This is a genomic window from Marinobacter sp. LA51, from assembly GCF_030297175.1.
Taxonomy (GTDB): domain Bacteria; phylum Pseudomonadota; class Gammaproteobacteria; order Pseudomonadales; family Oleiphilaceae; genus Marinobacter; species Marinobacter apostichopi.
In genome coordinates this window covers 1,440,882-1,553,481 of sequence record NZ_AP028070.1, presented here as the reverse complement: position 1 = coordinate 1,553,481, position 112,600 = coordinate 1,440,882, and the positions used below count along the sequence as shown (strand labels likewise).

120 protein-coding genes and 3 tRNA genes (2 of these 123 only partly in view) are annotated in these 112,600 nt (G+C 57.3%); 35 read left to right on the top strand and 88 right to left on the bottom strand.

The features are described from left to right. Positions 1–924, top strand: partial view of a GlxA family transcriptional regulator gene (locus tag QUE89_RS07200; protein ID WP_286222521.1) — the 3' portion only. The gene continues 90 nt to the left of window position 1, outside the view; only the last 924 of its 1,014 coding nucleotides appear in the window; its start codon lies off the left edge, out of view; the stop codon is at positions 922–924. A 12-nt stretch (positions 925–936) separates the two neighbouring features. On the opposite strand, the gene QUE89_RS07195 is transcribed toward QUE89_RS07200, so the two are convergent. Together QUE89_RS07195 and QUE89_RS07190 are read right to left on the bottom strand one after the other, a co-directional pair. Further along, positions 937–1,728, bottom strand: a complete 792-nt coding sequence (locus QUE89_RS07195) for a bestrophin-like domain (protein WP_286222519.1) — start codon at positions 1,726–1,728, stop codon at positions 937–939. Between the two features lie 157 nt (positions 1,729–1,885). Further along, positions 1,886–2,707, bottom strand: a complete 822-nt coding sequence (locus QUE89_RS07190; RefSeq protein WP_286222518.1) for a TIGR04325 family methyltransferase — start codon at positions 2,705–2,707, stop codon at positions 1,886–1,888. A gap of 146 nt (positions 2,708–2,853) precedes the next feature. On the opposite strand from QUE89_RS07190, the gene QUE89_RS07185 reads away from it, so the two are divergent. Beyond that, positions 2,854–3,441 carry a DUF2845 domain-containing protein gene (locus QUE89_RS07185; RefSeq protein ID WP_286222838.1) on the top strand — a complete coding sequence of 196 codons (588 nt, stop codon included), beginning with the start codon at positions 2,854–2,856 and terminating at the stop codon, positions 3,439–3,441. 1 nt (position 3,442) lies between these two features. On the opposite strand, the gene QUE89_RS07180 is transcribed toward QUE89_RS07185, so the two are convergent. The 3 genes from QUE89_RS07180 to QUE89_RS07170 all read right to left on the bottom strand — a co-directional run bounded on the left by QUE89_RS07180 (position 3,443) and on the right by QUE89_RS07170 (position 7,298). Next, complete coding sequence (locus QUE89_RS07180) at positions 3,443–5,629, bottom strand: OsmC domain/YcaO domain-containing protein (protein ID WP_286222517.1); 2,187 nt, start codon at positions 5,627–5,629, stop codon at positions 3,443–3,445. 195 nt (positions 5,630–5,824) lie between these two features. Continuing rightward, positions 5,825–6,673 (bottom strand): hypothetical protein, encoded by an 849-nt coding sequence (locus QUE89_RS07175; protein WP_286222516.1) that lies wholly within the window; start codon positions 6,671–6,673, stop codon positions 5,825–5,827. Positions 6,674–6,701: 28 nt separating this feature from the next. Further along, positions 6,702–7,298 carry a hypothetical protein gene (locus tag QUE89_RS07170; protein ID WP_286222515.1) on the bottom strand — a complete coding sequence of 199 codons (597 nt, stop codon included), beginning with the start codon at positions 7,296–7,298 and terminating at the stop codon, positions 6,702–6,704. A 190-nt stretch (positions 7,299–7,488) separates the two neighbouring features. On the opposite strand from QUE89_RS07170, the gene rrtA reads away from it, so the two are divergent. Beyond that, positions 7,489–8,103, top strand: a complete 615-nt coding sequence (rrtA, locus tag QUE89_RS07165; RefSeq protein ID WP_286222514.1) for a rhombosortase — start codon at positions 7,489–7,491, stop codon at positions 8,101–8,103. Here the strand turns inward: rrtA and QUE89_RS07160 are convergent. Together QUE89_RS07160 and QUE89_RS07155 are read right to left on the bottom strand one after the other, a co-directional pair. Then, positions 8,032–9,297, bottom strand: coding sequence for a DUF2254 domain-containing protein (locus tag QUE89_RS07160; RefSeq protein WP_286222513.1), 1,266 nt, complete (start codon positions 9,295–9,297; stop codon positions 8,032–8,034). The genes rrtA and QUE89_RS07160 overlap by 72 nt on opposite strands. Positions 9,298–9,353: 56 nt before the next feature. Beyond that, entirely contained in the window at positions 9,354–9,512 is a 159-nt protein-coding gene (locus QUE89_RS07155; RefSeq protein ID WP_286222512.1) for a YqaE/Pmp3 family membrane protein, read from the bottom strand. A 189-nt stretch (positions 9,513–9,701) separates the two neighbouring features. On the opposite strand from QUE89_RS07155, the gene QUE89_RS07150 reads away from it, so the two are divergent. The 3 genes from QUE89_RS07150 to QUE89_RS07140 are packed head-to-tail and all read left to right on the top strand — an operon-like array spanning position 9,702 to position 12,133. Next, positions 9,702–10,871 carry an ADP-ribosylglycohydrolase family protein gene (locus QUE89_RS07150; protein ID WP_286222511.1) on the top strand — a complete coding sequence of 390 codons (1,170 nt, stop codon included), beginning with the start codon at positions 9,702–9,704 and terminating at the stop codon, positions 10,869–10,871. A 55-nt stretch (positions 10,872–10,926) separates the two neighbouring features. Continuing rightward, positions 10,927–11,388 carry a MarR family winged helix-turn-helix transcriptional regulator gene (locus QUE89_RS07145; RefSeq protein ID WP_286222510.1) on the top strand — a complete coding sequence of 154 codons (462 nt, stop codon included), beginning with the start codon at positions 10,927–10,929 and terminating at the stop codon, positions 11,386–11,388. Further along, the gene (locus QUE89_RS07140; RefSeq protein ID WP_286222509.1) at positions 11,381–12,133 is read left to right on the top strand and encodes a siderophore-interacting protein; all 753 of its coding nucleotides are present in this window, start codon (positions 11,381–11,383) and stop codon (positions 12,131–12,133) included. Before QUE89_RS07145 ends, QUE89_RS07140 begins: the two co-directional genes overlap by 8 nt. 65 nt (positions 12,134–12,198) lie before the next feature. On the opposite strand, the gene QUE89_RS07135 is transcribed toward QUE89_RS07140, so the two are convergent. The 24 genes from QUE89_RS07135 to QUE89_RS07020 all read right to left on the bottom strand — a co-directional run bounded on the left by QUE89_RS07135 (position 12,199) and on the right by QUE89_RS07020 (position 27,268). After that, complete coding sequence (locus QUE89_RS07135; protein WP_286222508.1) at positions 12,199–12,591, bottom strand: DUF1761 domain-containing protein; 393 nt, start codon at positions 12,589–12,591, stop codon at positions 12,199–12,201. A gap of 68 nt (positions 12,592–12,659) precedes the next feature. After that, on the bottom strand, positions 12,660–13,304 hold the full coding sequence (locus QUE89_RS07130; protein WP_286222507.1) for an FMN-binding negative transcriptional regulator: 645 nt from the start codon (positions 13,302–13,304) through the stop codon (positions 12,660–12,662). Between the two features lie 66 nt (positions 13,305–13,370). Next, the gene (locus tag QUE89_RS07125; protein ID WP_286222506.1) at positions 13,371–13,775 is read right to left on the bottom strand and encodes a VOC family protein; all 405 of its coding nucleotides are present in this window, start codon (positions 13,773–13,775) and stop codon (positions 13,371–13,373) included. A 255-nt stretch (positions 13,776–14,030) separates the two neighbouring features. After that, on the bottom strand, positions 14,031–14,774 hold the full coding sequence (locus QUE89_RS07120) for an ABC transporter permease (protein WP_286222505.1): 744 nt from the start codon (positions 14,772–14,774) through the stop codon (positions 14,031–14,033). Continuing rightward, the gene (locus QUE89_RS07115) at positions 14,774–15,721 is read right to left on the bottom strand and encodes an ABC transporter ATP-binding protein (protein ID WP_286222504.1); all 948 of its coding nucleotides are present in this window, start codon (positions 15,719–15,721) and stop codon (positions 14,774–14,776) included. Before QUE89_RS07115 ends, QUE89_RS07120 begins: the two co-directional genes overlap by 1 nt. A gap of 21 nt (positions 15,722–15,742) precedes the next feature. Next, positions 15,743–16,900, bottom strand: coding sequence for an ABC transporter permease (locus tag QUE89_RS07110; protein WP_286222837.1), 1,158 nt, complete (start codon positions 16,898–16,900; stop codon positions 15,743–15,745). A gap of 33 nt (positions 16,901–16,933) precedes the next feature. Next, positions 16,934–17,857, bottom strand: a complete 924-nt coding sequence (osmF, locus tag QUE89_RS07105; RefSeq protein WP_286222503.1) for a glycine betaine ABC transporter substrate-binding protein OsmF — start codon at positions 17,855–17,857, stop codon at positions 16,934–16,936. Positions 17,858–17,913: 56 nt separating this feature from the next. Then, the gene (locus QUE89_RS07100; protein WP_286222836.1) at positions 17,914–18,471 is read right to left on the bottom strand and encodes a GNAT family N-acetyltransferase; all 558 of its coding nucleotides are present in this window, start codon (positions 18,469–18,471) and stop codon (positions 17,914–17,916) included. Between the two features lie 67 nt (positions 18,472–18,538). Continuing rightward, positions 18,539–18,856 carry a hypothetical protein gene (locus QUE89_RS07095; protein WP_286222502.1) on the bottom strand — a complete coding sequence of 106 codons (318 nt, stop codon included), beginning with the start codon at positions 18,854–18,856 and terminating at the stop codon, positions 18,539–18,541. A 141-nt stretch (positions 18,857–18,997) separates the two neighbouring features. Then, positions 18,998–19,441, bottom strand: coding sequence for a hemerythrin domain-containing protein (locus tag QUE89_RS07090; protein ID WP_286222501.1), 444 nt, complete (start codon positions 19,439–19,441; stop codon positions 18,998–19,000). A 162-nt stretch (positions 19,442–19,603) separates the two neighbouring features. Further along, complete coding sequence (locus QUE89_RS07085) at positions 19,604–20,197, bottom strand: DJ-1/PfpI family protein (RefSeq protein WP_286222835.1); 594 nt, start codon at positions 20,195–20,197, stop codon at positions 19,604–19,606. Between the two features lie 19 nt (positions 20,198–20,216). Next, positions 20,217–21,125: a homocysteine S-methyltransferase family protein gene (locus QUE89_RS07080; RefSeq protein ID WP_286222500.1), complete on the bottom strand. Its 909-nt coding sequence runs from the start codon at positions 21,123–21,125 to the stop codon at positions 20,217–20,219. Positions 21,126–21,173: 48 nt separating this feature from the next. Further along, complete coding sequence (locus QUE89_RS07075) at positions 21,174–21,503, bottom strand: DUF2834 domain-containing protein (RefSeq protein WP_286222499.1); 330 nt, start codon at positions 21,501–21,503, stop codon at positions 21,174–21,176. A gap of 107 nt (positions 21,504–21,610) precedes the next feature. Further along, positions 21,611–21,916: an NIPSNAP family protein gene (locus QUE89_RS07070; protein WP_286222498.1), complete on the bottom strand. Its 306-nt coding sequence runs from the start codon at positions 21,914–21,916 to the stop codon at positions 21,611–21,613. A gap of 89 nt (positions 21,917–22,005) precedes the next feature. After that, entirely contained in the window at positions 22,006–22,344 is a 339-nt protein-coding gene (locus QUE89_RS07065) for a TfoX/Sxy family protein (RefSeq protein ID WP_286222497.1), read from the bottom strand. Positions 22,345–22,361: 17 nt separating this feature from the next. After that, complete coding sequence (locus QUE89_RS07060; protein ID WP_286222496.1) at positions 22,362–22,730, bottom strand: VOC family protein; 369 nt, start codon at positions 22,728–22,730, stop codon at positions 22,362–22,364. A 126-nt stretch (positions 22,731–22,856) separates the two neighbouring features. After that, positions 22,857–23,273: an acyl-CoA thioesterase gene (locus tag QUE89_RS07055; protein ID WP_286222495.1), complete on the bottom strand. Its 417-nt coding sequence runs from the start codon at positions 23,271–23,273 to the stop codon at positions 22,857–22,859. A gap of 25 nt (positions 23,274–23,298) precedes the next feature. Next, entirely contained in the window at positions 23,299–23,760 is a 462-nt protein-coding gene (locus QUE89_RS07050) for a methyltransferase family protein (protein WP_286222494.1), read from the bottom strand. 83 nt (positions 23,761–23,843) lie between these two features. Continuing rightward, positions 23,844–24,032, bottom strand: a complete 189-nt coding sequence (gene merF / locus QUE89_RS07045) for a mercury resistance system transport protein MerF (RefSeq protein ID WP_286222493.1) — start codon at positions 24,030–24,032, stop codon at positions 23,844–23,846. Between the two features lie 25 nt (positions 24,033–24,057). Beyond that, positions 24,058–24,201 (bottom strand): GDCCVxC domain-containing (seleno)protein, encoded by a 144-nt coding sequence (locus tag QUE89_RS07040; RefSeq protein ID WP_491844568.1) that lies wholly within the window; start codon positions 24,199–24,201, stop codon positions 24,058–24,060. A gap of 89 nt (positions 24,202–24,290) precedes the next feature. Then, on the bottom strand, positions 24,291–25,163 hold the full coding sequence (locus QUE89_RS07035; protein WP_286222491.1) for a PhzF family phenazine biosynthesis protein: 873 nt from the start codon (positions 25,161–25,163) through the stop codon (positions 24,291–24,293). Positions 25,164–25,219: 56 nt separating this feature from the next. Next, positions 25,220–26,143: a M14 family metallopeptidase gene (locus tag QUE89_RS07030; protein ID WP_286222490.1), complete on the bottom strand. Its 924-nt coding sequence runs from the start codon at positions 26,141–26,143 to the stop codon at positions 25,220–25,222. Between the two features lie 45 nt (positions 26,144–26,188). Further along, on the bottom strand, positions 26,189–26,812 hold the full coding sequence (locus QUE89_RS07025; protein ID WP_286222489.1) for a glutathione S-transferase: 624 nt from the start codon (positions 26,810–26,812) through the stop codon (positions 26,189–26,191). 105 nt (positions 26,813–26,917) lie between these two features. Next, the gene (locus QUE89_RS07020; RefSeq protein WP_286222488.1) at positions 26,918–27,268 is read right to left on the bottom strand and encodes a RidA family protein; all 351 of its coding nucleotides are present in this window, start codon (positions 27,266–27,268) and stop codon (positions 26,918–26,920) included. 151 nt (positions 27,269–27,419) lie between these two features. Here QUE89_RS07020 and rlmF point away from each other — a divergent pair, with 151 nt between their 5' ends. After that, positions 27,420–28,352, top strand: a complete 933-nt coding sequence (gene rlmF / locus QUE89_RS07015) for a 23S rRNA (adenine(1618)-N(6))-methyltransferase RlmF (RefSeq protein WP_286222487.1) — start codon at positions 27,420–27,422, stop codon at positions 28,350–28,352. Here the strand turns inward: rlmF and QUE89_RS07010 are convergent. The 10 genes from QUE89_RS07010 to QUE89_RS06965 form a co-directional block, all read right to left on the bottom strand. Next, on the bottom strand, positions 28,345–29,673 hold the full coding sequence (locus QUE89_RS07010) for a sensor histidine kinase (protein WP_286222486.1): 1,329 nt from the start codon (positions 29,671–29,673) through the stop codon (positions 28,345–28,347). The genes rlmF and QUE89_RS07010 overlap by 8 nt on opposite strands. 177 nt (positions 29,674–29,850) lie before the next feature. Continuing rightward, on the bottom strand, positions 29,851–30,267 hold the full coding sequence (locus QUE89_RS07005; protein WP_286222485.1) for an MAPEG family protein: 417 nt from the start codon (positions 30,265–30,267) through the stop codon (positions 29,851–29,853). Between the two features lie 40 nt (positions 30,268–30,307). After that, positions 30,308–30,706: a VOC family protein gene (locus QUE89_RS07000; RefSeq protein ID WP_286222484.1), complete on the bottom strand. Its 399-nt coding sequence runs from the start codon at positions 30,704–30,706 to the stop codon at positions 30,308–30,310. Between the two features lie 104 nt (positions 30,707–30,810). Next, the gene (locus QUE89_RS06995; RefSeq protein ID WP_286222483.1) at positions 30,811–31,212 is read right to left on the bottom strand and encodes a hypothetical protein; all 402 of its coding nucleotides are present in this window, start codon (positions 31,210–31,212) and stop codon (positions 30,811–30,813) included. Positions 31,213–31,291: 79 nt separating this feature from the next. Next, positions 31,292–31,690 carry a GFA family protein gene (locus QUE89_RS06990; protein WP_286222482.1) on the bottom strand — a complete coding sequence of 133 codons (399 nt, stop codon included), beginning with the start codon at positions 31,688–31,690 and terminating at the stop codon, positions 31,292–31,294. A gap of 95 nt (positions 31,691–31,785) precedes the next feature. Continuing rightward, the gene (locus QUE89_RS06985; protein WP_286222481.1) at positions 31,786–32,283 is read right to left on the bottom strand and encodes a DUF3291 domain-containing protein; all 498 of its coding nucleotides are present in this window, start codon (positions 32,281–32,283) and stop codon (positions 31,786–31,788) included. 87 nt (positions 32,284–32,370) lie between these two features. Further along, the gene (locus tag QUE89_RS06980) at positions 32,371–32,778 is read right to left on the bottom strand and encodes a VOC family protein (RefSeq protein WP_286222480.1); all 408 of its coding nucleotides are present in this window, start codon (positions 32,776–32,778) and stop codon (positions 32,371–32,373) included. 82 nt (positions 32,779–32,860) lie between these two features. After that, positions 32,861–33,241 carry a phosphopantetheine adenylyltransferase gene (locus QUE89_RS06975; protein WP_286222479.1) on the bottom strand — a complete coding sequence of 127 codons (381 nt, stop codon included), beginning with the start codon at positions 33,239–33,241 and terminating at the stop codon, positions 32,861–32,863. An 87-nt stretch (positions 33,242–33,328) separates the two neighbouring features. Beyond that, positions 33,329–33,721, bottom strand: coding sequence for a hypothetical protein (locus QUE89_RS06970; protein WP_286222478.1), 393 nt, complete (start codon positions 33,719–33,721; stop codon positions 33,329–33,331). 99 nt (positions 33,722–33,820) lie between these two features. After that, on the bottom strand, positions 33,821–34,255 hold the full coding sequence (locus QUE89_RS06965; RefSeq protein WP_286222477.1) for a GFA family protein: 435 nt from the start codon (positions 34,253–34,255) through the stop codon (positions 33,821–33,823). 546 nt (positions 34,256–34,801) lie between these two features. Between QUE89_RS06965 and QUE89_RS06960 the strand changes: the two genes are divergently transcribed. Beyond that, on the top strand, positions 34,802–35,155 hold the full coding sequence (locus tag QUE89_RS06960) for a tyrosine-type recombinase/integrase (protein ID WP_286222476.1): 354 nt from the start codon (positions 34,802–34,804) through the stop codon (positions 35,153–35,155). Here the strand turns inward: QUE89_RS06960 and QUE89_RS06955 are convergent. The 5 genes from QUE89_RS06955 to QUE89_RS06935 all read right to left on the bottom strand — a co-directional run bounded on the left by QUE89_RS06955 (position 35,152) and on the right by QUE89_RS06935 (position 38,813). Further along, on the bottom strand, positions 35,152–35,427 hold the full coding sequence (locus QUE89_RS06955) for a YrhK family protein (protein WP_286222475.1): 276 nt from the start codon (positions 35,425–35,427) through the stop codon (positions 35,152–35,154). The two genes, QUE89_RS06960 and QUE89_RS06955, sit on opposite strands and share 4 nt — an antisense overlap. 73 nt (positions 35,428–35,500) lie before the next feature. Further along, the gene (locus QUE89_RS06950) at positions 35,501–35,848 is read right to left on the bottom strand and encodes a 4a-hydroxytetrahydrobiopterin dehydratase (protein ID WP_286222474.1); all 348 of its coding nucleotides are present in this window, start codon (positions 35,846–35,848) and stop codon (positions 35,501–35,503) included. A 99-nt stretch (positions 35,849–35,947) separates the two neighbouring features. After that, positions 35,948–37,252 carry a TRAP transporter large permease gene (locus tag QUE89_RS06945; RefSeq protein ID WP_286222473.1) on the bottom strand — a complete coding sequence of 435 codons (1,305 nt, stop codon included), beginning with the start codon at positions 37,250–37,252 and terminating at the stop codon, positions 35,948–35,950. Next, entirely contained in the window at positions 37,242–37,736 is a 495-nt protein-coding gene (locus tag QUE89_RS06940; protein WP_286222472.1) for a TRAP transporter small permease, read from the bottom strand. Before QUE89_RS06940 ends, QUE89_RS06945 begins: the two co-directional genes overlap by 11 nt. A gap of 72 nt (positions 37,737–37,808) precedes the next feature. Next, positions 37,809–38,813 carry a DctP family TRAP transporter solute-binding subunit gene (locus QUE89_RS06935; protein ID WP_286222471.1) on the bottom strand — a complete coding sequence of 335 codons (1,005 nt, stop codon included), beginning with the start codon at positions 38,811–38,813 and terminating at the stop codon, positions 37,809–37,811. 296 nt (positions 38,814–39,109) lie between these two features. On the opposite strand from QUE89_RS06935, the gene imuA reads away from it, so the two are divergent. From imuA to QUE89_RS06920, 3 genes are read left to right on the top strand one after another with little or no spacing between them, the layout of a single operon-like run. Then, complete coding sequence (gene imuA, locus QUE89_RS06930; RefSeq protein ID WP_286222470.1) at positions 39,110–39,799, top strand: translesion DNA synthesis-associated protein ImuA; 690 nt, start codon at positions 39,110–39,112, stop codon at positions 39,797–39,799. Positions 39,800–39,806: 7 nt separating this feature from the next. Next, a complete protein-coding gene (locus QUE89_RS06925) occupies positions 39,807–41,225 on the top strand; it encodes a Y-family DNA polymerase (RefSeq protein ID WP_286222469.1) in 1,419 nt (472 codons plus the stop codon). Further along, entirely contained in the window at positions 41,225–44,344 is a 3,120-nt protein-coding gene (locus QUE89_RS06920; protein ID WP_286222468.1) for an error-prone DNA polymerase, read from the top strand. The genes QUE89_RS06925 and QUE89_RS06920 overlap by 1 nt, the downstream gene beginning before the upstream one ends. A gap of 214 nt (positions 44,345–44,558) precedes the next feature. On the opposite strand, the gene QUE89_RS06915 is transcribed toward QUE89_RS06920, so the two are convergent. The 4 genes from QUE89_RS06915 to dbpA form a co-directional block, all read right to left on the bottom strand. Beyond that, positions 44,559–45,893, bottom strand: a complete 1,335-nt coding sequence (locus tag QUE89_RS06915; protein WP_286222467.1) for a sodium ion-translocating decarboxylase subunit beta — start codon at positions 45,891–45,893, stop codon at positions 44,559–44,561. A gap of 14 nt (positions 45,894–45,907) precedes the next feature. After that, complete coding sequence (gene oadA / locus QUE89_RS06910) at positions 45,908–47,692, bottom strand: sodium-extruding oxaloacetate decarboxylase subunit alpha (RefSeq protein ID WP_286222466.1); 1,785 nt, start codon at positions 47,690–47,692, stop codon at positions 45,908–45,910. A gap of 40 nt (positions 47,693–47,732) precedes the next feature. Beyond that, positions 47,733–47,984, bottom strand: coding sequence for an OadG family protein (locus QUE89_RS06905; protein WP_041342560.1), 252 nt, complete (start codon positions 47,982–47,984; stop codon positions 47,733–47,735). A gap of 224 nt (positions 47,985–48,208) precedes the next feature. Continuing rightward, positions 48,209–49,582: an ATP-dependent RNA helicase DbpA gene (gene dbpA, locus QUE89_RS06900; protein WP_286222465.1), complete on the bottom strand. Its 1,374-nt coding sequence runs from the start codon at positions 49,580–49,582 to the stop codon at positions 48,209–48,211. 128 nt (positions 49,583–49,710) lie between these two features. On the opposite strand from dbpA, the gene QUE89_RS06895 reads away from it, so the two are divergent. Further along, positions 49,711–50,247, top strand: a complete 537-nt coding sequence (locus QUE89_RS06895) for a DUF2058 domain-containing protein (RefSeq protein WP_286222464.1) — start codon at positions 49,711–49,713, stop codon at positions 50,245–50,247. Between the two features lie 176 nt (positions 50,248–50,423). Then, on the top strand, positions 50,424–50,924 hold the full coding sequence (locus QUE89_RS06890; RefSeq protein WP_286222463.1) for a CHRD domain-containing protein: 501 nt from the start codon (positions 50,424–50,426) through the stop codon (positions 50,922–50,924). A gap of 60 nt (positions 50,925–50,984) precedes the next feature. Here QUE89_RS06890 and QUE89_RS06885 read toward each other — a convergent pair. The 6 genes from QUE89_RS06885 to alaS all read right to left on the bottom strand — a co-directional run bounded on the left by QUE89_RS06885 (position 50,985) and on the right by alaS (position 55,808). Continuing rightward, positions 50,985–51,061, bottom strand: a tRNA-Arg gene (locus QUE89_RS06885). Between the two features lie 27 nt (positions 51,062–51,088). Further along, positions 51,089–51,165: transfer RNA gene (locus QUE89_RS06880), tRNA-Arg, on the bottom strand. Positions 51,166–51,228: 63 nt separating this feature from the next. Beyond that, positions 51,229–51,318: transfer RNA gene (locus QUE89_RS06875), tRNA-Ser, on the bottom strand. A 126-nt stretch (positions 51,319–51,444) separates the two neighbouring features. Further along, positions 51,445–51,642: a carbon storage regulator CsrA gene (gene csrA, locus QUE89_RS06870; protein ID WP_007155535.1), complete on the bottom strand. Its 198-nt coding sequence runs from the start codon at positions 51,640–51,642 to the stop codon at positions 51,445–51,447. A gap of 188 nt (positions 51,643–51,830) precedes the next feature. Further along, positions 51,831–53,069: an aspartate kinase gene (locus QUE89_RS06865; RefSeq protein ID WP_286222462.1), complete on the bottom strand. Its 1,239-nt coding sequence runs from the start codon at positions 53,067–53,069 to the stop codon at positions 51,831–51,833. 108 nt (positions 53,070–53,177) lie between these two features. Beyond that, a complete protein-coding gene (gene alaS / locus QUE89_RS06860; protein ID WP_286222461.1) occupies positions 53,178–55,808 on the bottom strand; it encodes an alanine--tRNA ligase in 2,631 nt (876 codons plus the stop codon). 140 nt (positions 55,809–55,948) lie between these two features. Here alaS and QUE89_RS06855 point away from each other — a divergent pair, with 140 nt between their 5' ends. Then, complete coding sequence (locus tag QUE89_RS06855) at positions 55,949–56,482, top strand: RDD family protein (RefSeq protein WP_286222460.1); 534 nt, start codon at positions 55,949–55,951, stop codon at positions 56,480–56,482. A gap of 15 nt (positions 56,483–56,497) precedes the next feature. On the opposite strand, the gene lptG is transcribed toward QUE89_RS06855, so the two are convergent. Both lptG and lptF read right to left on the bottom strand, forming a co-directional pair. Further along, positions 56,498–57,559, bottom strand: coding sequence for an LPS export ABC transporter permease LptG (lptG, locus tag QUE89_RS06850; RefSeq protein WP_286222459.1), 1,062 nt, complete (start codon positions 57,557–57,559; stop codon positions 56,498–56,500). Then, positions 57,552–58,655: an LPS export ABC transporter permease LptF gene (gene lptF / locus QUE89_RS06845; RefSeq protein WP_286222458.1), complete on the bottom strand. Its 1,104-nt coding sequence runs from the start codon at positions 58,653–58,655 to the stop codon at positions 57,552–57,554. The genes lptG and lptF overlap by 8 nt, the downstream gene beginning before the upstream one ends. Positions 58,656–58,902: 247 nt before the next feature. On the opposite strand from lptF, the gene QUE89_RS06840 reads away from it, so the two are divergent. The 5 genes from QUE89_RS06840 (at position 58,903) to QUE89_RS06820 (ending at position 65,306) form a co-directional block, all read left to right on the top strand. After that, positions 58,903–60,396 carry a leucyl aminopeptidase gene (locus QUE89_RS06840; protein ID WP_286222457.1) on the top strand — a complete coding sequence of 498 codons (1,494 nt, stop codon included), beginning with the start codon at positions 58,903–58,905 and terminating at the stop codon, positions 60,394–60,396. Next, complete coding sequence (locus tag QUE89_RS06835) at positions 60,383–60,895, top strand: DNA polymerase III subunit chi (RefSeq protein ID WP_286222456.1); 513 nt, start codon at positions 60,383–60,385, stop codon at positions 60,893–60,895. The genes QUE89_RS06840 and QUE89_RS06835 overlap by 14 nt, the downstream gene beginning before the upstream one ends. An 86-nt stretch (positions 60,896–60,981) precedes the next feature. Further along, positions 60,982–63,834: a valine--tRNA ligase gene (locus QUE89_RS06830; protein WP_286222455.1), complete on the top strand. Its 2,853-nt coding sequence runs from the start codon at positions 60,982–60,984 to the stop codon at positions 63,832–63,834. Positions 63,835–63,838: 4 nt separating this feature from the next. Then, a complete protein-coding gene (locus QUE89_RS06825; protein ID WP_286222454.1) occupies positions 63,839–64,735 on the top strand; it encodes a ketopantoate reductase family protein in 897 nt (298 codons plus the stop codon). 13 nt (positions 64,736–64,748) lie between these two features. Continuing rightward, entirely contained in the window at positions 64,749–65,306 is a 558-nt protein-coding gene (locus QUE89_RS06820; protein ID WP_286222453.1) for a cob(I)yrinic acid a,c-diamide adenosyltransferase, read from the top strand. Between the two features lie 28 nt (positions 65,307–65,334). On the opposite strand, the gene QUE89_RS06815 is transcribed toward QUE89_RS06820, so the two are convergent. From QUE89_RS06815 to QUE89_RS06800, 4 genes are all read right to left on the bottom strand, one after another. Then, on the bottom strand, positions 65,335–67,365 hold the full coding sequence (locus tag QUE89_RS06815) for a methyl-accepting chemotaxis protein (RefSeq protein ID WP_286222452.1): 2,031 nt from the start codon (positions 67,363–67,365) through the stop codon (positions 65,335–65,337). Between the two features lie 126 nt (positions 67,366–67,491). Then, positions 67,492–68,379, bottom strand: coding sequence for a histidine kinase (locus tag QUE89_RS06810; RefSeq protein WP_286222451.1), 888 nt, complete (start codon positions 68,377–68,379; stop codon positions 67,492–67,494). A gap of 6 nt (positions 68,380–68,385) precedes the next feature. Then, a complete protein-coding gene (gene ampD / locus QUE89_RS06805) occupies positions 68,386–68,928 on the bottom strand; it encodes a 1,6-anhydro-N-acetylmuramyl-L-alanine amidase AmpD (RefSeq protein ID WP_286222834.1) in 543 nt (180 codons plus the stop codon). A 163-nt stretch (positions 68,929–69,091) separates the two neighbouring features. Further along, the gene (locus QUE89_RS06800) at positions 69,092–71,452 is read right to left on the bottom strand and encodes a DUF1631 domain-containing protein (RefSeq protein ID WP_286222450.1); all 2,361 of its coding nucleotides are present in this window, start codon (positions 71,450–71,452) and stop codon (positions 69,092–69,094) included. 224 nt (positions 71,453–71,676) lie between these two features. Between QUE89_RS06800 and nadC the strand changes: the two genes are divergently transcribed. Next, positions 71,677–72,516, top strand: a complete 840-nt coding sequence (gene nadC / locus QUE89_RS06795; protein WP_286222449.1) for a carboxylating nicotinate-nucleotide diphosphorylase — start codon at positions 71,677–71,679, stop codon at positions 72,514–72,516. A 21-nt stretch (positions 72,517–72,537) separates the two neighbouring features. Here nadC and QUE89_RS06790 read toward each other — a convergent pair whose 3' ends face one another. From QUE89_RS06790 to QUE89_RS06770, 5 genes are read right to left on the bottom strand one after another with little or no spacing between them, the layout of a single operon-like run. Then, on the bottom strand, positions 72,538–72,873 hold the full coding sequence (locus QUE89_RS06790) for a YqcC family protein (RefSeq protein WP_286222448.1): 336 nt from the start codon (positions 72,871–72,873) through the stop codon (positions 72,538–72,540). Between the two features lie 12 nt (positions 72,874–72,885). Next, entirely contained in the window at positions 72,886–73,683 is a 798-nt protein-coding gene (locus QUE89_RS06785) for a ParA family protein (protein ID WP_286222447.1), read from the bottom strand. Positions 73,684–73,728: 45 nt separating this feature from the next. Next, positions 73,729–74,427 (bottom strand): DnaA regulatory inactivator Hda, encoded by a 699-nt coding sequence (gene hda / locus QUE89_RS06780; RefSeq protein ID WP_286222446.1) that lies wholly within the window; start codon positions 74,425–74,427, stop codon positions 73,729–73,731. Further along, positions 74,424–74,984 carry a CDP-alcohol phosphatidyltransferase family protein gene (locus QUE89_RS06775; RefSeq protein ID WP_286222445.1) on the bottom strand — a complete coding sequence of 187 codons (561 nt, stop codon included), beginning with the start codon at positions 74,982–74,984 and terminating at the stop codon, positions 74,424–74,426. Before QUE89_RS06775 ends, hda begins: the two co-directional genes overlap by 4 nt. A gap of 21 nt (positions 74,985–75,005) precedes the next feature. Then, a complete protein-coding gene (locus QUE89_RS06770; RefSeq protein ID WP_286222444.1) occupies positions 75,006–76,241 on the bottom strand; it encodes a DUF2066 domain-containing protein in 1,236 nt (411 codons plus the stop codon). Between the two features lie 351 nt (positions 76,242–76,592). On the opposite strand from QUE89_RS06770, the gene purM reads away from it, so the two are divergent. The 3 genes from purM to QUE89_RS06755 all read left to right on the top strand — a co-directional run bounded on the left by purM (position 76,593) and on the right by QUE89_RS06755 (position 79,188). Then, a complete protein-coding gene (gene purM / locus QUE89_RS06765) occupies positions 76,593–77,657 on the top strand; it encodes a phosphoribosylformylglycinamidine cyclo-ligase (protein WP_286222443.1) in 1,065 nt (354 codons plus the stop codon). Beyond that, entirely contained in the window at positions 77,654–78,316 is a 663-nt protein-coding gene (purN, locus tag QUE89_RS06760) for a phosphoribosylglycinamide formyltransferase (RefSeq protein WP_286222442.1), read from the top strand. The genes purM and purN overlap by 4 nt, the downstream gene beginning before the upstream one ends. Positions 78,317–78,405: 89 nt before the next feature. Beyond that, the gene (locus QUE89_RS06755; RefSeq protein ID WP_286222441.1) at positions 78,406–79,188 is read left to right on the top strand and encodes a DUF3108 domain-containing protein; all 783 of its coding nucleotides are present in this window, start codon (positions 78,406–78,408) and stop codon (positions 79,186–79,188) included. Here the strand turns inward: QUE89_RS06755 and QUE89_RS06750 are convergent. From QUE89_RS06750 to apbC, 4 genes are all read right to left on the bottom strand, one after another. Then, positions 79,185–80,462 (bottom strand): valine--pyruvate transaminase, encoded by a 1,278-nt coding sequence (locus QUE89_RS06750; protein WP_286222440.1) that lies wholly within the window; start codon positions 80,460–80,462, stop codon positions 79,185–79,187. The genes QUE89_RS06755 and QUE89_RS06750 overlap by 4 nt on opposite strands. A gap of 91 nt (positions 80,463–80,553) precedes the next feature. After that, the gene (locus QUE89_RS06745) at positions 80,554–81,153 is read right to left on the bottom strand and encodes a YjaG family protein (protein WP_286222439.1); all 600 of its coding nucleotides are present in this window, start codon (positions 81,151–81,153) and stop codon (positions 80,554–80,556) included. Continuing rightward, positions 81,150–81,716, bottom strand: a complete 567-nt coding sequence (dcd, locus tag QUE89_RS06740) for a dCTP deaminase (RefSeq protein WP_041342620.1) — start codon at positions 81,714–81,716, stop codon at positions 81,150–81,152. Before dcd ends, QUE89_RS06745 begins: the two co-directional genes overlap by 4 nt. Before the next feature lie 261 nt (positions 81,717–81,977). Then, on the bottom strand, positions 81,978–83,078 hold the full coding sequence (gene apbC / locus QUE89_RS06735) for an iron-sulfur cluster carrier protein ApbC (RefSeq protein WP_286222438.1): 1,101 nt from the start codon (positions 83,076–83,078) through the stop codon (positions 81,978–81,980). A gap of 140 nt (positions 83,079–83,218) precedes the next feature. Between apbC and metG the strand changes: the two genes are divergently transcribed. The 8 genes from metG to nth are packed head-to-tail and all read left to right on the top strand — an operon-like array spanning position 83,219 to position 91,484. Continuing rightward, on the top strand, positions 83,219–85,258 hold the full coding sequence (gene metG / locus QUE89_RS06730; RefSeq protein ID WP_286222437.1) for a methionine--tRNA ligase: 2,040 nt from the start codon (positions 83,219–83,221) through the stop codon (positions 85,256–85,258). A gap of 37 nt (positions 85,259–85,295) precedes the next feature. Then, positions 85,296–85,877, top strand: a complete 582-nt coding sequence (rsxA, locus tag QUE89_RS06725) for an electron transport complex subunit RsxA (protein ID WP_041342626.1) — start codon at positions 85,296–85,298, stop codon at positions 85,875–85,877. Between the two features lie 14 nt (positions 85,878–85,891). Beyond that, the gene (gene rsxB, locus QUE89_RS06720) at positions 85,892–86,470 is read left to right on the top strand and encodes an electron transport complex subunit RsxB (protein WP_286222436.1); all 579 of its coding nucleotides are present in this window, start codon (positions 85,892–85,894) and stop codon (positions 86,468–86,470) included. Beyond that, on the top strand, positions 86,470–88,320 hold the full coding sequence (gene rsxC / locus QUE89_RS06715) for an electron transport complex subunit RsxC (protein ID WP_286222435.1): 1,851 nt from the start codon (positions 86,470–86,472) through the stop codon (positions 88,318–88,320). Before rsxB ends, rsxC begins: the two co-directional genes overlap by 1 nt. A 21-nt stretch (positions 88,321–88,341) precedes the next feature. Further along, a complete protein-coding gene (gene rsxD, locus QUE89_RS06710) occupies positions 88,342–89,394 on the top strand; it encodes an electron transport complex subunit RsxD (RefSeq protein ID WP_286222434.1) in 1,053 nt (350 codons plus the stop codon). A gap of 3 nt (positions 89,395–89,397) precedes the next feature. Beyond that, on the top strand, positions 89,398–90,099 hold the full coding sequence (gene rsxG / locus QUE89_RS06705; protein ID WP_286222433.1) for an electron transport complex subunit RsxG: 702 nt from the start codon (positions 89,398–89,400) through the stop codon (positions 90,097–90,099). A 1-nt stretch (position 90,100) separates the two neighbouring features. Next, entirely contained in the window at positions 90,101–90,817 is a 717-nt protein-coding gene (locus QUE89_RS06700; RefSeq protein ID WP_286222432.1) for an electron transport complex subunit E, read from the top strand. Positions 90,818–90,845: 28 nt separating this feature from the next. Then, positions 90,846–91,484: an endonuclease III gene (gene nth / locus QUE89_RS06695; protein ID WP_286222431.1), complete on the top strand. Its 639-nt coding sequence runs from the start codon at positions 90,846–90,848 to the stop codon at positions 91,482–91,484. An 85-nt stretch (positions 91,485–91,569) separates the two neighbouring features. Here nth and QUE89_RS06690 read toward each other — a convergent pair whose 3' ends face one another. The 17 genes from QUE89_RS06690 to QUE89_RS06610 all read right to left on the bottom strand — a co-directional run bounded on the left by QUE89_RS06690 (position 91,570) and on the right by QUE89_RS06610 (position 110,324). Then, positions 91,570–92,145, bottom strand: a complete 576-nt coding sequence (locus tag QUE89_RS06690) for a chalcone isomerase family protein (RefSeq protein WP_286222430.1) — start codon at positions 92,143–92,145, stop codon at positions 91,570–91,572. Between the two features lie 201 nt (positions 92,146–92,346). Next, the gene (gene rpoS, locus QUE89_RS06685; protein ID WP_286222429.1) at positions 92,347–93,342 is read right to left on the bottom strand and encodes an RNA polymerase sigma factor RpoS; all 996 of its coding nucleotides are present in this window, start codon (positions 93,340–93,342) and stop codon (positions 92,347–92,349) included. Between the two features lie 200 nt (positions 93,343–93,542). Next, positions 93,543–94,319, bottom strand: coding sequence for a peptidoglycan DD-metalloendopeptidase family protein (locus QUE89_RS06680; protein ID WP_286222428.1), 777 nt, complete (start codon positions 94,317–94,319; stop codon positions 93,543–93,545). A 316-nt stretch (positions 94,320–94,635) separates the two neighbouring features. Beyond that, positions 94,636–95,532, bottom strand: a complete 897-nt coding sequence (locus tag QUE89_RS06675) for a DUF368 domain-containing protein (protein WP_353506804.1) — start codon at positions 95,530–95,532, stop codon at positions 94,636–94,638. A gap of 68 nt (positions 95,533–95,600) precedes the next feature. Next, entirely contained in the window at positions 95,601–96,257 is a 657-nt protein-coding gene (locus QUE89_RS06670) for a protein-L-isoaspartate(D-aspartate) O-methyltransferase (protein WP_286222427.1), read from the bottom strand. Next, a complete protein-coding gene (gene surE, locus QUE89_RS06665; protein ID WP_286222426.1) occupies positions 96,254–97,024 on the bottom strand; it encodes a 5'/3'-nucleotidase SurE in 771 nt (256 codons plus the stop codon). The genes QUE89_RS06670 and surE overlap by 4 nt, the downstream gene beginning before the upstream one ends. Before the next feature lie 11 nt (positions 97,025–97,035). Then, on the bottom strand, positions 97,036–98,136 hold the full coding sequence (gene truD, locus QUE89_RS06660) for a tRNA pseudouridine(13) synthase TruD (protein ID WP_286222425.1): 1,101 nt from the start codon (positions 98,134–98,136) through the stop codon (positions 97,036–97,038). Then, positions 98,133–98,612 carry a 2-C-methyl-D-erythritol 2,4-cyclodiphosphate synthase gene (gene ispF, locus QUE89_RS06655; protein ID WP_286222424.1) on the bottom strand — a complete coding sequence of 160 codons (480 nt, stop codon included), beginning with the start codon at positions 98,610–98,612 and terminating at the stop codon, positions 98,133–98,135. Before ispF ends, truD begins: the two co-directional genes overlap by 4 nt. 25 nt (positions 98,613–98,637) lie before the next feature. Further along, positions 98,638–99,339 (bottom strand): 2-C-methyl-D-erythritol 4-phosphate cytidylyltransferase, encoded by a 702-nt coding sequence (ispD, locus tag QUE89_RS06650; protein ID WP_286222832.1) that lies wholly within the window; start codon positions 99,337–99,339, stop codon positions 98,638–98,640. A gap of 150 nt (positions 99,340–99,489) precedes the next feature. Next, positions 99,490–99,762: a septum formation initiator family protein gene (locus QUE89_RS06645; protein ID WP_041342676.1), complete on the bottom strand. Its 273-nt coding sequence runs from the start codon at positions 99,760–99,762 to the stop codon at positions 99,490–99,492. Between the two features lie 201 nt (positions 99,763–99,963). After that, positions 99,964–101,259: a phosphopyruvate hydratase gene (gene eno, locus QUE89_RS06640; RefSeq protein ID WP_286222423.1), complete on the bottom strand. Its 1,296-nt coding sequence runs from the start codon at positions 101,257–101,259 to the stop codon at positions 99,964–99,966. A gap of 61 nt (positions 101,260–101,320) precedes the next feature. Continuing rightward, entirely contained in the window at positions 101,321–102,166 is an 846-nt protein-coding gene (gene kdsA / locus QUE89_RS06635; RefSeq protein WP_286222422.1) for a 3-deoxy-8-phosphooctulonate synthase, read from the bottom strand. Between the two features lie 2 nt (positions 102,167–102,168). Continuing rightward, positions 102,169–103,797 carry a CTP synthase gene (pyrG, locus tag QUE89_RS06630; RefSeq protein WP_286222421.1) on the bottom strand — a complete coding sequence of 543 codons (1,629 nt, stop codon included), beginning with the start codon at positions 103,795–103,797 and terminating at the stop codon, positions 102,169–102,171. A gap of 87 nt (positions 103,798–103,884) precedes the next feature. Then, positions 103,885–105,249, bottom strand: a complete 1,365-nt coding sequence (gene tilS, locus QUE89_RS06625) for a tRNA lysidine(34) synthetase TilS (RefSeq protein ID WP_286222420.1) — start codon at positions 105,247–105,249, stop codon at positions 103,885–103,887. Next, on the bottom strand, positions 105,233–106,186 hold the full coding sequence (gene accA, locus QUE89_RS06620; protein ID WP_286222419.1) for an acetyl-CoA carboxylase carboxyl transferase subunit alpha: 954 nt from the start codon (positions 106,184–106,186) through the stop codon (positions 105,233–105,235). Before accA ends, tilS begins: the two co-directional genes overlap by 17 nt. A gap of 178 nt (positions 106,187–106,364) precedes the next feature. Continuing rightward, on the bottom strand, positions 106,365–109,847 hold the full coding sequence (gene dnaE / locus QUE89_RS06615) for a DNA polymerase III subunit alpha (protein WP_286222418.1): 3,483 nt from the start codon (positions 109,845–109,847) through the stop codon (positions 106,365–106,367). 45 nt (positions 109,848–109,892) lie between these two features. Next, the gene (locus QUE89_RS06610; protein WP_286222831.1) at positions 109,893–110,324 is read right to left on the bottom strand and encodes a TlpA family protein disulfide reductase; all 432 of its coding nucleotides are present in this window, start codon (positions 110,322–110,324) and stop codon (positions 109,893–109,895) included. Between the two features lie 108 nt (positions 110,325–110,432). Between QUE89_RS06610 and arsC the strand changes: the two genes are divergently transcribed. The 4 genes in view from arsC to tfpB are tightly spaced (at most 56 nt apart) and all read left to right on the top strand, a layout consistent with a single transcriptional unit that may run on beyond the window. Further along, on the top strand, positions 110,433–110,786 hold the full coding sequence (arsC, locus tag QUE89_RS06605) for an arsenate reductase (glutaredoxin) (RefSeq protein ID WP_286222416.1): 354 nt from the start codon (positions 110,433–110,435) through the stop codon (positions 110,784–110,786). Between the two features lie 55 nt (positions 110,787–110,841). After that, positions 110,842–111,447: an NAD(P)H:quinone oxidoreductase gene (gene wrbA, locus QUE89_RS06600; RefSeq protein WP_286222415.1), complete on the top strand. Its 606-nt coding sequence runs from the start codon at positions 110,842–110,844 to the stop codon at positions 111,445–111,447. A 56-nt stretch (positions 111,448–111,503) separates the two neighbouring features. Then, positions 111,504–111,863 carry a DUF2069 domain-containing protein gene (locus QUE89_RS06595; RefSeq protein WP_286222414.1) on the top strand — a complete coding sequence of 120 codons (360 nt, stop codon included), beginning with the start codon at positions 111,504–111,506 and terminating at the stop codon, positions 111,861–111,863. A gap of 33 nt (positions 111,864–111,896) precedes the next feature. Beyond that, positions 111,897–112,600, top strand: partial view of a type IV pilus assembly ATPase TfpB gene (gene tfpB, locus QUE89_RS06590; RefSeq protein ID WP_286222413.1) — the start only. Its footprint extends 1,114 nt past the window's final position; the window shows 704 of its 1,818 coding nt (coding positions 1–704); the start codon lies at positions 111,897–111,899; the stop codon falls past the right edge of the window.

The following is a 112,600-nucleotide window of genomic DNA, read 5'->3' as shown; positions in this document are numbered from 1 at the left end:
GAAATGCTGGAGAGCGCCAACTACCTGCAAAGGGCCAGGGGCGTCATTGGAGTTGAAAGTGGGAATGCAACCGCTTTTAAGGTGTCACTGGTGTCGATTGATGGTTTGCCAGTTACGGCCTCTGGCGGCGTTACACTCACCCCTACCGCAAGCATTGAGAACGCGCCACAGGCCACACTGGTGATCGTGCCAGGTTTCCTGTTTCGGATACTGGACCTGCTGCCGTCACTCGGTGGATTCATTCCCTGGCTCCGCCAGCGCCACGCCGACGGCAACACCATTGCCTCTTTGTGCACCGGTGCCTTCCTGACCGCTGAAGCCGGGCTCTTGAATGAACGGGTGGCTACCACCCACTGGTACTACGCCGATGTTTTCCGCCAACGCTACCCTCGAGTCAATTTGCAGGAACACCAAACCGTGACCGACGACAGCGGCGTACTCTGTTCCGGTGGCGCCACCACCAGCAACGATTTGCTGCTACACATGCTTCAGAAGTTCGCCGACAAAGCTCTGGCCCGTGAGTTTTCCAGAAAGCTGCTGATCGACAGCAGCCGAAGCGATCAGTCGCCCTACATGGTGACAACCTTCAATCGTCGCCACGAAGACGACGCCATACTCCGGGTACAGGATTGGCTGGAGGGGCATTACAAAGAGGTGATTCATGTACAGGCATTGGCCGAACAGTTTGGTTTCAGCCTGCGGCACTTCATCCGAAGGTTTAAACAGGCCACCCGCCAGTCACCGAGCCAGTATTTGCAAAACCTAAGGCTGGAAGACGCCAAGCTGCGGTTGGAATCCAGCAAGATGTCGTTTGAGCAGATCACCTACCAGGTGGGTTACGAAGACCCCAACTCGTTCCGGCGATTGTTTCGGGATCGAGTTGGGGTGTCGCCAAGCGATTACCGGCGCAAGTTCCAGCGTTGAGGCGGGCGAAATCTATGGACTCAAACCGCCCAGCACCTCCACCATCGGGGCCTGGTTAACCTGAATGAAACCGCGCTTTGGCCGGTCCAGATCGATAATCAGGAATACAATCAGGGTAATCAGGAGAGACACCAGCATGATGGGCACCACCATTCGCTGCCCGCTCAAGCCCGAGGAGTACCCCATGATCCCTCCCGACGCTATAAAAACGACGAACAGAAGGATCAGCACCACTTCCGGCACGTGCATCTGAAGCAAGGCATTGCGCTTGCCCTGGCTGTCGATGGCGTCGTTCAGGGATTTCACGAACGACCCCGTTGTTACCGGACGCGGATCGACGTTGGTAGCCGCAACCGCCAGCGACCACAGCTCGCTCTGTAATTGAGCGATCTTGGCGTTGTATTCGTTGCGCTCGTCAACCTTGGTCAGATCAACCTGGCCTACCTCCACCCGTAACTGCGCATAATCCCGCCACAGCTGTTTGGCGTCATCCTGGAATTCCTGCGGCAGCAACTCTACCCTCAGCACCGCCGTTCCAATGGCATTGGCTTCATCGATAACAGCGATGCTGCGATTGTCGTAACGCTGCATCGACATGCTGAAGGTAAAACCCAACAGTAACGCCAACAAGCCCAGAATACTGGCCTGAACGGACCCTGTGAGCTCCTTCATTTCTGACGTAGTGCGAGCCTGAGTGAAACGACCGGTTCTGAATCCCAGCTCGTTACAGACAACAATTGCGACGAAAAGCGCCGCGGCAATCAGAACGCTACTGAAACCGTAGAGTACTTCCTGTTCGTTCATGGTAATTTCCAGGTCAAGCGAAAAGCGGAACAAGGCGAGAAGTTGCCTCTGCTGGAGGCGATAACGCTATCCTCGTTTGGGGCGACATTAAAGCATTAGAACGCGGCCTTCGCTATGTCCCTATGCGAAGGAATAGCCTGCGATAAAGACCACCGGATCAGTGCAGTGGGTTCAACCGAACCAGCATACCGTGGTAGTGATCCAGAGAGTGCTCCGGGTGGTAGGGAATAACGCATGCCTTATCCGCATTACGCCACTCGTCGATCACCTCGCCATTGAGCTTCTGGATGTCCTCCATCAGCGACACGGCCCTATAAATGCGATAGGGACAGAAAGCGGTACTAATATTCTGCAAGGTGACGTATTGCTGCTCCGGATGAACCGGCAGCATATTGATCAACAGATACTTTGGCCGGCTGGGCAGCCGTTCAATGATCGAAATCAAGGAATCTTCGACGTACTGCAAAGAGCCCGAGAAAAGCACCCAATCATTAGTGTCCGCCTGGGTCAGATCATCGATGAAATTCAGATGGACAGGATTCTGATTTTCCTCGGCGAATTTCCTTCCCTCCCGAACAACCGCTGGCACATCATAAATCGTCCACTCGAATGGCTCGGGAAATGACAAATATCGCTTGAGCGCGTAATACAAAACGCCCACGTGGCCACCGAAATCCAGCAATCTTTCATTGGGTTGCATCAATCGGTTTAGCCAAAAGGCGACGGGGTAATCGCAGGGGGCAATGGCCTGCATTCTAAAACGGTACATGTCTGCTGAGGCGGGGGCGTCGTTGTCATACCCCAGGGGTTTGTTGGCTGGCACGTCGGCAATGGCAGTAGCAAAGTCCGGGTAAACACCCTTGAACCAGTTGACGTTAGTGGCACTTGCGAACTCTTTCGCATAGTGCCGATCCAACGCTTGATTGATCACCGGAATCCGTTCTATCTGGTGCAGCAAGGCTTTGGTGCGTCGGAACATGGCCTCTACTCCTTCAAAAGCCCATGATTATTAACCCTAGCAGGAATCACCGGTTTTTCACGACTCCGACCATTACAGTTCCCAGCGAACGATCGTTGGGCGTTGAGTGGCGGGGTGTATCGAGGAGTACAATTGATGTGAAATTCATGCAGAACAGTGACCAGACCATGACCTGCTTTCGACGATTCCTATGGATGTTAGTGCTGATAGCCCTCGCCCCGGGCGCTCAGGGCGCCCTGCGCTGCGGGACGTATCTGGTCGACAATGACGCCTGGCCCATTGAGGTTGAGGAGCGCTGTGGGCCGCCGGACTACGTGGTGGAATACCCCACAGCCACAGTCCCCGGGCTGGGCGTGGTGCAAACCGAAATGCACTGGTACTACAACCCCGGGCCCCAAAGGTTTATACGGCGCCTGACCTTCCGCAATGGCAAGCTGGCACAGGTGGAAAGCCTGGGTTATGGATTCCATGTTTCCGATCGGGCCAGTTGCAACATCAGCACCCTTCGGCACGCTCGCACCGAATACGAGCTGATCGCCCGTTGCGGCGAACCCGTTTCAAAGCGAGTGGAATGGCGGACACCCAAACCCACTCGACGTCTGGAGACCTGGCGAGGGATACGGCCAGTGCTGGTCCAGTTGTGGCTCTATGACCTGGCCGGAAATCAGTTCCGGCAGGTCGTTACCCTGAGAAACGGACAGGTGGTAGACATCGAATCCCGTTCCAGCCGATAAACTACCCTGCCGCTCGCGCAGCCCTGGCCGCGTGAAGCTTCTTATAGCTCTCAACCAAACGCAGGTGCTTGTCCAGCCCTTCCAGCTGCGAGTTGGTTGGGGTAAGGCCGTAAAAACGGGTGCTGCCATTCACTGAGCCAACTACCGCATCCATGGTCTCATCCCCGTACATGCGCTTGAGATTGAACAGGTAGTCGTCCAGCTCAAGTTCATCATCCAGGGTAATTTCCAGCACCGCGTTCACGGCCCGGTAAAACAGGTTGCGCTCAACGGTGTTGTCGTTGAACTGCAGGAACATGTCGACGAACTCCAGCGCTTCCTCGTGCCACTCCAGCGCCAGGCAGATCAGCAGCTTCAGCTCCAGAATCGTCAGCTGCCCCCACACGGTGTTCTCGTCGAACTCGATGCCGATCAGGCTGATGATCGTCATGTAGTTGTCGAGCTGGCTGGCTTCCAGGCGCTCCGCCAGATCCGCCAACTGCTCGTCGGGCAGGGAATGCAGATTGAGAATGTCCTGACGGTAATCCAGGGCCATGTTGGTGTTATCCATGATCAGGTCTTCAATCGGATACACCTCGGAATAACCGGGAACCAGAATACGGCAGGTGGGCGCCCCCAGGTCTTCATACACGGCCACATACACCTCTTTGTCCATCTCCTTGAGGATATTGAACAAACCGACGGATTCTTCTTCGTTGGTGCCGGAGAAGTCCCACTCACAGAACTCGTAATCCTGCTTGGCACTGAAGAAACGCCACGACACTACACCGGTTGAATCGATGAAGTGCTCAACAAAGTTGTTGGGCTCAGACACCGCCAGGCTGTTGAACGTCGGCGCCGGTACATCATTCAGGCCCTCGAAGCTCCGGCCCTGCATCAGTTCAGTCAGGCTGCGCTCCAGCGCTACCTCAAAGCTCGGATGTGCGCCAAACGACGCGAACACACCGCCAGTGCGCGGGTTCATCAAGGTCACGCACATGACCGGGAACTGGCCACCCAACGAGGCGTCTTTGACGAGGATGGGGAAACCCTGGGCTTCCAGCGCGTCGATGCCCTCGAGGATATCGGGGTACTTTTCCAGAACGTTGCGGGGGACGTCCGGCAGCGCAATTTCCTCTTCGATGATCTGCCGCTTCACGGCCCGCTCGAAGATCTCTGACAGGCACTGCACTTCGGCTTCGAACAGCGTATTGCCAGCACTCATGCCGTTACTGAGGAACAGGTTCTCGATCAGGTTTGAGGGGAAGTAAACCACCTCGCCATCGGACTGGCGGACAAACGGCAGGGACACAATGCCCCGCTCCACATTGCCGGAGTTGGTGTCGATCAGATTGGAGCCACCCAGTTCGCCATCCGGGTTATAGATGGCCAGGCAGTAGTCGTCCAGAATGCCCTCGGGCAGCCCGTCTTCGGGCCCGGGCTTGAACCACTCCTCATTCGGGTAATGCACGAACTCGCTGTTGGCGATCTCTTCGCCGAAGAACTGATCGTTGTAGAAGAAGTTGCAGTTCAGGCGCTCAATGAACTCACCCAGCGCGGAACACAGGGCACTCTCCTTGGTGGAGCCCTTGCCGTTGGTGAAGCACATAGGCGACGCCGCGTCGCGAATATGCAGCGACCATACGTGCGGCACAATGTTGCGCCAGGAGGCAATCTCAATTTTCATGCCCAGATCCGCCAGGATTCCGGTCATGTTGGCAATGGTCTGCTCCAGCGGCAGGTCCTTGCCTTCGATGTAGGTGCGGGCATCGCCGTCTGGCTCTACCATGAGCAGAGCCTGGGCATCTTCGTCCAGGTTATCGACCTGTTCAATCTGGAACTCTGGGCCGGTCTGAACCACCTTCTTGACCGTGCAACGATCGATCGACCGAAGGATGCCCTGACGATCCTTGTCGGAAATGTCCTCCGGCAATTCAACCTGAATCTTGAAGATCTGGTTGTAGCGGTTTTCCGGGTCGACGATGTTGTTCTGGGACAGGCGGATGTTGTCCATGGGAATATCCCGCGCCTTGCAGTACACCCGCACGAAATAAGCCGCACACAGCGCCGAGGATGCCAGGAAGTAATCGAAAGGACTGGGGGCTGAGCCGTCGCCCTTGTAGCGGATAGGTTGGTCAGTAACGACAGTGAAATCGTCAAACTTGGCTTCAAGTCTGAGATTGTCGAGAAAGTTGACGTTGATTTCCATTACGAGGGTACCAGGATTGGAGAATTTGGCGCGCCGTGGCCTTATAATCCCGCCATTATCCAGTTTTTGGTGCCGCTCGTCTTGGGCATTGGCTTAACACCAATGCTCTGTAACGAAAGAAATGATCTGAACCGCAAGGCCGCAAACGCCTGCCAATTGAGAAAGTTCACCTCAATCAGCAGGCTGGCCCACCTCTTAACTGTTTAACTTTCGATTTCGAAGCTTGAAGGCCGCCAAGGGTAGCAAAAGCATCAACCATCCGGCAGCTCCGCCACCGCCTTTCGGTTTCACCGCAGCCTCAAGAACTTCCAGCTCTTTCTCTGCCATATTCACCAGAGATTCAACTTCGTTAAGTCGAGTAAGCTGTTCTTGAAAAAGTCCCAAATCCAACTGCTCTTTTATGAGCACATCGGATTCTGCAATCGCATTGGCAACATGGACCAGGCGTCGTTTGAGCTCGGCACTGCCAAGACTCACTTGACCATCCGCTATCGTTGCGCCAATACCCACTGCAACACCGGAGCTTGCAGTTCCACCCGTTGCCAGAGCATCCCGCTGGATAAAGCTGCGGTAGGTTTCACAATTAAACTCATCTTCAGCAGGCTCTCCCTCAGGGATTACTCCTATTACAGGCTTCGGATCCGAAGAAGGAGTGGAGCAGTCATAGTCCGGAGCAGTGCCATCGCTATAAACCAGATAATCTTCGAGGCTTTGCTGGTTAAAGTAGAAATAATTGTCACCTCCGTTGATGGACTGGTTCGCTTCCACCCTCCAGGACTGACCTATCACGCCATAAACAAAGGTATTTTCGAGGCGATGCCGAATTAATTCACCTGGCATAACAGAGCTGTCGTACCACCGAATTCGTGTATTGTTTTCCTTCAGCTTTAGCACACCGCCGGTAAAGTCTTCACCGTTATTGCAATCCAAGCCGATACACAGGTTTTGTTGCACAATCAGGTCATCCGATATGAGCTGATCTGCAAAAGACGCTGGCGCAGTCAAAGCGCTAATCAAACACAATGCATAATGTCGTACTTTCATGAGCAGAATTCCCAACTGAACCAACGTTTTAATTAACCTGAGCCGCAACGGCTTCGAGCCGCTCAACCAGATCAGTCAGGCGTGATTCCAGCTCAGACAATCGAGTTTCAAGTGCAGTTACTTCTGTAGAAACGGAAGCCGTCGCTGTGGTTTTGAACGCGTTGAACTGGCTCAACGTCACGGCATCGGAGTCATCAACAGCGTCAGCTACGGACGTGACCCTTCGCTCCATCCCCAAATCGCCAACCGACACCGCCCCCTCAACGACCTCTGCGCCCGCACCCAGCGCGACATCACCCTCGGGTGAAAACATCAACGTGGTTAGCTCAGTTGTTAGGTTCTTGATAAAAAACGATGAAGGCATTGCAGTACCCCCATCAGAAATGCCCATCACCCAATCATGAGTTGGAAAGCTGGCAGAGGTACTGGTGTCCTGAAATAAGATCTGAGGCGTCGGCGATTGCAGGCGCAACGTATCGAAATCAAACTCAGCGTCTACAACACAGTCTTCTCCGGCACAAAGACTGCCGATGACAATCAGGTCGTCCAGAATTACCTCATCCGCCTGAGTACTGAAGGGTAAAGCTAACGCTACAACGGGCACCACATAAAAGAAGCTTCGCATTCAAGTATCCCTATTTGATCGAATTACCGCTTATGATGGCCGTTCACAAATAACGTCGGCCGTCGGTCCATTCTCGCCCAGCCCAAGGGCTGACGAACCGGAAGAGTTTATGTCAAAAAGTTAATAAAACAACATGAAACATTGTGAAACATTCAGTAACTCTGAGCGGAATCCGAAATAAGCGTTAAAAATGAATGAACTATCACCTAAGCTCGCCCAAGTAATTGTGCAAACAATATTTCCCGTCCTTTTTGGAGCACTGGCAATTGTGGTGTGGGCGTCGGGGTCTGAAATCGCGGGAGCGTTTCAGTATCAGCGTGATGCACTTATTGAGGGGCAATACTGGCGACTGTTAACAGGCCACTGGGTTCATTTGGGATGGCAACATCTGACGATTAATCTAGGCGGGTTAGCAGTAATCTGGCTATTATTTGGCGACGCTTTGAACGGCATTAAAGCCTGGGTCATGACCGCCGGGATCGCACTTTTCACCTCAGCTTGCCTGCTTTTCGGTCAGCCTGAAATCCAATGGTACGTAGGCCTTTCAGGACTGCTACATGGTCTGCTTGCGGCGGGAGCGCTTCTATCATTGCGAGCCATTCCTGTCGCTTCCTCGTTGGCACTCGTATTGTTGGTAGGAAAACTCAGCGTTGAACTTGCGGGTGGTGGAAGTAACCAAATGGAAGCCATTATAGGCGGGCCGATATTGATAGAGGCCCACCTTTTTGGAGCGCTAGGAGGAGTGCTTTGTGTTGGAGTCTTCGCGCTGAGCCAATTGTCGAACTCGCTCAACCTCCTCAGGTAACTTCAGAGCGAGTTCAGCGTGCTTCAATGCAAACTGCCCGTGCCTCGAAGCCGCTTCCCTGAGCTCACCATCCCCCAGTGAGGAAAGTGACGCCAAGGCGGATTGCAACCGGAGCATCACCTCAATGGTGCCAGCGCCGTCTCTCGAAATAGCGCTAAAAGCGTTATCAAACATGTCACCCACCGAGACCTCTGGCACCCAGACGCGATCCCGCTCCGTCGCCACATCCTGCTCCTCGGTTTCACTCCATTGGGCGAAGATTCGAACGAACGCGTCAATGATTTCCACTGCAGTCCCGGGATCGTTGATTCCCGGGGATAACGCACGACTGGCGATTTCTGACAGAACAATCAGCCCAAACCGGGGGTCCTCCTCAAACGTTCGTGTCTTCCCGATAAGAAATGCCTGCGAAACACAGCCGAAATCCAACTCCTCACTCTTACCCTCCCGGCCAACGTGAGCTACGGGCTGCCCTGGCATGATGAATTCCCCCGGTAAAACAGCCACGTAAACCTGGAGATCATGCTTCTCGGCAAATACCTGTAACTCTTCGACATCCACACGCTGCAAATAGCCAACAGACTCGCCATACACCGGGTCACCATCTCCCAGGTGAACCAACTTCCTACCCCCCAGGGTGGGACAGCGGCGGTTGCGCAACAGGGAGCGGCAAGCAACCGCTTCTACTTTGCTGATCGTCGTCCCCAGCCTCCCAAGCCGGGCTATCCGGTCCACCCAGCGAACAAACCCAATAATGACAATCCCAAACACCGTCACCGTAACGACAAACAATACGAACCGACCGGTTGATCCGTAGTAGCCATTCATCAGAGCAATCAGGCCTACAATACTGAAGATGAAAGCCCCTACAAAAATGGAAAGCGCGTACTGAGAGACATCATCAGCAACCACCACAGGGAACGCTCGAGGCGTAGCCGAACCACTGGCGGATGCATAGGCGGAAAGCATGGACCCAACTGCAAACACGGCAATCACCAGCATGCTTGCTGAAATGATGCTTAATAACGTTTCCAGGGAATCGGCACTGATGTCCGGCAATCCACTTTGAGGGAAAGTGTCATCGGCTGCCCGCGCCAGAAATGCGGCGGCAATTGAAAGCACACAGCTGAACAACGGTTTCACCCACAACCGTTCACCAAGTCTACTCAGGAAGAACCTGATCCGATCTCTCATCTTGCGATTCCTTGGCTCAGCAAGCGATTCTGAGCCGCTGTCCTAGCCAACGCTTGTCATTTCTTGGCGATGATGTAGACCGCGTGGATGATCCCTGGCAAGTACCCCAAGAGAGTCAGAACGATATTAATCCAGAAATGCTTTCCAATTCCGACTTGTAAAAACACCCCAAGCGGGGGCAGCAGAATGGCGATAATAATTCGAATGATGTCCATATTATTCCTTACTCATTTTGATTTTGGGCGGCTGAACTGTTGCTGAACTGTGGCCGACAACAACCTCAATGTCTTTCCAACGCTCTTGAATACTAGGTGCCATACTCCGATCGAGCGAACCAAACTGCGGGTGAACCACGTATTCCGATATTAAACGACCATTCAACTTCCTATTGTGCAGGCATCGTGATGAAAAATTTACCGAAAGATACCCAAACACGCATGGCCGCTGCCCTCGCAGGAGGCTGGGTCGCCGATGCCGCCAGCCTTGGTCTGCACTGGCTCTACGACAGCAACCGGATCTTGGAGGTGGCTGGCCAGGCGCCGGAGTTTCTCACGCCCAGCGCTGATTATTTTGGTAAGGGCTTTGGCTTCTTTGCCCACGGTGGCAAACAGGCAGGCGATGTCAGTCATTATGGTGCCGCAACCAAAGTGCTCACCGATAGCCTGCTGGCCTGTCAGGGTAAGCTCAGTGTGCGAGACTACCAGCGCCGTTTTCTGGCCTACTTCGGCCCCGGTGGTGACTGGCAGGGCTACATCGACAACCCTACCCGCATCACCCTACAAAACCTCATCGCCAACGAACAGAAAGCGATTGAAGCCGGCAAGGCGTCCATTCAGACGCCCCTGACCGACAAACAGCAGCGCATCCTGGTGCAAAAAGTCCTGCCCTATACACGACGGCTGAGCGGTAAGCAGTTGGCAGCTCCGGTGCGTGAAGCCATCGGCCTCACCTATCAGGAACCCGAAATACAGAAGGCGGGGGTGTTGTTAGCCGAAACCATTGACGGGCAGTTGCTGCCGGAAAGTGGCGCCGACGACATGCAATTGCCTGCAGTATCCAAACTGCCGCCGCTGGTTGCCTGCTACGCCGGGCAGGCTGACCTTATGACGCAAGTTGAAGCGGCAGTACGGGTAACCAATCACAACGACGATGCAGTGGCCTGGGCCCGTTGCGCCGCTCGGCTTTTGGAATCGGTGTTTCTCGGTAAGCCACTGTCAGAGGCGATCGACAAAGCCGCCCCAGAAGCGCCTGATCGCAAGAATCTGGACCAGGCCCTCTCGGCCAGGTCGCTGGATGCAATAAATGCGGGGGATACCTTCGGCCGCACCTGTTACCTCCACGAAGCCATGCCGGTGATCTTCCACATCATAAGTCAGGCCAGCTCCTTCACTGAGGCCATTCGGGCAAACATACACTGCGGAGGTGATTCCTGTGGTCGCGCCTGGATCCTTGGGCCAGTTATGGCCGCAATTCATGGGGTGGGCAGTTCGCAGGGTGTGCCGTTGAGCTGGCTTGCGCAGGTAACGGATGCCGCCAGCCTTTATGGGGATGCAGAAATGCTCTCAGTTAGTTGACAGAATCCACCAAACCGAATAAGGTTGACTCCATCAACTATCCATAGAGAGCAAAATGGCAAACTCCTCCCTCAGCGATGCATTGCACCGACTTATGCACGCTTACAAGCGACAGCTCAGAGCGGGTATCCAACAGCAGCAGATCCCGCTTCCCATCACTCACATTCGCGTCTTAAAAGGCATCTGCCGGCTCCCCGATGCCACCGCGCGCTCGATTGCCCAACGCATGAATCAGGACAAGGCACAAATCACTCGCGTATTGAATGAGTTGATGCAGTCAGGGCTGATTGAAAAAACCGAGAACCCCAACGATCGCCGCAGCCAATTCCTGACCCCGACCCGCGAAGGAGCGAAAATGATGTCGAAAATCGATGCGCTCGAAGAGCAGGCAGCCGAACACATGACCCGCAACCTGAGCGATAGCGAACTCGATACCTTCGTTCGGATCGCAGGCACCATGATCGAGAGTTCAACAAGTGACAGCACCGCAGACAAAGGAGCGACCGACAATGGCTAAGCCTCCCACGAAAGAATTGGTGGTAGTTCGTTCCACACAGATAACAGAGCACATGCTGCGCATTACCCTCGGTGGGGAACAACTGGCGCACCTCCCGGAAGATCAGGAAAGCGCCTACATCAAACTGATTTTTCCTCAGGGTGAAGACAAGCGCCCTCTGATGAGGACATACACCATCAGGCATCAGCGGCAGGCTGAAATCGATGTCGACTTCGCCCTGCACGACCAAATGGGGCCAGCTTCACGTTGGGCACTCAACGCCCAACCGGGAGACAGGATTCTGATTGGCGGTCCAGGCCCCAGGAAACTGATCAATCCTCAAGCTGACTGGTTCCTGTTGGTCGGCGATATGACTGCACTCCCGGCCATCAGCGTCAATCTGGCTGAGTTGCCAGCCAATGCTTCCGGGTATGCGGTGATAGAAGTACCCAGCGAGTCAGACATCCAGACTCTGGATCATCCGGAGGATGTGGAGCTGCACTGGGTGATCAACCCCGAACTTGACCCTGAGGGCATGTCCCTTGTCTCCAGAGTTAAAGCCCTGCCCTGGCTTTCAGGGCAAGTCGCGGTGTGGGCCGCCTGCGAATTCAATGGAATGCGTGCGTTGAGGAAGTTCTTCAAACAGGAACGAGAGGTTGCCAAGAGCCATCTCTACATCTCAAGTTACTGGAAACTGGGTCAATCGGAAGATGGCCATAAACTGGCAAAAAAACAGGACAGTGAACAGTTAGCAACGGCCGTTTGAGGCTTCACTGCTCAACCGGGTGCCCCGATCCTTGCAAATCTTCTCACAGGGCTTGGGGTGCAACCTCAGGCTCCAATCCAATAAATCGCCAACGACATCAGCACCACACTAAGCACCCGATATCCAGACTGGATAAACAATAGATCCCAGCCCCAATCACAGAACAGGTTATCCGACAGGAGCGCCGGAAAGATGATCAACAGGCCGAGTGCGAGCCCCAGCCCCAGGGACAAAGTGAAGCTGTCGACACCGATCCATGAATGAAGCAATGCCACACCGATAGCCGACAGTAAGCTGGCAAACACACTGCCAATCATCGGTAGGGTCGGGCTGCCGAGGGTCTCCCTGGTTTTACCCAGGCTCTGCATCCATCGATTCCCGAACAGTACAGGTGAATACCATAAGGCTCCCAGAACCATTCCGATGACGGTTGCGACCAGTACACCAACGATGCTCATATCCTTACCCACCCCTGATTAAAAGCTGCAACTGAGACTGCAGAAGCGCTACCGGACGAAGCCGGCCATCAGCCCTTGGTATCCGGCTCGCTGATCAAATCAGCCATGGCCTCGGCGTGCATAACGCCTTCGGTCTTGAGGCCGGCTTTAACGCCCGCCCGATTGGCCTCCGGCTGGTTTTGGCTGGCCTTCAGTTTCCCGGTTAGCTCCTCAATGCGGATCTCAATACCCACGATTCCCTGCATCAAGCGCTCAGTGTATTCCTCCGGAGCATCGTCCACGGACCAGGGCTGCGCACGATCGCGTTCGTGCCGGTCTGTGAGGTTATGGAGGTGCTCTTTGAGCCAGCTTGGGTCCTGCACTACCCGGGCTGTGCCCTTGGCATGGACTGCAAGGTAATTCCAGGTCGGTACCACCCGGCCGGTCTCGGCCTTGGAGGCATACCAGGAGGGAGAGACGTAGGCATCTGGCCCTTGGAAAATGGCCAACACAGAACCGCCCTTCTCTATGCGATTCCACGCCGGATTGGTTCGTGCCAAATGACACTGCAATGTGCCGAGCGGGTTGTCTGGGTCCACCTGGAAATGGAATGGGACGTGATTCGCTTCAATGCCATCTTCGTCGGCAAACACAAACAGCCCGAAGCTGTAATCGCGGATATAGCGATGCAGCGTCTCTGTGTCATCTTCCTTAAAGTGTTTGGGCACATACATTCTGAGGATGCCTTTCTACCGGATTTTATTGGGTTAGCGTCAGCCTAACGAGGTTCAAACCAGAATTCACGTCAGGTCCTGATAGGGATTGTACGCCACTTCCCAGTAATGCCCTTCGGTATCCTGAAAATACCCGGAGTACCCTCCCCAGAATACCTCTTGCGCCGGCTTGATCAGAGTCGCACCCGCCGCAATCGCCTGCTGTAGCACGGCATCCACCTCTGACTTGCTGGCAACGTTATGAGCCAGCGTAATTCCGGAGAATCCAACCTCAACAGGAACTGGCAACCCGATATCCTTGGCTAATTCCTCGCGGGGATACAAGGCCAGCCAGGTTCCCTCCAGGCTAAAAAAGGAGATTCCACCACCTTCAAACTCGTGCCTTGGCAGTCCCAGCCCTTCGCCGTAAAAACGCGTGGCCCGGTCCAGGTCGTCGACACCTAGTGTGACTATGCTGATCTTTGGTTTCATGAATGCCATCCTGTGCAGATGTTTAGCCGTGGCAGCAACCAGCTTCATTTCGACATCAGATGTGTTCACGATCTGATGGGCTGTATCGGATTCGGCTTCACGCCCTGCCAGGCCGAAAGATAAGTTACGGTGAAGACCGGTTCCGTTAATGCGCCGGCACCCTGATCAAATATCGATCAAACCGCCCAGACTAGCAACACCTGCCGATGAAGCAGAAGCACTTATCCCAGCGGACCAAGGCTTTGAAAGCGCCCATCACACAGCTACCTGAGGCGAAAACCGACGGTCCCAGATCCGCTCCAATGCCTCGAACAAACTATCGGTGGTGAGGGCCAGCAAACCAATCAGGATTGCCCCCTGCAACACATAGGCTGTGTTGCCATTCACCAGCCCTGCGATGACAGGATCGCCCAAGGTGCGCGCGCCTATGGTGGAGCCAATCGCCGCAGTGGCGATGTTGATGGTGACTGACGTCCGGATACCGGCCAGGATCACCCTCCCCGCCAACGGCAATTCTGCCCGAAACAGTATCTGCCCCGGTGACATGCCCATGCCTCGTGCCGCCTCGCGCACGGTGGGATCGACGCCTTCCAGACCCGCCAGCGTATTCCGCAGAATGGGCAGCAAGCCATACAGAATCAACGCTATCAAGATTGGCGCTTCGCCGAAGCCAAGCACCGGCACCGCCAGCGCTAAGACAGCCACCGGGGGGAAGGTCTGGCCAATGGAGGCCACCTGACTGACCAGGGGCAGGAAATCACGGCCCGAGGCGCGGGTGGCAAAGATACCGCCAACCACCGCCACGAACGTGCCGACAGCCGCCGACACAACCACCAACAGCAAATGGTTCTGCAGCAGAAACAAGAAACTCTCACGCTCGTAAATCACCGTTTGTTTGTCTGGCTGCAACCACTGAAACAAAGGTTCCAGGACTGGCATCCCGACGCTCAGCCCGTATAAGAGCGCAGCCAGTAATGCTGAAGGTAGCCAGATGCGCATCAGGCGCCTTCCTGAATAATGCGTTCGCGGGTGATAACACCGGTTTCCTGTCCGCGTGCGTTGAACACCGCAACCTCAGCCAAGTCCTTCCAGAGCATGACGGATAAGGCCAGGCGCAAGCTATCCTCTTCCGTGATCTCGCCCTCCCAGGCTTCCGATTGCCTTGGTTCAGCATGAGGCAACATCAGGTCCCGCACTGGCCGCAGGCTCATCAGCTTCAGGCCACGATCCTGCTTGCCCACGAGGTTTTCAACGAAGTCTGAGGCAGGATGGCGGAGAATATTTTCGGGCGTGTCGTGCTGGATAATGCGGCCCTGGTCCATTACTGCAATCCGGGTAGCCAGTTTCAGGGCTTCATCGATATCGTGGGTCACGAACACGGTGGTTTTACGCACCTGCCTCTGAATCCGCAGCATCTCCATCTGCAGATTATCCCGGGTGATCGCATCCAGCGCGCCAAAGGGTTCATCCATCAACAGGATGTTGGGGTCTGCCGCCAGCGCCCTGGCCACGCCTACCCGCTGCGCCTGACCACCGGAGAGTTGCTGGGGGTATTTGGTGGCGTGAGTGGCCGGATCAAGATCCAGCAGGGTCATCAGCTCTTCGACACGCGCGTCGATTCGCTCCTTTGGCCACTTCAACAAATGAGGCACCATGGCGATATTGCGGGCCACGGTCCAGTGGGGAAACAGACCGGTTCCCTGAATCACGTAGCCCATGTTCAGCCTCAGTTGCTCCGGATTCATGGCGTTCACGTCCTCACCATCCACCAGAATCTCACCGGAACTGTGAGGCAACAGGCGATTGATCATGCGCAGCGTGGTGGACTTGCCACAACCGGAACTGCCCACCAGCACGCAGACCTCACCGGTCTCAATGGTCAGGTTGATATTGTCCACCGCGACGGTATTACCGAAGCGCCGGGTGACATTTTTCAGTTCGATCATCCAGGCAATTCCTTTCCCATGTCAGGTTGTCGCGGGGGTCGGCTTGAGACTGTCAGCAAGCATCGTGAACAAGGCATCCGCCAGCAGCGCAAGTGCGATGGTGGGTAAGGCACCCAGCAACACCAAGTCCATGGCCGCCTGCCCCAGCCCCTGAAAGATAAACGCGCCAAAGCCGCCCGCACCGATCAAGGCAGCCACCGCGGTCAGGCCGATGGCCTGAATGGTGGTGATGCGCACACCCTCGATGATCACCGGCAGTGCCAAGGGTAATTTCAGTTGGAAGAACAATTGCCGGTCGGTCATCCCCATGCCCCGGCCAGCATCAGCCAGGTTTTCCGGAACCTCCGTGATCGCGACGAAGGTATTTCGCACCATGGGCAGCAGGCTGTAAGCGATGAGCGCCAGAAGGGCCGGCGCCCAGCCAATACCCCGGATGCCCAGCGATTGTAGGAATGGGAACGCCAACGACAACGCGCCCAGAGGTGCGATCAAAAGGCCAAACACCGCAAGGCTGGGGATGGTTTGTAGAAAACTGACGGCGCCAAGAACCGGCCTCTGCCAGGCCGGGCTGCGGATCATTTTCAGCGCCAGCACAAACGCGAGGCCAGCACTGAACGTCACGGCACCAAAGGCCAGCGCCAGATGCGTCCACAGCGCCTGCTCAAACTTATCCGGCCGGGCATTGAATTCCCGTACCAGTGAAAGGCTCGCCAGGCCCTCACTACGCAATAGCAGCAGCCAGCTTCCAACAATCACCACCAACAGCATTAGCTGCAGCCCTCGCCCGGCCCGGAGCCGTCCAAGGATCTCAATCAGCATCAACGACAGCAGGAACAGCAAGCTCCAGAAAGCCGAACCAATCGTGGAGCGCGCATAGGGCGATGCCTCGGGCAGATGGCGACCGGCAAAGACATCAAGTAAAAGAGGCAAGGCGGCCAACGAGAAACCAACGAGGCCAAGAAGTAGTGGGTATCGCAGCCGCAACGGCAAGACGGAAATTAAAATAGACGCAGCCAGCGTCAGGGTAACCACCCCTGCTCCCAGCCATCCAACGGCTGACAGCAGGCCATGGCCGGTACCGGGTACAATGCGGTTAGGTTGTATGGCGCCAATATCCAGAAGCCAGACCAGCACGAGGGCGAGCACACCCAAGGCTGGAATGACCCGATTCGGCACCATCAGGTTGGAAGCGGGTTTGGTAACAGGCAAACCTCAGTCCTGGCCCAGGGATTCCAGATAATCCCGTGCCACTTGCTCGGCCAGCACACCGTTCACTGCAACCAAGCCGTTCAGGCGTTGAAGGGTTTCGAGATCCAGGGATTCGAAAATGGGTTCCAGAACCTCCCGGATCTTCGGGTAGGCTTCCAGAACCTCGGCGCGCACGATGGGTGCCGGCTGGTAAACCGGCTGAACACCGAGGGTATCTTCCATCACCTTCAGATCAAGTGCGTTAAGGCCGCCGTCGGTGCCGTAGGTCATGGCGCCATTAACGTCGTTGTTGTTCAGAGCGGCGGCCCGGAGTGTCGCGGCGGTGTTGCCACCGGAGAGAACCAGCAGCTGGTCAGAGCTCAGCGTGAAGCCATAAGCCTTCTGGAACGCCGGCAACGCACTGGCGGATTCAACAAACTCTGCACTGGCCGCAAACTTGAAGTCGCCACCGTTGTTGATGTAATCCGCGAGATCCTCAAGCGTCTCCAGATTGTTCGCCCGCGCCAGGTCCCCACGCACACTCATGGCCCAGGTATTGTTGGCTTTGGCCGGTTTAAGCCAGACGATGTTGTGTGCCTCTTTATCCAAGCCGGCCGCCTGCTCGTAGGCCTTATCGGCATCCTTCCAGATATCCCGGTCCGCCTGATCATGGAAGAAAGCGGCGTTGCCGGTGTACTCCGGGTAGAGGTCTATTTCACCCGCTTTGATGGCATTGCGAACAATGTTGGTTGCTCCCAACTGGATTCGGTTCTTAACCGGAATGCCAGCTTTTTCCAAGGACTGCAGCACCATCTGGCCCAGCACGGCGCCTTCGGTATCGATCTTGGACGATACCACCACCGGGTCCGCAGCCATTGTTGGCCCGGTGAGTAGTAGAAGGGTTAAAGCCGCTGTGCGGCGAAAGCGGGAAATTGGGGACACAGCCATTCCTCTTGGTCATTTGCTTTTACATCAGTCTATTGGACACAACTGCGAAGGCAAGGCTAAATTCGTTGACCTCTCGCCCATTTGCTCCGTTTTATCGTGTACAGAACATGCTCTCTGAGCGTGCTGTTGGCGTCCAGATCGGGATGCTGAAAATGTCTATCCAGGGACATTCCAAGCTTTTCCATAACTGCCTGCGACCGCACGTTTTTCAAGGTGGTAAACGAAACCACCTCACTCAACTGAAGATGATTAAATGCGTAGTCCAGTGATGCTCTGGCCGCCTCGGTCGCGTATCCCTGGCCCCAGTGTTCCTTTGCCAACCGCCAGCCAACTTCAACACATGGGTGAAACGGCATCGCTGCTCTGGGAATGTGCAAACCGACATAGCCGATGAAGCTGGATTGGCCTGGAACCTCTACAGCCCAGAACCCCCAACCACGATCGGCAATGAGAGACCGGATTCTATTCGCCAGATGATCGCTTTCCTTCCGGGCTAATCGCTTGGGGAAGTACTCCATAACCTCCCTGTCTCTGCACATTTTTGCAAAGATTAGGAGATCGGAATCCTTCCATTGGCGCAGTAGTAGTCTTTCCGTTTCAATCATGGCTTCGATCGGTATCCGCCAGTGGTTCAATACTCGAGCCCGCCTGCGAAGAATATCGGCGGCTCGTAGTTGTCAGTTACTCGCCAGAGGTTTTCTGGCTTCTTTTGCGCATTGACCAATGGATGGCAAAAAACACGGCTGTGAATAAGGCAAATGCAGCAATTACAAAAAGCTGGAAAAAGAAAGCTGCGATGCCGCCCTGATCACCCGTGTAGGCTGCAAAATAGAGGGATATTGAGCTGCCACCGAAGACGATGATTCCGCCTACTATTCGAAAAGACCAACGCAAAAAAGGTGTAAACCTGTGCGAGAACGGCAAAGAAACCAAATAGGCAACGGCTGGCGCGAGTAGCAATAGCAATCCGGTGATCATTCTGAAGCCTTCAAATTCCACCAATGTTTTTATTGCTCACCTAACAGCTAACAGCTAAGCCAAGGTTAGCATTACTACAGATCCGGCGATGGGCGACAGAACCTTCATGATCGCAGCGCAAAAGGCGCCAAGATCCTCGGGAGCACGGCTTCCAGCTCTTCTTTAGGGGGACGTCCTCTTCTCCATCTCCGCCCGGTAATCTGACCCCAACGACGACTTTTCATCGTCACCAAGAAATTTGCCTGCGTAGGGGAACACTTCTTTTTCCTCTTCCTCAAGGTGATGCAGCAGCGTATGGGCAAGATTTTTGGCGTGAGTCAGCCACCCTGGGGAGTCCTGTTTAGCATCTGACAAGGCCTCAATTAACTCATCGAGTTCATGATGTTCTGCAACGCTGTGTCTGGCTTTCTCTTGGGTTTCATCGAATTTCATCAGCGGCACATAGAAGTAGCGTTCTTCGGCGAGCGCATGATCTTCTAGCTGTTTTTTCAGGTTCAAAAACAGGCGATCACGCTCTTCGCTGGCGCCACTGGTTGCAAGTACCTGATCAATCAACTCTCGCTGTTTGTCGTGGTCTGCCCGAAGCTCCTCAAAAATAGTCATCATGGGTTTCCTTGCTCAAGTTGAGATTGGGCCTTGCCTGCCTGGTGTGAGCCATGGCCAAGGCGCGATTCGATTGTCTTAACTCACTTCCCTACGCCTTCCAAGTTATATTGGTTCAACACTGCTGCTGGGTGCCATACATCGGGCGTTCGGTAAATGACATAGTTAGTCGCAGTTTCTCGTCCACAAAAACTCCATCTGGCGCGCAGTGTCCTCAGCCAAGCTCACACTGTGCAACCGACTGACCAGGTGCAGACTCATATCGATGCCCGCCGATATACCGCCCGAGCTGACAATATTCCCCTCATCAACCCATCGAACGCCTTCAAGCACTTCAAGCTGACTGAACATCGTTTTAAGATCCGAAATATCCTCCCAGTGAGTAGTGACACGGCACGAAAGTGATTCAACTGCTTTAGCCAACAGGAAGATGCCGGTACACACTGTAGCGGTGAGCTTCGCAGAGCTTTCTTGCTCTCGAATCCAGGCTATGACTTTCTCGTTTTCCATCTCAACGGCATGTACGCCCCCAGAGATAATAAGCACGTCTAGTGGCGGGTGATCGTCAATTGAGTAGTCAGGGACAACTTTGTAGCCAGCTCTGGCCGAAACGACTTCTCGGCTCTCACCAATCAAGAACACCGAGAATGGCTGTTCCGCTCCACTTAAACGAGATGCCGTTGAGAAAACTTCGAAAGGACCAGAGAAATCGAGAACTTCAGCGTCTCGGTAGATGAAAATGCCAATATTCACGTGGATCTCCAGTGATCACATTACGTTAAGCAGAAATATTCTCTGTTAAGTACTTAAGATGCCGACCATCGGTACCGCAGCATCCACCAAGTATTTTTAATCCAAAAGAGCTGTTCAGTTGCAGCAAAAGGCTTCCCCACTCCGATACCGATTCAGATTTGAGATCTTCAGAGCCATCTAGCTCCGCATGGCTCAGAGATGAAGCGTTTGCCTGAATACCAATCAGCCGATCGATGGCATTTGCAGACAGAGACTCTGTTTTCAAAAATGATGGAAAGGAGCAGTTAACGAAATAACCCAGCGGGTTTTTCACGGTCTTCGTGTCAACGTATTCAAACGCTGCCTTAATCTCAGTCCCATCCAGGACTTTTCCATCTGAGCCCATCACGAAGCTTATGATGTAAGGCAGCCCCGTTGCCTCCATTGCGACAGCAATGCCTGCCGCCTCCTCTACGGAAGGCAGGGTGACTGCAATCAAAAAATCTACCCCTTCGCTTGCCAGCTGATTAATCTGCCATTCATGAAACTCCTTCGCCTCACTCAGTGACAAAGCCTCACCAGGCAAGTAGCAATCGTTTTTACAGCCAATCAGACCACCAATTTTTACGGGCACATTTCTAGCTTCGTCCTCGACCAGACTTCTAAGGAATTTCACGGCTTCGGCATTGATGTTCTGGTGGTGCTCCGAGGCAAGCACTCTTTCCTTGTTTGCCCGCCATGTGGGCGTACTGAGCAAGAGAGGTCGGTCATAAGCCTCAGCGATATCAAGATACTCACGGTAAATGCTCCGCAATGCCTTCTTGCCCGCATCAAAGTTGATTAATGGGGCATGAACCAGTTCAGGATCTAATTCTACCTTCTCATTCCTGCGAAGCCTCTCGACGACAGCAGCCTCCGCGAGAACAAGTCGATGTTGCTCTAAGAACTCTTTCATTAGGAATTCCATGCGGAAAATTATCAGTCGGGCGTGCACCTGCCCCGTCTAAACCTTGCTGGGCGCGGCAGCCGATTCACGCCGCTGGCCACGGAGTACCAAATATAGCAGCGGTCCTGCGGACACAAATATCGCTGTCAGGGTGAAAAACGGGACAAGATAACCCCATCCTTTGCCGCGGCTTTTACCGTCTTGATACATCCAGACACAGGAAAGCGCAGCAAGTATGTAGAGGTCGATAACGACCTGGGCAGTATCCGGGCTCGACATAAGCTGGACACCAAAGGCAAGAAGCGACTGCTCTGCGCCAGCCATAACCCAAAAGGTAAAGCCCATGAACAGGCAAAGAACTATTAGGGGAAAGGTGGATATCTTCATGGTCTTCCTTGATTGGAGTTTTAAAAGCGACTTTGAATAGTGCAACACCCTGACAACGACTTTTAGTGCACGGCCCTCATTCCAGAGACATTTTCGGCCGTTTAGAGCTACTCGAAGACCGGCCTCATGAAACTCCTTTTGCAGCTCACCACACAGCGGGTTTCTTTGGCGAACTGAAACGCCGCCAGACAGTCCTCGTCCTGAAATGAGGCTTGCCGATACTCTTCGTAGGCAGCCAGTGATTGGAATGTAAACAGAGCAATGGCGATGTTATTGGCGCCTTCAGAAGGCAGAAAATAGCCGTGATGCTGACCGCCAAATTTCTCGACGAGAGGAATCCACATTTTGGAATAGCGCTCGAACTCCGAGAGCTTGTAAGGGTCTATAACGTACTTGAGATAGCAGGTAACCACGTGAACTCCGTTTCAGTATGAGCCTTGGGAAATTTTGCATCAGCAGCAAGAAAAGCACAGAAGAATTTGATGCCCTCTTCGAAAAGCTCCTACTTCGGCTTTCTTGCCCTCAACGCCGCACCGTATGCCTGATTAGCCCATTCCCGCGCTTGTTCAAAATCCTCAAAAATCTCCTCCGGCGCAGCGTAATAGGACATGCGCATAACCTTACCGTTTTTCTCATATTCGAACTGCTGCAGCCCGAGTTCGACAAATGCACCCGACGTGCTGTCGTCAGCTTTCAAATACAGAGCATCATCGGCGACGAGCGCAAACATCAGGCCGTCGTGGTAGATGCCATAGCCTCCAAACATGCGCTTGGCTTCGATGGCACCGAACAGTGCAAAAACATCGTTGAGGTTCTTAACAAATTCGCTGGTCGCTTTCATCCACTCAACGCCAGCAGTCAGGTGTCATCGCCCGACGCCACCAGATGAATAATGTTGGATGGGCTCGATATCCAGAAAGCTTTCAAGCCATCTGGGAGTGGCTCAATTTCATCTCGGCGATGGCAACCCTGCTCCTTCAGATACTCTGCGGCATTGCCAATGTCGTTCGCGATGACTTCCAGCCAGATCTCGGCCTGGCTCAAGCCCGGCACCCTATCCAGCCATAGGACCTTGTCCCCGAATTCGAACCGTGGAGTGTCATCGCCGCCGGTGGCAGGCATCTCTTTGAAGCGGAGAATATCCCTGTAAAAGCGCACCGTACTCTGATGCTCGTGCTGCGGGATCTTCATCGCAATGTTGCGACCGGGCTGAAATTCTACGTCCATGGATTCATCGCCTCCGTAGTCCTGGTTAAACCTGCCGCATGACGGAAGGCCGCTTAAAAAGCATAACCAATTCAACCGGCAATACCAGACACTTTCTCTGATCCACCCAATCTGAAGTCGTCCTGATTATTCGGTAGATCCGATGAGTTCCGAGCATCGTTGCTTGATCTCATCCGGGAGAGAGCATGCCCGTCGTGCTTTGGTGTCCAGATGCGCGGCAACCAGCTCGGTCGTTGCGACTTCGTTTCCGGTTTCGGCATTGAGCATTACGTGCAGAAATCTGATCGTCTTATCCTTCACTTCCAGCACACGGGATTTTACAACCAGAAGATCCCCGGGCATCACCTCAGCTTTGTACTTCGTTGTCTGCTCAAGCGCCGCCATGCCCTTCTCGTTCTCGCGAATATAACCGGTGGTAATTCCAAGCGTGGAGAAGAGATGCCAGGTGCCTTCATCGAATTTCGATGTGTACCACTGAACATTCATGTGCCCCATGTGGTCGGTTTGATTTGGATAAACGACTCCGCGATACGTCTCAATCATGTTCAATTCCCAATTAGTTAGGGCCTTAAATCCACCGGCGTACTTCAGACCTGTACTTGTCATACACCTCACCGAACTGATCGTGCATAAATCGCTCCTCTGGAACGATCTGAAACCGGTTCATATACACGATGAACACGGGAAGGAACAGCAAAGAAATAACGCTGCCCAAGTACAAACCCCACGCACACAGGGTCAGGAAAAACCCCAGATACATCGGGTTCCGGCTATGTCTGTAGACGCCGCTTACCACCAGGTTCGTAGATTGCTCCGGCACCCGTGGGTCTACCGTTGTTTCGGCTACCCGAAACTGCAGGACGCCCAAAATGGCAATGCAAACCCCAACCACTGCAATGCCAGCCGAAAACCAGGCCACACGAGGAATCGCAAAATTTATCTTAGGCGAAATTACCGAAACGGCCCACATACAGCCAACGGCAATGGCGACGACTACAACTGGCGGAACTTTAAGCTCAAGTGCCTTCACAAAATACTCTCACCCCAGAGAAGACCTATAAATGGAGGATTACGCCGAGCCAAACAGCCCCGTACTCCAGCAATTTGGTATTTTCAGTTGCCGCTCGGTCCCCGAACAAAACCAATTACCCACAAGATCATAAACACTGCGAGCAATGGAAAAAGCACGTAATCCAGATAGCCCACCAACGCAGAAATGCCAAGAATCGTAAACAACCAAACGAGAACGGGAGTGAAACAGCACAGTGCTGTAATCACGCCACCAATTGCACCAACCTTCATTAACCGGTTTCCGTTCTTCATAACCTCAACAGCACGATTGGTCCAGTTGTACAGGGGGGCATGGGGTGTCGCCGTATGAGCAAAAAACACAGCAATCGCCAAGCGCGGGCTTGAGCAAAACCTTACAGTTCTTGCATTCATAAAAATACTGACAGGAATCTTGCGGCATTGTTTCCAACTCCCTGTGACCGCACTCCGGACATGTTAGCTCGGACCTGAGTTTTGGTTTCATAAGCCACCTTTTACAAAAAGCGGTTGTTAGATCTCAACTTGCCTGGTTTCGCTGACTGCTGCCTTTCCACCAGCCATGAGACTAACAATGGAGCCCTGTTCAGCTTGCAGCTTCACATCGATAACACTGGGTGAAGGCGTAGACATAAAGCAGCCCTGTTCGATGAGAAACCGGCTCTTTTGAATGTTCAGCTTATCGTGCAAGTAACAAGCGAGCGGCCCTGCGGCCATCCCCGTCGCGGCTTCTTCATCGATACCATAGCGCGGGGCAAACATTCGAGCACCCGCGTCTCTGCCAACTTTGAAGGTTTGTGGGCAGAACACGTAATAGCCGATCAGGTCATACTCGTCACTGATGGCAGATATGTCTGTCATTTTTGGGCGGATAGCTTTGGTACTGGCTGAGTCTTTCAGACCAATGATCAGGAACGAGTTGCCAGTATTCACCACGCAGGGATCTGCTCCTTCCAATAGATCTGAAGGATCAAGGCCAAGGGAACCCAAAACGCGAACCCGATGGGCTTGATCTAATTCAATATACTTGGGCGCCGATTGCTCCATATAGGCCATATCGCCTTGCATGAGAATTTCACGACGGCCATCAATGGTCTCTTTCGACGTTTGGTCATTAAGCAACAGACCGATTTGGCGCAGATAGCAGAACGTTGCGATGGTGGCATGGCCACAATGCGCAATTTGGCGGGTAGGTGTGAAGAATTCGAGCTTAAAGTCCGCAACCGAAGAGGGTGAGACAAACGCCGTTTCTGAAAGCCCGATACCGGCGGCAATACGTTGCTTCTGATCCTGGGAGTACTGCTGAGCCTCCAGGACAACACCAGCAGGATTGCCACCCTTCGACTCATCAACAAAGGCGTTGATGATAGGGATATCAATGTTCATACCGACCTCCTTGGTCCAGACCTAACGCCAATATCACTTTAGCGCATTTGCCCTCCCTACTGATGCGCCAGCACGTAATCAATCGCTGCACACACCGCCGCAGCCTGCGCGGCATTGCATTGCTCAGGTGTCGAACGGGAGCTGTCAGGATAAACCTCAGTGGTGGTTTTGTAAGGCGCGTTGGTGACACTGGCGCACAGACCCAGCTGGTCTAGTGGGTACTGGATCACCCCTCGAGCCACCACCGGTGAGCCGAAAATCTCGCCGCTGTCATCGGCCGGAGCGATATGAGTGATTGGCTCCACCGCTTCGATGATCGCCTGCTGGAACTCAGGCTGCGGGTTTTCGGTGTCAGCAACCAGATAGAAACCGTCGGGAATACCGCCCGGCTCGAAGGGCTTGCCGTCCCGGGCAGCCAGCGCGGGTCGAAATTCCGATTCGTCGGTGTCGGTGGTCTCGTGCAGGTCGATATGCAACAGCGCACGATCGCGCACAGGCGCCACCAACCGCATGAGTGCAGCCGACTCTTCAGCCGGACTGCCTTCACGGAACGATCGGTTCGGATCGACTGCGTACGGGTTCCAGCGGTGGATGCGCTCGTAAGCCCAGGGGCTGACACAGGGCGCGACCAGCAAATTCACGCGGCCCGCGTAAGCCTCCGCATGCTGTTCAAGAAACTGCAGCCCGCCATGCACACCGCTGGTTTCGTAGCCGTGTACCCCGCCTGTTATCAGCACAACCGGCAGATCGTCACGCCAATCGCGGCTCCGGATCGCCATCAACGAATAGCCATCGGAGCCGTAGTCGAGATGGCCATACTCTTGCACGTCGAAGCGCGAGCGAAGGCGCTCGATCACACTCAACACCTCGAATTCGTAGCTGCGTTGATGAGTCTGCCGTGACAACCACTCGGCACGTTCAACGTCGCCCCAGGGAGTGCCTGGCGTACCAATTGGATAAGGCGTGGGAGTCGTGTTCATGCTGCGTTTTCTCCATTAAAAATCGATGCCGGCGGGCATAGGTGTTCAGAGTTGGCGGCTGTCGCCTGGAAACACCACCAGATCATCACTTTCCTGCCAGGGCGGATACTTCACCATGACCTGCTGGAAGATTGGGTGCTCCAGCCAATCCCTCAGCCATTGCTGCAGATTCGGATAAGGCAGGCTGTAAAACACCTCTCGATCGACATGGGCGAACTGCCGTACAAACGGCATGATGCCAATATCAGCAATGCTGATGTTTTCCCCCAAGAGATACCTGTTCTTGGCTAATAAGCCCTCTAGTTCCTGCAAAAACACCTCGCCGTTTTGCCGGTAATCCAGCTGTGTTAGTTCTGGGTGGCGATCAGCGTATTTATAGCGATCCAGCCAGTGCTTGAATTCATTATCGTTACGCTCGATCAGAGCACCAGCGCTTGCTAAATCGACGCTTAACAATCCGTGCGGATCGTTCTGCTGCAGCGCCCATTCGAGTATTTCCCTGCTTTCCTCGATAACGAGCCGCACGGAGCTATCCCCTTCAGCCAGCTCCAGAACAGGAACCGTACCTTTAGGGCTGATCGCCAGCATCTGCGCCGGTTTGTCTTTCAACACGATCTCCCGAAGCTCCACTTTCAGCTCGGCAAACAGGATACCGAGTCGAGCACGCATGGCGTAGGGGCAACGACGGAAGGAGTACAAACGATGCAGCGCGACAGTGATGGCAAGCCTCCTGGCTGAATGGACTGAGGTATTAAATCGGACGGCGCTTCCCGGTCAGGAAGTCGCAGCTACTACCGAGATTTCGACCTTCAACTCAGGAGACGCCATCTGCGCTTGCACACAAGCCCTGGCTGGAGCTTCGCCTTCAGGCACCCAGTTATCCCATACTTCGTTCATGGCTTTGAAGTCAGCCATATCAGCAAGGTAGATGGTTGCAGACAGAATTTTGTCCCGGCCGGAACCGATACTCTCCAGCAGCTCGTCCACTTTCTCCAGCATCCCGGTTACCTGGGTATGGATGTCACCATTCCTGTCCTTGGCCACCTGGCCGCAAAGGTAAGCGGTACCATTGTGTTTTACGATCTTGCTCATGCGGTTATTGGTGGAAATGCGCTCAATAGTCATTGCTGTCGCCTTTTGGGGAAATGAATTTACAGTCAGAGGGCTCTCACCACCCTCTAATTGCCGGGTATGCCCGACACCTGCATTAAGAATATAATCACGGACCAAGCCAGACTTTCTCTACTTCAGAACTCCAAGCCTCGGGCCTATTACTGTGAGCACCCCGCATCGAAGTGAAAAAAGCCAAGCCAAGCCTGCGAACAAAGGTCTGCACCCGAGGAATTTACACAACCAGGGCTATGACTTCCAAGGCCTCGTAAAAAGCCACCCAGCTCTAGCTTCTCATGTGAAACCGAACGCTCATGGCAACCTTTCTATCGATTTCGCAGACGCATTGGCGGTAAAAACTCTCAACGCCGCGTTGTTGAACCGATACTACAACATTGTGGATTGGGATATTCCAGAGGGCGCGCTTTGCCCCCCAATCCCAGGTAGAGCCGACTATATCCATTACATAGCGGACTTGCTTGAGCCCGAACAATCCAGCATCAAGCTGCTCGACATCGGGACGGGAGCCAATGGAATCTACCCGCTACTGGCCTGCCAGATACACGGCTGGCAGTGCGTGGGAAGTGACATTAACACTGAGTCCCTTGAGAACGTAGCCGCGATTATCGCCAACAACCCCTCACTCAAAGACCGCTTCACGCTGCGCACCCAGCACGATAAAAACCACATTTTTGAAGGGATCATTCAGCCTGGGGAGTTCTTTGACGTAAGCGTGTGCAACCCGCCGTTTCATGCCTCACTCAATGAAGCACTTAAAGGTAGCCAGCTTAAGCTCGACAACCTCGCCCGTAGTCGCGGTGAACGAAAAGCAAACACCAAATCCCCTACTCTAAATTTTGGCGGGCTGGGAGCAGAGCTTTGGTGCAAGGGCGGCGAGCAGCTGTTTCTTAAAAAACTAATAAGAGAGAGCCAGCAGTACTCAACTCAATGCCGCTGGTTCACGAGCCTGGTTTCAAAAACCGACAATGTTAAGCCTGCGAAGAAGTTGATTCGAAAGCTCGGGGCAGTCGATGTGCGGGAAATAGAGATGAAGCAGGGAAAAAAGATCACCAGGATATTGGCCTGGACGTTCATCTGAGCAAGGTGAAGAAAAACTCGCTGCCGCCGGTGTCTCTGGGCCGGTAACCTATTTGCCCACCGTGCAACTCAATGATCCCCTTACAGATGTACAAACCGAGCCCGGAGCCGCCAGAGCGTCGACGTGTGTCGGACGTCTCTTGGGCGAAGCGTTCGAACAGATAGTTTCTGAACTCCTCTGACACGCCCTCCCCTCCATCCTGTACGTTGCACATAACCCCTTCCTCTGTCGGTGCCAAATGCACTACCACCTCACCACCGGCACGAGAGAACTTGATGGCGTTGGACAAGAGGTTCTGTACCACCTGTAACATACGATCAGGATCGGCCATTACCGATGACGCGGGCTCGAGCCGGGTGCTCAGCGCAATGCCCCGTTCGTCTGCCAGGTATTGTTGGATTTTCACCGCTTCGTCGACGACATCCGCCAGATCAATCATTTTCAGATTCAGCTCAAATCGGCTTTCGGACAATCGCTCAACGTCCAGAACATCATTAACCAGACCAATTAGTCGCTCGGTATTGCGGGTCGACATCGTCAGCAATGTTTGCTGTTTTTCCGGCTGCTCGTCCAAATTGCCATTGGTCAGCAGTTTGAGGCCGCCGTAAAGAGAAGTAAGGGGCGTTCTCAACTCATGACTGACCATGCTCACCCAATCACTCTTGGTACGACTCAGGGCATCCCTTTCCTTATCGGCCTGGCGCCGGGAATCCTCGTACGCATAGGCAATGGCCGATACAAAAAGCGTGGAACCAAAACCGGCTGTAAGACGCCCGAACAACGATTCGTCCGGGTAGCTGCTAGCAATCCAGTGCATTTCATGGGCCGCCAACAGCATCAATAACCCAAACAACACGAGCAAGGTAGTTCGCATAGCAGTCAGTCGGGCTGAGGTGAAATTAGCAATGAGCGGCAATGGAGGCAGCCAGGTGAGCACCCGGGAATGCAGACCGTTGTCGTTAATAGCCGTGATAAAGATAACGGTAATAGCACTGAGGATCATCAGATCGCCAGCCGCCCCACTTTTGCCTGTTCGGACAAAAAACACGAGGCTGGCAGAGATGGCGAATACCCCGAAACACACCACCAGGGAGACTGGCCCAATTCCTTCTGTCGACAAACGCACAACTGCCATGGCGAACATTGCCAGTATGCCGAAGATCAACAAAGCCACCATCACCCGCCCGCGACGCAAGTCCTGCTGGGACAGGCGGGACAGATGACGCCTTAGGAAAAGGTCGAGAAAACGCCTCTGGGCATCAAAATAGGTAGCTGCGACACCGCGCTTATCTTTCTTATTCGGATGATGTAGGTGTTCCAACTCGCCGATGCCTCTTTGCAGTTACAATGACTGTAGTCGAGGTTACCCGAGAATAACTTCCCGTTCTCGTCTATTTACTTGCATGGAGACCCCAAACAGGGCGATATCGTGATACAGGTCGGATCAGTCGGGCACAAAGGCAGAACGAATTTGTTTGCCTTGTTATGCATGCAAGAGTCATGCGGCCAACTTCCAGGCTGCCACTACAAGCATGGCAAGTGCCATCACGCAACCAATCATGAAAAGCCGCATACGTACCGGCACATTGTTTGACCCCACGTGGACCCATGCATGCGCATATCGACTAACGACAAACAGCCAAGCCAGGACCACTGCAACAGTGCCTGCGGCATTAATACTGTAAAGAACAATGCTAAGAATATAGAACAGGATCGGGACTTCGAACTGATTGGCAATGTTGTTGGAAACCTTAACGACATCTTCGGGCCACACCCGATTATCCAGGGCCGCCTGCTGACGATTGACCATGCCAGTTTTCACTGCCTTCGCCTTTCTTGCACCGAGCACGATATACATCGCCAAGGTCAGGAAGACCTGTGCCAGCACAGGCCAAAAAATATGACTAGAACTCATCCGTGAATCTCCATTTTTTGCACAACGCCCGGCTCAACACTCATTCTGTCCATGCTTCGTTCTGCAACACAACACGATACCCGTCTATATCTTCAAAAGATTTTCCAGATTGATCCCAATAGCTGTTGAACGATCGAACCTCTTTAAAGCCTGCCCTCTTCATGGATTCACAACTTGCCTTCCATTCTTCAAAATTTGGCAAATAGAAAACCAGCAAATTATCTTGCGTTGGTGCTTTTCCTACCCTTTCTTGGCAGTGCTGCGTAAATTCCAAATGGTAACTATGATTTGGATGGCCGATGATTGAACCGTCAAATCCATCATGGTTTTTGAAACTACCAATTAGCTGAAATCCGAGACCTGAAACATACATTGTCGTAATTTCATCCAGCCTGTCGGTTGGTCTAGCAACTCGCAAAACAGCCAAATTCTTGATCACGCGCGCCATCCTTATTGCATAACGCCTTTGTTTAGCGGCGCCCTGACAGGGGCGTCCGGTGGAGGCCGCAGGCCGGAACGAACTTGGTTGACCGATTAGGCGCGTTACCCCCAACCCCTCAACTGACCTGCAATGTACGGTGCAAGAGCTGTTGCCGCTAGAACAACAGGCCAGATATTGCCATCCTTGAATGTGTAGGCCTCAAGCAACTCGGGCCACGATTTGCCTTGCCAGAGCCCAAACGAAAACTCAAAAACGAGTGTGAGTGCAAGCCACCCCAACCCAACGGCCCAGAGCTGAACGGGGCGGCTAATTTGCAGCCATGGAAGCGATAAGTACGCAACACCAATGATCAAGGTTGAAAGCAACAACCCGCTCAGCACGAGTGCGGCCGGGGTTCCGACCCCTGGTATAAGTACAAATTCACGCAGCGCTCCATTGGCAGCCGCTAGAACAAGGATGCTGGCCCAAATCACTAATGCCTTTAAAGTGACTACCGCAAGCATCGATTGCTCCCATGGTGCCTAACGCTGAGCTAAGCGGCCGGACAAGGCCGTCCGAGTGACGCGGCTTGTTTTCACTGTCTCAGTCATACTCCGCATTCTGAGGCAGATCATCCGTAATCTCGAACCAAGGAGCCTTGCTACCTACGAATACGTGGCGCTCCGCTTTTACTCCCGGGTCGGTATCCAGGGTTCCGAGTGGGAAACCATAGATATCGGGATTTGCATCGAATTTCGTATAGAGGCTGGAACCGCAGTTTGAGCAAAAGCCTTTATGCTCACCCGGAGAGGATTCGTAGAACTTCATCAACTCCTGACCCTGAACAGTTTGCCAGTCAGAAGACTTTACCTTGGCGCGGGTTCTGAACGCTGAAGCATGTAGCTTCCGGCACATTGAGCAGTGACAATTCAGGACATCGGTCAGGAGACCGTTGATTTCGTATTGGATGCCTCCGCAGAGACAACTACCCGTTTGCTTCATTGATGCACTTCCTTGTGTGATAACGCCAAGCTAAGCGGCGGCCCGACAGGGCCGTCCGGTCGAGGCCGCAGGCCGGAACGAAGTTAATTGATTTGTTAAGTTGCTGGACATTCACCACCCAAAGTATCAGCCGGCACGCTGGCCAATTCACTGGGAGCTGGGAAGGCTTTTTTGAATGTGAAAGCCTCGGCGGTTGGTCCGTGCTCTCTCAGGATGTTTAGCTTTTGCGCCGCTTCTTCGACTGACGGAATGTGACCGGCAGGCACCCACCAAAGAACCATGTATGCCTCACCCATTTTGTGGAACCACTCTTTCTTGCGGCGCATGATCTCGACGTGGGCAGACCGATAAACGTAATTATGCAAAGCCTCGACCGAACCCCAGAGAGAAAGATTCACGATCTTATCGGAGCCGAAATAATCTATGCCGGTGGCATCACCTTCTGCGGTTTGCAAGCGCCAGACAAAACCAGGGGAATCCTCAGCCAACGCATTGATCCTGTCCAAATTCGCAACGAAATCTGAAAGCTGAGGAGAATCGATTGGAGCCATGAGCGTGGCAATGTTGAGTTGGGCAATTTGATACGTACTCACAGTTTCCTCCCTGGAAACACTTAACGCTGAGCTAAGCGGCGCCACGACAGTGGCGTCCGGTAGACGGCCGTCAGGCCGGGAACGACCTTAAACGGCTTTTAAAGCATTGATCTGGCGAACAAAGCCGGCCTCATCTCTAACACCTACTCGGTTGCCATCAGGGTCGCTAATGTTGATCGTCCTTCCCCACGCGCTTTCTGTAATGGCTGCCTGGATGCCCCATGCTCTAATTTCCGCCAAGGCTTCCTCCAGATCGTCGACGTTGAAACGTAGTTTGAAGCAACCCTCTTCAGGTGGCTTGACGCCGTCCTTTGCTTTGCCTCCTTGCTCAACCATCAAGTAGCCATCTCCGTACTCAAGGCAGGTGAGCCTAAAACCGTCCTCGTCTTTCTCGAACAGCTGACGCAAGCCAAAGAGATCTCGATAGAACGCCACGCACTCTTCGAACTTTTCAGTGTTCAGGATTATTCCGTAGCGGGCTATATTCGCGTGCATGAACTTTCCTTGTGCTTAACGCTGAGCACAGCGGCGGCTGAAAACCGTCCGGTGGCCGTAGGCCACGTACTGCTGCGCCTTGTTAAATTTTGTTGCGGGTGACGACATGGATTGCCCCTGCAACAATGAGCGCGATGGTAGCGATAATGTCTGCGATCACGACCTTGCGAATGGACTCGTTGTACCCGCCAACTGACCACGCAATCGCGATGAAGGACACAGCGCTGACGAGGCCTGCGACAATCGCCAACGTTCGTAGCGATGGTTGGAACGCTGCATACACTAAGAACAGGCCAAGAAGCCCGAACAGGATAGCTCGGTGACGCATCAGGATTTCAATGTTGGGCTCACCCAACGAAAGGCCGTATAAGGCAGCAAGGCGCTCCACACCCAGTACGCCCGAAACGGGCAAGAGATGAATGATGCCTACGAGTACCATCAGGCCTGTGACAACTTTCTCCATGCTTGCCTTTCCTCCCTGACTTTAACGCTGAGCTAAGCGACGCCACGACAGTGGCGTCCGGTGGACGGCCGACAGGCCGGAAAAAACTTAAGCGGCTTGCTCTACATTTTTCAGTTTTTCAACGACTTGCGAGGGGGTCAGCTCTTTCCCCTCCCATACCTCTACTTTGTGGGCGCCAGCCCCAAGGGCTAGCTCACGCAGTATCTTGACTTCCACTTGGCAGAGACCGTTTTCAGTCATTTCCAAAGGGTGAATCAGAACCGCAGGGCTTCTTCTGATAAGGGTTTTAGGCAGCACCTTTTTTATGCCCTTCCTCAGCTCGTGCTCTGCTCGTGAAAATTCTCCAACGAGCAGACGAGAGGTACTGAAAGGCTCCGGGGAAGAAATAATTTCAACCGAGGGATCACCTGTCACTCTCGCTATTTCGAATCGATTCCGTGAAACCTTAACGTAGAGTTTTTCCTCAAACAATTTTCTCAAAACTATGTATTCCTTGCGTAACGCCAGCCATGCAACCGCCGCTTTGTGGCGCCGGCTGCATGGCATTGCTGGGCGCTCCAATATGTGAATGTTCCGATGCTACCCTCCAATACGTTCGCCAGAGCCACCCATTTCTTCAGGGACATCTTTCAACTTGGTAATTCCATCGTGGATACGCAATACAGCTTCTTGGTAATGCACATGGACGTCAGCTATAAATGGAAAGCTAGGTATCACTGCAGCGTATACATCAGTTAACCCCATCGACGGGTGCTCAGTAAGAATATGCCCTCCGCAGGTTTTGCACCATTTTCGGTGGCTTTGAGGAGTTTTGGCGTAAGTCCCGATATTCTCGGCACCCTGAGTGATATTCACTGATTCAGGTTTCCACAGAGTGAAAGCATTTACTGGTCCGGCTGACCAGCGCCGGCACGATTCACAATGGCAATAGCCCATGGCGGCAGGATCGCCAGAGACTGTTAATTGGACTGCACCGCAGAAGCAGCTGCCAGTGTGCGTCTGTTTATTGCTCATGATGCACCTCCTACCTTAACGTTCAGCCTCTCGGAAGTCTGACTGCTCGTAGAAGTGTAGAAGTTCTCCTGCCAGGACGCCCAACAGCCTATTCAACGAACCAGTTCTTAGAACACCCGTTCGCATAATTTCAATCTTTCAGGCTTTCCTGGCTCCGAAATTCTTAAAAAACCAAACACTAACCAGAAAGCCTCACAGCTACCGCCGAAGTTATACGCCCCTCACAAACACTAACTCGCGCGACAGAAAGGGCGTATAACTCCAATATATCCAAATCACTGCTCTGACCATATCAGATACTTACGGAGGATTCCCCGGCGCTTTCTGGGGTTTTGCGAACAGGTTCGTATAACTCCGGCTCGCATTACTCGTTGACGGATGACTCGTTACAAGGATGCTTTATAAAAATACAGTTATAGGAGCTGAAACGTGGATATGGATATCTCCTCCCCCGTGCCCGTGCCCGTGCACCCCATTCGATTTCTGGACCGGCTTCGGGCCTTCATTCGAATGCGTAGCCTGGCCTACAAAACCGAAAAAACTTAAGTGTTCTGGATCAAGCGTTTCATTCGCTTTCATGATCGCCAACACCCTGAGGCGATGAGAGCTTTAGAGGTAGCGCTAAACGCGCTGGTCTTTTTATATCGGGAGTTTCTGAGCGTACCTCTGGACAACCTGAACTACGAAGCCGCACATAAGCCGCAGAAGCTGCCTACTGTGTTCAGCCCACAAGAAGCCAAGGCAGCCATCGATAACATGGAAGGTGAGTATCGACTGATTGCCATGCTGATTTACGGCGCAGGATTGCGCATCAATGAGGTTCTGCGCCTCCGGGTTAAAGATGTGGATTTTGGGATGCAGCAGTTGATCGTCCGCAGCCCGGTAGATGACGGCTTCTAGCTTTCCCAGTTGCTTGAAGGTATTCGCTTTACATGAATATGGCTTGCCAGCCGGATGGTGGGGCGAACGAGAAACTGAAAACTGCCTATGATGAACAACCAGATTGCAGTTTTCTCGTCCTCTGGGAACAGGAAAAGAACACTCCCCACCAAAAACCAGATCGCGATGAAGAAGTCGTTCACGACACTGATCACCTCGTAACGGCGGCGGATGATCAGCTCTTCATGGCCGAACTTCAGTACAAGAGGGCTATCAGTGCAGTGTTCAACCATGGCTCGTCCTGTTGCTGATGGCTGGGGTTAAGGAAGGATTGAGGTGGCGGAGACTCAGCTCCGCCACGGCAGATTATTGCATGGCGTTGTATGCTGCGTCGGTCTTCGCCGCCATGATGAAGTCATTGCGATGCAGGCCGCCAATGGCATGGGTCCACCAGCTCACGGTCACCTTGCCGTATTCCAACAGAATGGCAGGGTGATGGTCTTCCGCTTCGGCCAGGTCACCCACTTTATTGGTGAAGGCCTGGGCCTGGGCGAAGTTCTTGAGCTTGAACACCTTGTGCAGTTGCTCTTCCCCATCGGCCTCTACGATCTTCCAGTCCGGGATGTCCTTGTGCAGCGTTTGTTTCTCGGCGCTGGTCACCTTGGGTGCATCTTTATTGCAGGCTTCGCAGTGTTGTTGGGTCAACTCGCTCATGGCCAACCTCCCTGGTTGATAACTGTGTTACTAGCGTGGGTGCCAAGGCGCACATTATCAAGCCCACCCTGCCGCGACTTCGCTTTCACCTCATCAGGTCTACCACTGCCCCACCACAAACCCGAGCTTGTCCGGTAGCCACAAGGCAATCCCTGGCAACAGCATCACCAGCAGTAAGCTAACGCCCATGGCGGCGATGAACACCAGAGCCCAGCCCAGGGTGTGTTCCAGCCGGATATTGGCAATGCGGGTGGTCACCATCAGGTTGACGGCCACGGGAGGGGTGAACTGGCCGATGGCAATGTTCATGGCCAGCAGGATGCCAAACCACACCGGGTTCCAGCCAAAGTGGTTCATCAGCGGCAGCACAATGGGAATCAGGATGAGGTAGATCGATACCGCATCCAACAGCATGCCGGCGATCAGTACCAGCACCATCACCAGTCCCAACAACACCCAACCGTTATCGGACAGCGACAGCAAGGCATCAGCCAGATGTTGGAAGGTACCCAGGGTAGTTCCAGCCCAGGCGAAGATACCAGCCAATGCGATGATCAGCATGACCACACCGGAGGTCACGGCGGCATCGGTGATCAGGTCAAACAGGTTGCGAATGCTCAGGTTGCGATACACCAGGCAGCCTACGATCACCCCGTAAGTCACCGCCACCACGGCGGCCTCTGTAGGGGTGAACAGCCCGGACCGCAGCCCCCCCAGAATGATCACCGGGGCAAACAGCGCCGGCAACGCCGCCTTGAAGCTGGGCCAGAACGGTGGCCTTTCAGAGTCTTTCGGGTCTTCCCAGCGGTACTTGCGGGCCAGAAACAGGGCCGGCACCAGCAGAGACAAACCGGCCAGAATGCCGGGGAATACTCCGGCAGCAAACAATGCGCGCAGGTCTACACCCGGCACTACAATTGAATAGAGGATCAGCGCAATGGACGGCGGAATCAGTATGGCGGTTGAAGACGATGCCGCAATCAGGGTCGCAGAAAACGGTTGCGGGTAGCCGGCCTTGCGCATGCTCGGCAACATCACCATGGCCACGGCAGCTGCGTCCGCCGGGCCCGAACCACTCATGCCACCCATGATCAGGCAGACCAGCACAGCAACCACGGTCAGCCCGCCATGGCGGGGACCAATGATGGCCTGGGCAAAGCGCACCAGGCTGGCTGCCACCCCGGCCCGCTCGAAAATAAGCCCGGTGAGGATAAACAACGGGATCGCGATCAGCGGGTATTTGGCCACGCTGTTGTAGGTGTTGGTGCCCAGCGTTGCCAGCATGTCCGGTGACAGGCCCGCCAGAATGCCCACCACGCCGCCCAGGCCAAGGGCGATCGCAACCGGCACACCCAGTAACAGCGCCAGCAGAAAGCTGCCTATCAGTAGCAGATCAGGACTCATGGACAACCTCCGGATCAACCTTGCCGCGCAGGCGATCAATGAGGTTCTGAGTCATCCGGATGATGATGGCCAGCGACAACACCGGCAGCCAGATCACGTAGATCCAGTTTGGCAATCCCAGCCCCGGCGACAGCGACTCCCACTGATACTCCTCCAGCGCAAACTTGCTGCCGTACCACACGGTGATGCCCATCACGGTGACCCCGGCCAGCCACTGCAGCACAAACACGGCTTTCTTTAAGGATGGTGACAGGACGTCTTCAATCAGCTCGATACGAATGTGCTGGTTGTGGCGGGCGGCAACCGCAGCACCGGCAAAGGTCAGCACTACCAGCAGGAACACGGAATACTCTTCGGTAAAGGCAAACGAGGCATCGGTCGTGTAACGGACAATGACGTTGCCCAAACTGATGACACAAATTCCAATCAAAGCCAGGGCGGCCAGCCAGGCATCAGGCCTGAACTTCGGGGGGCGAGCAGACATGAAAACTCCGGATTGAATAGCAGCACCCGTCAGCCGACAGGTGCTTTAACAGACAGAGCCTGGTGTTAGGGATTAGCGGTTAGCTACAGCTTCCTGGGCCTGTTCTACCAGCTCTTCACCAATGCGGTCGGTCCACTTGTCGTACACAGGACGGGTCGCCTCAACAAAAGCGGCGTGTTGCTCCGGGCTCAGTTCAACCACCTGCACACCACGCTCTTTGATAGCCGCCAGGGTCGCTTCCAGTTCGCCACGGGATTTTTCAATTTCCCACTGGCCGGCATCAATGGCTGCCTGCTTGAGCAAAGCCTGGTCTTCCGGTTTGAACTGGCTCCATACCCGGTTGCTCACCGCGAATACCAGCGGGTCGGCCATGTAATGCCACAGAGTGAGATGCTCCTGCCCCACCTGATCAATACGAGCCACGTCGAATACTGAGATTGGGTTCTCCTGGCCATCAACGGCGCCGGTGGTCAGCGCAGGCTTGGCATCGGCCCAGCTCATTTGAGTCGGGTTTGCGCCCAGTGTCGTGAAGGTATCCTGGAACAGCGGGGAACCCACCACGCGAATTTTCAGGCCTTCAACATCTTCAGGAGCGGTAATCTTGCGTTTGGAGTTGGACAGCTCCCGAAAACCGTTCTCGCCCCACGCCAGCGGGGTAACACCGCGCTTTTTGATCGCTGCGAAAATGGCCTCGCCGGCCTCACCCTGGGTGATGGCATCGATGGCTTCGTAATCCGGCATCAGGAACGGCAGGGAGAACAGGTTCAGCTCCGGCACCTGGGGAGACCAGTTGATGGTAGAGCCAACCGCCATGTCGATCAGGCCCGAACGCATGGCTGAAAATTCCTTGGTCTGGTCCCCGGACACCAGCTGGGAGTTGCTGTAAATCTTCATGTTGATGCGCCCGTCTGAGCGCTCCCGAACCAGCTCAACCCATTTGTCGGCAGCCTGCCCCCAGGGGAACGCGGATGGCAGCACGGTGGAAACGGTGTATTCATCTTTGTATTGGGCGGTGGCCGCAGCACTGAACAACAGGGCGGCGGCTGTGGTAGCCAGGAGAATCCGGCGCTTCAACATGTCGTTTTCCTTTTTATGGTTATGAATATCCAGCTGGTTACGCTGCAAGAGTGTAAACCTACAACACCATCAGGCGATTATAGAAGGGGGTTTTAACTAGACGCAAAAATAAAAAGTCTATATCGAATATATGAAAATCAGTTTTACAAATTGAAGCCTGAAACTGGATTTCACCTGACAGCGATCCACACACCCCTCCTCCCTAACCCATCCTCCTACAGCTCCCCTCACCCATACCTTGAAATCTGCCCCTATTCAGAATACTGTATATTTAAACAGTGTTTGAGACTTTTCCCATGAGCGAACTTCTGAACACGCTGATGCAGGATGCCCGTGTCTGGCAGGGGCACCAGCACCGGCCAACCAGCCAAGCGGCGGAACCAACCGGCTACCAGATCCTGGACAACCAGCTTGGTGGCATCGGCTGGCCCCGGGGGGCGTTGAGCGAGTGTCTGCTGGATAACTCCGGCATCGGCGAGCTGCACCTGTTGCTGCCCTTGATGCAACGGCTGTCCCACAGCGGAAAAACCGTGTTTTGGCTGAATCCGCCACACATGCCCTATGCCCCGGCGCTGGCCCGGGAAGGCGTGAACCTGGATCAGGTAGTCATGATCCACACCGACGAGGCCGGTGATTTCCTGTGGACGCTGGAAAACTGCCTGCGCTCGCCGGTTACCGGCCTGGTAATGGCCTGGCCCGGCAAGCTGGCGTCCCGGGATATCCGGCGGCTGCAGTTGGCGGCGGAAGCCGGCAGCAACGTGTGTGTACTCTTTCGCGAGCGCCGCTATGCCGACCAGAATTCACCCGCGGCCCTGCGCCTGGAACTGGAGCCGGGCGACAACCAGGAGCTGAAGATCAACATCGTGAAGCGCCGGGGCAGCTGGCCCGGCCAACGCTGTGCCCTGGCCATGGCGCAGCGAGCTGACCTGACCTTCCATGAGGCTCCCCGAGTAGTTCAGGGACCCTGGCCCGCCTCTACCCGGTAATATCGCGATGCTCTGGTTGTATCTGCACTTCCCGCACCTGCTGCTGGACCACATTCGCCGCACCCGCGAGGAAGCGGACGCACTGGTGATTGTCGAAGGCTCCGGACAAAAGGTAATACAGGCCTGCCCGGAAGCCCGGGACCAGGGCGTGCATGCGGGCATGCGTCTGAAAACCGCCCTCAGCCTGGTGCCGGAGCTGGGCACCGTGCGTGCAGACCAGCAGCAGGAAGCCCGGATTCTGGAAGATCAGGCCCGCTGGCTGTACCGCTATGCCGCCCACATCGTGCTGGTACCACCGGATGGCCTGATGGCGGAAATCGGCAGCCTGAAACGGCTTTATGGCGGCCTGCCCGCAGCCTGGCAAACCGTGGAACAGGCCTTGGACGAACGCCAGCTTACCGCCTGGCCCGGCCTTGGCCACACGCCCCTGGCCGCCCGCCTGATTGCCCGTGCAGGCAAAGGTGAATGCACCGATGACAAAGGCCACATTCAACGCACCCTGAGCCAGATGCCGCTGTTGGCGGCCGAGTTTGATGCCCGCACCTGCACCCGCCTGCAACGGCTTGGGCTGAACACCCTGGGAGAAGTCTTTGCCCTGCCCGCGGCCGATCTGGCGCGCCGGCTGTCGCCGGAAACCCTGGCCCGGGTTCAGAAGATCCAGGGCACCCGGCCAGACCCACAAGCGCCCTGGCAACCGCCGCACCACTTCCGGCAGCAGGCGGATTTTGTGCAGGAGATAGAGTTGTCCCAGGGGCTGTTGTTCCCACTGCAGCGCATACTGGCGGAACTGGAAGAAGATCTGTGCTGGCGCCAGCAGGAAACCGACAGCCTGTTGCTGGCACTCCGGCACCGGCACGAAGAACCCACCCGTATTCGTATCCGAACCTCAGGCCCTGAGCACCGGGCTGATGCGTTCCTGAATCTGGTGCGCCTGCGGTTTGAGCAGCAGCCGTTGCGGGCACCGGTGGTCTCACTGCAGTTATCCGTAAAACGCTTTCTGGGCCGGGAAGCCGACACCGGCCAGGATCTGCTGGGCGAAACCCAGGATCTGAACGAAGCCTGGCACACCCTGATGAGCCGACTGCAGGCCCGGCTTGGCGATCAGGCCCTGCAACAGCTGTCGCCCCAGGCAGACCACCGTCCGGAACGGGCCTGGAGCGCCTCCGGGGTACAGCGCAACAACCGGCCAGCAGGCACCACGGCTAACCAACTGCCCCGACGCCCGCTGTGGTTACTGCAGGGGCCGCAACCACTCACGGAAGCACCCATCGCCTGGTTTGCCGGCCCGGAACGCATCAGCGGTGGCTGGTGGGACGGCCAGCGGGTGCACCGGGACTATTACATTGCCCAACTCAGCAGCGGCCAGCTGGCCTGGGTGTTCCGGGATATCCGGGAAGGCTGGTTCGTGCATGGATGGTTTGGCTGATGACCGGGTCTGTCTACGCTGAGCTGTTCTGCTTCAGCAACTTCACCTTCCTGACCGGCGCCTCACATCCCCACGAGCTGGCCGAACGGGCGGCGGAACTGGGCTATGCCGCATTGGCCATCACCGACGCCTGCTCGGTGGCCGGCATCCCCCGGGCCTGGGCTGCCCTGAAAGACAGCCCGGTAAAACTGATTACCGGCAGCTGGTTTGAACTCGAAGATGCCCCACCCGGCGCCAGCCTGCCCCGGTTCATTCTGCTGGCCCGCACCCGCCGAGGCTACGGCCAGCTGTGTCAGCTGATCACCACCGGCCGGCGCCGGGCCGAAAAAGGCCAATATCAGCTGTTCTTCCGGGACGTTGAAACTCACGCGCTGGATGACTGCCTGTGCCTGTGGTTACCGCCCACCCTGGCCGAAGCCGACGCCGATCAGGCCCTGGCCTGTGGCGAATGGCTGCAACGCCTGTTTGACCCAAGATTGTGGATCGCTGCCGCCCGCACCCTGGAATCCGGCGAAGAACAGCAACTGGCCCGGGCCCGCTGGCTGGCCGACCAGTTGCGCTGCCCGATCACCGCCACCGGCGAGGTGCACATGCACAGCCGGGAACGCCAGCCCCTGCAGGACGTGCTCACCGCCCTGCGCAATCACACCAACCTGGAACAGGCCGGCCACTGCCTGTTCCAGAATGGCGAACGCTACCTGCGCCCGGCACCGGTGCTGCAACGGCTGTTTCCAGACACCTGGCTACGGGAAACCCGGCGAATTGCCGACCAGTGCACCTTCCAACCCGGCAGCCTGCGCTACGAATACCCACCGGACCTGGTGCCCGAGGCAGAAACCCCGGCCGCCTACCTGAAACGCCTCACCCGCGAAGGCGAACGCCGCCGTTACCCGGAGGACACGCCTCTGACCGTGCAGGCCCTGATCCGCAAGGAGCTGGATCTGATCTCGGAGATGAAGTACGAACACTACTTCCTCACCATTCACGACATCGTCGCCTTCGCCCGCAGCCGGGACATTCTCTGCCAGGGCCGGGGCTCGGCCGCCAACTCGGCGGTGTGTTACTGCCTGGGCATCACCGAAGTAAACCCGGCCCGGGTCGAGCTGCTGTTCGAACGCTTTATCTCGAAAGACCGCGACGAGCCCCCCGATATCGACGTGGACTTTGAACACGAACGCCGGGAAGAAGTCATCCAGTACATTTACCGGCGCTACAGCCGGGAACGGGCAGCACTGGCGGCGACAGTCATCCGCTACCGCCCCCGCAGCGCCATCCGTGATGTCGGCAAGGCCCTGGGCTTTGACCCGGCCCAGGTAGAACAATTGCTGGAAGGCATCGACTGGCGCGACCAAGCCACCGGCTGGCGCCAACAAGTACTCGACAAACGCCTGACCCGAAACCCCAAGGTGGCGGACCAGTTCTTCACCCTGGTTAACACCCTGCTCGGCTTTCCCCGCCACCTGTCCCAGCACGTGGGCGGCTTTGTCATCAGCTCCGGCCCGCTGGCCGAACTGGTGCCGGTGGAAAACGCCGCCATGGCCGACCGCACCGTGATCCAGTGGGACAAAGACGACCTGGAAAGCCTGGGCCTGATGAAAGTGGATGTACTCGCCCTGGGCATGCTCTCCGCCATCCGCAAGGCCCTAGAACTGATCAGCGACCAGAAAGGCCACCCGTTCCAGATGCAGGACATCCCCCTGGAAGACCGCGCCACCTACGACATGCTCCAGAAAGGTGACAGCATCGGCGTATTTCAGGTGGAATCCCGCGCCCAGATCAACATGCTGCCAAGACTAAAACCGGAAACCTATTACGACCTGGTGATCGAAGTGGCCATCGTTCGCCCCGGCCCTATTCAGGGCGACATGGTGCACCCCTACCTGCGCCGAAAGCACGGACTGGAACCGGTGGACTACCCCAACGACGCCATCCGCAAAGTACTCGAGCGCACACTGGGCGTACCCATCTTTCAGGAACAGGTCATCAAACTCGCCATGGTAGCCGCCGGCTTCTCCGCCGGTGAGGCGGACCAACTACGCCGGGCTATGGCCGCCTGGAAATCCCACGGCGATCTGACTCCGTTCCGGGATAAACTCATCACCGGCATGCTCGAACGCGGCCACGATGCCGACTTCGCCGAACGGCTGTACCAGCAGATCTGCGGCTTTGGCGGCTATGGCTTCCCGGAATCCCACGCCGCCAGTTTTGCGCTGCTGGTGTACGTCTCCGCCTGGATCAAATGCCACTACCCGGCCGCCTTCTACTGCGCGCTGCTGAACAGCCAGCCCATGGGCTTCTACTCGCCCTCTCAACTGGTCCAGGACGCTCGCCGCCGCGGCGTCGCCGCTTTGCCGCCAGACGTCAATCACAGCCAATGGGACCACACCCTGGAAGGCCCCGAGCGCAAATTGAGACTGGGCCTGCGGCTGATCCAGGGCCTCTCCGCCAAGGGTGCCGAACGCTTATGCCAACAGCGCCCGCCCGAAGGCTATCGCTCCACCAGCGAACTGCGCCAGCGCGCCGACCTCAACCAGCGCGACATGGAACTGCTCGCCGGCGCCAACGCCATGCCCGACTTCACCGATAACCGGCACCAAGCCTACTGGCAGCTACTCGGCCACGAACAACCAGCCGAACTCTTCGCCGCCGAAGCAGCCGAAACCTACAATCAGGAAACCTGCGAGCAATTGCCCGAGCCCAGCGAGGGCCAGAACGTACTCGCCGACTACGCCAGCCAGGGCCTGACCCTGCAACGCCACCCGTTGGCCCTGCTCCGAGACCAGGGCCACCTGCAGTTCTGCCTGAGCGCCGAACAACTCCAACAAACCGAAGCCGGCCGCCCCGTCCAGGTCGCCGGCTTGGTTACCGGCCGCCAACGCCCCGGCTCCGCCTCCGGCGTAACCTTCGTCACCCTGGAAGACGAAACCGGCAACGTAAACGTGGTGGTCTGGCTCGAAACCGCCCGGCGCCAGCGCAAACCACTGTTAACCGCCCGACTGCTGCATGTGAAAGGAATTCTGGAACGAGAAGGCGACATTATTCATGTGATGGCAGGAAAGCTTTCCGACCTGAGCCATCTCATCAAGACGCTCCCGGTCAGCTCAAGAAACTTTCATTAGAGATTTCAGAAGCGAACACCCCAAAGATCAAAGAGCCGTGGTGGGGCCTCCTTTCAGGAATGTTGCAGGCCAAGGATGGCCGAAAACAAGCGCACATGGATGTGCTCGTAGCGGTTCCTGAAAGGAGGCCCCACCATGGCTCGAACTCCCAACTGGCAGTCTTAAAAACAAAAACCCCGCACAAAGGCGGGGTTTTCGGTACTGCGAGAAATGATCAGCTAAGCAGCTTGATCATCACACCAGCAGCAACCGCAGAGCCGATAACACCAGCCACGTTTGGACCCATGGCATGCATCAGCAGGAAGTTCTGCGGGTTAGCTTCCAGACCAACCTTGTTGGAAACCCGTGCCGCCATCGGTACAGCCGAAACACCGGCAGAACCAATCAGCGGGTTGATGGCTTCCTTGCTGAACTTGTTCATCAGCTTCGCCATCAGTACGCCAGAGGCCGTACCCACACCGAAGGCAACGATACCCAAGCCCAGGATGCCCAGAGTCTGGCCGTCCAGGAACTTGTCCGCCATCAGCTTGGAGCCAACAGACAGGCCAAGGAAGATCGTCACAATGTTGATCAGTGCGTTCTGGGCCGTGTCGCTCAGACGCTCAACAACGCCACACTCACGCATCAGGTTACCGAAGCAGAACATACCCAGCAGCGGAGCCGCATCAGGCAGGAACAGAACCACGGCAATCAGTACTACCAGCGGGAAGATAATCTTCTCTTTCTTGCTGACCGGACGCAGCTGATTCATCTTGACCGCACGCTCTTCGTGGCTGGTCAGCGCCTTCATGATCGGCGGCTGAATCATCGGTACCAGCGCCATGTAGGCGTAAGCCGAGACCGCGATGGCACCCAGCAGGTGCGGCGCCAGAACACTGGATACGTAAATGGACGTCGGACCGTCCGCACCACCGATGATACCGATGGCCGCAGCTTCCAGGATGGTGAAATCCAGGATGCCGAAAGCGTCCAGCAGGGCCGCACCAATCACGGTACCGAAGATACCGAACTGTGCCGCGGCACCCAGGAGCAGAGTCTTCGGGTTCGCCAGCAGCGGACCGAAGTCGGTCATCGCGCCCACACCCATGAAGATCAACAGAGGACCGATGGTGCTGCCGATAACCACTGAGTAGAAGTTATACAGCATGCCATTGCCATAACCGGCATCCTGGGCAACGGCATTCGCCATCGCCATTTCGGAATAGCTGGCCTCTTTTACCGCCACCTTGAAGGCTTCCTTCAGTTCGGGCGTTGCCGCCTGCCCGGCCTGGTAAGCAACATCCAGCGGCGCTGCCAAGGCAGCCAAAACCTCTGTCGCGCCATTCTTCAACCCGAAGTGGATAGCATTTTCCGCCGCAGTCAGGGCCAGCCCTGCCTCCGGAATGTTCGCCAGGATGCCGCCGAAACCAATAGGTACCAGCAACAGTGGCTCAAAGCCCTTGCGGATCGCAAGGAACAGCAGGAGCAGACCGATGGCAATCATCACCACCTGGCCTGGTTCGATATTGAACAGGCCACTGCCTGTCCAGAGCGTCATAATTTTTTCCATGGAATGCTGGCCCTTTATGCGATTGTCAGCATTTCATCATCAGGAGAGACGGCGTCACCGACCTTGATGAAGACTTCGCCGATAGTACCGGCCTTGGGTGCGCGAACCTCGGTTTCCATCTTCATGGCTTCGAGGATAATCAGCACATCGCCTTCTTCGACAACATCGCCCGGGGAAACCTGAACCTTGAAGATGTTACCGCCCAGAGGCGCAACAACCGGCTCACCTTCACCTGCAGCAGGTGCAGCAGAAGCTGCGGCCGGAGCAGAGGCTGCGCCGCCCTCGCCCTGGATCTGGGTGATTTCACCACCTTCAGATACAGCAACCACATACTTCTTGCCGTTAACATCGACGGTGTAAGTCTCGGGACCAGCAGCCTTCTTGGCAGGTGCAACATCGTCAGCGCTCGGCACTGGCTCAAACGCATCCGGGTTGTCACGGTTCTCAAGGAACTTCAGGCCGATCTGCGGGAACAGTGCATAGGTCAGCACGTCGTCCTCGACATTATCAGCCAGCCTGATGCCCTTCTCGTCTGCCAGCTTCTTCAGCTCGTCGGTCAGCTTGTCCATTTCTGGCTCAAGTACATCCGCCGGACGACAGGTCATCACTTCCTTGCCATCCAGAACGCGGTCCTGCAGCTCCTTGTTCATGGGAGCCGGTGCAGCGCCGTACTCACCCTTCAGGATGGCAGAGGTTTCCTTGGAGATGGACTTGTAACGCTCGCCGGTCAGAACGTTCAGTACCGCCTGGGTACCTACAATCTGAGAGGTCGGAGTGACCAGCGGGATGAAGCCAAGGTCTTCGCGAACCTTGGGAATCTCATCCAGAACCTGATCGAACTTGTCGCTCGCGTTCTGCTCACGCAGCTGGTTTTCCATGTTGGTCAGCATGCCGCCCGGAACCTGAGCAATCAAGATGCGGGAATCGGTGCCACGCAGGCTGCCTTCAAACTTCGCGTACTTCTTACGCACCTGGCGGAAGTAGCTGGCGATTTCTTCAAGCAGGGTCAGGTCCAGGCCGGTATCACGGTCTGTGCCTTCCAGGATGGCAACAACCGCCTCGGTGGGCGAGTGGCCATAGGTCATGCTCATGGAAGAGATCGCGGTGTCCACGTTATCGATACCAGCTTCCGCGGCCTTGATGGCGGTAGCGGTAGACATGCCGGTGGTGGCGTGGCACTGCATGTGGATGGGGATATCCAGCTCTTTCTTCAGACGGCTGACCAGATCGTAAGCCACGTACGGCTTCAGAATGCCGGCCATGTCCTTGATGGCGATGGAGTCCGCGCCCATGTCGGCAACTTCTTTCGCCATTTCAACCCACATGTCGACGGTGTGTACGGGGCTGGTGGTGTAGGCGATGGTGCCCTGGGCATGCTTGCCGGTCTTGCGAACGGCCTTGATGGCACGGTCCAGGTTACGCGGATCGTTCATTGCGTCGAAAATCCGGAACACGTCTACGCCGTTCTCGGCAGCACGCTCACAGAAACGGTCGACCACATCGTCCGCGTAGTGACGGTAACCCAGCAGGTTCTGGCCACGCAGCAGCATTTGCTGTTGGGTGTTGGGCATGGCCTTTTTCAGTTCACGAATGCGCTCCCAGGGGTCTTCGCCCAGGTAACGGATGCAGGAGTCGAAGGTAGCTCCGCCCCAGGATTCCAAAGACCAGAAACCAACCTTGTCGAGTTTCTCGGCAATGGGCAGCATGTCATCAAGCCGCATGCGTGTAGCAAGCAGGGACTGGTGGGCGTCACGCAGGATAACGTCCGTAATCCCCAGCGGTTTCTTTGTGTCAGTCATCGTGTCAGCCTTCTGTTTAAAGGTTCTATCTTTTACCAGGTCACTTCTTGTGGCGTGACCGGAATTGTCCAATTGCCTTCTTGATGGCCTCGGCGGTGTCCGGATCAACCGACGCAGGCGCCTTGGGCTTGGCACGTGGTGTTTTTGCCGGGGTTGCCGGCTCTGGCGGCGCAAACCGAGCGACCAGCTTGGACATGAGCAGCGTTGCGAATACCAGCACTACCAGGAATGCAAACACAAATCCCATGCCGGCAATCATCAGATCCACGGCTTGTGACATCAGGTCATTCATATCGAATAGCTACCTGTTTCTGGTTTGTTGATTTCCCCGATTTGCCTGGTTAGACCAGTTCCACTAAAGTCTTAGGCCACACACAGGCGGTTCGGGAGGCAAAATCCTGCGTAATTTACCGTTTTAGCCGGCCATGAGCAACCTAAATGCGAATTACTATACGGGGTTTCCGAGCCGCTCACCTGAGTTCCACACCTCGTTAACGGACGCCACTACGCCCCATTTCACGCATATCGAACACGTATTTTCCGGCCTTTGATTCGCCCACTTTCGAGTCGCTTCAGCGCCTTGGCAGCAACACTTCTTTCGACGGCCACAAAACACTGGAAATCGAACAGGTCGATTTTCCCGACTGCCTTCCCCGGAATCCCGGCTTCGCCTGTCAGGGCACCCAGAACATCCCCCGGGCGAATTTTCTCTTTGCGGCCGCCGGCGATGCACAGGGTTGTCATGGCGGGCTCCAACGGCTTCAGCGGGACCGCCATCAGCGCCTCGGAATTACCCCACTCCACTGCCTGGCCACGATCTGACTCCAGACGGTTGATCTTGTGGCCCTTGGAGGGTGTGCAGAAGGTCACCGCCAGGCCCTGCTCGCCCGCTCGCCCAGTGCGCCCTACCCGATGGGTATGCACTTCGCTATCACGGGCTGGCTCGGCGTTAATCACCAGCGGCAGGGATTTGATATCCAGGCCCCGGGCTGCCACATCCGTCGCCACCAGCACCGAACAGCTTTGATTGCCAAAGCGAACCAGCACGCTGTCGCGGTCCCGCTGCTCCAGGTCACCGTGCAACGCCAGTGCGGAGAACCCGCTCTGCCGCAGCGCCTCAGCCAGCTCGTCGCACTGCTGCTTCATGGCGCAAAACACGATGCAGGAAGTCGGCTGCCGCTCAGACAACAGCGCCATCACCGCATCCTGGGCAGAGCCCGGGGCGATTTCGTAGAACAGCTCCTGGATGTCGGGATTGCCCTTCTTGGCCTCGGCCCGAACGTCCTCTGGTTCGCGCTGATAGCGGCCACTGAGCGCGCGAATCGTCTCAGGCCAAGTGGCTGAGAACATCAGGGTCTGACGGGAATCGGGCGTCTGCCCGAGAATATCTTCCATGGCCTCTTCGAAGCCCATGTCCAGCATTCGGTCTGCTTCATCCAGAACCACAGTATTTACCCGGTCCAGGTTCAGGGTTCCCTTGCGCAGGTGATCCTGAATACGCCCGGGCGTGCCCACCACGATGTGAGCGCCGTGGCTCAAGGAGCCAATCTGCGGCCCAATCGATACCCCACCGCACAGGGTCAGGATCTTTACGTTATCGCGGGCGCGTGCAAGCTCCCGGAGCGCCTTGGCCACCTGATCCGCCAGTTCACGGGTCGGGCACAGCACCAGGCCCTGAACCGCAAACAGACGCAGATTCAGGTGCTCGATCAGACCAATTCCGAAGGCTGCAGTCTTGCCGCTGCCGGTTTGAGCCAAGGCAATGACATCCTTTTTCGCCAGGCATGGGGGCAAGGCTTTCGCCTGAATTTCGGTAGGCTGCTCGAATCCAAGCTGCTCCAGGTTGGAGGCCATAGCCGGGGAAAGACCAAACTCTTTAAAGGAAGGCATACGGGAAAATCCTGAAATCGGGGGCTGCGAATTGTGGAGGCACATTAGTGAGGGCGTATACTACCGCATCAGGATACCAGAGTTTGTCACCAATTAACTGAGTTACCGGGAGCTACGAGGAGTTACTAATGCCTTCCCTGCAGGATCAGCTACTGAAAGCCGGCCTGGCCGACGAGAAAAAGGCCAAAGCCATTCGCACCGAAAAACGCAAGAAGCGCAAGGCCCAGCCCAAGGGTGCAGTGCAGGAAAACGAGGCCGAGATTCGGGCACGCAAGGCCCGCGATGAAAAAGCCGAACGAGACCGCGAACTAAACCGGCAGCGCCAGCAAGAAGCCGAGAAGAAGGCCGTCCAGGCTCAGATCCGCCAACTGGTGAGCACCAACCGCCTGGACCGCAGCCGGGGCGAAACCTCGTACCAGTTTGTGCACGACAAGAAGATCAAGAAGATCTTTGTCGACGACACCATGGTGGACCAGCTGTCTCGAGGCCGACTGGCCATTGTGTTCGTGAATGACAACTACGAACTGGTTGCAGAAGGGGTGGCCCGGAAAATCCAGGAGCGTGACGAATCCGCCGTCGTGGTCCTGCATGACCGGAAAACCGATGATACCGGTGAGGACGACCCGTATGCCGGCTATGAGATCCCTGATGACCTGATGTGGTGATCACCCGGGGTAAGCTGCCAGCCAATGGCTTACCCCATGCTTTTACTCTAACCCGATCCTGCAGATTTTTTTTCGCCCGCCTGCAACTTTTTTCATCGCATAAACGCATTTCTTAGGCAGTCTATTGCTTTTACTGCTACAGATACCTTATTGCGGAATCGTAAAGGAGATACAACATGCATAAACAGACAACAAAAGCCCTGATTGCTACAGCACTTTCAACAACACTTGGCTTCGCCTCTGCCGCCCACGCGGGTCACACCAACCACGTACTCGACGCCAAATTGAGCGGTGCGGAGATGGTCGGCTCCGCCGGTGACAGCGACGGTAAGGGCTACGCCCACGTATTCGGTATCGACGGCGATCCCACCACTTTGTGCTACGTAGTGCAGGTAGAAAACATCCAGACCGTACCGGTCAAGGAAGGCATGGCCGCCCATATCCATGAAGCGGGCAAAGGCATGAACGGCGCTCCAGTGGCAGCGCTGGCAGGGCCGGAAGACGGTGACGCCGCTGATTGCCTGACCGAAGGCGAGGAAGGCAAGTTCCCCACCGGCGAAGCTGGCATCGTTCAGCGCATCCTGGAGAATCCGTCAGACTTCTACATCAACGTGCACAACCCCGAATTTCCAAAGGGCGCGGTACGCGGCCAGCTGATGGGCCCTCACGGCATGTAAGCCGGGACTTTTCGGCAGGCAATAAAAAACCCCGCACTTCGCGGGGTTTTTTATTTAATATGGCGCGGCTGGGAGGATTCGAACCTCCGACCGCCTGGTTCGTAGCCAGGTACTCTATCCAGCTGAGCTACAGCCGCTTAAAACGGGGCAAGTTGTTGAAGAAGTGGCGCGGCTGGGAGGATTCGAACCTCCGACCGCCTGGTTCGTAGCCAGGTACTCTATCCAGCTGAGCTACAGCCGCGCATTCATCACTTGCTGTGGTTGAGTGCTACGTCAACCTGTTCTCCTTTCCAAAATAGGAAAATGGCGGAGAGGGAGGGATTCGAACCCTCGGTACGCTTTCGCGTACGGTTCCTTAGCAGGGAACTGGTTTCAGCCACTCACCCACCTCTCCTTGAGAACGGGGCGTATACTACCATAAGATTTCTGTTTTCATAGGGTTGACACGACTTTTTTTGATCCCGATTTGCCGAGAAAATAAAAAAGCCGCTCAGGTTTCCCTCGAACGGCTTTTTCTCTTTCAGCTGTTGCCCGGTTCTGGCTCCTCAGAGCCCTTCTCCGACTGTATACGCTGATAGATTTCTTCCCGGTGAACCGCAACTTCTTTAGGCGCGTTAACGCCAATGCGCACCTGATTCCCCTTCACCCCCAGGACAGTGACTGTGATTTCGTCACCGACCATCAGGGTTTCGCCAACTCGGCGAGTCAAAATCAACATATCCCTTACTCCCTATCCAGAGCTACCTGTTCCGACAAATGGTTGTTCTTGATATACCTGTATTTTATAGCGAGGTCACGTTCTGCCCTAAAGACGCACAACCACTTATACGGCTGCACTTCGCCTCGGGCTCAGAAAATGAGCCTCTTATTAACTAGGCCTGCCACTGAAAACTGGCAACTGCCCCTTCAACCTTCTTCCTTCACCGCAAGCTTATCCAGTTCAAACTCACTGTGCAGAGCGCGAACCGCCAGCTCGAGATACTTCTCATCGATCACCACGGAAATCTTGATTTCTGACGTGGAGATCATCTGAATATTGATACCCTCGTTAGACAACGCCTCAAACATCCGCGTGGCAACGCCAGCGTGAGAACGCATGCCAACACCCACAATGCTGACCTTCGCAATCTTGCTGTCACCGCTGACTTCGCGCGCGCCCAACTCATCTGCAACACCCTGCAGAACTTCCTTCGCGCGCTTGAAATCGTTGCGGTGCACGGTGAAGGTAAACGCGGTTTTGTTATCTTCACCCACGTTCTGAACGATCATGTCTACTTCAATATTAGCATTACTCACCGGCTTCAGAATGCGCAGCGCACTCCCCGGCGTATCAGGAACGCCGGCGATGGTCAGTTTTGCTTCGTCGCGGTTAAAGGCGATGCCAGAAACAACCGGTTGCTCCATGACGTTTTCATCCTCAAAAGTGATCAGGGTACCTTCCCCTTCCTGGAAGCTGGAAAGAACCCGTAATGGAACGTTGTATTTGCCTGCAAATTCGACTGATCGAATCTGGAGAACCTTGGACCCCAGACTCGCCATCTCAATCATTTCTTCGAAGGTGATGCGATCCAGCCGTCGGGCGCTGTCGACCACTCGCGGATCGGTGGTGTACACACCGTCCACATCCGTATAGATCTGACACTCGTCTGCCTTCAGTGCTGCTGCCAGGGCAACCGCCGTGGTGTCTGATCCGCCACGACCAAGCGTGGTAATGTTGCCGCACTCATCGATGCCCTGAAACCCGGCCACGACCACTACCCGGCCTGAGTCCAGGTCTTCGCGCATGCGCTGCTCATCAATCTGCTTGATGCGCGCCTTGGTGTGGGTGCTGTCGGTAACGATCCGCACCTGAGAGCCGGTGTAAGAACGGGCTGCGCAACCTCGCTTCTGCAAAGCCATCGAAAGTAAGGCAATAGTAACCTGCTCGCCGGTGGACACCAGCACGTCCATCTCCCGGGGCGTCGGCTCCTCCATGATGTTGCTGGCCAGACCAATCAACCGGTTGGTTTCACCGCTCATAGCGGAAACCACCACCACTACATCATGACCTTCCTTTCGAAAGCGGGCGACCTTCTCCGCAACCGCTTCAATACGCTCGGTCGTGCCAACCGAGGTGCCACCAAATTTCTGAACCAACAGAGCCATTTTCTTCCCAATATCCGAAACGGGGACTCACAGCGAGGCAACGCCTCGCCAGTCTCAAGAGCAAGCGAGCAGGAGTATAACCTCCTAGCCCACCTTACAAACAGTTGCTCATGCTATATTTTGTTCAATCCAGGCAGGAACTCCGGCCAGCGCGTCCGCAAGCTTGCTCGGATCACTACCGCCGCCCTGGGCCATATCGGGTCGGCCACCGCCTTTGCCATCGACCTGAGCGGCCAGGTGCTTCATCAGGTCACCGGCCTTGATCTTGCTGGTCGCGGACTTGGTCACACCAGCCACCAGCGTGACCTTGCCGTCTTCCACACTGGCCAGCACAACCACGCCCTCACCCAGCTTGTTCTTAAGCTGATCGGCGGTTTCCATCAGGGCTTTGCGATCGGCGCCTTCCATTTCGGAAGCCACCAGTTTCAGCCCGGCCACCTCGATAGCAGAGCCCGCCAGGTCACTGCCGGCGGAACTTGCCAGCTTGCCCTTCAGAGCATCCACTTCTTTCTCGAGCTGACGACTGCGATCCAGGGTTTGCTGCACTTTCTCAACGACCGTGTCGCGGGTCGCCCGAACCAGGCCGGCGGTCTCGCGCAGGGTACGTTCGGTGCTGTCCACCCATTCCAGTGCACCCATGCCAGTCACTGCTTCGATACGGCGAACGCCAGAGGAGATGCCGCTTTCCGAAGTGATGCGGAACAGGCCGATGTCACCGGTGCGACCAACGTGGGTGCCGCCGCACAGTTCCACCGAGTAGTTGTCGGTGCCCATGCTCAGCACTCGCACGGTGTCACCGTATTTCTCACCGAACAGAGCCATGGCACCTTTTTCCTGGGCCTGTTCCATATCCGTGATTTCGGTTTGTACCGGGGTGTTATCGAGAATCAGCTCATTCACCTTGCGCTCGATCTCAGTCAGCTGCTCTGGTGTAACTGGCTCGAAGTGCGAGAAATCGAAACGCAGTTTGTCCGGGTCCACCAGTGAGCCTTTCTGGTTCACGTGTTCACCAAGAATCTTGCGCAGTGCCGCGTGCAGCAAATGCGTGGCGGAGTGATTGCGCTTGGTGCGCTCACGACGGGCGTGATCAATGCGCGCATCCACTTCCAGGCCTGGGAACAGCTCACCTTCAATCAGCGTGCCTACGTGAAGGTGGTTATCGCCTTCCTTGCGGGTGTCGGTAACCTTGAAACGGCCACCGCTCCAGGTCAGCAGACCCGTGTCACCCACTTGACCACCGGATTCGGCGTAAAACGGTGTGCGCTCCAGCACCACAACAGCCTCGTCACCAGCCTCGGCATTCTTTTCTTCGCCACCGACAATCACAGCACGAATGCGCTCATGGCCGTCGATGTGGTCGTAACCGGTGAATTCGGTCTTGCCTTCAAGCTTGAACCCGGCGGCGTTATAGTCGATACCGAACTTGCTCGCGGCGCGGGCCCGGTCGCGCTGGGCTTCCATGGCTTTCTCGTAGCCTTCGTAATCCAGAGTAAGGCCACGCTCGCGGGCAATGTCGTTGGTCAGGTCGACCGGGAAACCGAAGGTGTCGTAAAGAGTAAAGATGGTTTCGCCCGGAATTACTTCGCTTTTCAGTTCAGCGATATCCTGCTCTAGCAGGCGCAGGCCTTTGTCCAGAGTTTTGGCGAACTGCTCTTCCTCCTGCAGCAACACCTTTTCGACCTGCTTCAGGCTGCTGACCAGCTGCGGGTAAGCCTCGCCCATCAGGTCGGCCAGGGGGCCGGCAAGCTTGTAGAAGAACGGCTGGGTAGCGCCGAGCTTGTTGCCGTGGCGGGCAGCGCGACGGATGATGCGACGCAGTACAAAACCGCGGCCTTCGTTCGAGGGCATAACGCCGTCGGAAATCAGGAAGGCGCAGGAACGAATGTGGTCGGCCACCACGCGCAGGCTGGCCTCGCTGGCATCCACACCACCGAGCACGTCAGAGGCCGCTTTCAGCAGATTCTGGAACAGATCGATCTCGTAGTTGCTGTGCACGCCCTGCAGCACGGCAGTAATACGCTCCAGCCCCATGCCGGTGTCTACGGACGGCTTGGGCAGGTTCAGCATCTCGCCATCGGCGGTGCGGTTGTACTGCATGAAGACCACGTTCCAGATCTCGATGTAGCGGTCGCCGTCTTCCTCGGGACTGCCTGGAGGTCCACCGGCCACATCCGGGCCGTGATCGTAGAAGATTTCGGTGCACGGACCACAGGGGCCGGTGTCGCCCATCTGCCAGAAGTTGTCAGACGCGTAACGAGCTCCCTTGTTGTCACCAATGCGGACAATGCGATCGGCCGGAACGCCGATTTCCTGGTTCCAGATATCGAAGGCTTCATCGTCGTCGGCGTAAACGGTCACCCACAGCTTTTCCTTGGGCAGCTTCAGCCACTCATCGCCGGTCAGGAAGGTCCAGGCGTAGTTGATGGCTTCGCGCTTGAAGTAGTCACCAAAGCTGAAGTTACCCAGCATTTCAAAGAAGGTGTGATGGCGCGCGGTGTAGCCCACGTTTTCCAGGTCGTTGTGCTTGCCGCCGGCACGAACGCACTTCTGGGAGGTGGTGGCTCGGGTGTAGTCACGCTCCTCCCGGCCAAGGAATGCGTCCTTGAACTGGTTCATTCCCGCATTGGTAAACAGCAACGTGGGATCGTCCGCCGGAACCAGCGAACTGCTCGAAACAATAGTGTGACCTTGCTGTTTGAAATAATCGAGAAATGCCTGTCGCAACTCAGCGGTTTTCATAGCCCTTTGATACCTTTCCAGAAACTTGCCGTAAATCCGGCGCGTCCGCGATTGAATACGAATACTTACATGCGTGTGCAAATCCGCTACTCTAGCACACGCCGAGAACGGGAAAAACGTGAAACCGCACAGGAGACCCCATGCCCCGACGCTTCCATGATGCCGAGGAACTGTTGCCACCCGCCACATTTCTGAAGCGCTCACTCGCTATTATCTATGACGGTCTGATAAGTATCGCGGTTCTGCTCGTGGCGACCTGGATTTACACCGTAATTGGTGGCTGGATCACCGGATGGGACAAATTTGAAGAGATGGCGGAAGCGGGTCAGCTGTCGGGAGATCCCGGTCTTACCTTTGCCCTGTTCCTGACGCTATACCTGTTCTTCGCGTACTTCTGGACTCGCATCGGTCAGACCTTGGGCATGCAGGTCTGGCGCATCCGAATTGAAAACCTGAACGGCACCTCGGTGAGCTGGAGCCAGGCCCTGCGTCGCTACGTGACCGCCGCTGCGGTGATTTTCCTGACGTTGCTGGCAAGCTATTATGTGGGCGCGATCACCCTGATCGTTACCCTGCCGGCGGTGATCGGCCTGTTCTTCCCCATCAATGGCCTGTCGGTCACCGATCGCCTGTCCGGCAGCGTGGTGGTGCAGGTTCCAAAAGAAAGCAAATAACCGCCAGCAGCTCGACTAACCGGCCCGGCGCATCAGAATGGCGCCGGCCGCCGCGTTGATGGCAATCGGGATCAGTACCGCCAGCATCGGATTAAAGCCATACACCAGGCTCATCGGCCCAAGCAGATCCTGCATGTACTTGAACAGCAGGCCCACCAGCAAGCCGGTGAACACCCGGAACCCCATGGTTACCGAGCGCAGCGGGCCAAAAATAAAGGAAATTGCCACCAGCACCATCACCCCGGTGCCCAAGGGCATCAGGGTCTTTTTCCAGAATGCCAGCCAGTACCGCGACGCGTTCAGATCCTGCTCCTCCAGATAGCTGGCGTAGGTGTACAGGCCAGACATCGAGAGATTCTCCGGTTTTACAATCAGCACACTCAGCACCTGGGGCGACAGCCCGGTATCCCAGCGCATGGACTGCTCGGTTTCCAGCTCTGTTCCCTCATTTTCAATCAGTGTTCGGCGAACATCCTCAAGGCGCCAGTGATCACCCTGAAAAATACCGCGCTTGGCAAAACTGGCCGACTTCAGCTCCCGCTCCTCGTTGAACCTGAACAGCGACACGCCGTGCAGCACACCATTGGGCTGCACGGCGTTCAGGTGAATAAAGACATCCCCTTCCCGGTGCCAGACCCCTGTGGCGGAGGCCACATTGCTGCCAGCACCCAGAGCCACCGCCTTTTCACTCTGCGCCAGACGTTCGGCCGGTGGCGCTACGTATTCGCCAATCAGCACACCCAGAACCACAACCACCAGCGCCGGCTTCATGGCCGACCAGACGATTCGCTTCAGGGAAACGCCGGCGGCCCGAATAACCGTCAGTTCAGACGAACTGGCCATGGAGCCAAGCCCCACCAGGCACCCCATAAAGGCACCCAGCGGCAGGTAATCGTAGATGCGCCGTGGCAAGGTCAGGGCCACGTACCAGAGTGCTTCCAGGGTCTGATAGTTGTTGCGGGTGTCTTCCAGCTCAGCGATGAACCCGAAAATCAGGTCCAGCGACAGCACCACCACCATGACCAGAAACATGGCACCGCCAACGGTGCGCATGACGTAACCGTCAATCCTACGCATGGGTGCGCGCCTCCTTCAGTGCCCTGCGCTTATGCAGCCACGCCGGTCCGAATTGCAGCCAGAGCCCAAACGACAGGAACAGGGCGTGCACCCAGAGCATCCCGATCCACTCCGGGACCTTGCCATCGGCGAGGGCATCGCGGGCGACGATCAGAAGGCCCAGATAAGTGATGTACACCAGCATCGCCGGCAGCAGATGAAAGAACCGGCCCTGGCGTGGATTTACCCGGCTCAGGCGCACCGCCAGCAGAGTCACGATGGGCACAATCAGCGGCAACGAAAAACGCCAGTGCAGGAGTGCACGATCTTCAGGGTTGTCGGACTTCATCAACGCCAGCGTGCTGAGCCCTTCTTCCAACTCCCGGGTGCCTTTTTCGCCACTTTCGATCTTCAGACCGTAGGCTTCAAAAGCGGTGACGTTGTAATCCAGACGCCCGGCCTCACCATTAAAGCGTCCGCCATCTTCCAGAATCAGGAACCGGCTGCCGGTCTCGCCATCGATCAGCTGTGAACCGGAATTAGCGGTAAAGATGGTAATGCCCTCACCGTCTGTGCCGTATTCCGCAATAAACACCCCGCGCAGCTCCCGCTTGTCGTCGCTGAGTCCTTCTGTATAGGTCACCCGGTTACCGGCACTGAAATCCTGGAAACGACCGGGCGCCAGCATTTCGAATTCGGTGGCCTGGCGCTGCTCGTTGAAGATCTGCTCCACCTGCTTCATACCCCAGGGCGAAACATACAGGCTCATGGCTCCGACCACGACCATCACCGGCAGGCTGCCGAGCAGGGTTTTGGTCAGCAGTTGCCGGTCGCTCACGCCACAGGCAAACAACACCGTCATTTCGCTTTCGAGGTACATGCGGCCGTACGCCAGCAGAATGCCGATGAACAGGCCCAGTGGCAGGATCAGTTCAAGGAAGCCGGGGAAACGGAACGCCATGATCGAGAACAGCACATCGGCAGCAATCTCGCCTTCCGCGGCGCTGCCCAGGTACTTCAGAAACCGGCCGCTCATGAACACCAGCAACAGAATGCCGGAGACGGCCACCATACTGATCATCACCTGGCGAATTAGATAACGGAAAATAATGGTCAAAAGGATCTCTCTGCCGGTGCCGGTAAATCATGGAGGAAACAGGTAACTGCGCGTATTCTATGTAACCTTCGTGCCGAATGACAGAGCCTGAACGATACAGACAGCCCCGGCGCGTGACTCTCGCACAACTCTAGCGTAAGTAGGCCTGCGGCTTGATAAATCTCCGGTGGGCCCCAATGCTAGAGTAGATCGGAAATCGCTTCCGCCCTCGGCGGTGAGTTCTTCAAAAGAATCAACAGGAGTTGCCATGAATTTCAGCCTGAGCAGTAAAGCCATTGCCAGCACCAAAGCCGACTGTCTTGTTATTGGTCTGCCCGAAAAAGGCACCTGGCCAGAATCCACGACTCAGGCCGACGATGCGCTGGACGGGTTGATCAAGACACTCCAGAAGAACGGCGACATCAGTGGCAAAAACGCCACCACCCGGACCGTACCGCTGAGCAACCAGCCCTGGGGCCGGGTTGTGGTTGTGGGCACCGGCAATGACAGCGAGCGCACCCAGGCCACCTATCGCAAGGCCCTGATTGCCATGGCTGGCGCCTTAAAAGACGGCCCGTCCAAATCCGCGCTGATCACGCTGACCGACACCGCCGTTACCGGCACCGACGCGGTCAGTTCGGAAGAGGCTCGCCTCAACCTGATCGGTCGCACCCTGGAAGAACAGCTCTACACCTTCCACGACTACAAGAGCGACAAGCCGGCCGCGCGCAAGCTCAACAAGCTTTTGGTTGCCGCCTTCGGCAGCGGCAAGGGTCTGAAAGACGCCTTCAATCTGGGCCTGGCGACCGGTCGCGGCATGAACTTTACCCGCGATTTGGGCAACACCCCGCCCAACATCTGCCACCCGGAATATCTGGCCCAGCAAGCCAAACGCATGGCCAAAGAGCACGACTGCATCAAGACCGAAGTGCTCGATGAAAAGCAGATGGAAAAGATGGGCATGAACACCATCCTCGCCGTCGGCAAGGGCAGCACCCAGCCGCCGCGCCTGATCGTGATGGAATATCGTGGCGGCAACCCGAAGGACAAGCCATACGTGCTGGTCGGTAAAGGCATCACTTTTGATACCGGTGGCATCAGTCTGAAGCCGGGTGCCGGCATGGACGAGATGAAGTACGACATGGGCGGCTCTGCCAGTGTTTTCGGTACCATGCAGGTCCTAGCGGAAACGCAGCCCAAGATCAACGTGGTTGCGGTGGTCGCGGCCGCTGAAAACATGCCGGACGGTGGTGCCTGCCGCCCGGGTGACATCGTCACTACCCTGTCGGGCCAGACCGTCGAGATTCTGAACACCGACGCCGAAGGCCGCCTGGTGCTGTGCGACGCCCTCACCTACGTCAAGAAGTTTGATCCGGAAGCGGTGATCGACATGGCCACCCTGACCGGCGCGTGCATCGTTGCCCTGGGCCACCACGCCACCGGCCTGCTCGCCAACAACGACGAACTGGCGAATGAGCTGCTGGCTGCCGGCGAACGCTCCGACGACCGCGCCTGGCGCCTGCCGCTGTGGGACGATTACCAGAGCCAGCTGGACAGCAACTTCGCGGACATGCAGAACATCGGTGATCGCTCCGCCGGCACCATCACCGCGGCGTGCTTCCTGTCCCGCTTCGCCAAAGAATACCGCTGGGCGCACCTGGATATCGCCGGTACCGCCTGGCATTCCGGCAAGGCCAAAGGCGCCTCCGGTCGCCCGGTACCCCTGCTGGTTAACTACCTGATGTCTCATGTCGGCAAATAACACTGACGGAAACCCGGAGCCGGGCAGCACCGCTGCCCGGGCCTCCGGACAGAGCGACGCCAATCAACGCTACTGGTTCCACATCCTGACCCAGAACACGCCCGCTGCCCGCAACCTGCACGCCGCCAAACTGGTGGATAAGGCCTGGCAACAAGGCGATCGCGTCTGTGTGGTCTGCGATACCATGCAGCACGCTCAAGAACTGGACGACCTGCTCTGGAACTTCAACCCGGATGCGTTCATCCCGCACAGCTTAGTACCCGATTCCGCGACTACATGCCCCGAGCCCGTTGGCATTCTCCTGTGCCCACCCGTGGCCGAGGACTGGGACACCGTGGTCATATTGTCTGCCACGCTGCCGGCCGACGCCGACCGCTTCAAACGGCTTGCCCTGGTCGCCCATAACGACCCCGCGACTCTGAACCAGGCACGATCACACTTTAAGCAGCTGCGGGCCCTCGGTATCGAACCGAAAGTCCACGATCAACGAAAGCGCTGAGGTTCGCCGCAAACAAGGCGACCATGTATAATCGTGCGTCCTGAATTTTCCCTTGCGAACTAACCAACGGTCACCTGCAGATACCCATGGAAAAAACCTACCAGCCAGAAAATATCGAGCGCCAGTGGTACGAAAACTGGGAAGCCAAGGGCTATTTCCGCCCCACCGGTGAAGGCGAGTCCTACAGCATCGCCATTCCGCCACCCAACGTTACCGGCAGCCTGCACATGGGCCACGCGTTCCAGCACACGATCATGGACACGCTCACCCGTTACAAGCGCATGCAGGGCCACAACACGCTTTGGCAGGTAGGCACCGACCACGCCGGCATCGCCACCCAGATGGTGGTGGAGCGCAAGCTGGCTGCAGAAGAGGAAAAGACCCGCCACGACGTGGGCCGCGACGAGTTCATCAAGCGGATCTGGGACTGGAAGGAAGAATCCGGCGGCACCATCACCCGCCAGATGCGCCGCCTGGGCAACTCGGTCGACTGGGACCACGAGCGCTTCACCATGGACGACGGCTTCTACAAGGCCGTTCAGGAAGTCTTCATCCGCCTGTATGACGAAGGCCTGGTGTACCGCGGAAAGCGCCTGGTGAACTGGGACCCGAAACTGCACACCGCCATCTCGGACCTTGAGGTGGAGAACAAGGAAGAAAAGGGCTTTTTCTGGCACCTCCGTTACCCGCTGGCTGACGGCGCCAAGACCCAGGACGGCAAGGACTATGTTGTTGTCGCCACCACCCGCCCCGAAACCATGCTGGGCGATACTGCCGTTGCCGTGCACCCGGACGACGAGCGCTATCAGCACCTGATCGGCAAGCACGTGCTGTTGCCGCTGGTGAACCGCCGGATTGCTATTGTGGCCGACCACCACGCTGATCCGGAAAAAGGCAGTGGGTGCGTGAAAATCACCCCGGCCCACGACTTCAACGACTACGCCGTGGGCAAGCGCAACGAACTGCCGATGATCAACGTGATGACCCAGGATGCCAACATCCGGGACGTTGCCGAGGTGTTTAACTCAGACGGCACCGAGAACACCGACATCGACGGCCAGCTGCCGAGCGCCTACGCCGGCCTGACCCGGGAAGCAGCCCGCAAGGCCATCGTGGCCGACCTGAACGACGCCGGCCTGCTGGAACGGGAAGAAGACCACGTGCTGAGTGTGCCCCGGGGTGACCGTTCCGGGCTGATCATCGAGCCGATGCTGACCGACCAATGGTTTGCGGACGCCAAGACCCTCGCCAAGCCGGCCATTGAAGCGGTCGAAGACGGTCGTATCCAGTTCGTGCCCAAGCAGTACGAGAACATGTACTTCTCCTGGATGCGCGACATTCAGGACTGGTGCATTTCCCGCCAGCTCTGGTGGGGCCACCGTATCCCGGCCTGGTACGACGCCGAGGGCAACATCTACGTTGGCCGCAGCGAAGAAGAAGTGCGCCAGAAGCACAACCTCGACGGCGACCTGGAACTGTCCCAGGACGCCGACGTGCTGGACACCTGGTTCAGTTCTGCCCTGTGGACCTTCGGTACTCTGGGCTGGCCCGAGATCACCGAACGCCTGAAGCAGTTCCACCCCACCGATGTGCTGGTCACCGGCTTCGACATTATTTTCTTCTGGGTTGCCCGGATGATCATGATGACCATGCACTTCATGAAGAACGAAGACGGCACGCCGCAGGTGCCCTTCCACACCGTGTACGTAACCGGTCTGATCCGGGACGAACACGGCGACAAGATGTCCAAGTCCAAAGGCAACGTGATTGACCCCCTGGACATGATCGACGGTATCGGCCTGGATGATCTGCTGGAAAAGCGCACCGGCAACCTGATGCAGCCGAAACTGGCCGAGAAGATTGGCAAGCGCACACAAAAGGAATTCCCGGAAGGCATCACCGCCCACGGTACCGACGCCCTGCGCTTTACCCTGGCAGCCATGGCTACCACCGGCCGTGACATCAACTGGGACATGAAGCGCCTTGAAGGCTATCGCAACTTCTGTAACAAGCTGTGGAACGCCGCGCGCTATGTGCTGATGAATACCGAAGGCGAAGACTGCGGCGTCAACGACGAGCCGGTCGAGTTGTCCCTGGCTGACCGCTGGATCATCAGCGAGCTGCAGACCTGCGAGCAGGAGGTGATTCGTCACCTGGACCAGTACCGCTTCGATCTGGCCGCCTACGCGCTGTACGAGTTCATCTGGAATGAATACTGCGACTGGTACCTGGAACTGTCCAAGCCGGTGCTGAGCGACGACAGTGCCAGCGCCGAAGCCAAACGCGGCACCCGCCGCACATTGGTTCGCGTGCTGGAAGCCGTGCTGCGGGTCGCGCACCCGATCATGCCGTTCATCACCGAGGAAATCTGGCAGCGGATCGCCCCGCTGGCAGGAAAATCGGGCGACAGCATCATGCTTCAACCCTACCCGCAACCGGACAGCGGCAAGCAGGACAGCGCCATCACCGCCGATATCGAGTGGCTCAAAGGCGTGATTCTGGCCGTGCGTAACATCCGCGGCGAGATGAACATCTCCCCGGCCAAGAAAGTACCGGTGCTGCTGCGTGGCCAGAGTGCCGACGACAAACGCCGTATGGACGAAAACCGCCAGTTCCTGGCGTCACTGGCCAAGCTGGACAGCCTGGACTGGTTCGAGGGTGACAAAGCCCCGATGTCCGCCACCCAGCTGGTGGGCGAGATGGAAGTGCTGGTGCCTATGGCCGGCCTGATCGACAAGGACGCCGAGCTCAAGCGCCTGGACAAAGAGCTGGAGCGTCTGCAGAAGGAAATCGGCCGTCTGGAAGGCAAGCTGGGCAACGAGAAGTTCACCGCCAAGGCGCCCGCCGAAGTGGTGGAGAAAGAACAGGACAAGCTCCGGGATGCCCAGAGCAGCCTGTCCCGTCTCAGTGAGCAGCGGGCCGACATCGAGGCCATGTAACGGCATGATTGCCATTCTTGGCGCAGGTGCAATGGGGCGGCTATGGGCCGCCTCATTGCCCGCCGATGAGACCGCCGTCATTGCCCGCCCGGGTCAGAGCCCCGATACACCCCTCAGTTACACCTTTCTCGCTCTTGATGGTAGCGAACGCACGGTCACCGTGCCCTGGCTTGCACCCTCACAGGTCCCAGAGCTGGTGTTGGTTACCACCAAAGCAGGCGACACCCTGACGGCCCTCGAGGCCATTACCGACACCCTGCCACCCACTGTGCCTATCGTGTTGTTCCAGAATGGCCTGGGTAGTCAGCAACAGGTAGCCGAGCGCTGGCCGGAGCGACCCGTTCTGGCCGCCAGTACCACCGAGGGCGCCAACCGGCCATCGCCTGGCCGGGTTGTGCATGCCGGTGCCGGCGCCACCTGGCTGGGCCCAATGACCGAGTCGGCCAATGCGATCATCCTGGCCGAATGCGCGGCAACCCTCGCCAGCAGCGGACTCACCGTGCACCCTGAATCCGATATCCTTGGCCGACTGTGGCAGAAACTGGTGATCAACGCTGGGATAAATCCCTTCACCGCCCTGCTCGACTGCCCAAACGGCGATATCCTTCACGCCGAGCTGTTCCAGAACCATATTGACGGTTTGTGCCAGGAAATAGCCAACCTGATGGAGGCGGAAGGCCAGCCAAAACAAGCGCCCTCGGCCTTGAGAGAACGCATCGAAACCATTGCCCGCAATACCGCTCGCAATACCTCATCCATGCGCAGCGATATCCAGAACGGACGCGCTACAGAGATTGATTACATCAACGGCTTCCTGGTGCGGCTGGGCCAATCAAAAGGAATCGCCACTCCGGTGAACCAAATGTTGGCGGAGCGGGTACAACAACTGTCACCAAATTAACAGGAGCACGCCCATGGGCAATCGCCTTTCGAAGATCTACACCCGAACCGGAGACGATGGCTCGACCGGCCTGGCTGATGGCAACCGGATTGCCAAGAATGCCCAACGGGTTGATGCCATGGGCACCGCCGACGAGCTGAACTGCCACGTCGGCCTACTGATCGAAACTCTCGACAGTGACGATGAGTTGATTGAAAGCCTGCGCCGAATTCAGCATCACCTGTTCGACCTGGGCGGTGAATTCGCCATTCCAGGCAGCACCGTGATTGGCGAAGATCATATCAACTGGCTGGAACAGACCCTGGACAGCTATAACGAGGGCCTGCCGCCGCTGAAGAACTTCGTGCTGCCCGGTGGCTCGCCGGCTGCTGCCCAGTGTCACCTGGCCCGAGCCGTGTGCCGCCGCGCTGAGCGCATCGTGGTTGCCCTGGGGCACGAGGATTCCATCAACACCGCATCCAGACATTATCTGAACCGGCTTTCGGACCTGTTATTCGTTGTCGCCCGGGTATTGGCACGACGGGAAAACGGGGAAGAGATTATGTGGGAACAAAAAAAATCCGGCCTTTAAGGCCGGATTTTTTATTGCGGTAGTTAACTTATACCTTGAATGCTTCCACCAAACGCTGAAGCGAAGCGGTCAGCTCAGACATCTCCCGGGATGAGCCCAGGGTTTCCTCGGCATTGGCCGCCGTAGTCTGGCCCAGCTCGCCAATCTGTTCAACGCTGGCGTTTACATCCTTGGCGACCGCTGACTGCTCTTCCGCCGCCTGGGCGATCTGATGGCTCATGTCCACGATAGTCGATATACCCTGGGCAATGCGATCAAGCGCCTCGGTGACCTCGCCGGACTTGGTCACAGTTTTCTCGGTCACATCCCGGCTGTTGGTCATCGCCGACACTGCGTCCTTAACGCCGCTCTGCAGCCGCGAGATCATACCCTCGATTTCTTCCGTGGATTTATGAGTACGCTGAGACAGTGACCGAACCTCGTCGGCTACCACCGCGAAACCGCGACCTTGCTCACCCGCCCGAGCTGCCTCAATGGCCGCGTTCAACGCCAACAGGTTGGTCTGCTCGGCGATTGCTTTGATCTCTACCAGTACCTGGCTGATGTTATCGCTGTCGTGGCTAACCCGATTGATCACGTCAACCGCTCCGGAAATCTCCGTCGCCAGTCGGTTGATGGTTTCGACAGTGTCAGCCACCACCTTCCGCCCGGTCTCGGTATCGCTTTCGGCGGTACCGGCGCTGTCCGCCACCCGGTGGGCGCTTTCAGTCACTTCGTTGACCGCGCTCACCATCTGGTTCATGGCCTCATTGATCTGGCCACTTTCCTCCATCTGACGAGCCACCGCGCTGCTGTTGGCTGCCGCGGTCTCGTTCACCCGACTCGCCTGCTGGTCGACGTCGCCGGTGGTGCGACTGACCGAGCGGATCAGCTCGGCAATACGGTCGGTCATGCTGTTGAATTCATCGGTCAGCTCACCCAATTCATCCTGGTTACGCAACTGAATGTGCGTGGTCATATCGCCTGCCGCCACATTCCGGGCCGCCTCGGTAAAGCGGTTGATGGCGTTGCGCACCGACATGAAGAAACCCACGTACAGGTAGACCACCACCAGCAGGATCGCGATCAGGGCCACCACGATCAGCCGACGCTGATTGACCTCTTGCTCAAGACGCGAGGACAGGTTGGCCTCCACCACATTAAAGATGGCCAGGGTCAGCTCGTCGTAGCTATCAAGCTGTGCACGAATCCGACCGTCGTATTCCTGCCAGGGCATTTCAAGGCGCATGGGTGAAATCACGTTCAGCTCAAGCAGGTCGCGCACCACAATCAAACTCTCATTGACCTGATCGATGCTGTTACCGGCTTCTTCGGACAACTGGCCAGAGGCCTCGGAGGCCACCGACAACGCCGGTTCAAGCAGGGAGGCACGGTTGGTCAAGCGATCATAGATACTGTTCAGCACCTCGCTCAGGGCGTAACCGACCTGGCCTTCGACCAGGGCAAAGCTGCCGTAAGAACGGGCCTGACCGATGACACTGCGGGCTTCGGGCAGCGCCTCGCGGACCAGTCCCAACAGTAACTGGTTCTGTCGGGAGGAGTCCTGCCCCAGGCCGGAAATTTCAACAGTGGCCGGTAGCAACGCCACTACTTTCTGGACGAATTCCTGGTAGTACTTGAACTGGGGATCGATGTTGCCCTGGTAATTGTCATCAGCGCGCAGGGCTTCCCAATCCTGCTGGAGAGCCGTCACCTGCTCCGCCCAGGAACCGGATGCGTCGAACGAGCGCTCTTCCGCCAGCATAGACTCAAGAGTAGCGTCGACGGTGTCGGCCGCTTCTTCGGAGGCAGAAATCAGTTCGTCTTCGTTCTTGAGGATGCCGGGAGCACGGTAATCCCGATACGCCATGGTAGAAGAGAGCAATTGTTCAGCCTTACGCAGCTGCTCAAGGCCTTCGACACCGCGGGTCATGGTCTGCACGGATTGATTCAGCTGCGACATGACCAGCCAGGACAGCCCACCAATGGGCAACAGGAAAAGAATGCTGATCAGGCTGAATTTATACACCATGGGCAGCCGATTCATCAGTGCTATGGCGGGATAAATGAGTTGGTTCATGGTCACTCTGCTTGTTGGCTGTTCAACAAATGAACGTTGGTTCTTATTTGGTATTATCGTCTAAGGCACTAGAACCTTGAGCATTATTTGTTGTTTTAAAATGTTATGTCTTTGACCCTACTGCCGTTAGGCAATGCCAAAAATAACCAGCAACGCCAGCGCACAGATCCAGACCAGCATGCTGCGATTCAGCAAATCTCGGATGGCACTCAGGCTTCGGCCGCCGAAATCGGCCCACTCCTCCGGGTGCATCTGCGAGAACCGATTCGGATCCAACGCATACCCGGTTAACGACCCGTTAGCGGAAATCATGAGGGTGTCGGCAACATTTTTGTGCAATCGCCTCGCGCCATCCGGCGACTCCCTGAGCCAACCGGCCAGATCCCCGGCGATCCCGAAGGTGACCGACAACATCCGTACCGGAATCCAGGCCAGAATCTCCGCGTAACGTTGATACCGTGGCCGCGCTGCTGCCCGTGGCCATTGCTCAGCCAAGGCCACCATGCCCCTGGCCAAGACCGCCAGCCCTATGCCACCAACCACGTACCAGAAGGCAATCAGGAAAAAGCGCTGGAAGACGGTGACCATGAACACCCGAGCCACCGAAAGGTGCAAGGCATCCGGTGACAAGGCTGCACCCCGCTCGTCTGCTGGCAGGCGATCCTCAACATTGCGCCAGGCCGCCTGCATATCACCCCGGCGCCAGGACATGGAGTAAGCGCGAAGCACGGTGTTCCAGCCCGGAGCACCCATCAATAACACCAGAATCAGGATTTCCAGGGGGTAGCCCGCAATTTGCCAGCCAATCGCGTCCAGCGCGAAAATGCCCAGCCCTGCTACCAGCGCCGGCAGGACAACCAGCATCAGGCCGCCAATTACGCTGGTCTCATGCCCGGCTTTCACCGTGTCGGCGCGATGAAACCAGTGCCGCCAAAGCTTGTCAGCGGTAAGTCGGTTGTTGGTGTCAAGCTGGCGTCGAATCAGGTAGGCAAGCAGAAAAACAATCAAAACCATGAAGCGTCACTCCCCGGCGACTGCTGCGTTGGCCAGCACGGCGCGAAAATGGGACCAGTCGAAAGCCGGCCCCGGATCGGTCTTGCGGCCCGGGGCAATGTCGCAATGACCGGTCAGCCGCTCTGGCGTGATCTCGGGCCAGGCGGCCATGATCAAGTGAGCCGTAGCGGCCAACTGGCGATACTGGTCTTCGGTGTAGGGCACGTCATCGGTGCCCTCAAGCTCAATTCCAATAGAGAAATCATTGCACTCCTCCTCGCCCTGAAAACTGGAGCGACCAGCATGCCAGGCGCGATCAAGCAGGCTGACAAACTGCACCAGCGAGCCATCCCGGCGGATCAGGGCATGAGCCGACACCTGCATACCGGCGATGGTTTCGAAGTAAGGGTGGGCCGTGTGGTCAAGCCGGTTGCAGAAGAAGTCCTCAATCTCTGGCCCGCCAAACTGACCTGGTGGCAAGCTGATGTTGTGCACCACCAATAGCGAAACCGAGGCACCATCGGGGCGCGGGCCGAAATTGGGAGAAGGACGCCAGTGGGCCTCGGGCAGCCTCCCGGTCTCGCGGAGTGTCGTAGTGGCTTGGTCGGAAACGACCTGTCTGGGTGGTATAGCGTCTGAGTGCGGCAAGGTAAATCCAAAGGTATCAGGGCATTACAGGATGCCCTGATTGAAGCACAAAGACGCCTGCTTGGCTACGACTGGCAGGACGACTTCAATCCTTGCGGCTGCTGCGCAGGTTATCGATGATGGATTCGAGGGCCCGGTCGAAAATCAGGCCGTCGTCCAGCAGGGTGATCTCGCTGGCAGCCATGGCTTCTGCCAGGCTCTCGCGGTGATACTCCGCTACCTTGGCGCCGCTGCGATTAACAAAGATATACTTGCCGGTGGCCTTGATGAACGCCGCCAACTTGCAGCGCACCTTGGTGCCATCTCTGGACAGTTCAATCCAGGAGCCAACTCTCAGGCCATCCGCACGCTTGAGCCATTCCTCGGCCACCTCCGGTTTGGGCTCGGCCACTTCTGGCGTCACCGGTGCGTTGTCGACTTCAGTTACCGTGCTCTGAGTTACCTGCGGCAGAGACTCAGCTCCGGCGGCAGCATCTGCCCTCGCCTCTTCCGACCCAGTCTCGGCAAATGGTTCAGACTCTACAAAAGATTCGGGCTCAACCGGCGTTACTATCGCCGCTTCGGACCGGGCAGGCGCCGTGACCAATTTCTGGAACACATCCACGTGCACCAGCTCCAGGTCACGAATTGCCGAATCGGTGGCAAACGGATCCCAGGAAATCTCCTGCAGTGCCTGACGCAATTCGTCAACGATGGTCGGAATTGCCCTCAGCAAATCACCGCGGGTGGTCTCGGTGACCGGATGGGGGTCAACGCTCCACACCAGGCGCTCGGTCAGCGCCCGGGCCTGGGCCCAGCGCTCACTTTCGACACCTTCACGCAGCACTACCCATTGCAGGTATTTGTTCCAGGCAACTCGAAGTAGTTCGCTAACCGGTGCCGGCACGTCTCGATCGGCAAGCAGGGCATCCACCACACCGTTGGCGGCGTCAGCGGCCTGCTCCTGCTTGGCACGCCCCTCTTCGGCATCGCGCAGCCGCTGCTCCACCAACTCACGTCGACGACGGTCGAGATCCATGAAATGGCTGAATTCGTCCAGCAGCTCCTCGAACAGGCCGACGTTGTCGGTGAACTCATGCAGGATTCGCTCGACCACCGATTCAATCTTGTCTCGCAGTGGATCACGCTGCCCGGAGCGTTTCTCGGCCCAGCCAATGGCTGACATCGCAAGTTCATTCAGCAGCTTGCGAACCGGGTGACCGCCACGGTTAAAGAAGTTCCGGTCACTCAGGGCAACCTTTAAGACTGGAATCTGCAACCGCCCGATCAAGGATTTCATCACTGGATGGAGCTGGCGATCTTCCAGAATAAAATCGAACAGCATGGACACCAGATTGATGACGTCGTTGTCGATCTGCCCGACTTCGAAGGAATTGCCATTACTGGCTGTGAGAACCGGGGCCAGCTGATCATTCAACGCAACGACCTGACCTTCGCCCCACTGGCCACACGTGGCCTGAACCTCGCTCAACCGGGCCATCAGACCATCGGTATCCAGATGCCCTTCACTCGGCCCCAGTGTGCGATTCCCCCAGGCCCCGCCGCCCTGATGCAACAGTGCGCTCAGTTCTGAAAAGGTTGCGCGCGGTGCAAACTGTTCACTGTACCCGCCCATGTCAACACGAGGCACATCGCCCCGGCTCGGGGGCGCCACACCATTTTGCTGTCCGGCCCTCGAAACTCCGCCATTTGGTGCCATACTGGCCTGAGCACCAACATTAGGACCTCCCCCCTGACTGGGACCAGACTGCCCCACCGGTGCTCGCTTCATGTCCGGCAGAACGCCTTCCGCTACAAGGGTGCGATTGGCTTCCTGATAAAAATCACCCAGGGTATCGGCTAACAGGCGATCGAACATCTTCAGCACGACAAGCTTGGCCCGGATATCAATATCCAGATCGGCACAAGCTTCGGCCACACCGCCGCATATCACCTCCGGACTCAATGGCATCTGGTTGTCCGCCAGATCCACTTTGGGGATCAGGTGGCTGACCCGCACTAACAGCAGGCGAATCTGCTCGGAATAGCGATTGCGTAACTTGTTGACCAGATTATCGACGGCAACCTGTTGTTCGAGCTGGGAATGATCCAACAGGCTGAGGGAATCCTGATCCACCCCACCGAGCACCCCTGAGGACTGGCGCGGTTTAAACTTGCCAATATCATTGAAGGCCTGGCTGACATACTGCAAAACCGATACGACCATTGCCTTGCGCTGCAACCGGAGTTCACGCATGGCGTCGAAGTAGACTGTCTGGTCAACATTGGTGGCGGCACGATCGGCCAGTTCAAACAGGGCATCGTCTGCCTGATCGAAGAAATTTGCCAGGACTTTCTGCAGCGACTGACCCGATGCGTCACGTAATCGAACCAGCGCCGCCGGCAGCGAAAATCGCTGTAGCGGCTTCTGGCCGACCAAACTGACAATCTTGTTATCCTGCGCCATTGAACTGCTCCGGGTCTGATCGCGCGAATGCGTAACGTGTACTATCACCTCATCATACGAGCTGCCCACGTCAGCTTGTGTCAGATTTTGTCACCTTTTGTTTAGATCAGACGCTGTTCACAGTTTAGCAGTTCAGCACCGCCCGATTGGCGAATGCCGTTCAGGCCTATAGAATCCCCTCCCATACTCATGTTTCACCCCCCGACTCCAACGGACCCGACACCATGATTCCCGAAGAACTGCTACGCCAATCCCGAGTTGAAACTGTCGCCCAGAGCCTTCGTGAGGATATTGGCGACGGCGACATCACCGCTCAGCTGATTGCCGCAGACACCCAGGGCTCAGGCCGTGTCATCACCCGTGAACATGCCACCGTGGCGGGCAAAGACTGGGTGGACGAAGTATTCCGCCAGGTAGATCCGAGCGTGGTTCTGGAATGGCAGGTTCAAGATGGCGACAAGGTGGTGCCGGATCAGGTGCTGTTCCAAATGCGCGGACCGGCGCGGAGCTTGCTGACCGCAGAACGCGCAGCTCTGAACTGGTTACAGACCCTCTCGGGCGTGGCCACCGTCTGCGCCAGTTATGCCGACAAGGTCGCGCACACCAATGTGCGCCTGCTGGATACCCGCAAAACCCTCCCGGGGTTGCGCCTGGCCCTGAAATACGCGGTTACCTGCGGGGGCTGCTTCAACCACCGGATCGGCTTGTGGGACGCCTTCCTGATCAAGGAAAACCACATCTCGGCCTGTGGCTCCATCGCCAAGGCGGTAGAAGAAGCGCGGCGCATTGCGCCGGGTCGGCCAGTGGAGGTGGAAACGGAAAACATGGACGAGCTGGAACAGGCACTGGCGGCGGGTGCCGATGTGATTATGCTGGATGAATTTTCACTGGCGGACATGCGCTCGGCGGTCGCCCTCACCGCCGGTCGGGCACGACTGGAAGCGTCAGGAAACATCAATGCGCAGACCCTGGTACCGGTGGCGGAAACCGGGGTGGACTACATTTCGATCGGCGCCCTGACCAAAGACATCAAGGCCACCGATCTTTCTATGCGTCTGGATTGATTGGCTATGCGCCGGGACTGATCAGCTTCCAGACAGAAGCTGATCGATTTCCTCAAGAGCCTGGATCAGGCCCTTACCGGATTCAGGCCGAGGACGAAAATACTCTTCAGCCATGGGCGCCATGCCGGAAACTTCCGGCAAGGCGTGCCCTTTCTCGACAATCACCTTCATCCGCGCCACAAACACGAACTGCAGCCACTGGGTAAATTCCAGAGTGTCGATACAGAACGGCTGGGTACTCTGCAACGCTTCCGGAGATGGCCTCTCGGCCTCCCATAGGCCAAGCTGTCGCAGTTCCATCTCGATCTGTAGCAGGCTGTCGGCAACCTGCCCTATGTGGTCTCGCGGTTCGGTCATGGCGGGTCTTCTCTAATCGGCCAGGGGCGCCAGTTCCACCGTCTCGCCGTGCAGTACACTGAACAGGTCTTCGTACTGGCGAGTCAGGGGGTGCTTGGGCGCCATGTGAATGAGTGGCTGACGGCTCTGGTGCGACTCTTTCATCTTGACCGAGCTCGACAGGCGCACCGGCAGAACCGGCAGGCCTTCTTCCGTCAGCTCACGAACCAGCTGCTTGGGCAGGCTGGCGCGGGGCTGGAACTGGTTGGCAACAATGCCTTCCACCACCAGGTCTTCATTGTGGTCTTCCTGCAGATCACGGATTTCGTTCAGGATGTTGTACAGCGCCTGACGCGAGAAATCGTCGCAATCGAACGGAATCAGACAGCGTTGGGCGGCAATCAGCGCCGACCGGGTATAAAAGTTCAGGGCCGGGGCGGTATCGATATAGATCGCGTCAAAGCTCTCGCCCAGCTTCTTCAGTGCTTCACGCAGCTTGTAAATCTTGTGCTTGGCCTCAAGCTTTCGCTCCAGAAAATCCAATTCCGGGCTGGACGGCATCACAAACAGGTTGTCATAGGGCGTGGCATGGACGAATTCGTCCGGGCGGCGGTTAAAGACCGTAAACGCGACCGTCTGCTCAAGCATGTCTGCCACGGTATCTCGCAGCTCACTGGCGGGCTTGCCCAGCAGGTAGTGAGTAGAGTTGCCCTGGGGATCCAGATCCACCACCAGCGTCCGTTTGCCACGGGCTGCACTGATTGCAGCCAAATTACAGGTGATGCTGGATTTACCAACGCCGCCTTTTTGATTGAATACAACCCGTCTCATCTAGTCTCTCCCTTGCACGCTTTGTAGTTGTGGGCGATCTTCCGTTTACCAACCCATCACGGTCTTCACGAACGGAATGGTCAGCCTGCGCTGAGCCTGAAGCGAATTCTCATCCAGAGTATCCAGAATTGCCAGCAAATCTCCAAGCCGGCGCGGTGCGCGCCGCATAATAAAGGTGGCAACGTCGTCCCCGATCACCAGGCCGCGCTGCTCGGCACGGGCCATAAGGATGCGCAGACGGTCACCATCACGGTAGATACCAAGCTGGATCAGCAATCCGTGGGAAAGTCTGGACACCAGGTCAGGAAGTTTGAATGGCGCTGCTGTCGGCACCTCGGACAAGCTCACGATGAGCAGCCCACCGCGATCCTGAACCCGATTGTAAAGATGAAAGACCGCCTCTTCCCAGGCCGGCTGGCCAGCGATGCGATCAAGGTCGTCGAGACAGATAACGTCGGCGCCATCGAGCCCGGCCAAAGCCTCGGGGCCGAAAGGCTCCAATTCGGCAATGCTGATGCACACGGCCAGAGTGCCACGATGCTCGGCATCGTGGCAGGCAGCCTGCAGCAGATGGCTTTTGCCGGTATCGGAATCGCCGCAGATGACCACCACCGGAATCCCGCGGGGCTGACTACAGACCGCCTTCAAACGTGAGGCGGCATCGGCGTTACGATCACCGTGGAAGTTGCCAAATCGGGCATCGTCCCGAAGTTTGATACCCAGGGGTAGCTGTGACGCACTCACGACCGCCTGGCCCTCCAGGCCCGCAGGCCCCAAACCATCAGGTAGTGCCCGCCACTGAAGATCGCCGAAATGGCCACCATCAATATGCCCACGTCCATGACCCAGGGCTGCATCGGCAGACCCGCCAACAGGACAATGATGGCCAGCACCACCAGAATCTGGATGAAGGTGTTCAGTTTGCCCGGGAGACTGGGCTCCATATCAAAGCGTCCGATACCGTAGTGATAAGCCAGGGCGCCGCCAACGATCAGTAGATCTCGGCCAAGCACCAGAATGAATAACCAGACCGGCAACACCTCGGTCAGCGTGAGCATCAGGTAGGCGGTCAGCAACAGGGCCTTGTCCGCCAGCGGGTCGGCCACCGCACCAAACCGTGAGCGCCAATTGAAGTGGCGCGCCAGGAAGCCATCGAAGGCATCGGTGGCGGCCGCGACAACGAAGATTAACAGCGCAAGTCGATAATTTTCGGTCAGCAGGCCGCTTGCAAAGGGAGCAATCAGCAGAATGCGCAAAAACGTGAGGGCATTGGGAATCCAGCGCCAGCGTTCCAAACTCACAAGGCTCCCTCCGGTAGCGCCTTACTCTTCAGCACTCTTGTCAGCGCTCTCTCCAGCACCATTACTGATCCGGGGCGTTGACTGCCACCGATAATACAGCACCTGATAGAGGGATTCGAACGCCTGTTCAGCCTCGTCCTCATCCACCGGCATGGGCTGGTAGGTGAACATCGACTGGCCATCCTTCTTACTGCCACCCTCAGATTGACCACCGGCCTCGACGCCCTGCTCTGTCGCTACGGCCTCAGCTTGACCCGAAGCTGATTGTGCAGACTCTTGTGCTGGCTCCGTCGCCTTCGGCTCTGCAGACGCTTTGGCCGGCTCGCGAGGCTCGGCTTCCAGCGGCACGAAACGGGGATCCAATGCGATGTATTCCTTGAGCTGGTCCAGCTCGCCGGAGAATGCGACGCGAAGCGTCAGCTGGTCGCCTTTAACCCGGGTGGCACCGGCGCTGAGCACCGGAGTCAGACCCTCGAGCACCTTGGTGACCTTGCCATAGTCCGCCAGGGAGGAAGCGCCCTTCAACACGATATCGACCTGAGGCGACTCGGCCACCTTGCCTGCGGCTACGGCATAGCGATCAGCGTAACGTTCGGCCCAGCGGTTGATGACGGTTTGCGCAAGGGCCTCTGGGCTGTCGGCGGTAACCGACTCTTCACCACCGTCCATGGCCATGCCATCAAAAACCCAGCCAGCGCGCCATTGACCGCCGCTGCGATTTACCCGCACCAACGCCATGACATCCTGATCCAGATCTCCTGAGGCATTGCGGATACGGTTGACAAACTGGCCCCACAAATCCGACAGGAGCTCACGGTCGCCACTGAATTTTGCAGGTGGCAGTGCCACCGGAAGTCCACGCTCCTGCGCGGCCTGGTCAAACGCCTGCTGCCAGATAGCGGACACCTGACGGCTTGCACCAGTGCCAGAAGCCTGATCGGTAATGAGTGTGCGCGTGCCGCGGTCTTCGACCGCAACCCAGGCCAACGTGAGGGGGCGATTGGCGCCCCACACCGGGGCGTTGATTGACGCCAGGGCACGGTTAACTCCGACAGCACCAAAGGCCATTCGAAGCCGGTTTTCGCCGGTATCACCGCGCAGGTACTGGTACGACAGCAGCAGCGACTCAGCGTCGGCAAGCAGCGCTTCAATACCTTCCTGGCCCAGCACCTCCCGGGTGCCGGACACTCGTACGAACACTCGCGCCAGGCCGTCGGCGTAGCCCGCCGCCAGTTCGTTCGGGGAGGAGCCAGCCACTGGCACCTCCACGTTATAGAGCCCTGATACGGTCACCGCCGAGACGGGGGCGCACAAAGACGCAACCATAAGCCCCAGTAATGCAAGCCACGCTACCGGTCCGGACTGGCGTGCCGATTTTCGTCCTGATACTGACATGAAACACCCTGCAGTTCGCATGAATGGCGCATAGGATACACCATGGCCATAAGTGTGAGTAGCGGCCCCGAGTTTCATAAAAGCAATAATGCCAAAGCCTTGCCCGTACCCCGCCCTGTCCCAGAGGCCATACGGGGAATAACAGGTTGGAGCGCCTCACCTCACCTGTTAAAATCCGCCGCCTTACCCATTGGCCAACGGTGAAAGCACACCATGAGCGAACAGAAGCCCTCCCTGACCTACCGCGATGCCGGCGTTGACATTGACGCAGGCAACGAACTCGTAAACCGCATAAAGCAGACTGCCGCGCGCACCAAACGCCCGGAAGTGCTAGGCGGCCTGGGCGGGTTTGGCGCCATGGTCTCCATCCCCGCTGGATACAAGGAGCCAGTCCTGGTATCCGGAACCGATGGCGTGGGCACAAAGCTGCGCTTGGCCATGCAGCTGCAAAAACACGACAGCATCGGCATCGATCTGGTGGCCATGTGTGTGAACGACCTGATCGTGGGTGGTGCCGAGCCTCTGTTTTTCCTGGATTACTACGCGACGGGCAAGCTCAACGTCGAGGTTGCGACCCAGGTTGTGGAAGGCATTGGTGAGGGCTGCGAACAGTCTGGGTGCGCTCTGGTAGGCGGTGAAACCGCGGAAATGCCGGGCATGTATGAAGGCGACGACTACGATTTGGCCGGCTTTTGCGTTGGTATCGCCGAACGCGCTGACATCATCGATGGCAGCCGGGTTCAGAACGGCGACGTCCTGCTGGCGCTGGGCTCCTCCGGCCCCCACTCCAACGGCTATTCATTGATTCGCAAGATCATCGACGTCAGCAACGCCGATTTGGACCAGCCGATGGGCGATACTACCCTGGCCAATGCGTTAATGGCTCCAACCCGGATTTACGTCAAAAACCTGCTGCAGCTGATCCGCCAGGTGGATGTACGCGCCATGTCCCACATCACCGGCGGCGGCCTGCCAGAGAATATTCCCCGGGTAATGCCGAATGGCTGCGTGGCGGCAATCGACACCGCCAGCTGGACCCTGCCTCCGGTTTTCCAGTGGCTCAAGGAAGCCGGTGGAGTTGCTGACGAAGAAATGTACCGCACATTCAACTGCGGCATTGGCATGATTGTCTGCGTGCCAGCCGAGCATAAAGACCTGGCGCTGGACACCCTGAAAGCACAGGGTGAAAACGCCTGGCAGGTTGGCGTGGTTGAAAGCGCTGGCGACCTCGACGACGAACCGACTGTGCGCTACGCACCGGGACTTGTGTCGGCATGAATGCAGATCAGCCCCCCTTGCCCACCATCCTCGTGCTGGCTTCAGGCAGCGGCACCAATCTGCAGGCACTGATTGAGGCCAGCCGGGAGCGGGATTTCCCGGGCCAGATCGCTGCGGTCGGCTGTAACCGCCCAAACGCCTTCGCACTGGAACGCGCGACCCAGGCTCACATCGAAACCTTCGTGGTCGACCACACTAAGTACGACTCCCGTGAGCAGTTCGATGGTGCCCTTATGCAGGAAATCCGGCGTCACAACCCCGATCTGGTGGTGCTGGCCGGCTTTATGCGGATCCTGACCACGGACTTTGTTCGTGCCTTCCGCGGCCAGCTGCTCAACATCCATCCGTCTCTGCTGCCAAAATACACCGGCCTGAACACCCATCAGAGAGCCCTTGATGCCGGCGACACCCTGCACGGCGTGTCAGTGCACTTTGTCACTGAGGAGCTTGATGGCGGCCCGCTCATTGCCCAGGCAGAGGTTGCCGTGGCACCGGATGACACGGCCGAGAGTCTGGCGGAAAAAGTTCAGGAAAAGGAACACATCCTTTACCCGATCGTTGTACGCTGGTTCTGTGAAGGCCGTATTCAGCTGGGCAGCGATTACGTCACCTTCGACGGTGAATTACTGAAAAAACCGATGCGGTTGCCTGATAACTGAGTCGCACCCTGAACGTATTGTCATCTTGCACTATCGGGTAACCCGCTAAACTGTCGCCATAAAAGACAGCTTTTCCAGGGTTACCCGATATGTATTTGAATCGCACCACCACAAAATCCTCTACCCGCCGAGCCGCCATCCTGCTAACCCTTGGACTGTTCACGGCTCCCACCCTGGCCAACGAGCCTTCTGAAGACACCCAGCCGCCCAAGGACGCCCAGCAACCCGGCGCCGAACTTGCCCCCTATGAGGTCACCTACACCGCGGCCATGGACAAGGGCATCACCCTGAACGGCACCGCCAAGCGGACGCTGACCAAAAAAACCGGAAACGTTTGGCTGTACCGGACCGATGTGGACTCGTTCATCGCCAATATCGATGAATCCCTGATCCTGAAATGGGAAAACAACCAGGTTATCCCACTGCGCTACCGTTACCGGCTATCGGGCTTCCTGATCAAGGATCGTGAACAGAGCATTGATTTCGATTGGGATGCCGGAGTCGCCACCGGCAAGGATGAGGGCGAGCCGTTCAAACTGGAACTACGTGAAGGCGCGCTGGACCCGCTCGGATTCCAACTGCAACTGAGCCAGGACATCAAATCCGGCAAGCGCGATATCACCTATCAGGTGATTGATGGCGACGATTACGATGAGGACCGATTCGCCGTACTCGATCAGGAGCCCATGAAAACCAACCGGGGCTCCATCACCACGTTGAAAGCCGAGAAAGTACGGGATAAAGGCTCCAAGCGCGAAACTCTTATGTGGTTTGCACCGGACGAAGATTTCCTGCTGGTGCGACTGCTCCAGACTGAACCCGATGGCAGTCGCTACGAACTCCGACTGAACCGGTCCGACCTGGGCGGCTAGGCGCTCTTCCCCGCTTCCGCCCAAACCGCTTTGACCTCGTCGGCAATAATCCGGAGCCCTTCTGCTACTCGCTCGTCGTCCTGGGAATAGGTAACCCGCAGGCATTCGTGCCGATGCTGCCAGTCATCCTCGGGCAGGCCTGGGAAGAAATAGTGCCCGGACACCACCAGGACACCGCGTGTCTTCAACCGCTCGTACAACTCCAAACTGGTAATGGGCAGGTCCGGGAACCACAGCCACAGGAACATGGCGCCCTCGGGCTTGTGGATGTACCAGCGGCAGTTGTCCTCGCCCATGGCGTCACGGAACGCCGCCACTGCCTTTTCCATCTTCGCCTTGTAGAACGGACACACCACATCCCGGCTCAGTGACAGCAGGTCTCCGGAGCGCACCAGTGGTTCCGCCAGCATGGCGCCAAAACTGCCAGTAGCCAGGTTCATGATCGCATTCACCCCTGACAGCGCCTTGATGACCGGCTTCGCGGCAATCACGATGCCGGTTCGGGCCGCGGGCATCCCCAGCTTGGACAGGCTCAGGCAGAGAATAATCTGCTCATTCCAGGTCGGCTCGGCGTCCACAAACAGCAGGCTGGGGAACGGCGTGCCGTAGGCGCCGTCGACGATCAGGGGCACATCGTGCTCGCGAGCGAGAACTTCCAGTCGTGCCAGCTCGTCGTCGGTGATCACGTTGCCGGTCGGGTTGGTGGGCCGGGATACGCAAATGGCCCCGGTCTCACCGGTCACTTCCACAGCATCAAAATCGACCCGGTACTTGAATTCGTGGGCATCGGTAAAGGAGATGTCCGGCTGAACGGCGCGAAACAGGCCCGGCTCGATACCGGCATCGGCGTAGCCGATGTACTCCGGCGCCAAAGGCAAGAGAATGTGCTTGTGCTGACCGTTTCCGTAGTCGCCGCCGAACATGTTGAACAACATGAAGAAGGCCGCCTGGCTGCCGTTGGTCAGGGCGATGTTTTCCGGCTCCAGGTCCCAGCCGTATTCCCGGCTGAGCAGCTCTGCCAGCGCGGCAATAAACTGCTTCTCGCCCTGGGGCGGATCATAGACTCCAACCAAACGGCGGACGTCGGATTCGCTCTGGCTGATATTGGCCAGAATTTCCTGCACGCGCTCCTGGATTTCCGGTATGTGCCCGGGGTTACCGCCCCCCATCATGATCATGTCGTCACCGGACGCCATGGCGTTTCCGAGATCGTCCATCAATGAGGTTATGCCGGCATCGGCGGTAAACTTGCGACCAAATGCAGAGAGCTTCATGGCGTAAAATCCGTTATGCACACCCGGTAAATTTATCGTTCTGTGGCAGCGACAGTCTAGCCGCTCTTTTGGTGAGCGGCTTGCTGTGCCGTTATTCGGTCAGGGAAATTCCCAGATTGCTGACGCCGTCGTTGGCGGCATCGACGCGGAGGCCTTCGGTAAACTGCTGGGTGGGGGTGCGCTGACGCTTCAGGGCCAGCACCAGTTCACGCTGAAAGGCTTTGTCTTCTTTCATCAACGGGTGCACCTCCAGCAGGCGTACCAGTCCGTCCTCATCGAGCTCATCGCCCTCGGACATCTCGATGAAGCTCATCACTGTGCCGGTGGCCATCTGGGAGGCCTCGGTGGCGCGATGTTTGGCCGGGTTCAGGCGATTCAGCAGGGCCTGTTCCAGCAGCTGGCAGAAATCGAAGGCCGGGTACACGCCATAGGCGTCGTAGGCTTCAACATCCGGAGACAGGGCTTCAAGCTTGGCCAGGAGCTGGGGGATGGCGGATTCCGCGACATCCTCTTGCAGCATGCTCCAGCCCTGGTCCAGCATCTGCCGCATCTTGGCACCGGTTTTCAGGCCAACGGCGTCGGCAAACAGGGCGTAGTTTGGGAATGAGCGCTCGGCGAGCGACAGCAGGAAGGCGCATTCGCGCCATCCTTGCAGCTGGGAAACGGCTTTCAGAAACTGGTTAGCGTTCATGTCCTGGGCAGGGTCACGCCGGTTTGGCCCAGGTATTTGCCGCCACGGTCTTTGTAGCTGGTTTCGCAAACTTCGTCGGATTCGAAGAACAGCATCTGCGCCACACCTTCGTTGGCGTAGATTTTCGCCGGCAGGTTGGTGGTGTTGGAGAATTCCAGGGTCACCTGGCCTTCCCACTCCGGCTCCAGCGGTGTGACATTCACGATGATGCCGCAACGCGCGTAGGTGGATTTACCAAGGCAGATGGTGAGTACGCTGCGCGGGATGCGGAAGTACTCAACGGTGCGCGCCAGGGCGAAGGAATTCGGCGGAATGATGCAGACGTCACCGGTGTAGTTCACGAAGCTGTTTTCGTCGAAGTTTTTGGGGTCGACGGTGGCGGAGTGAACGTTGGTGAAGATTTTGAATTCGTTGCTGCAGCGTACGTCGTAACCGTAACTGGAGGTGCCGTAGGAGATAACACGGCCCTTTTCAGATTCACGGACCTGACCGCTTTCGAACGGTTCGATCATGCCCTGCTGCTCGGACATTCTGCGAATCCACTTATCGGATTTGATGCTCATGGGTGACGTCTCGTTATCACTGGAAAAATTGGGGCGTAGTTTACCCGTTACTTGGGGTTGTGTCGAAGTCTTGCGGGTGGCATCGGTGGCATCGGTGGCTTCGAGATCGGGGGCTGCGGTCACAGCAACTACCGGCCAAAAACCGCTACGAGCACGTCCATGTGCGCTTGTCTTCGGCCATCCTTGGCCTTCGACATTTTTGGCCGGTAGTTACTGCGCCCGCGACAGAGCTCTCGATAAGCCCGCCGCAGATAAGACTAATCAGTGTTCGGTAACGGACACGCTGGAGATAGAACCGGTCAGGTTACGCTCGCGAGTGGAGAGCTCGGCACCTACCCGGCGGGCAATATCCCGGTACCGGCGTGCCACTTCGGAATCCGGCTCGGCCACCACCGAGGGCTGGCCGCCGTCGGTCTGTTCACGGATAGTCATGTGCAGGGGTAGCTGACCCAGCAGCGTAGTGTCGTACTCGTCGGCGATGCGTTCGCCGCCGCCGTGGCCGAATAAAGGCTCTTCATGGCCGCAGTTGCTGCAGATGTGCACGCTCATATTCTCGACCACACCCAGCACCGGGATGTCGACTTTACGGAACATTTCGATGCCTTTCTTGCCGTCTAGCAGCGCGATGTCCTGGGGCGTGGTGACGATCACCGCGCCGGTCACCGGCACTTTCTGCGCCAGGGTGAGCTGGATGTCGCCGGTACCCGGCGGCATGTCGACGATCAGGTAGTCGAGCTCGTTCCATAGAGTCTGCTGCAGAAGCTGCATGACCGCGCCGCTGACCATTGGGCCACGCCAGACCATGGGGGTTTTATCGGTAACCACGAAGGCCATGGAGTTGGCCTGGAGGCCGTGGGCTTCCATGGGCACGAAGTATTTGTTTTCACGGGTGTCCGGGCGTTTGCCTTCGGGCACGCCCAGCATCATGCCAATGCTCGGGCCGTAGATGTCGGCATCCAGGATGCCGACGCGGGCGCCTTCGGCCTTCAGGGCCAGGGCCAGGTTGACGGCGGTGGTGGATTTGCCAACGCCGCCCTTGCCAGAGGCAACGGCAATGATGTTCTTCACACCTGGCACCGATGGCAGTTCTTTCTGAACTTTGTAGGAGTGGATCTTCTGGCCGACGTGAACGTCGGCGCTTTCAACGCCGTCCACGTTTTCCAGAGCTACCGACACCAGCTGCTTCAGTGCGCCAGCAATGCCTTTGGACGGGTACGGCAGCTCGACCATCAGCGTGACCTTGCCGGCCTCATCGGTGTTCAACGCCTTTACGGCATCCAGTTCGTACAGGTCCTTCTGAAGATACGGATCGCGGTATTCGCGAATCGCCGTTTGCAGGGCCTGCTCAGAAATCTGTGTCATCGGGTTCTCCGGAATAAGCTCATGCTTCATTTTAAGCACGGAATCAGGGGATTCGGGTGAAAAATATCTGCTCGGAAGGTATCATCTGTGCCCGTTTCTGACCACACAACCCCTACTCTGAAGAAAGGTTCGGACACACCATGACGCAAGCGAGTCCAAAGCAACAGCGCGATATTCTGGTCACCAGCGCCCTGCCCTACGCCAATGGCCCCATTCATCTGGGCCACCTGCTGGAATACATTCAGACCGACATCTGGGTGCGCTACCAGAATATGCGGGGCCAGAATTGCTACTACGTTTGCGCCGATGATGCCCACGGCACTGCCATTATGCTCCGCGCCGAGCGCGAAGGCATCACCTCCGAGGAGCTGATTGACCGTATCCGCGATGAGCACCAGCAGGACTTTGCCGGGTTCCATATCCGCTTCGACAACTATTACACCACCCACTCGGAGGAGAACCGTCAGTTCTCCGAGTACATCTACCGTCAGTTGCAGGAAAACGGGCATATTGCCACGCGCAAGATTACCCAGTCCTTCGACCCGGAAAAGAACATGTTCCTGGCCGACCGCTTCATCAAGGGCACCTGCCCGAAGTGCAAGACCGAGGACCAGTACGGCGACAACTGTGAGGCCTGTGGTGCCACCTACACCCCGGCGGAGCTGATCAACCCGCGTTCGGCCGTATCCGGTGCCACACCGATCGAGAAGGAGTCCGAGCACTACTTCTTCAAGTTGCCCGACTTCGCCGATTTCCTGGCCAACTGGACCCGCAGTGGCACGCTCCAGCCCCAGGTTGCCAACAAACTGGCCGAATGGCTGGACGCTGGTCTGCAAGAGTGGGACATCAGCCGTGATGCACCCTACTTCGGGTTTGAGATTCCAGACGCACCAGGCAAGTACTTCTATGTCTGGCTGGACGCGCCTATTGGTTACCTGGCCAGCTTCAAGAATCTGTGTAATCGCGAAGGCATCGATTTCGAGCACTTCTGGAAGGCCGATTCCACCGCCGAGGTGTATCACTTCATCGGCAAGGACATCATCAACTTCCACGCACTGTTCTGGCCGTCCATGCTGCACGACGCCGGCTTCCGGACGCCAACCGCGGTCTGGGCCCATGGATTTGTAACCGTGAACGGCAAAAAGATGTCCAAGTCCCGCGGCACCTTCATCATGGCCCGCACCTACCTGGACCATCTGAATCCGGAGTACCTGCGCTACTACTTCGCCGCCAAGCTCACTGGTGGCGTCGATGACATGGACCTGAACCTTGAAGACTTCGCGGCCCGGGTGAACTCGGACCTGGTCGGCAAGGTGGTCAATATTGCCAGCCGCAGCGCCGGCTTCATCACCAAGCGCTTCGACGGACAGCTGGGCAACGTCACCGAACACGACAAGATCCGCGAGTTCGTGGAGGCCGGCAAGGAGATCGAGGACTTCTTCGAGGCCCGGGAATTCGGCCGTGCCATGCGTCGGATCATGGAACTGGCGGACATCGCCAACCAGTACGTCAACGACGAGCAGCCCTGGGTGATTGCCAAGCAGGAAGGCCAGGACGAGAACCTGCAGGCCATCTGCACCAACGCCATCAACATGTTCCACCTGCTGATGACCTACCTGGCGCCGGTGCTGCCGGAAACCGCCAAGGCTTCCGAAGCCTTCCTGAATGCCAAACTGGACTGGAACGGCCGGGAGCAGCGTCTGGAGAATCACGGCATCAACAAGTTCAAGCCGCTGATGAACCGGGTGGACATGGCACAGATTGAGAAGATGCTCGACGCTTCCAAGGAAGAGCTGCCGGCTGCAATCGGGAAACCTGCGCCAGAGCCCAAAGCAGACCTGGAGCCTGTGGCGGACGAGATTGAATTTGGCGATTTCGCGAAAGTGGACCTTCGGGTCGCTAAGATTGTCAAAGCAGAACACGTTGAAGGTGCCGATAAGCTGCTGCGCCTGACCCTGGACATTGGTGAGGGTGAGCGCAATGTGTTTGCGGGCATCAAGTCGGCCTACAAACCCGAGGATCTGGAAGGACGGCTAACCGCGATGGTCGCCAACCTTAAGCCACGGAAGATGAAGTTCGGCCTGTCCGAAGGCATGGTGCTGGCCGCAGGGCCAGGTGGTGAGGACATCTTCATCCTCTCGCCTGATTCCGGTGCCACGCCCGGCATGCGGATTATGTAAGTGCTGAACACGCACCGATAACGGCGGAGACACTCCGATGACAGAGTATTTGCTGATTCTGGTCAGCACAATTTTGGTCAACAACTTCGTGCTGGTGCAGTTTCTCGGCCTGTGCCCCTTCATGGGGGTTTCGGGCAAGCTGGAAACCGCCATGGGCATGTCGCTGGCGACCACCTTTGTGCTGACCCTGTCATCGGTGTGCAGTTACCTCGCCTACACCTACCTGCTGGCACCGCTGGACCTGGCGTTCCTGAAAACCATCACCTTCATTCTGGTGATTGCGGTGGTGGTCCAGTTCACCGAGATGGTGGTGCGCAAGACCAGCCCACTGCTGTACCGGGTGCTGGGTATTTTCCTGCCGTTGATCACCACGAATTGCGCGGTACTCGGTGTGGCACTGCTGAACCTCAACAAGAACAACAACTTTGTTGAGTCCGTCCTGTACGGCTTCGGCGCGGCTGCCGGCTTCTCCCTGGTATTGGTGCTGTTCGCCGCCATGCGTGAGCGCATCGCGGTGTCCGATGTGCCAGTAGCGTTCCGGGGTGCTGCGATTGGTATGGTAACCGCAGGCTTGATGTCACTGGCCTTCCTTGGCTTTACCGGCCTGGTCAGCGTGTAACGGAGACGGGTTGTATGTGGACGGGCATTATCATTGCTGTTCTGGTTCTGCTGGCTCTGGCCATGGTCTTTGGTGGCCTGCTGGGTTTTGCCTCGGAGCGATTCCGGGTTGAGGGTAATCCCCTGGTGGAGCAGATTGATTCGTTACTGCCGCAAACCCAGTGCGGCCAGTGCGGCTTTCCTGGCTGTCGTCCATACGCCGAATCCATTGCCGATGGTGACGCCATCAACAAGTGCCCACCCGGCGGTGAATCCACCATCAAGGCCCTGGCCGACCTGCTCGACGTTGAGCCCCAGCCCCTGGATGCCGAACACGGTGTCGAACAGGCCAAGCGCGTGGCCGTGATCCGGGAAGACGAATGCATCGGCTGCACCAAATGCATTCAGGCCTGCCCCGTAGATGCCATCCTCGGTGCCGCCAAGCACATGCACACGGTTATCGAGAGCGAGTGCACCGGCTGCGACCTGTGCGTCGATCCCTGCCCGGTCGACTGCATTGATATGATCACCATCGAACCCGATATCCGCACCTGGTCCTGGACACCGCCCACCAGTGGCGTGATTGCCACCGATCGCCAGGGAGCCAGTGCCTGATGACGCAACTGTGGGATTTTAGCGGCGGCATCCATCCGGCCGAGAACAAGCACCAGTCCACTGCCCGGCCAATCCGGGTAGCCGCGCTGCCGGAGCGTCTAACCCTCCCCCTTCAGCAGCACATTGGTGAGCCTGCCACCACATTAGTTAAGGTCGGTGACCGGGTGCTGAAAGGCGAGAAGATTGCCGACGTCACCAATGGGCTGGGGGTGCCGGTACATTCACCCACCTCCGGAATTATCGAGAGCATTGCCCAGCTACCGGTGCCACACCCCTCCGGCATGACCGACTGGTGCATTACTCTGCGCCCCGACGGCGAAGATCAGTGGGTTGAGCTGCAACCGGTTGCCGACTACCGCAGTCTGGAACGGAATCAGGTCCTGGATATGATTCGCGACGCCGGCATCGCTGGCCTTGGCGGCGCCGGCTTCCCCACCGACATCAAACTGCGCCCGCCCCGGGATCGTATGGTGGCAACGCTGATTTTAAACGGTGCCGAGTGCGAGCCCTACATCACCGCCGATGACATGACCATGCGCGAGCGGGCTGAGGAGGTGCTAGCTGGCTTCAAAGTGATGGCGTGGCTGCTGCGACCTGAACGCTGCGTGATTGGTATTGAAGACAACAAGCCGGAGGCCATTGGCGCCCTCAGGGCCGCCACAGAAGGCACCCAGATAGAATTGGCGGTCGTACCAACCAAGTACCCTTCTGGTGGCGAGAAACAGCTGATACAGATCCTCACCGGCATGGAAGTGCCCAGCGGCGGCATTCCCGCGGATATCGGGGTGATGTGCCAGAACATCGGCACAGCGGTGGCGATCTCCCAGCTGATATTTGAAGGCAAGCCGTTGATCTCCCGCACCATTACCATCACCGGTGAAGCAGTGCGCGAGCCCGGTAATTTCGAGGCTCTTATCGGCACGCCGGTCCAGCACCTGCTGGAGCAAGCCGATCTGGAGCCGGATCAGGTGAACCGGCTGGTGATGGGCGGCCCGATGATGGGTTACACCCTGACCACCACCGCCGTGCCCGTTGTAAAAACCAGCAACTGCGTCATTGCCGCCACCACCAGCGAGCTGCCGGCACCGCCGCCGGAGCAGGCGTGCATTCGCTGCGGCATGTGTGCCGAGGCCTGCCCCATGGAACTGTTGCCTCAGCAACTGTTCTGGTACTCCAAGGCCGCCGAGTTTGAAAAGGCTGAACACCTCAATCTGTTCGACTGCATTGAATGCGGGGCCTGCTCCTACGTCTGCCCCAGCTCCATTCCGCTGGTCCAGTATTACCGCTATGCCAAGGGTGAAATCCGCGTTCAGCGGGCAGAACAGCTAAAGGCCGATCGTGCCCGAGAGCGTTTCGAAGCGCGCCAGGAACGCCTGGAGCGGGAGCAGCAGGAAAAAGAACTACGGCGCAAAGAGCGGGCCAAGGCCGCGGCCGAAGCCCAGGCGAAGAAGAAAGCTGAGGCCGAGAAAGCCGCCGCCGAGGGCGAGGCCGTAGACGAGCGATCTGCCAAGTCGGCATTGGTGCAACAGGCCCTCGCTCGCAAAAAGGCCAAGACCGAGGCTGCCGCTACCGCCAAGGAACCTGCCGCTGCGCCTCATACTACGCCAAAGGAGCCAGCGGTGGAAAAACCCGATCTTGAGGCACTGGAAAAGCAGCTGACCCAGGCACAGGCGAAACTTGAAACCATGCAGGGCATGCTGGAAGACGCCAAAGCCCAGCAGGCCGACAACGTGGACAAACTGGAACGGGCCGTTGCCAAGAATCACGACCGGGTAAACCGCGCGCAAAAAGCGCTGACTGAAGCCCGCGAGCAGCTGGCCCGGAACACCGAAACCCAAACACCCGACTAACCGATCTCAGGCTCACTATTCATGGCATTTGCGCAACAGTCCTCACCCCATGCCCGCCGTGCCCGGTCGACCTCACAAGTCATGCTCTGGGTAATCCTGGCGGCATTGCCCGGCCTGCTTGCCCAGACGCTGTTCTTTGGTTGGGGCAACCTGATCAATGTGGTGTGGTGCATTGCGGTCGCACTGGCCAGTGAAGCGGCCATTCTGAAGCTCCGGAACAAGCCCATAGCGTTCTTCCTGAAAGACAACACTGCAGCGGTGACCGGCCTGTTGCTGGGGCTCTCGCTGCCCCAGTTTGCGCCCTGGTGGGTGTCTGGCATTGCCGTTATCTCGGCCATCGTGATGGCCAAACAGCTTTTTGGCGGTCTGGGCTCCAATCCGTTTAATCCGGCGATGGTGGGCTACGCGCTGGTACTGATTTCGTTTCCGGTGGCCATGACCACCAACTGGGCCGATCCCGCCCTGCTCTGGCAAGGCGCCCCAAGCTTCATCGACACCCTGCAAGCCATCGCATCGGCCCAACAGACCGTTGTTGATGGCTGGACCATGGCAACCCCGCTGGATGAATACAAACACAAGATCGGCAGCCTCACCGCCGCTGAGGTAACCAGCCACCCCAGTTTCGGTGACGGCGTTGCCCGAGGCTGGGAATGGGTGAATGCAGCCTTCCTGGCCGGCGGTCTGATGCTGATTGGCCTGCGGATCATTACCTGGCACATTCCCGTCAGCTTTCTTGCTGGACTCGGGATCATGAGCCTGGCGTTCGGCAGCAACGCCGACCAGTACGCGCCGCTGTCGCTGCACCTGCTGGCCGGTGGCACCATGCTGGGCGCCTTCTTCATCGCCACCGACCCGGTCTCGGCCGCCACCAGCCACCAGGGCAAGCTGATCTACGGTGCGGGCATTGGTGTTCTGATCTACCTCATCCGCACCTGGGGCAGCTATCCCGATGCCGTGGCCTTCAGCGTGCTGCTGATGAATTTCGCGGTGCCGTTCATCGATCACTACACGCCGCCCCGCACCTATGGCCATCACAAGGCCAGGCGCGGTGTGCCCGGCAGGACTCAGGGGTAACTCATGGCTTCACTGGCAAGTTCCGTCCGCCGCAGCGCCATAGGTCTTGGGCTGTTTGCGGTGATTACCGGTGGCACCATCGCGGTGACTCAGGCGCTTACTGCCGAGCGGATTCAGGAACAGGCGGCAAAAGCCGAAGCCAAGGCGCTGTTCGAGATCATTCCGGAGAGTGCCCACGACAACGAACTTCTAAGAGATACCATCGCTCTTCCGTCCAGCGACATCCTCGCCACCAACGGCGAGATGACGGCCTGGGTAGCGCGCCAAAACGGCGAGCCGGTGGGCCTGATCCTGCCCATTGTGGCGCCAGATGGCTATTCCGGGAATATCCGGTTACTGGTGGGCATCGACCTGCAGGGAACCGTGCTGGGTGTCCGCGTTACCAGCCACAAGGAAACCCCGGGCCTGGGCGACCGGATTGAGTTGAAAAAATCAGACTGGATTACCAGCTTCGATGGCCGCGCCCTGGGCGAGCCGCCGCTTCGGGACTGGACCGTCAAGAAGAATGGCGGCGTGTTTGACCAGTTCACCGGCGCCACCATCACGCCACGAGCTGTGGTTAATGCGGTGAAAGAGGCACTGGTGTACTTTCGCCTGAATCAGGAGGCGATCCGGTCGCGAGCCAAACAATCGCCCTCGCCCCGGGACAAAGCCCTGACACCGGAAGCCATCGCCGGACAAGCCACCACAGCGGAGCATTCCTGACATGGCCAGCAAAACCTCCCGCGAGATCATCCGTGACGGTCTCTGGACCAACAACCCGGCCCTGGTTCAGGTGCTCGGCCTGTGCCCCCTGCTGGCAGTCACCAGCACAGTCGTCAACGCTATTGGCCTGGGCCTGGCAACGCTGATGGTGCTGATGGGCTCGAATCTTGCGGTATCCCTGATCCGTAACTTTGTCGGCGAGTCGGTGCGGCTGCCAGCCTTCGTGATGATCATTGCCTCCTTCGTGACCTGTGCCGAACTGTTGATGCAGGCCTTCACCTACGAGCTGTACCAGATTCTCGGTATCTTCATTCCGCTGATCGTCACCAACTGCGCGATTCTGGGCCGGGCCGATGCCTTTGCCTCGAAAACCAGTCCGGGGCCGGCACTGCTTGATGGCGTCATGATGGGTCTGGGTTTCCTGGTTGTGCTGGTGCTGCTTGGCGGCATGCGCGAGCTGATTGGCCAGGGCACATTATTTGTGGACATGAATCTGTTGCTGGGCCCGGCGGCCGCGGACTGGGTTATTCGCCCATTTGACAGCTATCCGGATGTCCTGTTCATGGTGCTGCCACCCGGCGCCTTTGTTGGTCTGGGCCTTCTCATCGCACTCAAGAACGGCATCGACAACCACCTGGAAGCCCGACGCAAACTCGCCGAACCGACTCCGTCCGCCAGCGGCAGCAAGCGGGTTCGGGTAACCGGCCATGTGTCCTGATTCGCAGGTAAGGTGAAGCTCAGCTCCTATGAACAAACAAAAAAGAACCGAAATCTTTACCCGGCTGCGGGATGCAAACCCCAATCCCACCACGGAGCTTAATTACAACACGCCGTTCGAGCTGTTGATCGCCGTGATTCTGTCAGCCCAGGCTACCGACGTTGGGGTAAACAAGGCCACCGACAAACTGTACCCGGTCGCCAACACTCCCGAGGCCATCCTGGCCCTGGGCGTGGATGGGCTGAAGGAGTACATCAAGACCATCGGCCTATTTAACAGCAAAGCCGAAAACGTCATCAAGACCTGCCGCATTCTGATCGAAAAGCACGGCAGCCAGGTGCCTGAGCGTCGGGAAGACCTGGAGGCCCTGCCCGGTGTCGGCCGCAAGACCGCGAACGTGGTGCTCAATACCGCTTTCGGGCACATGGCCATGGCCGTGGACACCCACATCTTCCGGGTATCCAACCGCACTGGCATTGCCCCCGGCAAGAATGTACTGGAGGTGGAGCAACGCCTGATGCGGCTGGTGCCGAAGGAATTCCTGCTGGACGCCCACCACTGGCTGATCCTGCATGGGCGCTACACCTGCACTGCCCGAAAGCCCAAGTGCGGGGCCTGCAGCATTGAGGATCTGTGCGAGTTCAAGGACAAGCGCGAGTATCTGTAGCAGACCAGATCAGGGCCAATTCTCCCCGCATCAGAACGAAAAAAGCCGGCACTCAGTGCCGGCTTCTTACTACTTGCTGCAACGATTACCGCTGACCCAACATCTTTTCTTTCAAGTCCTGCTGAGCGGGCTTATCAGACAGCCAGATGCCAAACAGGGCCTTCTTGAAGGCCAGTCCACCCAAGGTGTCCTTGTGCTTGCCGTTCTTCAGCACTTTTACGCCCTCACCAGGCAGGTACACCAGATCAAAGACGTCACCTTCCTTGATCTCTTCCTGGAACACGCCCATGAACTGATCAACGTCGTTCTGGATCGCCGCCATGTCGCCCTCAGTGGAGGCTTTGAAGCCTTCCAGGGTGGCTTCTGTCATACGCTCACTGGTGATCATGCCGGAGATGATGTGCAGGGTGATGGCCTGGGGCTCGTCGGCATTAATGATGGCCTGACCATCATTAATGGTTTCAGGCACGTACAGACCGCCCACATAAAGATCCATGAACCACTTCGAACGCGTACCCGCGCCATTGAGCTTCAGTTCGGTATCCATTGCTGAGTAGGTGTCCGGTACATCCACGCCTTCCACAGTCAATGCTGAGGCCGGTGCCGACAGGGCAGCAGCCATGACAAGAGACATAAAACCAGTTGAGAGAGCCTTCTTCATAGTCCTTTCCTTTTGATCGTTATTATTGATGCGTTTCATTCGTCCACCGGGTTTCGACACCCTTATCCCCGCCCGGTCCGCGCATTCTAGCAACGACAGAGGGCGGTCTTGCGGAACCTGGTTCTCATTTGCGGCGATACTGAAACGTAAAAACCGGCAGGGTTACCCCGGCCGGTTCAAAGCAGAACGATCAAAGAGAGATTACTTGAACAGCAGGTTTCCGGACAGGCCTTCCTTTTCCAGAATTTCACGCAGGCGACGTAACGCCTCTACCTGAATCTGCCGGACCCGCTCCCGGGTCAGCCCGATCTCCTGCCCTACTTCTTCCAGCGTGCTTACCGGATAGCCCCGAAGACCAAAGCGACGCGACAGGACTTCTTGCTGCTTATCACTGAGCAGATCGATCCACTTCTCGAGGCAGGAGCACATGTTGTTGTCCTGCAGCAGATCGGCCGGATCCGAGGCACCTTCATCAGCAACCGTGTCGAGCAGAGACTTTTCCCCGCCGGTACCAATCGGTGTATCCATGGACGCTACGCGCTCATTGAGTCCGAGCATGCGTTTCACGTCGGCGACCGGCTTATCCACCAAGCGCGCGATTTCCTCGGCCGAGGGCTCATGATCCAGCTTTTGGGTCAGCTCTCGCGCGGCGCGCAGGTACAGGTTCAGCTCTTTGACCACGTGAATCGGCAAGCGAATGGTGCGGGTCTGGTTCATGATGGCCCGCTCAATGGTCTGTCGGATCCACCAGGTGGCGTAGGTCGAGAAGCGGAACCCGCGCTCCGGATCAAACTTCTCCACGGCCCGGATCAGCCCGAGGTTGCCCTCTTCAATCAGATCCAGCAGGGTCAGTCCACGGTTAACGTAACGCCGTGCAATCTTGACCACCAGGCGCAGATTGCTTTCAATCATGCGTTTGCGGCCGGATTCCTCACCCTTGCGTGCCAGCCGGGCAAAATACACTTCTTCTTCCGGTGTCAGTAGGGGGGAAAAGCCAATTTCATTGAGGTAAAGCTGAGTGGCGTCCAGCTGTTTCTGGCTGGTGAAATAACGCCCCTGGGTAGGAATTTCTTCGCTATCGGCCCGGTCACTTCCGGCCGACGTTTTCTCCACCTTCTCTTCTGCAAGCAACTGATCTTCGGACTCATCCTCGTCCACGACACGATCAACAATCATATCTTCCTGGTCTGCTGACATTTTCTTGCCCCGCCTCTCAATCATCCTGGATGTTCGTTCGGTCTTTCTTGTTATTGCGAACGTTCTTTGTACGGCTTCTTTTCTTCTTCAGGACATCTGTTGGTTGGCCGGTCACAACGGTGACCGTTTTTATTATTTTCTAGTGGTCTGTCTGTCAGTGCCGGTTGATCAGGAGCGACCGCATCCGGGCCGTCTGCTCATTAACGCCTTGGCAGATAGTGGGAGGGATCAACCGGATTGCCATTCTTACGGATTTCAAAATGCAACATGGGTCGTTCGGTGCCACTGCTACCAAGCTCTGCGATCACTTGACCGGCTTTAACGTCCTCCCCTTCCTGCACCAGAATCTTCCGGTTGTGTGCGTAAGCGCTCAGATAGTGCTCATTGTGATTCACGATAATCAGGTTACCGTAACCAAGCAACCCGTTGCCGGCGTAGACAACATTTCCTTGTGCTGCTGCCCTTACAGCATCTCCGGCTTTTCCGGCAATATCAATACCTTTATTGACTTTTCCGGATGTTGAATATCCAGCAATTACGGTGCCAACGTGGGGCCAGCGCCAGTCTACTCGGGCCACGGTCTGACTCTGGGACTTCAATGGAGCCCCTTTCTTGGGTGTCCGGGTTACCGTCGGCTTGGCCGTCGGCCGAGCTGATGTAGAGGCCCGGGGTTTGCGCGATGAGGCCTTTGGTTTACTGGCCGCAACCTTAGTCTGGCTGCTGGATGTTACCGTTCCGCGTAAGTCTAGCCGCAGCACCTGCCCTGCTTTCAGGTTCCAGGGCGGCTCCAGTCCGTTGGCGTCACCCAGTTCGCGATAGTCACGGCCATAGCGCCAAGCAATGCCATAAAGCGTCTCACCCGGTTGCACCACATGACGACCCCAGTACACCGGCGGGTTATAGATGTCGTCACGGTAGAGTGCGGAGGTGTTACAGCCGGAGAGGAGCGCTACAAACAGGAGGATGGCCGCCGACACTGACCGCTTGCTGAGACGTTTTGGCGCACAACGGGAGGCCTGGGCACCGGAAGGGAACCGCGGGGAAGCCGGCCAGGCGGCATTGATTAACCCACGAAAAAATCTCACAAGAATAAAAACGACCCAGTTATAAATAATCCGTATAACGCATACGGCGTGCCAAACAACTTTCTAAAGTTTTATGAGTAACTTGCTAATATATTGCACAATTCAATCTGGAATCCAAGTTACTGACTGACCACATCTGTTACCGGTAGGAACAGTCAAAATGTGCATTAGGTAACACTTTGGAAATTTTTCCACGGTGAACCGCACACTAACCGTTGCGTTGATGGCGCCCACCGCCCCACTCGACGGCCAGCACCAACAAGAAGCCTGCCAGCGCCACCAGCAACGCGAAAGCCACTTGCGGATCCTGTCCGGTTATATCCGCAAAGGTGAACGGACTGACACTCGCTTCGTTCAGCGGCACCTGTTCACCGGCACTGTTGGACCGCCAGCTAAGGGTCTGTTTCCAGGGCCACACTTTGTTCAGCGCCCCAATCATGAAGCCTGTAAGCACGGCCAGGACCACATCGTGAAAATGATGAAATGCCCAGGTAATCACTCGTGCGATGGACAGCAGGCCTAACACACACCCGACCAGGAACAACGCCAGCAGGGTAATATTGGCCGACTGGATGACCTCTAGCACCGGTGCGTACATGCCAATAATGACCAGGATGAAACTGCCGGAAATCCCCGGCAAAATCATTGCGCAGATGGCCAGCGCACCGGCCAGAAAGAAAGTCAGGGACGACGGCGCCGGCTGTACTGCGGACAAGGTGGTTATCCACCACGCCAATGCGATGCCAGCAATCAGGGGCAAACACAGGAAAGCCTTGTATTGCCGGACCTGACGACCCACGTGCCAGACCGAGGCAACAATCAGCCCGAAAAAGAAACTCCAGATCAAAATGGGATAGGTGACCAGAACGTAACTGATCAGGGATGCCAGCGTGAGAATGCTGGTCAGCACGCCGGCGAGCAAACACACCAGGAAGGTGCCATCACAGGCGTGCCAGAATGCCTGTAGCCGACCTCGAAACAGATCGCGCACGACCGCACCGGGCACCGCGTTGATGGCCTCAAGCAGGCGAAAATAAATTCCCGTAATAAAGGCGATGGTACCACCGGATACACCGGGCACTATGTCCGCAGCGCCCATGGCCATACCCCGGACAAATACCGCGGCCGGATGGTGCCGGCGCTCTCCTTCGGAACTGGCTTGATCGCTGTTGGTCACCGAACCACCCCGCCGAGCAGCGGTACAAAATGCACGGGCTCCAGTTCCTTGTGGTCAAACCGGTCACCCCGGCGGGTCACTTCCACCAGAATCTGATCTTCCTCTCCCACGGGGGCGATCAACACGCCGCCGTCCCGCAACTGCATTAACAGTTCCTGGGGTATCTCGACCGGGGCAGCAGTGACAATGATGCCATCAAACGGACCACGGTCTGGCCACCCCATGCCGCCGTCCGCGTGCTTCAGGAGCACGTTACGGGCATGAAGCTGACGCAACCGGTCGCGGGCCCGATCCTGCAAAGGTTTGATTCTTTCAACACTGTAGATTTCATCAAACAGCCGAGCGAGCACCGCAGTCTGGTAGCCGGAACCGGTGCCCAGCTCAAGCACCCGCTCAGGCTCATGCGCCAGCATCAGCTCAGTCATACGGGCCACAATGTAGGGTTGGGATAGGGTCTGGCCATAGCCGATGGGTAGGGACGTATCCTCATAGGCGCGGTGAGAAAGCGCTTCATCCAGGAAAATATGGCGGGGAACTTCGCCAAGGACATCCAGCACTCGATCCGACTCAATACCGGCCTCGCGCAGGCGTTGCACCAGGCGCATTCGGGTGCGGCGCGAGGTCATTCCAATACCCTGCAATTGCGCGGTCATGCTTCAGCCTCCCCGCAATCGTCCAGCCCCTCGACCCACTCCCGCAGCGAAGCCATGGCATCATGACGGGTCATGTCGATGTGAACGGGAGTGATCGAGACATAGCCTTCGCGAATGGCCTGAAAATCGGTCCCGGGACCGGCATCGCCACCTGCGCCGGCGGCACCAATCCAGTAGCGCTCCTTGCCCCGCGGGCAGGTCATGGGCACTGCACCTTCGGCCCGCTCACGGTGCCCCAGACGGGTCACCCGGAAACCGTTCAACTCGTTCCAGGGCAAGTCAGGTACGTTCACATTCAGAATCGAGCGGGGCCCGAGGGCCAAAGGTCGGGCGCTCTCGAGCAAGTGACGAACTACTCGTGCCGCCGTTTCATAGTGGAAGTGCCCGTTATTGACCAGGGAGACGGCAATTGCCGGGAGGCCCAGGTGGCGTCCCTCCGTGGCCGCAGCAACGGTGCCGGAATAGATGATGTCGTCACCAAGGTTGGCGTGGGTATTGATCCCCGAGACAACCCGATCAAACGGCTGATCAAACAATCCATTGACTGCCAGATGTACGCAGTCGGTAGGGGTACCATCCACGGAACGAAAGCCATTGGGATGCTGTTCAACCGTTAACGGCCGGTTCAGGGTCAGGGAATTACTGGCCCCGCTATGGTCCCTATCCGGAGCCACGACTTCCAGATCACCAAGGCCCTTCAAGCCCTCGAACAGGGCAACCAATCCTGGTGAGTGAACGCCGTCATCGTTGGACAACAGAATACGCACTGTGTTCTCCGCTAGCCTTGTTGTTTGTTATGGCGGCCGAGGCTCATGTCCTCAAGCTCGAATACATCATTCAGCAGTGTGGTGGCGTACTGTCCGGGTGCCAGTGAGAACTCAAGTCGGAGACTGCCGTCATCCTGCCATTGCCACACCAACTCACTGGGCAAAACTGCCAGGGCACGCCGCTCGGGTTTCATTCGAGTGGTTGAGAATACCCGGACAAGATCCGGTGCCTGCTCGACCACCTGGCGCTCCAACTCGCCCTGCACCCCTTCGGCAACAGTTCCGCCATCACCCCACAGCGGTCCCGTTGGTACCGAGTCAGCCTCAGAAAAACCCGGTTCACCGTCCATTGCTGTGAGCCAGCTACCCTCAGATACCCGGTGGGCAAGCACCTCATTGAACAGCCACGAACGTGCCGCCGAAAAGTACAATACGTTTTTCGAAGCCTCTCTGCCAGCGCGGTTTTTGCCTTTGCGACCGCGTCCACCAGAACGGGACCGGCTGTCCATGGCGGACGGATCCATGATCGCCGCCTGGTCCAGATTACCACCACCATGACCAAAGCGCTGGGGACCAAAATAATTCGGTGCCCCCTGCTCCTTCAGCCGGGCGAGGGCCTCATCAATATCGGCGTGTGCTCCCACCACGTCCCGCAGAACGATGACAAAGCGGTTGCCCTGATGATCACCGCGACGCAGCTTGCGGCTGGAGCGGAATGCCGACAGCACCTGCCAGCGCTCGGCCACGCTTGCAATAAACTCGGAATCTTCTGATGCCTTGCCCGGGCGATAGAGACTGAACCACTGGCTGGTGACAGCGTGACGGTCCTTCAGGCCACAAAAGCCAACATCAAACGACCGGCAGCCTGCAAGCGAGGCCAGTTCCCGCGCCACGAACTCGGTGTTGTCGCCAGTTTTGCGAAGTCGCAGATACAGGTGTTCGCCGTCCCCGGCAATGTCCTCGGGCGACGCCTCTGCGGGCACTCCCTCCAGATCCTCATCCACCTGGAAGTCTTCAGGGCAGGATTTCAACTGACCCCGGGCGATTCGGCCACCGGCCGAGGTCGGCCAGTCCAGACGCCAGTGACTCGTGGATTCGTCGTTGTTACTCACGAAGACACCGGCTCCAGCAGACACACGGCCTGGCAAGCAATACCCTCACCGCGGCCAGTGAAACCGAGCTTTTCGGTGGTGGTGGCCTTCACACTCACACGACTCGCCGGAATACCGAGATCCTCGGCGATGTTCAGGCGCATGCCCTCAATGTGCGGCGCCATTTTTGGCGCTTGGGCAATGATGGTGCTGTCGATATTGATCACACCATAGCCCTCTTCCCGCACCCTCTGCATGACCCGGCGCAGCAGATCGCGACTGTCCGCGCCGGCCCATTCGTCGCTGGTGTCCGGAAACAGGTGCCCAATATCCCCCAGAGCGACCGCACCCAGCAGGGCATCCGCCAGCGCGTGCAGCAGCACATCGCCATCCGAATGCGCCTTCAGGCCCTGACTGTGGGGAATGGATACCCCGCCAAGAATCACCGAATCGCCTGGACCAAAGGCGTGGACGTCAAAGCCCTGACCAATACGCATAACCTACTCCGGGAAACGAGAAAATTCAGAAACGGCTGAGAATAAAGCCAGCAAGATCCAGATCCGCAGGAACCGTGACCTTGATGTTGTCAGGCCGGCCTTCAACCAGTACCGGCATGGTACCGGAAAACTCCATGGCAGAGGACTCATCCGTGATCGGTAACCCAGCCTCCAGGGCTTTTTCAAGCGCAGCCACCAGCGCGGAATAGCGAAACATCTGCGGTGTCAGAGCCCGCCACAGCGCGCGTCGGTCCACGGTTTCCTGCACTTCCGGATTCTCACCCGGGCCCGCCTTCTTCAGCGTGTCCGCAACCGGCGCCGCCAACAGTCCGCCAACCGGGTGCCCGGACAAGGTGTCGATCAGCTTGTTCAGATCCTCACCAAGCACGCACGGCCGTGCTGCATCGTGCACCAGAACCCAGTCATCGTCCTCAGCCTGGCCAGCCAACGCACGCAGCGCCGCCAACACCGAATCCGCGCGCTCGGTACCGCCGGTGCAAATCTGGATTCGTTCATCCTGACTGGACTCGGTAGTCGGCCACCAATGGTCGGACGGATTCAGGGGAACCATGCAGCCGGAAAACCGGGCAGCATTCAGCACACGCGAAAGGGTGATATCGAGAATAAAACGGGAATCAATACGAAGGTACTGCTTGGGGCATTCAGCCTGCATTCGCTGGCCAATCCCAGCAGCAGGAACAATGAGCCAGAGGTTGGATTCAGTCATGGGGCGCCCGTACAAGGTCGGAAGATCGGCGAGACTGCCTTTTCCGGGAATGTCTGTGGCCATGGATGGCCACAGCCAAGCGCACATGGATGTGCTCGTAGCGGTTCCCGGGAAAGGCAGCCTCGTCGATCTACACTCCGAAGAAGGAGCTCAATTCTCTACGACAAGAAAGAAGGTTTCGTCTTCGCGAATCAAACCAAGGTTCATCCTGGCCCTTTCCTCCACGGCGCTCTGCTCATTACGCAGGTTACGAACCTCTGCGTAGAGGCGCTCGTTACGGGTCGCCAGCTCGGAGTTCTCCTCACGCTGCTCAGCAATAGACTTTTCCAGCGCCCAGACCTGCGCAAAGCTGCCCTCCCCGACCCACAGGCGCACCTGTAGCAGGAGTATCAGCACAATCATTGTGGTCCAGAGCAACTTCATTGCCGAGCCCGTTCCGGATTAACCGATTAAAAAGTAAACGACGTTTGCCGAGTATAGACCTTGGAGTAGATTAACAACAACTTCTTCTAACCGCTTGTGTAAAAAGGCCATCTCGATTGGATTTTCATCCAGATCGGGATGGCCTTAATCACTTTGTAGCCACAATCATAAAGATTGTGGCTCAAAATGGAAGGATGGGCTTCAGCCCTGGCCCTTGATTTCGCTCAGACCACGATACGGAGCCTTACCTTCAAGCTCTTCTTCGATGCGCAGCAGCTGGTTGTACTTGGCAACGCGATCAGAACGGCACAGTGAGCCGGTCTTGATCTGGCCGGCACAGGTCGCAACCGCGAGATCGGCAATGGTGGTGTCCTCGGTTTCGCCGGAGCGATGCGAGATAACGGCCGTGTAGCCGGCATCCTGCGCCATCTTGATGGCATCCAGGGTTTCACTCAGGCTACCGATCTGGTTGAACTTGATCAGGATGGAGTTACCCACGCTCTTCTCAATGCCTTCCTTGAGGATGCGGGTGTTGGTCACAAACAGATCGTCGCCCACCAGCTGCACCTTGCTGCCCAGCTTATCAGTCAGCACTTTCCAGCCGTCCCAGTCGCTCTCGTCCATGCCGTCTTCGATGGACACGATCGGGAAACGCTCGCACAGGCCTGCCAGGTAATCGGCAAAGCCTGCAGAATCAAAGCTCTTGCCCTCACCGGACAGCTGGTACTGACCATCCTTGTAGAACTCGGAAGACGCACAGTCCAGAGCCAGGGTCACGTCGGTGCCCAGCGCGTAACCGGCCTTCTCGACCGCTTCCTTGATCACTGCCAGTGCGGCTTCGTTGGACGGAAGGTTCGGAGCAAAACCACCTTCATCACCGACAGCGGTGTTCAGGCCCTGTGCCTTGAGCACCTTCTTCAGGCTGTGGAAGATTTCAGCACCAATGCGCAGTGCTTCGGCGAAGCTCTTGGCGGCCACCGGCTGTACCATGAATTCCTGGATATCAACGTTGTTGTCGGCGTGCTCGCCACCGTTGAGGATGTTCATCATGGGAACCGGCATGCTGAACTTGCCAGAGGTGCCGTTCAGGTCGGCAATGTGGGCGTACAAAGGCTTGCCCAGAGACTCGGCTGCGGCCTTGGCGGCTGCCAGGGATACGGCCAGAATGGCGTTGGCGCCAAGATTGGCCTTATTTTCGGTGCCATCAAGTTCCAGCATCACCTTGTCGAGGCCACGCTGGTCCGAAGCGTCCTTACCCAAAAGGGCATCACGAATCTTGCTGTTTATCGCATCAACCGCCTTGCGAACACCCTTACCCAGGTACCGGGAGTCGTCCTGATCACGCAGTTCAAGCGCTTCGCGGGAGCCGGTAGAGGCGCCGGAAGGCGCACAGGCGCGGCCCAGGGTGCCATCTTCGAGGATTACGTCGGCTTCAACGGTCGGGTTGCCGCGGGAGTCGAGCACTTCGCGCGCCTTGATGTTGGCAATCTTGGTCATTGTGATGCATCTCCAAAGTTTTCAGGTAATCAAAGAGGGACGAAACGAAGAACACCGCCAATCAGGCGGTGTCGATAGGTTTAAAGCTTTTGACGAGGTCATCCACGGCCTTGACCCGTGCCAGAAACGGTTCCAGCTGGCTCAGACGCAGGGCACAAGGGCCGTCGCATTTGGCCTGATCCGGATCTGGATGAGCCTCCAGAAATAGCCCGGCCAGCCCCTGGGACATGCCGGCAAGCGCCAGGTCCGTCACCTGGGCGCGGCGGCCACCAGCGGAATCCGCACGACCACCCGGCATCTGCAGGGCGTGGGTCACATCAAAGAGCACCGGTACATCCATCTGCTTCATGATGCCGAAGCCCAGCATGTCGACCACCAGGTTGTTGTAGCCGAAGCTGCTGCCCCGCTCGCACAGGATCAGCTTGTCGTTACCGGCTTCCTCACACTTGGTGATGATGTGCTTCATTTCCTGGGGCGCCAGGAACTGGGCTTTCTTGATATTGATAACCGCGCCGGTTTTCGCCATGGCGACCACCAGATCGGTCTGCCGGCTCAGGAAAGCCGGCAACTGGATGACGTCACACACCTCTGCTGCCGGTGCAGCCTGGGCAGGCTCATGGACGTCAGAAATGATCGGCACACCGAACTTGCTCTTGATGTCGGCCAGGATCTGCAGGCCCTCATCCAGACCGGGACCACGGAACGAATTCACCGAAGAGCGGTTGGCCTTGTCGAACGATGCCTTGAAGACATAGGGAATCCCCAGCTTGCCACAAGCTTCAACGTAGGCCTCGGCCACTTCAAAGGCCATTTCCCGGGATTCCAACACGTTCATGCCGCCAAACAGCACAAACGGACGATCGTTGGCAACTTCGATATCCGATACGTTCACAGTGTGCCGTGCCATGATCAGTCTCCCTGCTTGCGAGCCAGTGCCGCAGAAACAAAGCCCTTGAACAACGGATGACCGTCGCGAGGCGTCGAGGTGAACTCGGGGTGGAACTGACACGCCACAAACCAGGGATGGTCGGCTACTTCCACAACTTCCACCAGCTTGTCATCGGACGACTTGCCAGAAATCCGCAGGCCAGCATCTTTGAGCTTGGGCAGGAAATGGTTGTTCACTTCGTAACGATGGCGATGACGCTCGCGAATGGTCTTGCGGCCATAGCAGTTCGCGATGGTACTGCCTTCAGTGAGCACGCAATCCTGGGCGCCCAGGCGCATGGTGCCACCCAGGTCGGAATCGTCGGTACGCTCTTCCTTCTCGCCGCTGGCGTCCAGCCATTCAGTGATCAGACCAACAACCGGCTCAGGCGTATGAGAACGGAATTCAGTGCTGTGGGCATCCTTCAGGCCGGCGACATTGCGCGCGTATTCAATAACGGCCACCTGCATACCCAGGCAGATGCCCAGATACGGCACCCGGTTCTCACGGGCGTATTGGACCGTTCGGATCTTGCCTTCGACGCCGCGCTCGCCAAAGCCACCGGGAACCAGAATGGCGTCGGCACTCTCGAGTGCGCCGGTGCCGTCCCGCTCGATGTCTTCGGAATCGATGTAGTTGATATTAACCTTGGTGCGAGTCTTGATGCCGGCGTGAAGCAGGGATTCGATCAACGACTTGTAAGCGTCGAGCAGCTCCATGTATTTGCCGACCATGGCGATGGTCACCTCGCCCTGCGGATTCAGCAAGGATTCGACAACGTTGTCCCACTCGCTCAGGTTGGCGGCACGGGCATCCAGGTTAAAGCGCTCAATGACCAGCTGGTCCAGACCGTGCTCGTGCAGCATACGCGGAATGGCGTAAATGGACTTGGCGTCCTGCAGCGGGATAACTGCACGCTCTTCCACGTTGGTAAACAGGGCAATCTTACGACGGGAGCTGGCATCCACCTCGTGCTCTGAACGGCACAGGAGAATGTCCGGCTGCAAGCCAATGGAGCGCATTTCCTTGACGGAATGCTGGGTCGGCTTGGTTTTAATCTCACCGGCGGTGGCGATGTAGGGCACGAGGGTCAGGTGCATGAACAGCGCACGCTGGGCGCCGACTTCAACCTTTAGCTGACGGCAGGCTTCAAGGAACGGCAGGGATTCGATGTCACCCACGGTTCCGCCTACTTCGATCAAGGCCACGTCTGCACCGGCAGCGCCTTCAACCACACGACGCTTGATCTCGTCGGTAATGTGCGGGATGACCTGCACGGTACCGCCGAGATAATCGCCACGGCGCTCTTTACGAATGACTTCTTCGTATACGCGACCGGTGGTGAAGTTGTTGCGACGGGTCATGGGCGTGCGGATAAACCGCTCGTAGTGCCCCAGGTCCAGGTCTGTTTCCGCGCCGTCGTCGGTGACAAAAACTTCACCGTGCTGGAACGGGCTCATGGTGCCGGGGTCCACGTTGATGTACGGGTCCAGCTTGAGAATAGTGACCTTCAGGCCGCGTGCCTCGAGGATCGCAGCCAGTGAGGCTGATGCGATACCTTTCCCCAAGGAGGACACGACACCGCCGGTGACGAAAATATAACGCGTCATGCAGATTCCATGATTGTCTGGTTCGGTGAAGGAGGGAGATTGTCATCTCAAGATGGGACGCCAGACTACCAGAATCCCCCCACTGACTCAATCACCTTCCCGCTTCACGATGAGCCTCCAGCCGGCGGCAGGAGCGCTTCCCGAGTATTGGCCCGAACACCACAGATCGCCTACGGCAATGAGTACGGCATCATCCCCCGAACCCGCAAAAACCAACGGAAGACGGGTCCGCTCCCAGGGTGGAACAGCCTGTTCCTGCAGCCAGTTTTTCAGTGATTTCGAGTGCCCGTCCGGGTGCAATCGGATGCGTTCGCCACCCTGCCTCGTAGATACCCGTATTGGCGGCAACACCGATTCCGGGTTAGCGGCGGATTCCAGGGCAAGCGTCCAGCCTCCAAACACGATCGATTGACCAGGCAAAAACTCCTGAGGCGAATCCGGTTTCTCCCCTCGCTCCGGCACCAGGTATATCCGGCCCTGGAACCGGCGCAAGCTGAACCCTTCGCCCAGCAACTCGGGCTCACGGTCCGGTCCGGCCTCCAGCAACTCTTGCAGCACCTGCTGCCAGTCCGAGATCGCAGGCGGCTCAAAGCCCTGCTGGCGAATCCACCAGCGCACCAGATTGACCTGTTCAATCGCTGCCAGCGCCTGTAACGATGGCGACGACAATCGTCCATCGGTATCACCCACCTGGGCGCATTGGAGTTCCGCCAGTCGGTCATTCAGAAAAGCGCTGTCCGCGCACGCGCCGGCACTGTGCCGAAGCCTCCGGCTCAGGTTCGGCCAGCGGGCTTTCAGGCCCGGCAGGATGCCGTGGCGCAGGTAATTGCGATCGTAGCCCTGATCGGTATTGCTCGGATCTTCCACCCAATCGAGTGACGCCTGGCGCGCCCAACGCTCAAGCTCTGCCCGCTCCAGATCCAGCCAGGGCCGGACCAGCTGACCGGCACCCAGCGCCCGGCTGCGGGGCATTCCTGCCAGTCCGGCAACGCCGCTGCCACGCATCAGCCGAAACAAAATCGTTTCCGCCTGGTCATCAGCGTGATGTGCCATCAGCAACAGATCGCACGGTTCCAGAACCTGCTCAAACACCGAGTAGCGTGCCCTGCGCGCAGCTTCTTCAATACCGCCAACATCACCAGCCTCGTCACTTACCTTGTCAGTCTGCACCGACACCCGACGGGAAATAAAATGCACACCCAACCGATCGCACAGCGCACGGCACAGGGCTTCGCTGTCGCTGGCATTGGATTGCAACTGATGATTAACGTGGATAGCGACAACCGGAACCCGGGCGGCGTGGGAATGGGCGACCACATGGAGCAGCAAGACGGAATCCAGGCCACCACTGACGGCGACCCACAGGCGGGCGTGTTCGGGAAGTGACCTGACCGGAGCACACAGGGCGTCCGGCCAGGCAACGCCGTTCTCGGGCTTAGCGCCCGGTGTCATAGCGGGTCAGCCGCTCATAGCGGCGTGCGACCAGTTCGTCCTTGGGCAGGCGGGACAGCTCGGACACGCCCTTGGCCAGAATGTCTTTCAGGGATTGGGCCATCTTGTCCGGATTCCGGTGCGCACCACCCAAGGGTTCCTGGATGACGTTGTCCGCCAGCCCGAGATCCTTGAGCCGGTCTGCAGTTACACCCATAGCTTCTGCGGCCTGCGCTGCATACTCTGCACTTTTCCAGAGGATAGAGGCACAACCTTCGGGAGAGATAACGGCATAAGTGGAGTACTGCAGCATGTTCAGCTGATCGCACACACCGATGGCCAGTGCGCCACCGGAGCCACCCTCACCGATAACGGTGGAGATGATCGGAGTTTTCAGCCGTGACATCACCGCCAGGTTGAACGCAATGGCTTCACTCTGCCCACGCTCTTCGGCACCGATGCCTGGATAGGCGCCCGGGGTGTCAATGAAGGTGAGGATTGGCATATTGAACCGCTCGGCCATTTCCATCAGGCGCAGGGCCTTACGGTAGCCTTCAGGGCGAGGCATGCCGAAGTTGCGCTTTACTTTGTCACGCACTTCCCGACCTTTCTGGTGACCAATCACCATGACCGGCTTGTCGTCCAGGCGGGCGGTGCCGCCCACGATGGCCAGGTCGTCAGCGTAGCGCCGATCACCGTGCAGCTCGTCAAAATCCTCGAACATCGACTCGATGTAATCAAGGGTATAGGGTCGGCGCGGATGGCGTGCCAGACGCGCAACGTCCCACGGCTTCAGATCCGAGAAAATACTCTCGGTCAAGCTGACGCTCTTCTTCTTCAGCCGGGTAATTTCATCGCTGATGTTAATGTCGGTGTCGTTGCCCACCATGCGAAGCTCTTCAATCTTGGCTTCCAGGTCGGCAATAGGCTGTTCGAAATCCAGATAATTAGGGTTCATGATGTTCCATCATTTGATTGCCAGGTGGAGAAACACTCCGCCAAACCAGAATTTGGGACAAAGATAGCAGCGCCCGCAACACGGCTAAAGCGGACATTGGTATGAGTCCGCATTCTGACAAAACCGTAATTTATCAATGTGTCAGCCGTATTAGCGCCCAGAACCTTGCCGGACTAACTCAATCATAGACCAGTTCAACGGACTGGTCGCCCACCAGGTACCGAAGCTCCAGCAACAGGTTATCGTCCGGTTGCACGCGCCAGGAATCCCCCAGCTCGATACGGGTCCTGGCCTCGTCGCTGCTGTATTCGATCCAGACCGGGCTGCCTTCACAGCGAAACGGCCTCAGGGTGCTGTCCAGCTTTTCCAGCAAGCCGTTCTGCAGCTGTTCCGAACGCAGGGCCAGCTTCAACCCCTTGCTGAACTGCTGGCGTGCACTGCCCACGTCCATCACCGAACTCACCCGCATTTTCATCTGCCCGGAGTAATCGTCGTGGCTGACCTGGCCTTCCACCACGATCACCTGATCCGACTGCAGCAATTCGCGGTTCTCGAAAAAGGCCTCCGAGAACAGGGTGGCCTCGATGCGGGCACTCCGGTCATCCAGGGTGATGAAGCACATGGTGGACCCGGTGCGGGTTTTCATGGTGCGCTGCGCCACCACCAGCCCTGCCACTCGCTGCGGTGACTTGTTGGGCTTCAGGTCAGCAATGGAGGAGCGCACGAAACGGCGCACCTCTTTCTCGTATTCGTCAAACGGGTGCCCGGTAAGATACAGGCCCAGGGTGTCTTTTTCCCCTTTCAGCCGCTGCTTTTCGGGCCATTCCCGGACACCGACAACGTCGGCGTAAACATCTTCGCCTTCGCCCCCTTCCAGCATCTCGCCGAACATATCGGTCATGCCCACGGATTCGTTCCGGGATTGCTGGCCGGCCTGCTGAACTGCCTTATCGATACTGGCCATCAACTGGGCCCGACTGGCGCCCAACTTATCCATGGCACCGGAGCGGATCAATGCCTCCATGGCCCGCTTGTTGACCTTTTTCAGATCAATGCGGCGGCAGAAATCGAAAATATCCTGGTAAGGCTCGCCGTCACCGCGGCCTTCAACCACGCTCTGGATCGGCCCCTCACCCAGGCCCTTGATGGCGCCCAGGCCGTACACGATCTGGCCCTCGTCGTTCACGGTGAAGGTGAAATCCGAGCGGCTGACGTCCGGCACCAGCAGGTCCAATTTCATGTTGCGGCACTCTTCCACCAGAGTGACCACCTTGTCGGTGTTCTGCATATCGGCGGTGAGTACCGCGGCCATGAATTCGGCCGGGTAATGGGCTTTCAGCCACAGAGTCTGGTAGGACACCAGCGCGTAGGCGGCGGAGTGGGATTTGTTGAAACCGTAACCGGCGAACTTCTCCACCAGGTCGAAAATATTCTCCGCGAGAGTTTTGTCGATGCCATTCTGCTCGCAGCCGTCCAGGAAGAACTGCTTCTGCTTGGCCATTTCCTCGGGTTTTTTCTTACCCATGGCCCGGCGCAGCATGTCGGCGTTACCCAGACTGTAGCCACCCATCACCTGGGCGATCTGCATGACCTGCTCCTGGTAAAGGATAACCCCATAGGTGGGCTCCAGAACCGGTCTCAGGCCTTCGTACTGATAGTCCGGGTGCGGGAAAGACATGGGCTGGCGACCGTGCTTCCGGTCGATGAAGTCATCGACCATGCCCGACTGCAACGGACCCGGCCGGAACAATGCCACCAGGGCGATCATGTCTTCCAGGGAATCCGGCTGCAGGCGCCGGATCAGGTCTTTCATACCCCGGGATTCCAGCTGGAATACCGCCGTGGTCTCGGCCTTCTTGAGCATGTCGAAGGACGGAACATCGTCGAGCGGAATCTCGTTGATATCCAGTTCCGTTAATCCGCGCTGTTGCCGGCGCGGGTTGATCATGTTCAGGGCCCACTTGATGATGGTAAGCGTACGCAGGCCCAAAAAGTCGAACTTGACCAGGCCGGCGTCTTCCACGTCGCCCTTGTCGAACTGGGTAACCAGGCTGCCGCCCTCGTCATCGCAGTACAACGGCGAGAAATCGGTGATCTTGGTGGGCGCGATCACCACGCCGCCGGCGTGCTTACCGGCGTTCCGGCATATCCCCTCAAGCTTGAGCGCCATCTCCCAGATTTCCTGGGCTTCCTCGTCCTGCTCCAGGAAATCTTTCAGCTGGGGCTCCTGCTCAATCGCCTTTTCCAGGGTCATGCCCGGCTCAAACGGGATCAGCTTGGACAGCTTGTCCGCCAGGCCGTAAGACTTGCCCTGCACCCGCGCCACATCCCGCACCACCGCTTTGGCCGCCATGGTGCCGAAAGTGATGATCTGGGAGACCGCTTCCCGGCCGTATTTCTGGGCCGTGTATTCAATGACCCGGTCCCGGCCTTCCATGCAGAAGTCGACGTCGAAGTCGGGCATGGATACCCGTTCCGGGTTCAGGAAGCGCTCGAACAGCAGGTCGTATTCCAGCGGGTCAAGATCAGTGATCAACTGGGCGTAAGCCACCAGCGAACCGGCACCGGAACCCCGGCCCGGCCCTACAGGAACGCCGTTATTCTTGGCCCACTTGATGAAGTCCATAACGATCAGGAAGTAGCCAGGGAACCCCATCTGGATAATGATATCCAACTCGAAGTTCAGGCGCTTGTAGTAGGCCGCCCGCTTCTCGTCGTACTCCGGATCGTCCTTGCTCAGGGTCTTGGCAAGCCGCTCCTCCAGACCTTCCTCGGAGACTTTGCGGAAGTAGTCGTCCATGGTCATCCCGTCGGGGATGGGATAGTTCGGCAGGAAGTACTCACCCATGCGCACCTTCACCGAGCACCGGCGGGCGATCTCCACGGTGTTCTCGATGGCCTCTGGGATGTCGGAGAACAGCTCGATCATGTCCTCGGCACTGCGCAGGTACTGCTGATCGCTGAACCGACGATCCCGACGCGGATCATCCAGAGTCCGGCTCTCCCCGATGCAAACCCGGGCTTCATGGGCTTCGAAATCGTCAGCCGTGAGGAAGTGCACATCGTTGGTGGCGACCACCGGCAGGCCCAGTTCCTGGGCCAGTTCGACACTCAGATGCAGGCAGTCTTCGTCGCCGTCCCGGCCGGTTCGCTGCAGCTCCAGGTAACAGGACCCCGGATACAGGTTCATCCAGTAAGCCGCTCGCTCCCTGGCCAACTCCGGCTTCTCGGCCATCAGGGCCTTGCCGATGTCACCCATTTTGGCGCCGGACAGCATGATCAGGCCATCAGGACGCGCTTCCAGCCATTTGCGCTGAATGATGGGCTTGCCAAAGCGCTGCCCTTCGGTATAGCCGAGGGAAATGATCTCGGTCAGGTTCAGGTAACCGTCATTATTCCGGGCCAGCAGTGTCAGCCGGAACGGGTTGTTCGGCTCATCGGGATTTTCCAGCCAAAGGTCGGCTCCCATGATGGGCTTGACCCCGGCGCCGGTTGCGGCCTTGTAAAAGCGAACCAGCGAGCACATGTTGGACTGGTCGGTAAGGCCGACCGCGGGCATGCCCAGTTCGGCCACACGGCCGATCAGGGGTTTGACCCGGACCAGTCCGTCGACCATGGAGTATTCGGAGTGCACGCGGAGGTGTACAAAAGTCTGCGCCATAACGTCAGGCAATTCCTGCTGATAAATTCTGTTTGGGCCCGGCGATTAACCGCCGATCAGGGCCCGGATGTCTGCTTCTGTCTGGGGCCCAAACCGGGCTTCCAGCAGATCCCCTTCGGGGTTAACAATAAAGGTGGCCGGCAGGGCCACGGGGGTCTGCCAGCCTAGTTTCTGACCGGGGTCTTCCGCCAGCATGGTGAACTCGATTCCCATGCGCTCGCCCAGGCGCTCCAATTCTTCGCCACGCACGCCGTCAAAATTGACACCCAGCACGGCAATGTCCGGCGCCTTGTCCAGTTCATTCAGTTCCGGGATTTCCTCCAGGCAGGGCTTGCACCACTCGGCCCAGTAATTGACCAGCACCCATTGGCCGCGAAGCATATCCCAGTTCATCTTTGGCCCGTCGGCCCGCTCCAGTTCAATCTTCTCACAACCGGCCAACGCCACGACCAGGAAGAACAGCCCAACACGGGCCATCCGGCGGAAAAAGCTCCGGTTTGCAGGGTACTGCACGAGAAAACCTCCTGTTAGACTACGAGCCACTTAAACAACGGCATCCATTCAGACGGACGATCAGGCCAGAACATGACAGAACCCACCCGGATTTTCCATAACCCGCGCTGCTCGAAATCGCGACAGACCCTTGAACTGCTTACCAACCGGGGCATTGAGCCGGAAATCGTACGCTACCTGGACACACCACCCACAGTGGCTGAACTGGCGGACATCCTGTCGGCTCTTGATTGCGAACCCCGGGCGCTGATGCGCACCAAGGAAAAGGAATACCGGGAACTTGGGCTCGATAACCCCGAACTGAGCCGCGAGCAACTGATTGCAGCCATGGTGGCCACGCCCAAATTGATCGAGCGCCCCATTGTACTCGCGAATGGCAAGGTCGCGGTAGGCCGACCACCGGAAAACGTATTGTCCATTTTGTAATTCCGGTAGTTATTCCAACACCGTCACCGTCATTTCTTACACCAGGACTTCGCCCATGGCTGAACAATCGCCTTACATCCTGATTCTGTATTACAGCCGTAATGGCCAAACCGCAGAGCTGGCTACCCAGATCGGCCGGGGCGTGGCCCGGGTCAGTGGGATCGAAGCCCGAATCAGGACCGTTCCACCCGTGTCGCCGGCAACCGAGGCATCGCTGTCAGCGGTGCCCGACAGCGGCGCCCCCTATGCCAGCAAGGCCGACCTCGCCGAATGTGCGGGCTTGGCCCTTGGCAGCCCGACCCGGTTTGGCAACATGGCGGCGCCGCTGAAACATTTTCTCGACACCACCGGTGATCTCTGGCTCAGTGGCACCCTGTCCGGCAAGCCTGCGGGCGCTTTCACCTCTACCGGCAGCCTTCATGGCGGCCAGGAAAGCACCTTGCTGACCATGATGATTCCGCTGCTGCACCACGGCATGGTGCTGTGCGGCCTGCCCTACACCGAGAAGGCGCTGGGCGAGACCGAGACTGGCGGCACCCCCTATGGCCCCAGTCACTGGGCCGGTACCGGGGAGCAACTACCGATCAGCGAGCACGAAAAATCATTGTGCCAGGCCTTAGGTGAGCGGCTTGCCCGGTTCGCGCTGAAACTGTCCGCCTGATACAGCCGGGGCTAAAGCCCGTATTTCATTTGAACACTAATTTTGGAAAATACACTATGCTGCACAATCCGAAGGCCCAGAACACGGCGCGCCTGACCATACTGCTGTACTTGGCGGTTCTCGCAACGCTGCTGGCCACCACCTTCTACCCGACTCCCGTGGAAGGCGTCTCCATTCCATTGATACTGGCCGTGAAGCTGCTCCCCCTTCTTGCCTTTGCGGTACCGGTATTCCGTGGCCACAACCGCGGCTACATCTGGATGGCGTTTGTGATCATTTTCTACTTTACTCAAGCCGTGGTTTCCGCCTGGTTGAGTGAGGGCGACGTTGGCCCGGTTATCCTGACCGTACTGACCTTCCTGCTGTTTACGGTCGCCATGGTTCACCTGAAGGTCAACCGCCCAGTCGCGGGCTGACTGCCACCGCAATGCTCCTGATAACGAGACCCTATGTCTGATACCAAGACGCCAGAACACGCCAGTCGGCCGACGGCACCAGCCCGAAGCATCCTGACTCTCAGAGATGTGTGCACGGCGTTGGTCACCAGCGGGGAAATCAGCCAGGACGACGCCGAGCGCGTGCTCACCGCCAATCTCGGCGCCGCCTCTGGCAAAGGCCAGGATGCCAAACGACACCCTCTGGAACTGGTGGCGATTGCCGCGCTTACCAGCCGGAAAACCGATCGAACCCTGGATCTCGACCGGCTGACCCAATGGCTTGCTGACTGGGCCGGACAGCCCTACTTCCACATTGATCCACTGAAGATTGATGTTTCGGCCATCGCCAAGGTGATGTCGTACGCCTTTGCGCAGCGCCACGGCATCCTGGCGGTGGAGATTGGCCCGGATGAAGTGTTTATTGCCAGCTCGGAGCCGTTCAAATCGGACTGGGAAGGCAACCTGAAACAGGCCATGCGGAAAGACATCCGCCGGGTGGTTGCCAATCCGGAGGACATCCGCCGCTACACGGTCGAGTTCTACCAGCTGGCCAATTCCGTCAGCAAAGCCGGCGGCGGCCAATCGTCAACCTCGGTTGGCAGCAACAACTTCGAGCAATTGCTGGACCTGGGTACCAGCGAAAACCCGGACGCCAACGACCAGCACGTGGTCAAGATCGTCGACTGGCTACTCCAGTACGCCTTTGACCAGCGCGC

Coding starts and splice junctions, on each gene's coding strand:
- QUE89_RS07145 (WP_286222510.1), top strand. CDS start 10,927: ATGGCAAACTCCTCCCTCAGCGATGCATTGCACCGACTTATGCACGCT.
- QUE89_RS06855 (WP_286222460.1), top strand. CDS start 55,949: ATGCCCCGACGCTTCCATGATGCCGAGGAACTGTTGCCACCCGCCACA.
- QUE89_RS06700 (WP_286222432.1), top strand. CDS start 90,101: ATGGCCAGCAAAACCTCCCGCGAGATCATCCGTGACGGTCTCTGGACC.
- QUE89_RS07125 (WP_286222506.1), bottom strand. CDS start 13,775: ATGAAACCAAAGATCAGCATAGTCACACTAGGTGTCGACGACCTGGAC.
- wrbA (WP_286222415.1), top strand. CDS start 110,842: ATGGCTGAACAATCGCCTTACATCCTGATTCTGTATTACAGCCGTAAT.
- QUE89_RS07120 (WP_286222505.1), bottom strand. CDS start 14,774: ATGCGCATCTGGCTACCTTCAGCATTACTGGCTGCGCTCTTATACGGG.
- metG (WP_286222437.1), top strand. CDS start 83,219: ATGACGCAAGCGAGTCCAAAGCAACAGCGCGATATTCTGGTCACCAGC.
- QUE89_RS07115 (WP_286222504.1), bottom strand. CDS start 15,721: ATGATCGAACTGAAAAATGTCACCCGGCGCTTCGGTAATACCGTCGCG.
- kdsA (WP_286222422.1), bottom strand. CDS start 102,166: ATGGCACGGCACACTGTGAACGTATCGGATATCGAAGTTGCCAACGAT.
- QUE89_RS06980 (WP_286222480.1), bottom strand. CDS start 32,778: ATGCACGCGAATATAGCCCGCTACGGAATAATCCTGAACACTGAAAAG.
- QUE89_RS06895 (WP_286222464.1), top strand. CDS start 49,711: ATGCCTTCCCTGCAGGATCAGCTACTGAAAGCCGGCCTGGCCGACGAG.
- QUE89_RS07170 (WP_286222515.1), bottom strand. CDS start 7,298: ATGCGAAGCTTCTTTTATGTGGTGCCCGTTGTAGCGTTAGCTTTACCC.
- QUE89_RS06865 (WP_286222462.1), bottom strand. CDS start 53,069: ATGGCTCTGTTGGTTCAGAAATTTGGTGGCACCTCGGTTGGCACGACC.
- QUE89_RS06610 (WP_286222831.1), bottom strand. CDS start 110,324: ATGGCCCGTGTTGGGCTGTTCTTCCTGGTCGTGGCGTTGGCCGGTTGT.
- nth (WP_286222431.1), top strand. CDS start 90,846: ATGAACAAACAAAAAAGAACCGAAATCTTTACCCGGCTGCGGGATGCA.
- QUE89_RS06820 (WP_286222453.1), top strand. CDS start 64,749: ATGGGCAATCGCCTTTCGAAGATCTACACCCGAACCGGAGACGATGGC.
- dbpA (WP_286222465.1), bottom strand. CDS start 49,582: ATGCCTTCCTTTAAAGAGTTTGGTCTTTCCCCGGCTATGGCCTCCAAC.
- QUE89_RS07005 (WP_286222485.1), bottom strand. CDS start 30,267: ATGAGTTCTAGTCATATTTTTTGGCCTGTGCTGGCACAGGTCTTCCTG.
- QUE89_RS07175 (WP_286222516.1), bottom strand. CDS start 6,673: ATGAAAGTACGACATTATGCATTGTGTTTGATTAGCGCTTTGACTGCG.
- QUE89_RS07075 (WP_286222499.1), bottom strand. CDS start 21,503: ATGAAGATATCCACCTTTCCCCTAATAGTTCTTTGCCTGTTCATGGGC.
- purN (WP_286222442.1), top strand. CDS start 77,654: ATGAATGCAGATCAGCCCCCCTTGCCCACCATCCTCGTGCTGGCTTCA.
- QUE89_RS07130 (WP_286222507.1), bottom strand. CDS start 13,304: ATGTATGTGCCCAAACACTTTAAGGAAGATGACACAGAGACGCTGCAT.
- ispF (WP_286222424.1), bottom strand. CDS start 98,612: ATGCGTATTGGTCAGGGCTTTGACGTCCACGCCTTTGGTCCAGGCGAT.
- rsxG (WP_286222433.1), top strand. CDS start 89,398: ATGGCTTCACTGGCAAGTTCCGTCCGCCGCAGCGCCATAGGTCTTGGG.
- QUE89_RS06810 (WP_286222451.1), bottom strand. CDS start 68,379: ATGGTTTTGATTGTTTTTCTGCTTGCCTACCTGATTCGACGCCAGCTT.
- QUE89_RS06925 (WP_286222469.1), top strand. CDS start 39,807: ATGCTCTGGTTGTATCTGCACTTCCCGCACCTGCTGCTGGACCACATT.
- QUE89_RS06745 (WP_286222439.1), bottom strand. CDS start 81,153: ATGAACGCTAACCAGTTTCTGAAAGCCGTTTCCCAGCTGCAAGGATGG.
- purM (WP_286222443.1), top strand. CDS start 76,593: ATGAGCGAACAGAAGCCCTCCCTGACCTACCGCGATGCCGGCGTTGAC.
- QUE89_RS06645 (WP_041342676.1), bottom strand. CDS start 99,762: ATGAAGTTGCTCTGGACCACAATGATTGTGCTGATACTCCTGCTACAG.
- QUE89_RS06830 (WP_286222455.1), top strand. CDS start 60,982: ATGGAAAAAACCTACCAGCCAGAAAATATCGAGCGCCAGTGGTACGAA.
- osmF (WP_286222503.1), bottom strand. CDS start 17,857: ATGGCTGTGTCCCCAATTTCCCGCTTTCGCCGCACAGCGGCTTTAACC.
- QUE89_RS07155 (WP_286222512.1), bottom strand. CDS start 9,512: ATGGACATCATTCGAATTATTATCGCCATTCTGCTGCCCCCGCTTGGG.
- csrA (WP_007155535.1), bottom strand. CDS start 51,642: ATGTTGATTTTGACTCGCCGAGTTGGCGAAACCCTGATGGTCGGTGAC.
- QUE89_RS07090 (WP_286222501.1), bottom strand. CDS start 19,441: ATGATGACTATTTTTGAGGAGCTTCGGGCAGACCACGACAAACAGCGA.
- QUE89_RS06920 (WP_286222468.1), top strand. CDS start 41,225: ATGACCGGGTCTGTCTACGCTGAGCTGTTCTGCTTCAGCAACTTCACC.
- QUE89_RS06995 (WP_286222483.1), bottom strand. CDS start 31,212: ATGCTTGCGGTAGTCACTTTAAAGGCATTAGTGATTTGGGCCAGCATC.
- eno (WP_286222423.1), bottom strand. CDS start 101,259: ATGACCAAGATTGCCAACATCAAGGCGCGCGAAGTGCTCGACTCCCGC.
- dnaE (WP_286222418.1), bottom strand. CDS start 109,847: ATGGCGCAGACTTTTGTACACCTCCGCGTGCACTCCGAATACTCCATG.
- QUE89_RS07140 (WP_286222509.1), top strand. CDS start 11,381: ATGGCTAAGCCTCCCACGAAAGAATTGGTGGTAGTTCGTTCCACACAG.
- oadA (WP_286222466.1), bottom strand. CDS start 47,692: ATGACTGACACAAAGAAACCGCTGGGGATTACGGACGTTATCCTGCGT.
- accA (WP_286222419.1), bottom strand. CDS start 106,186: ATGAACCCTAATTATCTGGATTTCGAACAGCCTATTGCCGACCTGGAA.
- QUE89_RS07060 (WP_286222496.1), bottom strand. CDS start 22,730: ATGGACGTAGAATTTCAGCCCGGTCGCAACATTGCGATGAAGATCCCG.
- QUE89_RS07195 (WP_286222519.1), bottom strand. CDS start 1,728: ATGAACGAACAGGAAGTACTCTACGGTTTCAGTAGCGTTCTGATTGCC.
- ispD (WP_286222832.1), bottom strand. CDS start 99,339: ATGACTGAATCCAACCTCTGGCTCATTGTTCCTGCTGCTGGGATTGGC.
- QUE89_RS07110 (WP_286222837.1), bottom strand. CDS start 16,900: ATGGTGCCGAATCGGGTCATTCCAGCCTTGGGTGTGCTCGCCCTCGTG.
- QUE89_RS07150 (WP_286222511.1), top strand. CDS start 9,702: ATGAAAAATTTACCGAAAGATACCCAAACACGCATGGCCGCTGCCCTC.
- QUE89_RS06940 (WP_286222472.1), bottom strand. CDS start 37,736: ATGTCTGCTCGCCCCCCGAAGTTCAGGCCTGATGCCTGGCTGGCCGCC.
- QUE89_RS06785 (WP_286222447.1), bottom strand. CDS start 73,683: ATGAGACGGGTTGTATTCAATCAAAAAGGCGGCGTTGGTAAATCCAGC.
- QUE89_RS06755 (WP_286222441.1), top strand. CDS start 78,406: ATGTATTTGAATCGCACCACCACAAAATCCTCTACCCGCCGAGCCGCC.
- nadC (WP_286222449.1), top strand. CDS start 71,677: ATGATTCCCGAAGAACTGCTACGCCAATCCCGAGTTGAAACTGTCGCC.
- QUE89_RS07135 (WP_286222508.1), bottom strand. CDS start 12,591: ATGAGCATCGTTGGTGTACTGGTCGCAACCGTCATCGGAATGGTTCTG.
- QUE89_RS06670 (WP_286222427.1), bottom strand. CDS start 96,257: ATGACCGCGCAATTGCAGGGTATTGGAATGACCTCGCGCCGCACCCGA.
- QUE89_RS06890 (WP_286222463.1), top strand. CDS start 50,424: ATGCATAAACAGACAACAAAAGCCCTGATTGCTACAGCACTTTCAACA.
- rsxC (WP_286222435.1), top strand. CDS start 86,470: ATGACGCAACTGTGGGATTTTAGCGGCGGCATCCATCCGGCCGAGAAC.
- QUE89_RS06790 (WP_286222448.1), bottom strand. CDS start 72,873: ATGACCGAACCGCGAGACCACATAGGGCAGGTTGCCGACAGCCTGCTA.
- QUE89_RS06835 (WP_286222456.1), top strand. CDS start 60,383: ATGTCGGCAAATAACACTGACGGAAACCCGGAGCCGGGCAGCACCGCT.
- QUE89_RS06945 (WP_286222473.1), bottom strand. CDS start 37,252: ATGAGTCCTGATCTGCTACTGATAGGCAGCTTTCTGCTGGCGCTGTTA.
- QUE89_RS06675 (WP_353506804.1), bottom strand. CDS start 95,532: ATGGCCATGGGCGCTGCGGACATAGTGCCCGGTGTATCCGGTGGTACC.
- QUE89_RS07020 (WP_286222488.1), bottom strand. CDS start 27,268: ATGACTATTGAGCGCATTTCCACCAATAACCGCATGAGCAAGATCGTA.
- QUE89_RS06905 (WP_041342560.1), bottom strand. CDS start 47,984: ATGAATGACCTGATGTCACAAGCCGTGGATCTGATGATTGCCGGCATG.
- rrtA (WP_286222514.1), top strand. CDS start 7,489: ATGAATGAACTATCACCTAAGCTCGCCCAAGTAATTGTGCAAACAATA.
- dcd (WP_041342620.1), bottom strand. CDS start 81,716: ATGAGCATCAAATCCGATAAGTGGATTCGCAGAATGTCCGAGCAGCAG.
- QUE89_RS07025 (WP_286222489.1), bottom strand. CDS start 26,812: ATGCGTGCTCGACTCGGTATCCTGTTTGCCGAGCTGAAAGTGGAGCTT.
- QUE89_RS07160 (WP_286222513.1), bottom strand. CDS start 9,297: ATGAGAGATCGGATCAGGTTCTTCCTGAGTAGACTTGGTGAACGGTTG.
- rsxB (WP_286222436.1), top strand. CDS start 85,892: ATGTGGACGGGCATTATCATTGCTGTTCTGGTTCTGCTGGCTCTGGCC.
- QUE89_RS06815 (WP_286222452.1), bottom strand. CDS start 67,365: ATGAACCAACTCATTTATCCCGCCATAGCACTGATGAATCGGCTGCCC.
- rpoS (WP_286222429.1), bottom strand. CDS start 93,342: ATGTCAGCAGACCAGGAAGATATGATTGTTGATCGTGTCGTGGACGAG.
- QUE89_RS06990 (WP_286222482.1), bottom strand. CDS start 31,690: ATGAAGCAAACGGGTAGTTGTCTCTGCGGAGGCATCCAATACGAAATC.
- tilS (WP_286222420.1), bottom strand. CDS start 105,249: ATGACACCGGGCGCTAAGCCCGAGAACGGCGTTGCCTGGCCGGACGCC.
- QUE89_RS07065 (WP_286222497.1), bottom strand. CDS start 22,344: ATGAAAGCGACCAGCGAATTTGTTAAGAACCTCAACGATGTTTTTGCA.
- QUE89_RS06935 (WP_286222471.1), bottom strand. CDS start 38,813: ATGTTGAAGCGCCGGATTCTCCTGGCTACCACAGCCGCCGCCCTGTTG.
- QUE89_RS07190 (WP_286222518.1), bottom strand. CDS start 2,707: ATGTTCCGACGCACCAAAGCCTTGCTGCACCAGATAGAACGGATTCCG.
- QUE89_RS07185 (WP_286222838.1), top strand. CDS start 2,854: ATGCAGAACAGTGACCAGACCATGACCTGCTTTCGACGATTCCTATGG.
- QUE89_RS06955 (WP_286222475.1), bottom strand. CDS start 35,427: ATGGTTGAACACTGCACTGATAGCCCTCTTGTACTGAAGTTCGGCCAT.
- QUE89_RS06800 (WP_286222450.1), bottom strand. CDS start 71,452: ATGGCGCAGGATAACAAGATTGTCAGTTTGGTCGGCCAGAAGCCGCTA.
- QUE89_RS07055 (WP_286222495.1), bottom strand. CDS start 23,273: ATGATTGAGACGTATCGCGGAGTCGTTTATCCAAATCAAACCGACCAC.
- QUE89_RS07035 (WP_286222491.1), bottom strand. CDS start 25,163: ATGAACATTGATATCCCTATCATCAACGCCTTTGTTGATGAGTCGAAG.
- lptG (WP_286222459.1), bottom strand. CDS start 57,559: ATGCGTAGGATTGACGGTTACGTCATGCGCACCGTTGGCGGTGCCATG.
- QUE89_RS07030 (WP_286222490.1), bottom strand. CDS start 26,143: ATGAACACGACTCCCACGCCTTATCCAATTGGTACGCCAGGCACTCCC.
- apbC (WP_286222438.1), bottom strand. CDS start 83,078: ATGACACAGATTTCTGAGCAGGCCCTGCAAACGGCGATTCGCGAATAC.
- rsxD (WP_286222434.1), top strand. CDS start 88,342: ATGGCATTTGCGCAACAGTCCTCACCCCATGCCCGCCGTGCCCGGTCG.
- QUE89_RS06825 (WP_286222454.1), top strand. CDS start 63,839: ATGATTGCCATTCTTGGCGCAGGTGCAATGGGGCGGCTATGGGCCGCC.
- QUE89_RS06840 (WP_286222457.1), top strand. CDS start 58,903: ATGAATTTCAGCCTGAGCAGTAAAGCCATTGCCAGCACCAAAGCCGAC.
- QUE89_RS07080 (WP_286222500.1), bottom strand. CDS start 21,125: ATGAAAGAGTTCTTAGAGCAACATCGACTTGTTCTCGCGGAGGCTGCT.
- QUE89_RS06750 (WP_286222440.1), bottom strand. CDS start 80,462: ATGAAGCTCTCTGCATTTGGTCGCAAGTTTACCGCCGATGCCGGCATA.
- pyrG (WP_286222421.1), bottom strand. CDS start 103,797: ATGACGCGTTATATTTTCGTCACCGGCGGTGTCGTGTCCTCCTTGGGG.
- QUE89_RS07040 (WP_491844568.1), bottom strand. CDS start 24,201: ATGCCGCAAGATTCCTGTCAGTATTTTTATGAATGCAAGAACTGTAAG.
- QUE89_RS06690 (WP_286222430.1), bottom strand. CDS start 92,145: ATGAAGAAGGCTCTCTCAACTGGTTTTATGTCTCTTGTCATGGCTGCT.
- QUE89_RS06965 (WP_286222477.1), bottom strand. CDS start 34,255: ATGAGCAATAAACAGACGCACACTGGCAGCTGCTTCTGCGGTGCAGTC.
- QUE89_RS07180 (WP_286222517.1), bottom strand. CDS start 5,629: ATGGAAATCAACGTCAACTTTCTCGACAATCTCAGACTTGAAGCCAAG.
- QUE89_RS06595 (WP_286222414.1), top strand. CDS start 111,504: ATGCTGCACAATCCGAAGGCCCAGAACACGGCGCGCCTGACCATACTG.
- arsC (WP_286222416.1), top strand. CDS start 110,433: ATGACAGAACCCACCCGGATTTTCCATAACCCGCGCTGCTCGAAATCG.
- alaS (WP_286222461.1), bottom strand. CDS start 55,808: ATGAAAACCGCTGAGTTGCGACAGGCATTTCTCGATTATTTCAAACAG.
- rsxA (WP_041342626.1), top strand. CDS start 85,296: ATGACAGAGTATTTGCTGATTCTGGTCAGCACAATTTTGGTCAACAAC.
- imuA (WP_286222470.1), top strand. CDS start 39,110: ATGAGCGAACTTCTGAACACGCTGATGCAGGATGCCCGTGTCTGGCAG.
- QUE89_RS06950 (WP_286222474.1), bottom strand. CDS start 35,848: ATGAGCGAGTTGACCCAACAACACTGCGAAGCCTGCAATAAAGATGCA.
- merF (WP_286222493.1), bottom strand. CDS start 24,032: ATGAAGGTTGGTGCAATTGGTGGCGTGATTACAGCACTGTGCTGTTTC.
- QUE89_RS06915 (WP_286222467.1), bottom strand. CDS start 45,893: ATGGAAAAAATTATGACGCTCTGGACAGGCAGTGGCCTGTTCAATATC.
- QUE89_RS06975 (WP_286222479.1), bottom strand. CDS start 33,241: ATGGAGAAAGTTGTCACAGGCCTGATGGTACTCGTAGGCATCATTCAT.